107 protein-coding genes, 1 tRNA gene, 1 pseudogene and 1 riboswitch (2 of these 110 cut by a window edge) are annotated in these 113,855 nt (G+C 74.0%); of the genes and pseudogenes, 49 read left to right on the plus strand and 60 right to left on the minus strand.

Annotation, left to right across the window (positions count from 1 at the left end; translation table 11 throughout):
• Both WIS52_RS16665 and WIS52_RS16670 read left to right on the plus strand, forming a co-directional pair.
• Positions 1-10: the final stretch of a hypothetical protein gene (locus WIS52_RS16665; protein ID WP_349299175.1), read on the plus strand. Its footprint begins 368 nt before the window's first position; the window shows 10 of its 378 coding nt (coding positions 369-378); its start codon lies off the left edge, out of view; the stop codon is at positions 8-10.
• Between the two features lie 136 nt (positions 11-146).
• A complete protein-coding gene (locus WIS52_RS16670) occupies positions 147-857 on the plus strand; it encodes a GAF and ANTAR domain-containing protein (RefSeq protein WP_349299176.1) in 711 nt (236 codons plus the stop codon).
• 56 nt (positions 858-913) lie between these two features.
• Here WIS52_RS16670 and WIS52_RS16675 read toward each other — a convergent pair whose 3' ends face one another.
• Together WIS52_RS16675 and WIS52_RS16680 are read right to left on the minus strand one after the other, a co-directional pair.
• Entirely contained in the window at positions 914-1,858 is a 945-nt protein-coding gene (locus tag WIS52_RS16675; RefSeq protein ID WP_349299177.1) for a ferritin-like domain-containing protein, read from the minus strand.
• A 156-nt stretch (positions 1,859-2,014) separates the two neighbouring features.
• On the minus strand, positions 2,015-2,674 hold the full coding sequence (locus WIS52_RS16680; RefSeq protein ID WP_349299178.1) for a DsbA family protein: 660 nt from the start codon (positions 2,672-2,674) through the stop codon (positions 2,015-2,017).
• Positions 2,675-2,749: 75 nt separating this feature from the next.
• On the opposite strand from WIS52_RS16680, the gene WIS52_RS16685 reads away from it, so the two are divergent.
• From WIS52_RS16685 to WIS52_RS16695, 3 genes are all read left to right on the plus strand, one after another.
• Entirely contained in the window at positions 2,750-3,208 is a 459-nt protein-coding gene (locus tag WIS52_RS16685) for an ArsR/SmtB family transcription factor (RefSeq protein ID WP_349299179.1), read from the plus strand.
• Positions 3,201-5,261: a heavy metal translocating P-type ATPase gene (locus WIS52_RS16690; RefSeq protein WP_349299180.1), complete on the plus strand. Its 2,061-nt coding sequence runs from the start codon at positions 3,201-3,203 to the stop codon at positions 5,259-5,261. Before WIS52_RS16685 ends, WIS52_RS16690 begins: the two co-directional genes overlap by 8 nt.
• A 294-nt stretch (positions 5,262-5,555) precedes the next feature.
• Positions 5,556-6,311: a hypothetical protein gene (locus WIS52_RS16695; RefSeq protein WP_349299181.1), complete on the plus strand. Its 756-nt coding sequence runs from the start codon at positions 5,556-5,558 to the stop codon at positions 6,309-6,311.
• Positions 6,312-6,329: 18 nt separating this feature from the next.
• Here WIS52_RS16695 and WIS52_RS16700 read toward each other — a convergent pair whose 3' ends face one another.
• The 4 genes from WIS52_RS16700 to WIS52_RS16715 all read right to left on the minus strand — a co-directional run bounded on the left by WIS52_RS16700 (position 6,330) and on the right by WIS52_RS16715 (position 10,928).
• Positions 6,330-7,331 (minus strand): LacI family DNA-binding transcriptional regulator, encoded by a 1,002-nt coding sequence (locus WIS52_RS16700; protein ID WP_349299182.1) that lies wholly within the window; start codon positions 7,329-7,331, stop codon positions 6,330-6,332.
• 38 nt (positions 7,332-7,369) lie between these two features.
• Positions 7,370-8,923: an SLC13 family permease gene (locus tag WIS52_RS16705; RefSeq protein WP_349299183.1), complete on the minus strand. Its 1,554-nt coding sequence runs from the start codon at positions 8,921-8,923 to the stop codon at positions 7,370-7,372.
• Entirely contained in the window at positions 8,920-10,320 is a 1,401-nt protein-coding gene (locus WIS52_RS16710) for a lyase family protein (protein ID WP_349299184.1), read from the minus strand. The genes WIS52_RS16705 and WIS52_RS16710 overlap by 4 nt, the downstream gene beginning before the upstream one ends.
• A gap of 119 nt (positions 10,321-10,439) precedes the next feature.
• The gene (locus tag WIS52_RS16715; protein WP_349299185.1) at positions 10,440-10,928 is read right to left on the minus strand and encodes a MarR family winged helix-turn-helix transcriptional regulator; all 489 of its coding nucleotides are present in this window, start codon (positions 10,926-10,928) and stop codon (positions 10,440-10,442) included.
• A 107-nt stretch (positions 10,929-11,035) separates the two neighbouring features.
• On the opposite strand from WIS52_RS16715, the gene WIS52_RS16720 reads away from it, so the two are divergent.
• Positions 11,036-11,923 (plus strand): dioxygenase family protein, encoded by an 888-nt coding sequence (locus tag WIS52_RS16720; RefSeq protein ID WP_349299186.1) that lies wholly within the window; start codon positions 11,036-11,038, stop codon positions 11,921-11,923.
• 18 nt (positions 11,924-11,941) lie between these two features.
• Here WIS52_RS16720 and WIS52_RS16725 read toward each other — a convergent pair whose 3' ends face one another.
• From WIS52_RS16725 to WIS52_RS16735, 3 genes are read right to left on the minus strand one after another with little or no spacing between them, the layout of a single operon-like run.
• The gene (locus tag WIS52_RS16725; RefSeq protein WP_349299187.1) at positions 11,942-12,790 is read right to left on the minus strand and encodes a dioxygenase family protein; all 849 of its coding nucleotides are present in this window, start codon (positions 12,788-12,790) and stop codon (positions 11,942-11,944) included.
• 34 nt (positions 12,791-12,824) lie between these two features.
• Positions 12,825-14,405, minus strand: coding sequence for a 4-hydroxyphenylacetate 3-hydroxylase family protein (locus tag WIS52_RS16730; protein ID WP_349299188.1), 1,581 nt, complete (start codon positions 14,403-14,405; stop codon positions 12,825-12,827).
• A 27-nt stretch (positions 14,406-14,432) separates the two neighbouring features.
• Positions 14,433-14,984 carry a flavin reductase family protein gene (locus WIS52_RS16735; protein ID WP_349299189.1) on the minus strand — a complete coding sequence of 184 codons (552 nt, stop codon included), beginning with the start codon at positions 14,982-14,984 and terminating at the stop codon, positions 14,433-14,435.
• Positions 14,985-15,119: 135 nt separating this feature from the next.
• Here WIS52_RS16735 and WIS52_RS16740 point away from each other — a divergent pair, with 135 nt between their 5' ends.
• Entirely contained in the window at positions 15,120-15,938 is an 819-nt protein-coding gene (locus WIS52_RS16740; protein WP_349299190.1) for an IclR family transcriptional regulator domain-containing protein, read from the plus strand.
• Positions 15,939-16,029: 91 nt separating this feature from the next.
• On the opposite strand, the gene WIS52_RS16745 is transcribed toward WIS52_RS16740, so the two are convergent.
• Together WIS52_RS16745 and WIS52_RS16750 are read right to left on the minus strand one after the other, a co-directional pair.
• Complete coding sequence (locus WIS52_RS16745; protein ID WP_349299191.1) at positions 16,030-17,145, minus strand: mandelate racemase/muconate lactonizing enzyme family protein; 1,116 nt, start codon at positions 17,143-17,145, stop codon at positions 16,030-16,032.
• On the minus strand, positions 17,142-18,056 hold the full coding sequence (locus tag WIS52_RS16750) for a LysR substrate-binding domain-containing protein (RefSeq protein WP_349299289.1): 915 nt from the start codon (positions 18,054-18,056) through the stop codon (positions 17,142-17,144). The genes WIS52_RS16745 and WIS52_RS16750 overlap by 4 nt, the downstream gene beginning before the upstream one ends.
• 127 nt (positions 18,057-18,183) lie before the next feature.
• Between WIS52_RS16750 and WIS52_RS16755 the strand changes: the two genes are divergently transcribed.
• Positions 18,184-18,381, plus strand: coding sequence for a helix-hairpin-helix domain-containing protein (locus tag WIS52_RS16755; protein WP_349299192.1), 198 nt, complete (start codon positions 18,184-18,186; stop codon positions 18,379-18,381).
• Between the two features lie 77 nt (positions 18,382-18,458).
• Here the strand turns inward: WIS52_RS16755 and WIS52_RS16760 are convergent, their stop codons facing one another.
• Positions 18,459-19,199: a helix-turn-helix domain-containing protein gene (locus WIS52_RS16760; RefSeq protein WP_349299193.1), complete on the minus strand. Its 741-nt coding sequence runs from the start codon at positions 19,197-19,199 to the stop codon at positions 18,459-18,461.
• Between the two features lie 197 nt (positions 19,200-19,396).
• Here WIS52_RS16760 and WIS52_RS16765 point away from each other — a divergent pair, with 197 nt between their 5' ends.
• From WIS52_RS16765 to WIS52_RS16780, 4 genes are all read left to right on the plus strand, one after another.
• Entirely contained in the window at positions 19,397-20,941 is a 1,545-nt protein-coding gene (locus WIS52_RS16765) for an alpha/beta hydrolase (protein ID WP_349299194.1), read from the plus strand.
• Positions 20,922-21,683 (plus strand): DUF1345 domain-containing protein, encoded by a 762-nt coding sequence (locus tag WIS52_RS16770; protein ID WP_349299195.1) that lies wholly within the window; start codon positions 20,922-20,924, stop codon positions 21,681-21,683. Before WIS52_RS16765 ends, WIS52_RS16770 begins: the two co-directional genes overlap by 20 nt.
• A gap of 127 nt (positions 21,684-21,810) precedes the next feature.
• Positions 21,811-23,103, plus strand: a complete 1,293-nt coding sequence (locus tag WIS52_RS16775) for a cytochrome P450 (RefSeq protein ID WP_349299196.1) — start codon at positions 21,811-21,813, stop codon at positions 23,101-23,103.
• Positions 23,104-23,121: 18 nt separating this feature from the next.
• A complete protein-coding gene (locus WIS52_RS16780) occupies positions 23,122-23,769 on the plus strand; it encodes a TetR/AcrR family transcriptional regulator (protein WP_349299197.1) in 648 nt (215 codons plus the stop codon).
• A gap of 45 nt (positions 23,770-23,814) precedes the next feature.
• Here the strand turns inward: WIS52_RS16780 and WIS52_RS16785 are convergent, their stop codons facing one another.
• Entirely contained in the window at positions 23,815-25,362 is a 1,548-nt protein-coding gene (locus WIS52_RS16785) for a helix-turn-helix transcriptional regulator (RefSeq protein WP_349299198.1), read from the minus strand.
• A 151-nt stretch (positions 25,363-25,513) separates the two neighbouring features.
• Between WIS52_RS16785 and WIS52_RS16790 the strand changes: the two genes are divergently transcribed.
• The 7 genes from WIS52_RS16790 (at position 25,514) to WIS52_RS16820 (ending at position 35,054) form a co-directional block, all read left to right on the plus strand.
• Positions 25,514-27,394 carry a siderophore-interacting protein gene (locus tag WIS52_RS16790; RefSeq protein WP_349299199.1) on the plus strand — a complete coding sequence of 627 codons (1,881 nt, stop codon included), beginning with the start codon at positions 25,514-25,516 and terminating at the stop codon, positions 27,392-27,394.
• Between the two features lie 150 nt (positions 27,395-27,544).
• A complete protein-coding gene (locus tag WIS52_RS16795; RefSeq protein ID WP_349299200.1) occupies positions 27,545-28,522 on the plus strand; it encodes a FecCD family ABC transporter permease in 978 nt (325 codons plus the stop codon).
• A complete protein-coding gene (locus WIS52_RS16800) occupies positions 28,519-29,610 on the plus strand; it encodes a FecCD family ABC transporter permease (protein WP_349299201.1) in 1,092 nt (363 codons plus the stop codon). The genes WIS52_RS16795 and WIS52_RS16800 overlap by 4 nt, the downstream gene beginning before the upstream one ends.
• A gap of 77 nt (positions 29,611-29,687) precedes the next feature.
• Complete coding sequence (locus WIS52_RS16805) at positions 29,688-30,482, plus strand: ABC transporter ATP-binding protein (protein WP_432422474.1); 795 nt, start codon at positions 29,688-29,690, stop codon at positions 30,480-30,482.
• Positions 30,479-31,471: an ABC transporter substrate-binding protein gene (locus tag WIS52_RS16810; RefSeq protein ID WP_349299203.1), complete on the plus strand. Its 993-nt coding sequence runs from the start codon at positions 30,479-30,481 to the stop codon at positions 31,469-31,471. The genes WIS52_RS16805 and WIS52_RS16810 overlap by 4 nt, the downstream gene beginning before the upstream one ends.
• 2 nt (positions 31,472-31,473) lie before the next feature.
• Positions 31,474-33,294, plus strand: coding sequence for an ABC transporter ATP-binding protein (locus WIS52_RS16815; RefSeq protein WP_349299204.1), 1,821 nt, complete (start codon positions 31,474-31,476; stop codon positions 33,292-33,294).
• Positions 33,291-35,054, plus strand: coding sequence for an ABC transporter ATP-binding protein (locus WIS52_RS16820; RefSeq protein WP_349299205.1), 1,764 nt, complete (start codon positions 33,291-33,293; stop codon positions 35,052-35,054). The genes WIS52_RS16815 and WIS52_RS16820 overlap by 4 nt, the downstream gene beginning before the upstream one ends.
• A gap of 75 nt (positions 35,055-35,129) precedes the next feature.
• On the opposite strand, the gene WIS52_RS16825 is transcribed toward WIS52_RS16820, so the two are convergent.
• A complete protein-coding gene (locus WIS52_RS16825) occupies positions 35,130-37,016 on the minus strand; it encodes an ABC transporter ATP-binding protein (protein WP_349299206.1) in 1,887 nt (628 codons plus the stop codon).
• 202 nt (positions 37,017-37,218) lie between these two features.
• Between WIS52_RS16825 and WIS52_RS16830 the strand changes: the two genes are divergently transcribed.
• On the plus strand, positions 37,219-37,470 hold the full coding sequence (locus tag WIS52_RS16830) for a hypothetical protein (protein ID WP_349299207.1): 252 nt from the start codon (positions 37,219-37,221) through the stop codon (positions 37,468-37,470).
• Between the two features lie 112 nt (positions 37,471-37,582).
• Positions 37,583-37,678, plus strand: a pseudogene (locus WIS52_RS16835) (LuxR C-terminal-related transcriptional regulator); the annotation flags it as partial.
• A 56-nt stretch (positions 37,679-37,734) separates the two neighbouring features.
• Here WIS52_RS16835 and WIS52_RS16840 read toward each other — a convergent pair.
• Positions 37,735-38,547, minus strand: a complete 813-nt coding sequence (locus WIS52_RS16840) for a 3-oxoacyl-ACP reductase (RefSeq protein ID WP_349299208.1) — start codon at positions 38,545-38,547, stop codon at positions 37,735-37,737.
• Positions 38,548-38,609: 62 nt separating this feature from the next.
• Positions 38,610-38,710: riboswitch (TPP riboswitch) on the minus strand.
• 190 nt (positions 38,711-38,900) lie between these two features.
• Positions 38,901-38,977 (minus strand) — tRNA-Thr (locus tag WIS52_RS16845).
• 245 nt (positions 38,978-39,222) lie between these two features.
• On the opposite strand from WIS52_RS16845, the gene WIS52_RS16850 reads away from it, so the two are divergent.
• Both WIS52_RS16850 and WIS52_RS16855 read left to right on the plus strand, forming a co-directional pair.
• Positions 39,223-39,726, plus strand: coding sequence for a hypothetical protein (locus WIS52_RS16850; protein ID WP_349299209.1), 504 nt, complete (start codon positions 39,223-39,225; stop codon positions 39,724-39,726).
• Between the two features lie 124 nt (positions 39,727-39,850).
• Complete coding sequence (locus tag WIS52_RS16855) at positions 39,851-40,426, plus strand: hypothetical protein (protein ID WP_349299210.1); 576 nt, start codon at positions 39,851-39,853, stop codon at positions 40,424-40,426.
• Between the two features lie 9 nt (positions 40,427-40,435).
• Here WIS52_RS16855 and WIS52_RS16860 read toward each other — a convergent pair whose 3' ends face one another.
• The 5 genes from WIS52_RS16860 to WIS52_RS16880 all read right to left on the minus strand — a co-directional run bounded on the left by WIS52_RS16860 (position 40,436) and on the right by WIS52_RS16880 (position 46,792).
• Complete coding sequence (locus WIS52_RS16860; protein WP_349299211.1) at positions 40,436-40,945, minus strand: 2'-5' RNA ligase family protein; 510 nt, start codon at positions 40,943-40,945, stop codon at positions 40,436-40,438.
• Complete coding sequence (locus WIS52_RS16865; RefSeq protein ID WP_349299212.1) at positions 40,938-42,089, minus strand: DNA polymerase III subunit delta'; 1,152 nt, start codon at positions 42,087-42,089, stop codon at positions 40,938-40,940. Before WIS52_RS16865 ends, WIS52_RS16860 begins: the two co-directional genes overlap by 8 nt.
• Positions 42,086-43,399 (minus strand): MFS transporter, encoded by a 1,314-nt coding sequence (locus WIS52_RS16870; protein WP_349299213.1) that lies wholly within the window; start codon positions 43,397-43,399, stop codon positions 42,086-42,088. Before WIS52_RS16870 ends, WIS52_RS16865 begins: the two co-directional genes overlap by 4 nt.
• A 185-nt stretch (positions 43,400-43,584) precedes the next feature.
• Complete coding sequence (locus WIS52_RS16875) at positions 43,585-44,253, minus strand: hypothetical protein (protein WP_349299214.1); 669 nt, start codon at positions 44,251-44,253, stop codon at positions 43,585-43,587.
• 118 nt (positions 44,254-44,371) lie between these two features.
• Complete coding sequence (locus tag WIS52_RS16880; RefSeq protein ID WP_349299215.1) at positions 44,372-46,792, minus strand: penicillin-binding protein; 2,421 nt, start codon at positions 46,790-46,792, stop codon at positions 44,372-44,374.
• A gap of 138 nt (positions 46,793-46,930) precedes the next feature.
• On the opposite strand from WIS52_RS16880, the gene WIS52_RS16885 reads away from it, so the two are divergent.
• Complete coding sequence (locus WIS52_RS16885) at positions 46,931-47,311, plus strand: WhiB family transcriptional regulator (RefSeq protein WP_349299216.1); 381 nt, start codon at positions 46,931-46,933, stop codon at positions 47,309-47,311.
• A 93-nt stretch (positions 47,312-47,404) separates the two neighbouring features.
• Positions 47,405-48,112 (plus strand): class I SAM-dependent methyltransferase, encoded by a 708-nt coding sequence (locus tag WIS52_RS16890; RefSeq protein ID WP_349299217.1) that lies wholly within the window; start codon positions 47,405-47,407, stop codon positions 48,110-48,112.
• 4 nt (positions 48,113-48,116) lie between these two features.
• Here the strand turns inward: WIS52_RS16890 and WIS52_RS16895 are convergent, their stop codons facing one another.
• Both WIS52_RS16895 and WIS52_RS16900 read right to left on the minus strand, forming a co-directional pair.
• Complete coding sequence (locus WIS52_RS16895; RefSeq protein WP_349299218.1) at positions 48,117-49,265, minus strand: ArsA family ATPase; 1,149 nt, start codon at positions 49,263-49,265, stop codon at positions 48,117-48,119.
• Positions 49,262-50,326, minus strand: a complete 1,065-nt coding sequence (locus WIS52_RS16900; RefSeq protein ID WP_379611266.1) for an ArsA-related P-loop ATPase — start codon at positions 50,324-50,326, stop codon at positions 49,262-49,264. The genes WIS52_RS16895 and WIS52_RS16900 overlap by 4 nt, the downstream gene beginning before the upstream one ends.
• Positions 50,327-50,487: 161 nt before the next feature.
• Between WIS52_RS16900 and WIS52_RS16905 the strand changes: the two genes are divergently transcribed.
• Genes WIS52_RS16905 through WIS52_RS16920 form a run of 4 tightly spaced genes read left to right on the plus strand, consistent with a single transcriptional unit; the run spans position 50,488 to position 54,026 of the window.
• The gene (locus tag WIS52_RS16905; RefSeq protein ID WP_349299219.1) at positions 50,488-50,658 is read left to right on the plus strand and encodes a DUF4177 domain-containing protein; all 171 of its coding nucleotides are present in this window, start codon (positions 50,488-50,490) and stop codon (positions 50,656-50,658) included.
• Complete coding sequence (locus WIS52_RS16910) at positions 50,655-51,110, plus strand: RidA family protein (RefSeq protein WP_349299220.1); 456 nt, start codon at positions 50,655-50,657, stop codon at positions 51,108-51,110. Before WIS52_RS16905 ends, WIS52_RS16910 begins: the two co-directional genes overlap by 4 nt.
• Before the next feature lie 18 nt (positions 51,111-51,128).
• Positions 51,129-51,698 (plus strand): hypothetical protein, encoded by a 570-nt coding sequence (locus tag WIS52_RS16915; RefSeq protein WP_349299221.1) that lies wholly within the window; start codon positions 51,129-51,131, stop codon positions 51,696-51,698.
• Between the two features lie 51 nt (positions 51,699-51,749).
• Entirely contained in the window at positions 51,750-54,026 is a 2,277-nt protein-coding gene (locus tag WIS52_RS16920) for a hypothetical protein (RefSeq protein ID WP_349299222.1), read from the plus strand.
• A 111-nt stretch (positions 54,027-54,137) separates the two neighbouring features.
• Here WIS52_RS16920 and WIS52_RS16925 read toward each other — a convergent pair whose 3' ends face one another.
• Positions 54,138-55,022, minus strand: coding sequence for a Gfo/Idh/MocA family protein (locus tag WIS52_RS16925; RefSeq protein ID WP_349299223.1), 885 nt, complete (start codon positions 55,020-55,022; stop codon positions 54,138-54,140).
• 53 nt (positions 55,023-55,075) lie between these two features.
• Between WIS52_RS16925 and WIS52_RS16930 the strand changes: the two genes are divergently transcribed.
• Together WIS52_RS16930 and WIS52_RS16935 are read left to right on the plus strand one after the other, a co-directional pair.
• Positions 55,076-55,876, plus strand: coding sequence for an NUDIX hydrolase (locus tag WIS52_RS16930; RefSeq protein ID WP_349299224.1), 801 nt, complete (start codon positions 55,076-55,078; stop codon positions 55,874-55,876).
• Positions 55,873-56,664: an MBL fold metallo-hydrolase gene (locus tag WIS52_RS16935; protein ID WP_349299225.1), complete on the plus strand. Its 792-nt coding sequence runs from the start codon at positions 55,873-55,875 to the stop codon at positions 56,662-56,664. The genes WIS52_RS16930 and WIS52_RS16935 overlap by 4 nt, the downstream gene beginning before the upstream one ends.
• 37 nt (positions 56,665-56,701) lie before the next feature.
• Here WIS52_RS16935 and WIS52_RS16940 read toward each other — a convergent pair whose 3' ends face one another.
• The 4 genes from WIS52_RS16940 to WIS52_RS16955 form a co-directional block, all read right to left on the minus strand.
• Positions 56,702-57,421: an HD domain-containing protein gene (locus WIS52_RS16940; RefSeq protein ID WP_349299226.1), complete on the minus strand. Its 720-nt coding sequence runs from the start codon at positions 57,419-57,421 to the stop codon at positions 56,702-56,704.
• Complete coding sequence (locus WIS52_RS16945) at positions 57,418-58,680, minus strand: MFS transporter (RefSeq protein ID WP_349299227.1); 1,263 nt, start codon at positions 58,678-58,680, stop codon at positions 57,418-57,420. Before WIS52_RS16945 ends, WIS52_RS16940 begins: the two co-directional genes overlap by 4 nt.
• A 66-nt stretch (positions 58,681-58,746) precedes the next feature.
• Positions 58,747-59,421: a Crp/Fnr family transcriptional regulator gene (locus WIS52_RS16950; protein ID WP_349299228.1), complete on the minus strand. Its 675-nt coding sequence runs from the start codon at positions 59,419-59,421 to the stop codon at positions 58,747-58,749.
• 164 nt (positions 59,422-59,585) lie between these two features.
• Positions 59,586-59,834: a hypothetical protein gene (locus tag WIS52_RS16955; protein ID WP_344021712.1), complete on the minus strand. Its 249-nt coding sequence runs from the start codon at positions 59,832-59,834 to the stop codon at positions 59,586-59,588.
• Positions 59,835-60,071: 237 nt separating this feature from the next.
• Here WIS52_RS16955 and nth point away from each other — a divergent pair, with 237 nt between their 5' ends.
• The 5 genes from nth to WIS52_RS16980 all read left to right on the plus strand — a co-directional run bounded on the left by nth (position 60,072) and on the right by WIS52_RS16980 (position 64,819).
• Complete coding sequence (nth, locus tag WIS52_RS16960) at positions 60,072-60,884, plus strand: endonuclease III (protein WP_379611260.1); 813 nt, start codon at positions 60,072-60,074, stop codon at positions 60,882-60,884.
• Positions 60,881-61,540, plus strand: coding sequence for a TlpA family protein disulfide reductase (locus WIS52_RS16965; RefSeq protein WP_349299229.1), 660 nt, complete (start codon positions 60,881-60,883; stop codon positions 61,538-61,540). The genes nth and WIS52_RS16965 overlap by 4 nt, the downstream gene beginning before the upstream one ends.
• Positions 61,537-62,328: an NUDIX hydrolase gene (locus WIS52_RS16970; RefSeq protein ID WP_349299230.1), complete on the plus strand. Its 792-nt coding sequence runs from the start codon at positions 61,537-61,539 to the stop codon at positions 62,326-62,328. Before WIS52_RS16965 ends, WIS52_RS16970 begins: the two co-directional genes overlap by 4 nt.
• A gap of 2 nt (positions 62,329-62,330) precedes the next feature.
• Positions 62,331-63,530 (plus strand): MarP family serine protease, encoded by a 1,200-nt coding sequence (locus tag WIS52_RS16975; RefSeq protein WP_379611311.1) that lies wholly within the window; start codon positions 62,331-62,333, stop codon positions 63,528-63,530.
• Positions 63,531-63,604: 74 nt separating this feature from the next.
• Positions 63,605-64,819, plus strand: coding sequence for an MFS transporter (locus WIS52_RS16980; protein WP_349299232.1), 1,215 nt, complete (start codon positions 63,605-63,607; stop codon positions 64,817-64,819).
• A gap of 108 nt (positions 64,820-64,927) precedes the next feature.
• On the opposite strand, the gene WIS52_RS16985 is transcribed toward WIS52_RS16980, so the two are convergent.
• Positions 64,928-66,202: an adenylosuccinate synthase gene (locus WIS52_RS16985; protein ID WP_349299233.1), complete on the minus strand. Its 1,275-nt coding sequence runs from the start codon at positions 66,200-66,202 to the stop codon at positions 64,928-64,930.
• An 86-nt stretch (positions 66,203-66,288) separates the two neighbouring features.
• Between WIS52_RS16985 and WIS52_RS16990 the strand changes: the two genes are divergently transcribed.
• Both WIS52_RS16990 and WIS52_RS16995 read left to right on the plus strand, forming a co-directional pair.
• Entirely contained in the window at positions 66,289-67,008 is a 720-nt protein-coding gene (locus WIS52_RS16990) for a hypothetical protein (RefSeq protein ID WP_349299234.1), read from the plus strand.
• Positions 67,009-67,059: 51 nt separating this feature from the next.
• Positions 67,060-67,875 (plus strand): MerR family transcriptional regulator, encoded by an 816-nt coding sequence (locus WIS52_RS16995; protein WP_349299292.1) that lies wholly within the window; start codon positions 67,060-67,062, stop codon positions 67,873-67,875.
• A 15-nt stretch (positions 67,876-67,890) separates the two neighbouring features.
• Here the strand turns inward: WIS52_RS16995 and WIS52_RS17000 are convergent, their stop codons facing one another.
• From WIS52_RS17000 to fbaA, 4 genes are all read right to left on the minus strand, one after another.
• On the minus strand, positions 67,891-68,571 hold the full coding sequence (locus WIS52_RS17000) for a lysophospholipid acyltransferase family protein (RefSeq protein WP_349299235.1): 681 nt from the start codon (positions 68,569-68,571) through the stop codon (positions 67,891-67,893).
• 178 nt (positions 68,572-68,749) lie between these two features.
• Complete coding sequence (locus WIS52_RS17005) at positions 68,750-70,060, minus strand: FUSC family protein (protein ID WP_349299236.1); 1,311 nt, start codon at positions 70,058-70,060, stop codon at positions 68,750-68,752.
• Between the two features lie 7 nt (positions 70,061-70,067).
• The gene (locus tag WIS52_RS17010; RefSeq protein ID WP_349299237.1) at positions 70,068-70,481 is read right to left on the minus strand and encodes a DUF3151 domain-containing protein; all 414 of its coding nucleotides are present in this window, start codon (positions 70,479-70,481) and stop codon (positions 70,068-70,070) included.
• 60 nt (positions 70,482-70,541) lie between these two features.
• Positions 70,542-71,579, minus strand: coding sequence for a class II fructose-bisphosphate aldolase (gene fbaA, locus WIS52_RS17015; RefSeq protein ID WP_349299238.1), 1,038 nt, complete (start codon positions 71,577-71,579; stop codon positions 70,542-70,544).
• Positions 71,580-71,672: 93 nt separating this feature from the next.
• Here fbaA and WIS52_RS17020 point away from each other — a divergent pair, with 93 nt between their 5' ends.
• From WIS52_RS17020 to WIS52_RS17030, 3 genes are all read left to right on the plus strand, one after another.
• Positions 71,673-72,428, plus strand: a complete 756-nt coding sequence (locus WIS52_RS17020) for an RNA polymerase sigma factor (protein WP_379611255.1) — start codon at positions 71,673-71,675, stop codon at positions 72,426-72,428.
• Positions 72,425-72,778, plus strand: a complete 354-nt coding sequence (locus tag WIS52_RS17025; protein WP_349299240.1) for a hypothetical protein — start codon at positions 72,425-72,427, stop codon at positions 72,776-72,778. Before WIS52_RS17020 ends, WIS52_RS17025 begins: the two co-directional genes overlap by 4 nt.
• A gap of 106 nt (positions 72,779-72,884) precedes the next feature.
• Positions 72,885-73,616, plus strand: a complete 732-nt coding sequence (locus WIS52_RS17030) for a DedA family protein (RefSeq protein WP_349299241.1) — start codon at positions 72,885-72,887, stop codon at positions 73,614-73,616.
• 280 nt (positions 73,617-73,896) lie between these two features.
• Here WIS52_RS17030 and WIS52_RS17035 read toward each other — a convergent pair whose 3' ends face one another.
• Genes WIS52_RS17035 through WIS52_RS17045 form a run of 3 tightly spaced genes read right to left on the minus strand, consistent with a single transcriptional unit; the run spans position 73,897 to position 75,898 of the window.
• On the minus strand, positions 73,897-74,574 hold the full coding sequence (locus WIS52_RS17035) for a TrmH family RNA methyltransferase (protein ID WP_349299242.1): 678 nt from the start codon (positions 74,572-74,574) through the stop codon (positions 73,897-73,899).
• Entirely contained in the window at positions 74,571-75,128 is a 558-nt protein-coding gene (pyrE, locus tag WIS52_RS17040; protein ID WP_349299243.1) for an orotate phosphoribosyltransferase, read from the minus strand. Before pyrE ends, WIS52_RS17035 begins: the two co-directional genes overlap by 4 nt.
• On the minus strand, positions 75,125-75,898 hold the full coding sequence (locus WIS52_RS17045) for an SDR family NAD(P)-dependent oxidoreductase (protein WP_349299244.1): 774 nt from the start codon (positions 75,896-75,898) through the stop codon (positions 75,125-75,127). Before WIS52_RS17045 ends, pyrE begins: the two co-directional genes overlap by 4 nt.
• A 152-nt stretch (positions 75,899-76,050) precedes the next feature.
• Between WIS52_RS17045 and WIS52_RS17050 the strand changes: the two genes are divergently transcribed.
• Positions 76,051-77,649, plus strand: coding sequence for a flavin-containing monooxygenase (locus tag WIS52_RS17050; RefSeq protein ID WP_349299245.1), 1,599 nt, complete (start codon positions 76,051-76,053; stop codon positions 77,647-77,649).
• Positions 77,650-77,692: 43 nt separating this feature from the next.
• On the opposite strand, the gene WIS52_RS17055 is transcribed toward WIS52_RS17050, so the two are convergent.
• The 9 genes from WIS52_RS17055 to WIS52_RS17095 all read right to left on the minus strand — a co-directional run bounded on the left by WIS52_RS17055 (position 77,693) and on the right by WIS52_RS17095 (position 86,595).
• Entirely contained in the window at positions 77,693-78,688 is a 996-nt protein-coding gene (locus WIS52_RS17055) for an adenosine deaminase (RefSeq protein ID WP_349299246.1), read from the minus strand.
• Between the two features lie 43 nt (positions 78,689-78,731).
• Positions 78,732-79,952 carry an SDR family NAD(P)-dependent oxidoreductase gene (locus tag WIS52_RS17060; protein ID WP_349299247.1) on the minus strand — a complete coding sequence of 407 codons (1,221 nt, stop codon included), beginning with the start codon at positions 79,950-79,952 and terminating at the stop codon, positions 78,732-78,734.
• Between the two features lie 90 nt (positions 79,953-80,042).
• Complete coding sequence (locus WIS52_RS17065) at positions 80,043-80,690, minus strand: type III secretion system chaperone family protein (RefSeq protein WP_349299248.1); 648 nt, start codon at positions 80,688-80,690, stop codon at positions 80,043-80,045.
• Between the two features lie 82 nt (positions 80,691-80,772).
• Positions 80,773-81,642: a WXG100 family type VII secretion target gene (locus WIS52_RS17070; RefSeq protein WP_349299249.1), complete on the minus strand. Its 870-nt coding sequence runs from the start codon at positions 81,640-81,642 to the stop codon at positions 80,773-80,775.
• Positions 81,639-81,992, minus strand: a complete 354-nt coding sequence (locus tag WIS52_RS17075) for a hypothetical protein (RefSeq protein WP_349299250.1) — start codon at positions 81,990-81,992, stop codon at positions 81,639-81,641. Before WIS52_RS17075 ends, WIS52_RS17070 begins: the two co-directional genes overlap by 4 nt.
• Positions 81,986-82,321, minus strand: coding sequence for a YbaB/EbfC family nucleoid-associated protein (locus WIS52_RS17080; RefSeq protein ID WP_349299251.1), 336 nt, complete (start codon positions 82,319-82,321; stop codon positions 81,986-81,988). Before WIS52_RS17080 ends, WIS52_RS17075 begins: the two co-directional genes overlap by 7 nt.
• Positions 82,322-82,371: 50 nt before the next feature.
• Positions 82,372-85,002 carry an ATP-dependent chaperone ClpB gene (gene clpB, locus WIS52_RS17085; RefSeq protein WP_349299252.1) on the minus strand — a complete coding sequence of 877 codons (2,631 nt, stop codon included), beginning with the start codon at positions 85,000-85,002 and terminating at the stop codon, positions 82,372-82,374.
• 227 nt (positions 85,003-85,229) lie between these two features.
• Positions 85,230-85,547, minus strand: coding sequence for a hypothetical protein (locus WIS52_RS17090; RefSeq protein ID WP_349299253.1), 318 nt, complete (start codon positions 85,545-85,547; stop codon positions 85,230-85,232).
• A 268-nt stretch (positions 85,548-85,815) separates the two neighbouring features.
• Positions 85,816-86,595, minus strand: coding sequence for a pyridoxamine 5'-phosphate oxidase family protein (locus WIS52_RS17095; protein WP_349299254.1), 780 nt, complete (start codon positions 86,593-86,595; stop codon positions 85,816-85,818).
• A gap of 315 nt (positions 86,596-86,910) precedes the next feature.
• On the opposite strand from WIS52_RS17095, the gene WIS52_RS17100 reads away from it, so the two are divergent.
• Complete coding sequence (locus WIS52_RS17100) at positions 86,911-88,083, plus strand: globin domain-containing protein (protein WP_349299255.1); 1,173 nt, start codon at positions 86,911-86,913, stop codon at positions 88,081-88,083.
• 52 nt (positions 88,084-88,135) lie between these two features.
• Here the strand turns inward: WIS52_RS17100 and WIS52_RS17105 are convergent, their stop codons facing one another.
• From WIS52_RS17105 to WIS52_RS17120, 4 genes are read right to left on the minus strand one after another with little or no spacing between them, the layout of a single operon-like run.
• Positions 88,136-88,951 (minus strand): TauD/TfdA family dioxygenase, encoded by an 816-nt coding sequence (locus WIS52_RS17105; RefSeq protein WP_349299256.1) that lies wholly within the window; start codon positions 88,949-88,951, stop codon positions 88,136-88,138.
• 52 nt (positions 88,952-89,003) lie between these two features.
• A complete protein-coding gene (locus WIS52_RS17110; RefSeq protein WP_349299257.1) occupies positions 89,004-89,858 on the minus strand; it encodes an ABC transporter permease in 855 nt (284 codons plus the stop codon).
• Complete coding sequence (locus tag WIS52_RS17115; protein WP_349299258.1) at positions 89,855-90,796, minus strand: ABC transporter permease; 942 nt, start codon at positions 90,794-90,796, stop codon at positions 89,855-89,857. The genes WIS52_RS17110 and WIS52_RS17115 overlap by 4 nt, the downstream gene beginning before the upstream one ends.
• Positions 90,793-92,331, minus strand: coding sequence for an ABC transporter substrate-binding protein (locus WIS52_RS17120; protein ID WP_349299259.1), 1,539 nt, complete (start codon positions 92,329-92,331; stop codon positions 90,793-90,795). Before WIS52_RS17120 ends, WIS52_RS17115 begins: the two co-directional genes overlap by 4 nt.
• A gap of 253 nt (positions 92,332-92,584) precedes the next feature.
• Here WIS52_RS17120 and WIS52_RS17125 point away from each other — a divergent pair, with 253 nt between their 5' ends.
• The gene (locus WIS52_RS17125) at positions 92,585-93,781 is read left to right on the plus strand and encodes an MDR family MFS transporter (RefSeq protein ID WP_349299260.1); all 1,197 of its coding nucleotides are present in this window, start codon (positions 92,585-92,587) and stop codon (positions 93,779-93,781) included.
• Between the two features lie 142 nt (positions 93,782-93,923).
• On the opposite strand, the gene WIS52_RS17130 is transcribed toward WIS52_RS17125, so the two are convergent.
• From WIS52_RS17130 to dnaK, 4 genes are all read right to left on the minus strand, one after another.
• On the minus strand, positions 93,924-94,352 hold the full coding sequence (locus tag WIS52_RS17130) for a heat shock protein transcriptional repressor HspR (protein WP_349299293.1): 429 nt from the start codon (positions 94,350-94,352) through the stop codon (positions 93,924-93,926).
• A 98-nt stretch (positions 94,353-94,450) separates the two neighbouring features.
• Entirely contained in the window at positions 94,451-95,695 is a 1,245-nt protein-coding gene (gene dnaJ / locus WIS52_RS17135) for a molecular chaperone DnaJ (protein WP_349299261.1), read from the minus strand.
• Between the two features lie 97 nt (positions 95,696-95,792).
• Positions 95,793-96,473: a nucleotide exchange factor GrpE gene (grpE, locus tag WIS52_RS17140; protein ID WP_349299262.1), complete on the minus strand. Its 681-nt coding sequence runs from the start codon at positions 96,471-96,473 to the stop codon at positions 95,793-95,795.
• Positions 96,474-96,508: 35 nt separating this feature from the next.
• A complete protein-coding gene (gene dnaK / locus WIS52_RS17145; RefSeq protein WP_349299263.1) occupies positions 96,509-98,380 on the minus strand; it encodes a molecular chaperone DnaK in 1,872 nt (623 codons plus the stop codon).
• Positions 98,381-98,678: 298 nt separating this feature from the next.
• Here dnaK and WIS52_RS17150 point away from each other — a divergent pair, with 298 nt between their 5' ends.
• The 4 genes from WIS52_RS17150 to WIS52_RS17165 all read left to right on the plus strand — a co-directional run bounded on the left by WIS52_RS17150 (position 98,679) and on the right by WIS52_RS17165 (position 102,126).
• Positions 98,679-99,221 (plus strand): DUF3558 family protein, encoded by a 543-nt coding sequence (locus WIS52_RS17150; protein WP_349299264.1) that lies wholly within the window; start codon positions 98,679-98,681, stop codon positions 99,219-99,221.
• Between the two features lie 248 nt (positions 99,222-99,469).
• On the plus strand, positions 99,470-99,679 hold the full coding sequence (locus WIS52_RS17155; protein ID WP_349299265.1) for a hypothetical protein: 210 nt from the start codon (positions 99,470-99,472) through the stop codon (positions 99,677-99,679).
• A 9-nt stretch (positions 99,680-99,688) separates the two neighbouring features.
• Positions 99,689-101,302: a hypothetical protein gene (locus WIS52_RS17160; protein WP_349299266.1), complete on the plus strand. Its 1,614-nt coding sequence runs from the start codon at positions 99,689-99,691 to the stop codon at positions 101,300-101,302.
• Positions 101,299-102,126, plus strand: a complete 828-nt coding sequence (locus WIS52_RS17165; protein ID WP_349299267.1) for an ESX secretion-associated protein EspG — start codon at positions 101,299-101,301, stop codon at positions 102,124-102,126. Before WIS52_RS17160 ends, WIS52_RS17165 begins: the two co-directional genes overlap by 4 nt.
• A 159-nt stretch (positions 102,127-102,285) precedes the next feature.
• On the opposite strand, the gene WIS52_RS17170 is transcribed toward WIS52_RS17165, so the two are convergent.
• Genes WIS52_RS17170 through WIS52_RS17195 form a run of 6 tightly spaced genes read right to left on the minus strand, consistent with a single transcriptional unit; the run spans position 102,286 to position 110,075 of the window.
• Positions 102,286-103,308: a C40 family peptidase gene (locus WIS52_RS17170; RefSeq protein WP_349299268.1), complete on the minus strand. Its 1,023-nt coding sequence runs from the start codon at positions 103,306-103,308 to the stop codon at positions 102,286-102,288.
• A 7-nt stretch (positions 103,309-103,315) separates the two neighbouring features.
• Complete coding sequence (locus WIS52_RS17175; protein WP_349299269.1) at positions 103,316-103,921, minus strand: hypothetical protein; 606 nt, start codon at positions 103,919-103,921, stop codon at positions 103,316-103,318.
• A 1-nt stretch (position 103,922) separates the two neighbouring features.
• Positions 103,923-105,821, minus strand: coding sequence for a hypothetical protein (locus WIS52_RS17180; protein ID WP_349299270.1), 1,899 nt, complete (start codon positions 105,819-105,821; stop codon positions 103,923-103,925).
• A complete protein-coding gene (locus tag WIS52_RS17185) occupies positions 105,818-109,003 on the minus strand; it encodes an ATP-binding protein (RefSeq protein WP_459077135.1) in 3,186 nt (1,061 codons plus the stop codon). The genes WIS52_RS17180 and WIS52_RS17185 overlap by 4 nt, the downstream gene beginning before the upstream one ends.
• Positions 108,990-109,799 (minus strand): hypothetical protein, encoded by an 810-nt coding sequence (locus WIS52_RS31710; RefSeq protein ID WP_379611244.1) that lies wholly within the window; start codon positions 109,797-109,799, stop codon positions 108,990-108,992. Before WIS52_RS31710 ends, WIS52_RS17185 begins: the two co-directional genes overlap by 14 nt.
• A gap of 3 nt (positions 109,800-109,802) precedes the next feature.
• Positions 109,803-110,075 carry a hypothetical protein gene (locus WIS52_RS17195; protein WP_349299271.1) on the minus strand — a complete coding sequence of 91 codons (273 nt, stop codon included), beginning with the start codon at positions 110,073-110,075 and terminating at the stop codon, positions 109,803-109,805.
• A gap of 511 nt (positions 110,076-110,586) precedes the next feature.
• Between WIS52_RS17195 and WIS52_RS17200 the strand changes: the two genes are divergently transcribed.
• Entirely contained in the window at positions 110,587-113,094 is a 2,508-nt protein-coding gene (locus WIS52_RS17200; protein WP_349299272.1) for a (Fe-S)-binding protein, read from the plus strand.
• Between the two features lie 187 nt (positions 113,095-113,281).
• On the opposite strand, the gene WIS52_RS17205 is transcribed toward WIS52_RS17200, so the two are convergent.
• Positions 113,282-113,855, minus strand: partial view of a hypothetical protein gene (locus tag WIS52_RS17205; RefSeq protein ID WP_349299273.1) — the end only. 704 nt of this gene lie beyond the right edge of the window; the window shows 574 of its 1,278 coding nt (coding positions 705-1,278); its start codon lies beyond the right edge, outside the window; the stop codon is at positions 113,282-113,284.

A 113,855-nucleotide genomic window follows, 5' to 3' on the forward strand; every position in this document is an offset into this window, starting at 1 on the left:
CGAGGGCTGATCAGGACCCATCGGGTCCAGCGGGCCGGTCCGCCATCACGGCGGACCGGCCCGCTTTCTCGTTCCCGCCCCGGCACAGGGCGGTCGAACGAGGTCCGGACAGAACCGGACACCCCCTCGTGATCGAACACTTCTCCGTGGACGAACCGAGCCGCCTGGACCTCGCCGCGGCGACGCTCGCCCTGGCCACGACCGGTGCCCGGGATCCGTCCCGCGTGCTCGGCGGCCTGGTCGACTCCCTGCACCGGCTGTTCGGCGTCGCCGCCGGTGCCGCGCTGATCTCCGGCGGCACCGTCCACAGTGTCTCCTCCGCCGGCCCCGATGGCCCGCGAGCCGCGGTCTCGGTCGGCTTCGGCCAGGGGCCGGGCGGGGACTGCGCGCGGAGCGGGCGCCGGGTCGTCTGCGAGGACCTCACACGCGAACGGACCCGGTGGCTGGCCTTCGCGGCGAAGGCCGCCGCGGCCGGCATCACGCACGCCTGGGCACTGCCGATCCACGGCACGGCCGACGTCACGCTCGGGGCCCTGCTGCTGCTCGGGAACCACGACGATCCACCGGACCTGCGAGCCGCCGGCCTCCTGGCCGCGGCCACCGCATCCGCGATGGACCGCGCGGCCGAGTGGGAGAGCGTCGACCAGGAGCGCCGGCAGCTCCACACGGCGCTGCAGAGCAGGATCCCGATCGAGCAGGCCAAGGGCGCCCTCGCGGACCGGGCCGGGATCGACGTCGACGCCGCGTTCGGGCTGCTCCGCGGTCACGCCCGCCGGCACGGGCTCTCCCTGACCGAGGTGGCGCTGGCCGTGGTCGGCGGGGAGATCGACCCGGCCGCACTCGTCGCCGGACGGTGACGTGCCGCCGTCCCGGGTCCGGGGCGGCGGCACGTGTGGTGCGCGAGGTGCGGCGGTCAGCCGTTCGCGTCGCTGGTGTTCACCGGGCCGTTGACACCGGCCGGGAAGAACCCGCCCTCGGTCACCGAGTCCGGGTTGAGGTAGGCGATGTTGAGCACCTGGCCGGGGGTACGCGAGAAGGCGATCGAGTTCTCGTCGGCCGGCACGATGTTCGCGTCGCCGTTGCGGTCGAGGACGCCCTGGTCCAGATCGGACGGTCCGTCCAGCGAGTCCCGGGCGTCGGAGATCTGGCCGACCGCGTCGGCGGCGCCGCCCTGCAGCAGCAGGGTGCGGACCAGACCCGCGTGGTACGCCTCGACGGCCAGGATGCCGGCCGCCGCCTCGAGGAACGTCTTGTTCGACACCAGCGGCGACGCGCCCTTGTAGGCGGTGACCCCGACGTCCTCGAAGATGAAGGCGCCGAGCAGGAAGCTCGTCTCGTCCGCGAACGGGTCGAAGGTCTGCCCCGGCCCGATCAGCCCGGCCGCCATGGCGGCGGCGGTGAAGGCGTCCTGCAGGTCGATCGCGGGGCGGGCCACCTTCGCGTCACCGAGCGCGGAACGCAGGAAGTCGACGTGCGCCCGCTCGTCCTGGGCGATCTCCGCGGCGTACTGGCGGCCGAGCTTGGTCTCGAACTTCACCTTGTAGCCGCCGGTGACCGGGCCGAGCTCGCCCTTGCCGTCGATCTGCGAGTCCGCCAGGCCCTTGCCGGTGACCGCGCGCAGGTAGAACTCCGCCTCGAGGTACTCGAGGTTGAGCGCGAAGTTGAGCACCGCGGCGTCCGAGATGTCGTCCTCGGTGCCGGTGGTCGCGGACGCCACACCGGCGCCGAGCACGCCCAGGCCGGCCACACCGGCGCCGGTCAGACCGGCCGCGCGGAGGAACCGCCGGCGGTCCAGGCCGTTCTCGGCGCTCCGGTCGATCGAGTCGTGCAGGAACTTCTTGCTGAAACCGTGGAACACGAGGTCTCCTCGTGTCGGCCCGTCGGTGACGACCGGGGTCCGGGGTCGTCCAGGGGAGCGGGCGGGGCGGGACGCCGAAGCGGCGCCCTCACCCGGGACAACGACCCACCCCCGTACGGGTTACGCCCGACCGGGTGGCTCCGTAGCCGGACGTGTTCAGCCGCCCGCGGCGAGTGCCTCGTCGAGCGCGCCAGTCAGGTCGTCGTATGTCCGGGGCTCGAGGCGCTCACCGTTCACGAAGAACGTCGGCGTGCCCTGGACACCGAGCGCGATCCCGTCGGCCTGCTCGGCGCGGACCCGATCGGCGACGGCCGGGTCGGCGTAGTCGGCGTCGTAGCGGGCCATGTCCAGGCCGAGCTGCTCGGCGTAGCCGCGGAAACGGTCGTCCATCGGCACCTGCTGTTCGCCCCACTGCGCCTGGGTCTCGAACATCAGCGCGTACATCGGCTCCAGCCGGTCCTGGCGGGCCGCGGCCTCGACCGCGCGGGCGGAGCGCTCCGCGTTGAAGTGGCCGGGGCCGGGGAAGTAGCGGATCACGAAGGTGACCCGGTCGCCGTACTCGGCGCGGAGCTCCTCGATGGCGGGGTACACCGCACCGCACGCCTCGCACTCGAAGTCGAGGAACTCCACGAAGGTGACGGTCGCACCGGCGGGATCCGACAGCCGGTGGCTCTCCGGCCGGGCGGCGAGCGCGGCGGCGGCCTCGGTGCCGTCCGGCGCGGCGGGGGCGGTCAGCCGGGTCACGCCGAACAGGGCACCCACGACGAGGACGAACACGGCGACGACGACGAGGGACAGGCGGGCGTTGCGGGTCATGGGACGTGCGCTCCGGGGCAGGGGATCGGCGGCAACCTCTGGCGAAGTCATTCAAACATAGCTTAGTTTGTTGGAATGACCGCCGAGGTGCCCGGTACCTGCGACCTGCTCTGCCTGGATCTGCCCGAGGCCGAGCGGATCCGCGCCGCGCTGCCGCCACCCGAGCACGTCGATCAGGCGTCCGACGTCGCCCGCGGGCTCGGCGACCCGACCCGGCTGCAGGTCGCCGCCGCGTTGCTGGCCGGGGACGAGCTGTGCGTCTGCGACCTGGCCTGGGTGGTCGGGGCGTCCCAGGCGCTGGTCTCCCACCATGCCCGCCGGCTGCGGACGGCCGGGGTCGTGACCTCCCGCCGGGACGGTCGGATGGTGATGTACCGGCTCACCGAACGCGGTCGTGGCGTGTTGTCGGTGCTGCTCGGCGCCGGGGACGGGGCCGGCGCGGGCTGGGACGGCGCCCCGGGTGACGGCCGTGCCGCCGACCGTGCGAGCGGCTCCACCACGACCCGCGAGCAGCAGGCGGCCGGCCGTGTCTGACGTCTGCTGCGGCCCCGATCCGGACCGCACCGGCGGCGGCACGGCCGAGCAGCCCGACGACGGACCGGACCGGCTGTGGCGGGTCCGCGAGCTGCAGGTCGCCGCGGTCGCGGCCGTCCTCCTGGCCGGCGCCCTGATCGGCGGCCTCGCCGGGGCCCAGGAGCGGGTGGTGGACGGGACCCAGCTCGTCGCGGCGGTCGTCGCCGCGTCCTGCTTCGTCCCCGGTGCGCTGCGCGGCCTGCGGCACGGACGGGTCGGCGTCGGCCTGCTGATGACGATCGCGGCGGTCGGTGCGGTCGCCCTCGGCCAGTTCGCCGAGGCCGCACTGCTCGGTGTCCTGTTCTCGATCGCCGAGGGGCTGGAGCGCTACACGGTCGGCCGGACCCGGCGCGGGCTGCGCGCCCTGCTGGGGCTGGTGCCACCGACCGCGTCGGTGCTGCGCGACGGCCGTGAGGTCACCGTGTCCCCGGACGACCTGGGGGTCGGTGACGCACTCGTCCTCCGGCCCGGGGAGCGGGCCGCCACCGACGGCCGGATCCGCACCGGCCGCACCAGCCTCGACCTCGCGGCGATCACCGGGGAGTCCGTGCCGGTCGAGGCCGGCCCCGGCGACGACGTGTTCGCCGGCGCGATCAACGGCGGCTCGGCGATCGAGGTCGAGGTGACCGCTCCGGCCGCGGACAGCTCGCTGGCCCGCATCGTGCACGTCGTCGAGCAGGCCCGGGAACGCAAGGGCGCCGGTCAGCGGCTCGCCGACCGGATCGCCCGGCCCCTCGTCCCGGCGATCATGGTGCTCGCCGCGCTGGTCGCCGGCCTGGGCACGCTGTTCGGCGACGACCCGATGGCGTGGGTGGAGCGCGCCCTGGTCGTGCTCGTCGCCGCGTCCCCGTGCGCCCTGGCGATCTCGGTCCCGCTGACCGTGGTCGCCGCGGTCGGTGCGGCCTCCCGGCAGGGCGCGCTGGTCAAGGGCGGGGCCGCGCTCGAGGAGCTCGGCCGGGTGCGGGCGGTCGCGCTGGACAAGACCGGGACGCTGACCCGGAACCGGCCCGAGGTCGTCGGCGTGCTGACCACCGGAGCCGCGGATCGACGCGAGGTCGTCGCCCTCGCGGCCGCGCTGGAGGCCCGCAGCGAGCACCCGCTGGCCCGCGCGGTGCTCGCCGAGACCGACTCCCCGACCGGCGTCGGACCGGACGACGGGCCCGGCTTCCGGCCTGCCGACGACGTCACCGCCGTCCCCGGGAACGGTGTCACCGGAACGTCCGACGGCGCCGCGCTGCGGCTCGGCCGGCCCGGCTGGATCGACCCCGGCCCTCTGGCCGACGAGGTCGCGCAGCTGCAGGTCGCCGGGGCCACCGTCGTCCTGCTGGAACGCGACGGCACCCTGCTCGGTGCGATCGCCGTCCGCGACGAGCTGCGCCCGGAGGCCGCCGAGGCCGTCGCACGGATCCGCGACCTCGGGATCGACGTCGCGATGCTCACCGGCGACAACCCCCGCACCGCCGCCACCCTCGCCGGACAGGCCGGCATCGGCACCGTGCACGCCGGGCTGCGCCCCACGGACAAGGCCGGCCTGCTCGCCCCGATCGCCCGTGGCCGGCCGATCGCCATGGTCGGCGACGGTGTCAACGACGCGCCCGCCCTCGCCACCGCCGACGTCGGCATCGCGATGGGCGCCATGGGCACCGACGTCGCCATCGAGACCGCGGACGTCGCGCTGATGGGCGAGGACCTGCGCCACCTGCCCCGCACCCTGGACCACGCCCGGCGCTCGCGCCGGATCATGCTGCAGAACGTCGGGGGATCCCTGGCGATCATCGGGGTGCTGGTCCCGCTCGCCACGGTCGGCGTGCTCGGGCTGGCGACCGTCGTCGTGATCCACGAGGCCGCCGAGGTGCTGGTGATCCTCAACGCGCTGCGGGCGGCCCGGACCCGGCCCGACCCCGGTCTCGGGACCGCGGTCGCCGCCCCGGCCGGCGACCGCCAGGTGTCCGTCGGCGACGGTCCGTGCTGCGCGCCGGCGCCCCGGCGCGCGTCGCACCGCGCCCGTACATGAGGGGCCGGACCGGGTCGACGTCCTCGTCGTCGGCGCCGGGCAGGCGGGTCTCGCGACCTCCTGGGCGGGGTCGGCCGGGATGCCGCCGCCCTGGTCCGGGCCATCGCCGCGGGATCCGCCCACAGCGCGACGCGCACCGGTCAGCGCCCGTCGCGCCCGGTGGGGCAGGAGCGGTCCAATACAGACGTACCGTGACCCGTGTCGGAACCGGACGGTTCGCCTCCCCACGGACCACCGCGCCCCCGCTCCCCGCTACGGGTGCCACCGGCTCCGACCGACGGAAGGCGACCCACGGTGCCGAGGCGACACCCCGGCGGCGCGGCACGGATCCGGCAGTCCCCCAGCCGGCCCGACGTGCACCGCCCGCACGCGACCCCGGACGTCCCCGCGCGCCCGCGTCGCGGCGCCGGCGTCGTGGGGATCCTCAGTTCCGCGCTCGCCGGGAGCGCCCTGGTGGCCGGGCACCTGGAACTCGGGGACCGCACGGTCCACCTCGAGGACCTCGCACTGCAGGCGTTCACCGGCCCGGTCGACGACGTGGCGCGCGCACCCGGGCCGGAGCCGGCGGTCACCCCGTCCTTCCCGGACGGAGCGGTCCGCGCACTCGCCGAGCCGCCCCCGCCCGTCGACGTCGACGCCATCACCGGTGGCGCGCTGACCGCCGTCGACGACGCGGTGCGGGCCGCCGACGAGGGACGGACCGGGTCCTCGAGCTGCACCGCGGGCACCGACGGGTTCGGCGGCGTCACCGCCGCCACCGCAGCGGCCGGCGAGACGCTGCGCTGCATGTTCGGCGTGGACACGGTGTTCGGTGTCGCCGGCCGCGCCAACGCCTCCGACCACCCGCGGGGCAAGGCACTCGACTTCATGGTCGACGAGACGACCGGCGAGGATCTCGCCGAGTACGCCCGCGAGAACAGCGACGAGCTCGGCATCAGCTACATCATCTACCGCCAGCGCATCGACACCGGCGACGGCTGGGAGATGCAGGAGGACCGGGGCGGCGCGACCGCGAACCACATGGACCACGTGCACGTCTCCTTCCGCTGAACCCGGCCGGCCGCTCGTTCACCCCGCGGCTGCACGCACCGAGCCGCGCACCAGCACGCGCCCGGGTAGTCGTACGACCCCGCTCGACGCGGACGCCGGATCGGTCATCGCCGCGATCAGTTCCTGGGCCGCCCGGTGGCCCATCCCGGCCAGCGCGGGCGCGAAGCTGGTGATCGGCGGCTGCCACACCGCGAACCACTCCGGGTCACCGAGCCCGGCCAGCGACAGGTCGTCCGGGATCGCGATCCCCCGCTCGCCGGCCCAGCGCAGGGCGCCCATCACGAGCCGGGCGCTCAGCGCGACGACGGCGCCGGGCAGGTCGTCGGCGATCCGTTCCATCGCGGCCGCGCCCCCGTCGGCGCTGAACTCGGTGACGAGCACGCGGTACCGGGGTCCGGCGGCGGCGTCCTCCACCAGCCCGGCCGCCGTGGCGGCGCGACGGAAGCCGGTCAGACGCTCGGCGCTCGTGGACAGCTCGGGGGCGCCGACCAGGGCGACCAGATCACGGTGACCGGCGTCGATCACGGTCCGGGTGAGCTCGGCGACCCCCGCGATGTCGTCGCTGACGACGGCCGGCGTCGTCGCGGTCCGCGTGTGCCGGTTGAGCTGGACGACCGGCAGCCCGGGAGGTGGGGTCCCGTCCGGGTCGACCGGGACGTGCACGACGCCGTCGACCTGGCGGTCGAGCATCGTCTCCCAGGCCGCCTTCTCGGCGTCGGCGTCGTTGCCGGTGGCCAGGACCAGCAACTGGTAGCCGGCCGCGTGGAGGTCGGCCTGCAGCACGGCCGCGCTGGCCGTGTAGAACTCGTTGTGGATGTCGGGCAGCATCAGCCCGACGACACGGCTGCGCCGTTCGCGCAGCGCGCGGGCCGCGGCGTTCCGGCGGTAGCCGAGCTCGGCGGCGGCGTCGAGGACGCGTCGCTTCGTGTCCGGGTCGACGTACCCCTTCCCGCTGATCGCACGGGAGGCCGTACCGGTGCCGACCCCGGCCAGCCGGGCGACGTCCGCGAGGGTGGTCACGGGGTCGAACCTACTGGCCGGGGCCGGCACTCACGGCGTCACGGGAGGGCGAGACCGATCATCGAGCCGATGCCGACCGTGGCCAGCAGGATCAGCGGGACGGTGGCCAGGTCCGCGACGATCCCGGTGCGGATCATGCGGATCATCGGGACGTAGCCCGAGCCGTAGACGATCGCGTTCGGCGGCGTCGACACCGGCAGCATCGCGCCGGCGTTCCCGCCGAAGATCGCGGCCATCGCCGGGATCAGCGGGTCCACCCCGATCGCGACGGCGATCGGGATCACGATCGGCACGATGATGCCGACCGAGGCCGTGTTGCTCGTCGTCTCCGAGATCGCCATACCGAGCACGACCGCGACCAGGCACAGCAGCACTGTGGACTGCACCCCGGTCAGGTCCGCGACGGCCGCGCCGAAGCTGTCGGCCAGCCCGGTCTCGCTCATCATCCGGCCGATGGTGAGGCCCACCCCGACCAGGACGACCGTCCCCCAGTCGATCTTCGCGGCGTCCGGCCAGCTCAGCGTCCGCTCCCCGCTGCCGGCGGGCAGGAAGAACAGCAGCCCGGCCGCCGCGACGACGACCGCGCCCTCGTTCAGCCGGTCCAGCACCGCCGCCAGGACGGTGTCCGGCGCGACGACGCCGAGGGTCTCCAGCAACGACGGCACCACCCACAGCGTCACCGTCCCGGCGAAGATCCACAGGACGTTGCGCTCGCCCCGGCTCATGCCGCCCAGCTCGCGGTGCGCGGCCCGGAAGTGCTCCTGGCCACCGGGGATGTGCCGGGTCTCGGGCCGGTTGAGCAGCACCAGCGCGGTGAACATCACGACGCCGAGGGCCAGCACGTACGGCCCGGACATCGCGAGCCAGTCGAACAGCGGGATCTGGTAGCCGGTCATCTCCTCGACCGCGCCGCGGCCGATCACGTTCGCGATGCCGGTGATCGGCGTGAGCACCGACCCGACGCCGGCGCCGTAGGCGATCGCCAGCATGAGCATGCAGGAGAACCGGGTCCGGTGACCCGACACCTCGGGATTGCGCTCCTGGATCAGGTCGCCGACGGTCCGGACGACCCCGACCCCGATCGGCAGCAGCATCGCGGCGGTCGCCGAGGCCGAGACCAGCGTGGCGAGCAGCATCGCGACGACACCGAAGGCCAGCGCGGTGCGGTAGGTGCTGTTCCCGACGCCCGGCAGCGACAGCACCCGCAGCGCGAACCGGCGGTCCAGCCCGTGCACGGTCATCGCGCGGGCCAGCAGGAAGGCCCCGATCACCAGGAACACCGTCGGCGAGCCGAACCCGCCGAAGACCTCGGACGGGCTGCCCACCCCCAGCAGCACCAGCAGCGCGATCCCGATCAGCGCGGTCGCCGCGATCGGGATCGTCTCGCAGATCCACAAGAGGATCACGAACGCCAGCACCGCGAGCATCCCGCGCTGGGCCAGCGTCAGGTCGCCCGGCCAGAACAACGCCAGCGCCATCAGCGGGAGGACGGCGTAGGCGCCGACCCGCGACCGGATCCGGTCGAAGCGGTTCTCGGGCCCCTCGAAGTCCCCCTCGGTCGAGGTGGGCTTCGACCCGGCGGGGGCGCTCATGACGCGAGCTCCGCGATCGGTCCGGCGGGCACCGCCAGCGCCGGGACGTCCGCCCACTCGCCGCGGGCGGTACCGGCGATGCGGGCCGCCTCGCCGACGTAGTCGTCGGCGGTGACCAGCGGGTCGGGCAGCAGGTCGCGCCTCCCCTTCTCCTCGGCGACCTCGGGGAGCACGTCGGCCAGCGTGCGGCCGTCGCGGCGCGCGCGGGCGGCGGCCTCGTAGACGAGGTCGTGCGCGTGCTCGCGGCCCATCGTGGCGGCGAGCGAGATCATCTGGGCCTCGGCCATGACCAGGCCGCCGTCCTGCTCCAGGTTGGCGCGCATCCGCTCGGCGTCGACCCGCATGCCCTCGACGACGACCAGCGTCTCGGCCAGCGCGGTGCCGGCCAGCACCGCCAGCTGCGGGATCACCTGCCACTCGATCTGCCACTCCCCGGCGGCCCGCTCGTGACCGGCCTCCTGGATGCGGGGCAGCGAGGACGCGAGCGCGCCGGCGGTGCCGGTGAGCCCGATGACGATCTCCGACGAGATCGGGTTGACCTTCTGCGGCATCGTCGACGACGCACCGCGGTGGCTCTCGAAGGGCTCGAAGACCTCGCCGATCTCGGTCCGGGACAGGTCGACGACGTTGCGGGCGAGCTTCGCGCAGGACGCGACGATCGTCGAGCACAGCCAGCCGAACTCGGCGACCCCGTCGCGGTCGACGTGCCAGGGGACGTCGGTGTGCTGCAGGCCGAGGAGCCCGGCCGCGGTCGCCCGGACCTCGGCCGAGCACGGTCCGAGTGCGGCGGCCGTGCCGCCGGCGCCGAACAGCGAGATCATGCCGATCCGGGGGGCCGCCTCCGCGAGGCGGCGGCGCTGACGGGTCAGCTGGGCGAGCAGGGTGGCCAGCGTCGCGCCGAACGTCGTCGGGACGGCCTGCTGGGCGTGCGTCCGTGCGGCCATGACCGTTCCGGCGTGCTCGTCGACCCGCTCGGCGAGTGCGTCGCCGAGCCGGCCGAGCCCGCGGTCCAGCGCGGCCAGCGAGCGGACCATCTGCAGTGCGAGCCCGCTGTCCATGATGTCCTGCGTGGTCGCGCCGTAGTGGACGCGCCCGTCGGGCCCGGGCGGGAGCGCACCGCTGATCCCGCGGACCAGCCCGAGGATCGGGTAGCCGACGTTGCGCGCGGACTTCCACAGCGCCTCGCCGTCGATGGTGCGCAGCCGCGCGGCGCCGACGATCGCGTCGGCGTCCTCCCGACCGATCACACCGTGCCGGGCCTGGGCCCGGGCCAGTGCCCGTTCGACGGCGAGCCAGCTCTCGATCGTGCTGTTCTCGGCGAAGATCTGCAGTTGCTCCTCGTCACCCGCGAGGTGGGTGAGCAGGGAGAACGGGGACCGACCGACGGTCGGGGTCATCGTCGAACCTCCATGGCGCGTCGTTGCACCACTCCGCGGACCGCGCGGTGTGGAATGCATTCCACTATGGGATCGATTCCACATGGAGTCAAGAGGCTCGCCGGACGCCGGTCCGGGGTCTAGGACGACGCGGGGTCGTCGTAGCGGGTGTAGGTACCCGCCATCGCCCCGTCCGGGTCCAGCCGGCCCAGCAGGGCGCCGGCGATGGCGGCCAGCTGGTCGACCTGCTCGTCGGACAGCGGGTCGACGACGTGCTGCCGCACCGCGGCCACGTGCCCCGGCGCCGCGGAGCGCAGCTGTTCCCACCCGTCCCCGGTCAGCCGGGCGTCGGTGGCCCGCGACCGCTCCGTCGACGGGACGCGCTCGACGAGGCCGCGGCGCTCCAGCCGGGAGACGACGTGCGAGAGCCGGGGCGGGGTCGCGATGGCTTGCCGGGCCAGCTCGCTCATCCGGAGCGCGCCTCCCGGGGCCTCCGACAGCATCGCCAGCACCAGGTACTCGAACTCCGTGATGCCGGAGTCGCGCCGCAGCTGGCCGTCGAGCGCGTCGGGCAGCAGCTCCAGGACCGCGCGCAGCCGGATCCAGGCCCGTAGCTGCCTGCGTGTCATGGCGGGAGTGTCCACCGTCACCTCCTCGGGCGGAATGGTTGTCGCGACAAGTCGCTTGGACCCATCATCAGTTGTCGCAACAACCTACCGCTCGACAGGAGCGCTCCATGACGCCCGCATCCACCACCGCCGCAGCGGACGCGCGGATCCCCGGCACCCACCCGTTCGCCGCGCACCTGCGCCGAGCCGCCGCGCAGCCGCACCGCCCCTGGACGCCGGAGGACGGCGCGCTGCCCAGCCTGTACGTCTCGCACGGCGGGGGGCCGATGCCGCTCGCCGACCCCGGCTGGCTCGACCCCCTGCTCCGGTGGGCCCGGTCGCTGCCCCGGCCGCGGGCGATCCTGATCGTGTCCGCGCACTGGGAGTCCGCGCCGCTGTCGCTGTCCGCCGCCCGTCCCGACGAGCTGGTCTACGACTTCGGCGGGTTCGACCCGATCTACCACACGTTCCGCTACGACACCCCGGACGCGACCGCACTGATCCGGGAGGTGACCGCGCTCCTGCCGGACGGCGAGCGGGCACACCAGCACGCCCGCCGCGGCCTCGACCACGGCGCCTGGGTCCCGATGAAGATCATGTACCCGGAGGCCGACGTACCGGTGCTGCAGCTGAGCCTGCCCACCGACCGCCCGGCCGAGCTGCTCGCGATCGGCGAGCGGCTGCGGCCGCTGCGGGAGTCCGGGGTGCTCGTCGTCGGCTCCGGGCACATGACCCACGGGCTGCCGTTCCTGAGCCGGGAGAACTTCGTGGACAACGCGGTGCCGGGGTGGTCCGCCGACTTCGACGCCTGGGCCGCGGACGCGCTGGCCCGCGGCGACGTCGACGAGCTCGCCCGGTTCCGGGACGCCCCGGGCATGCCCTACGCGCACCCGACGGTCGAGCACTACACCCCGCTGTTCGTGACGCTCGGCGCGGCCACGGAGCCGACCGCGCCGGTCGTCACGCTCGACGGCTACGGGTTCGGCCTGTCCCGGCGGTCGTTCCAGGTCGCCTGACCGCCGGGCTGCCCGGGGCTACCCGGTCTCGAGCACGAAGTCGTAGTCCGAGCGGATCTCCGCCCCGTTCCCGGTCGGCCGCGGGTCCAGGATCAGCTCCGGCTTGGTGGCCGAGGCGACGTCGGAGTCCAGGTACTCGTCCCCGGTGAAGAACAGCTGCGTGGTGACCGTGCGGCGCCCGGGCGCGGACACCAGCAGGTGCAGGTGCGCCGGACGCCACGGGCTCCACCCCGCCGTCTCGGTCAGCTTCCCGGTGGGTCCGTCGAGCGGGATGGTGTACGGCGCGGGCTTGCGGGTGTGGATCTCGAACCGGCCGTCGTCGTCGCAGGTCACGACGCCGCGCAGGTTGCCCGCCGGGGGCTTCTCCGCGAAGCCGGAGTACCAGCCCTCGTCGTCGGTGTGCCAGATGTCGACCGTCGCCCCGGCCAGCGGCTCGCCGTCGGTGGACCGCACCTGGCCGGCCAGGACGAAGGGCGTGCCCGGCTCGTCGTCGCGCATCGGGAGGGTGGCCGGGGACTGCAGCCGCACCTGGTCGTCGAGCCAGAACGGGCCGAGGATCGTGCCGGTGGACCCGGCCTGGTCCTCGGCCGCGACCCGCTCGACCTCGTACTCCAGGTAGACGTCGAGGAACAGCGGCCACTCCCCGGTGTCGGAGACGTCGATGAGCCAGCGCTTGAAGGCGTCGAACTCGGAGTAGGTCACCCGGTGCTCGCGGATCGCGGAGCGGATGCCCTCCAGCGCCGCGCCGACGACCGCGGAGACGCGCTCCGGGTCGGCGGCGGCACCGGAGGCGCGCTGGTTGGACGAGCCCTGCCGGGCGGACTCGGTGGCGTGCGAGCCGGCCAGACCGGCGTCGGTGGTGGTCATGTTCGGGCCCTTCGGTCTCGGTGTCGGGTCTCGCTCAGCTGCCGTTCCTGCCGAACAGCCGGACGTCGTCGTTGCCGGCCAGGTCGGGGACGGTCCAGCCGTTCAGGTCGTACTCGTCGAGGCACTGCTCGGCGAAGCCCTTCATCTGCGTGGCGGCGCCGGAGGCCTCGGCGGCGAACAGCAGCTCGGCGCGGACGCCCTCGTGGTTGCCGGAGTAGTTGCGCTCGTAGAGCTCGTGCCGGCCACCGAACTCGGTGCCGATGGAGTCCCAGATCAGCTTCATGAGCTTGACCCGGTCGACGGCCTCGTACCCGTCCGAGCCGCGCACGTACTTGTCCAGGTAGGGCCGCACCTCGGGCGACAGGAAGTCGGCCGAGTGGCTCGGCAGGTAGATCAGCGACGCGCCGAGGTCCTGCATGATGATCTCCCGGACCCGCGGGTAACCGAGCGTCATGAACCAGCGGTAGGCCAGGCCGTAGTCGAGATTGGGCAGCACGGCACCGTTGACCCACTCGTCGGGGTTCGCGCACATCGCGTCCGACAGTCCCCAGAACATGTTGCGCCAGGCGATGACCTCGCCGACCCGGGTCTGCACCCCGCGGAAGTCCTTGGTGCCGGTGACCTCCAGGCCCTTCATCAGCAGGCCGGCGAGGAAGTCGAGCTTGACGGCGAGCCGGGTGACGCCGTGGAAGGTGAAGCGGTGCAGGAACCCCGAACCGGGGAAGAACGTCGACGCCTTCTCCGGGTCGCCGTAGATGAAGACGTTCTCCCAGGGGATCAGCACCTTGTCGAGGACGAAGATCGTGTCGTTCTCGTCCAGACGCGACGACAGCGGGTAGTCGAACGGGCTGCCGGTCATCGCGGCCTGCTGCGCGTACGACGGCCGGCAGATCAGCTTCATCCCCGGCGCGCCCATCGGCACCGTGCAGACCAGCGAGTACTCCCGCTTCTTGATCGGCAGGCCGTAATGGGCGAGGAAGTTGAAGTGGGTGATCGCCGAACCGGTCGCGACGACCTTCGCGCCGGAGACGACGACGCCGTTGTCGTTCTCCTCCTCGACGTGCATGAACACGTCGGAGACCTCGTCCGGCGGGCGATGCCGGTCGACCGGCGGGTTGATGATCGCGTGGTTCCAGTAGAGGACCTTCTCCTGGGACTCGGCGTACCAGCGGCGCGCGTTGGCCGCGTAGGGGTCGTAGAACTCGGAGTTGGCGCCGAGGGTGCCGAGGAACGCAGCCTTGTAGTCGGGGCTGCGGCCCATGAAGCCGTAGGTCATCCGCGCCCACTCGGCGATGGCCTCCCGATCCTTCTTCAGGTCCTCGACCGACCGCGGGGTGCGGAAGAACGCGTGGGTGTCGCCGCTGCTGCCGGTGTCGGTGGGGACGACGAGCTTGTCGCGCCGGGCCGGGTCGTGCAGGGCGTCGTAGAGGCGTGCGGTCATCCGGACGGCGTTGCGGAACGCCGGGTGGGTGGTGACGTCGCCGACCTTGTCGCCGTAGAGGTAGACCTCGCGGTCGTCGCGCAGGCTCTCGATGTACTCGTCGCCGGTCATCGGCCGGGTGGCGCGGCCGTCGTCCCCGACGGGGGTGGTCACGGAATCCTGCTGCAGCGTCATCGTCGACTCCTTCGGTGATGGATCGGCTCAGCGATCGGCGGGGTGCGGGATCCAGGCCTGGCCCGCGGGTCCGTCGGCGGAGTCGCCCCAGAGGACGGGCTCGTGGTCGTCGCCGAGGTGGTGGAACCGTCCGGTGTGGAACAGCAGGGGGCGGCCGTCGTGGATCAGGAACTCCTGGACCTCGCCCAGGTAGAGGAGGTGGTCGCCGCCGTCGTAGGACTGCCACGGCGTGCACGAGACGTGCGCCAGCACACCGGCCAGCCGCGGTGCGCCGCAACCGCTGTCGGGCAGCCACCCGACCTGCTCGGTCGGCCGGCCCGCGAAGTGCAGCGCGAGGTCCTTCTGCCCGCTCTCCAGGACGTTGACCGTGAACGGCCGGTGCTCGCGCTCGACCAGGCCGCACAGCCGCGAGCGCCGGTCGAGCGAGACCAGGACCAGCGGCGGGTCCAGCGACACGGCGGTGAAGGCGTTGACCGTCGCGCCGTGCCGGGCACCTGCGGTGTCGTAGCAGCTGACGACGGTCACCCCGGTCGTGAAGTGGCCGAGACAGCGACGCAACTCCCGTGGGTCGATCGCCATCGATCGACTCCCTTCTGTACGCTGTGCGTACATAGCGTCCGCTCTGCGTTCACATCTCACTGTGTCGGGGCCGACCACGCAGGTCAACGGCCCCGCAGGACGGATTCGCGCTCGACTGAGAGGGACACCGTCACGATGACCGGGACCGTCGACCTCGGTGGCGACCGAGACCGGATCCAGAGCCTGGAGCGGGGCTTCGCGGTACTGCTCGCGTTCGACGCCGAGCGTCCCCGACCCACGAGCTCGGACCTGGCCGTCGCGACCGGGCTGTCCCGGCCCGCGGTCCGCCGGATCCTGCTGACGCTGCAGCACCTCGGCTACGTCGAGCCCGTCGACGGCCGGTGGCGCCTCACCCCGCGGGTGCTGTCCATCGGGCAGCGGTTCACCGCCACCCACTCCCTCGCCGAGGACGCCCGGCCCTACCTGAGCGGGCTGGCCGACCGCACCGGCGAGTCGGCCTCGCTGGCCGTGCTGGACGGCACGGACGCGGTGTACGTCGCCCGGATCCCGGTCCGCCGGATCATGCAGATGGACATCTCACCCGGCACCCGGGTCCCCGCGACCGCGACCGCGATGGGGCGGGTGCTGCTGGCCTGGGCCGACGAGGCCGTGATCAGGCGGGTGCTGGACGCCGGCCCGCCCGCCTGCACGCCGCGCACGGTGACCGACCCCGCGGCGTTGCGGCGGACGCTGCGGGAGGTCCGCGCCCAGGGCTGGGCGCTGTCCGCGGGGGAGCTCGACCCGGACCTGATCGCGCTGGCGGCGCCGGTGCGGGACCACTCAGGTGAGGTCGTGGCGGCGCTGGCGTCGGCGACGAGTGCGGGGCGGTCGTCGCCGGAGCGCCTCGTGGAGACCGTGCTGCCGCACGTGCTCGCCGCGGCGGAGCGGCTGAGCCGGGCGCTGGGGAGGCCGGCGGGGGCGCGGTTCGGGGCCGACCGGGACGGGTTCTACTGATCGCTCGTGGGATCGGTGCTCGTGGCGGTGGGACGGTCTCGGGCCGTCGTGAAGACCGCGGAGCCGCCCTTCTGATCCGAACCTGAGCGGATCACCGCCTTCCGACTCGGTCGGTACGGTAGCGCTGGAGCTTGTCCGGGTCGATCTCGACACCGATCCCCGGACCGGACGGCACGCGCAGCTCGCCATCGACGATGCGCAGCGGTTCGGTGAGCAGGTCGTCGGCCATGTCCAGGTAGTTCGACAGCTCGCCGGCGCGGGCGCTCGTGCTCCGGTGCGCGGCACCGAAGACGACCGTGCACGCGGTGCCGAGCTGGCCGTCGATCTGGTTGCCCATCACGACCTCGGCGCCGAGGCCCTCGCACAGGTGCAGGACCCGCTGGGAACCGGTGAACCCGGTCCGCGCGGTCTTGATGCTGATCATGGTGGCGGCGCCGTCGAGCAACTCGCGGGTCACCTCGCCCGGCCGGGTCGCGGACTCGTCGGCCACCGTCGGGAACGGGGTCCGGGCGGTCAGCCAGCGCCGGCCGAGCACCTGGTCGGCGGGCACGAGCTCCTCGGACAGCGTCAGCCCGAGGTCGGCCATCTCGTCGAGCGCCCGTGCCGCCTCCGACGGGGTCCAGCCGCGGTTGCCGTCGACGTAGAGCTCGACGTCCGGGCCGAGGGCCTCGCGCAACGCGCGGCACGCCCCGGTGTCCAGCGACACCGGCCGCCGTCCCACCTTGACCTTGAACGTGGTGACGCCGTGCTCGTCGCGCATCCGCCGGGCCTCGGCCACCATGACGTCGTCGGGGGCGAAGCCGACCATGTGCGAGACCCGCATCCGGTCGGTCCACCCGCCGAGCAGATCGGTGACCGACACGCCCAGCCGCCGGCCCAGCACGTCCCAGACGGCCATGTCGATCGCCGCCTTCGCCGCCGGATTGCCGACCGTCCGGTCCAGCACGGCGTGGATCCGTTCCCGGTCGAACACGCTCAGCCCGACCAGGTCCGGGGCGAAGACGGTGTCGACGACCGCGCGGATCGACGTCTGCGTCTCGCCGTAGGTGTAGGGCCGCGGCGGGGCCTCGGCGACACCGACGACGCCGTCCTCGGCCCGGACCCGCACGAGCACGTGGTCGGCGGTGTGCACCTCGCCGGAGGCGAAGCGCAGCGGTTTGCGGTACGGCACGGCGAACGGGATCGCCTCGACGGCGAGGATCTTCACGCGGTTCCTCCAACGACGGGAGCGCCCCGGGTCTCGAGCTCGTGGGCGTGCTCGGCGAGCACACGGAGCAGCCGGACGAGCGCGGTCGAGTCGTCGCCGGTGCGCCACGCCAGGGCGAGGTCGACCCGGAGCTGCTCCACCAGGTCGACGACGGCCACGCCCTCGGAACCCAGCACCCGCACGGCGTCCGGCAGCAGCGCCACTCCCGCTCCGGCGGCGATGTGGGTCAACACGATCGGGGTCTCCCGGGCCTCTACCCGACGACGGGGCAGGAAGCCGGCCTCCAGGCAGGCCCGGGTGGCGACCGAGTCGACGACCGAGCCCGGCGCGCCGTAGGCGACGAAGTCCTCGGATCGGAGCTCGGCCACCGACACGCTCGGCCGCCCGGCCAGGGGATGCTCCGCCGGGAGCACCGCGACCAGCCGTTCCCCGGCGACCGTCCGGACCGAGAGGTCGGTCCGCAGCACCGGCGGGCGGAGCACGGCCAGGTCGATCCGGCGCTCGTCGAGGGCGTCCTCCTGGGCCGGGGTGAGCAGACCGGGAAGAAAGCGCAACGTCAGCCCGGGCAGTTCCCGGGCCGCGACCCGCACCAGCCGTGGCAACAGCCGGTACGCGGCGAGGTCGGTGGCCCCGAGCGTCAGGACGCCGTCCGAACCCGACGCCACCTGCTCGACCCGCCGTCGCGCGTCCTCGACACCGGCGAGGATCCGGTAGGCGTCGGCCAGCAGGGACGCGCCCGCGGGGGTCAGGTCGACCCGGCGGGTGGTGCGCGCGAACAGCGTCGCCCCGACCTCGGACTCCAGCTGCCGGATGGCCTGGGACAGCGGGGACTGCGCCATGTGCAGGCGGTCCGCGGCGCGGCCGAAGTGCCGGGTCTCGGCCACCGCGACGAAGTAGCGCAGCAGGCGCATGTCCACGCCGCACACGTTAGGCGCCCGGACCTTGTGGGGACAAAGACCAGAACCCGGTTGATCGAGAGGCTCAGCATCTCAGTCGCCGCGCGGTACCGTCGCCGCAGTCGACGTGCGAGGGGAGACCGTGTCCGAGACCGAGTTCCCCCGCACGCTCGGAAAGGTCGCTCCCCGCGAGCTGGCGGCCCACGGCGTCACGACCTACGCGCAGCTGGCCGAGCACACCGAGCGGGAGCTGCTCGCGATCCACGGGGTGGGGCCGAAGGCGATCCGCATTCTCCGCGAGGAGCTGACGGTACGAGGACTGCGCTTCCGCGACGAGTGATGCCCGGCGACCGTCGAACGGCCCGGTGACCGGAGAACCCACGTCCCGGCGTCGGGACACCGGATCCGGACACCCGGTCACGCGCGAGAAAGGCCGGACGCGTGCGCCCGTCGGAGCCGGAGTGCTCTCGTCAGGACATCGAGCTGCGCGGGGTTGTACAGGTCGGCGACTGCCTCCTGGACGTCCCGCCGTCCCGGTCCGGCCCCCCACAGACCCGCGTCGACCAGCTGGAACTGGGAGAGGCGTTCCGCCGCGAGGTGTCGCAGATGCTCCGCGATGCCGGTGGCGACGACCTCGCGGCTCGATCCGTCGGCGTCGCCGGGGAGGTTGTCGAAGGCGACGACGGCGGCGTGCGACCGGTACGGCGGCAGCAGGTCCAGGTAGGCCTCGAGCGGCCGCGGGCCGAGCAGCCGGCTGAGGACGACGACGAGGGCCCGCTCGACCGTCGGTAGCCCCTCGACCCGGCCGGCGATCCGGACGGGCACGTCGAGCGGGGTCTCCTGCTCGAGCATCGTCACGAGCTCCGCGCGGGTCCGCTGCAGACGTTCGATGTCGCGGGCGATCTCGGCCTCGACGTCGCGCAGCACCCCGGTGGGCAGCCGATCGGCGTCCCCGACCGCGGCGACCTGCGACAACGACAGACCGAGCTCGGTGAGCCGCCGGATCCGGATCAGCCGGACGAGGTGCTCCACCCCGTACTGCTGGTACCCGTTCGACCGCCGCTGCGGCTCGGGGAGCAGGCCGATCTCGTGGTAGTGCCGCACCGCGCGACGACTCGTCCCGGCGAGCTCGGCCAGCCGGCGGGGGCTCCACACCACGGCACCGTCCTTCCCGGATCCAGCGTGCGCGGACGACCGGCCCGGACGTGGTCGCACCTCGCGGCGCCCCCGCCGGACCGGAACGAACCGACCATAACCGGTGACCGGTGCCACACCGTTGCATCTTGAGGTGGCCGTGACGGCCAGGTGTGCGCTGCCCCTGCCCCGTCACCTGCTCATCTGGAGTAGTCCTCGCCGTGTTCCGTCACCCACGTCTCCGCCTACTGATCACCTCCACGGTCCTGCTCGGTCTCGCCGCCGGGTGCGCCACCGCGCCGGCCACCGCCGGCGGGGCGGACTCGGCGCCGCTCGACGCCTTCCACGCCCAGGAGCTCGCCTTCGGTCCGTGCGGCGGCTACGCCACCACCGAGGGCGACGCCGCCGTCCTCGGCGGGGACGGCCTCGAGTGCGCCCGGCTGACCGTCCCGCTGGACCACGACGACCCCGACGGGAGGACGGCCGAGCTCGGGATCCTGCGCGTCCCGGCGACCGGGGACCGGATCGGCTCCCTGGTCGTCAACCCCGGCGGCCCGGCGAAGCCGGGGATGTCCTACGCCGCCCAGCTGGCGGCCCTCCCGGGCTCCGACCGGATCACCGAGCGGTTCGACCTGGTCGGCTTCGACATGCGCGGCACCGGGGCGTCCACCCCGGTCGTCGACTGCTTCACCGATGCCGAGCGCCAGGACGACCTGCTCATGGCCACCTTCCTGTTCGGCGGCGAGACCTGGAGCGAGGACGACACCCGGAAGGCCGCACGGGGCTGCGCCGAGGGCTCCGGCGGAGTGGACGTCATCAGCCACCTCGGCAGCCGCGACACGGTCCGGGACATGGACGTCCTGCGCGCCGTCCTCGGCGACGACCAGCTGAACTTCCTGGGCGCCAGCTACGGCACCCGGCTGGGCGCGGTCTACGCCGAGATGTTCCCGCAGAACGTCCGGAGCATGGTCCTCGACGGCGGGATGGACCCGAACCTGGGCATCCGGGACCGGATGGTCCAGCAGTACGCCGGCTTCCAGCGCTCCTTCGACGCCATGGCGACCGCCTGCGCCGCGGCCGGGGACTGTCCGCTCGGCGACGACCCGCAGCAGGCCACCGCGCGATTCCACGAGCTCGTCCGGCCGCTCGCCGAGGACCCCGTCCCCGCCGGCCCGGACCGCGAGCTGACCTACCGGGGCGCGGTCGAGGGCGTGCTGTTCGCCCTCTACCAGCAGGACTACTGGCCGGTGATCGTCCAGGGCCTGACCGAGCTCACGGCGGACCGGGGGGACACGCTGCTCGCCATCCGCGACGGGGCCCACGAACGGCAGAGCGACGGCAGCTATCCCACCTTCATCGAAGGCGCCTTCGCGATCCACTGCAACGACCGCGAGCGGCTGACCCCGGACCAGGAGACGGCGATGCGGCAGCAGATGCTGCAGGCCGCACCGTTCCTCGACGACGGTCGCGGGACCGCGGCCCGCGACGGCTGCGAGCACTGGCCCGCCGAGCCGACCCTGGGGTCGCCCTACGCGACCGACGTCGACGGCCTGCCGCAGACCCTCGTCGTCTCCGTCACCGGCGACCCCGCGTCGCCGCACGAGGGCGGTGTCGCCCTCGCCGACACCCTCGGATCCGGCCTGCTCACCGTCGAGGGCGAGCAGCACGGTGCGGTGCTCGTGGCCGGGAACAGCTGCGTCGACGACATCGTCGCCGACTACCTCATCGACCTGACGGTGCCCGACGATGCCCGCTGCACCCTCTGACCGGCCGGCCCCGGCACCGGACCGGGGCCGCCCGCCGGGGTCCCGTCGGCCGTTCCTGGCGTCCGACGGGCCCCGGTACCTCGTCACGACCGCGGCCACCGTGGTCCTCGCCGCCGCCTACGGCGCGATCGTCCAGACCGTGTCGCCGGCCGCCATCGGGTCGCTGGGCTTCGTCGTCACCGTCTACTTCGGAGCGTGGAGTGTCTGGGCCGCGCTCTACGCCGGGCTCACCGTCACCGTGCTCCGCCGGGCCGGCGGGATCGCCCTGGTCGACTGGCTGACCGAGGACCGGTCGGGACGCCGCCGCCGTCGGCGCACCGAGCTGCTGACGGGCAGCGGCGGCCCGCTCGGCGCGCTCTCGTTCTGCGCGGTCGCGATCGGAGCCGTGGTCGGCGCGATGGTGGTGCGGGAGCTGCGGGAGGACCCCGTCGTCGTCGGGCTGGCGGTACCGGTGGTGCTCACCTCGTGGGTGCTCATCGTGACGGTCTACGCCGTGCACTACGCCCGGGAGAACGCCCGCGCCGGCGGGCTGGACTTCGCGGGGTGCGACGACGGGCCACCCGGGTTCGCCGACCACCTGTACCTCGCGGTCCAGATCAGTACCGCCTACACCAGCGCGGACGTCGCGGTGACGGGGCAGGGCATGCGGCACACGGCGGCACTGCACGCCGTGGTCGCCTTCGTCTTCAACACCGTGCTGATCGCGCTGCTGGTGTCGCTGCTCGTCACCGTCACCACGTAGGGCGGCGGGCGGGGCCCGGCGACCGGCGGGGCCCGCACACTTCGCTGCACGTCAGGCAACGATGCACGACGTGCAGCGAATATGTACGGTCGATCGGGAACTCGACGTCCCACCCGAGGAGCCCGCCGTGAACGAGACGGCCCCCGCCCCGACCGACTCCCCGACCGCCCTGCGCAGCCTGGTGCCCGAGGACCTGCTGCAGCGGGAACCGGCCTGCCCGTTCGATCCCGCGCCGGGTCTCGCGGCACGTCGTGGCGGCGGCGCCGTGCAGCCCGTCGACCTGCGCAACGGTGCGCGGGCCTTCCTCGTGACAGGCTTCGACGAGGCGCGCGCGGTGCTCGCCGATGCCCGCTTCAGTGCCGACCGGGTCCGCTACAAGGACGCGACGAAGCTCTCCACCGAGGAGGTCGCGCAGCTCGAGGCCGCGGCCGGTCGCGGTGAGCCGGTCCGCCCGGCCGACGTGGAACGCCACGACGCCATGTTCATCTTCATGGACCCGCCCGAGCACACCCGCATCCGTCGGCTCCTGCAGGGCCAGTTCACCGTCCGTCGCATGCGTGCGCTCGAGGAGCGCATGACCGAGATCGCTACGGAACACCTCGACGCGATGCTCGCCCGTGGACCGGGCGCGGACCTGGTGCCCTCGTACGCCCTGCCGCTGCCGTCGCAGATGATCTGCGAGCTGCTCGGCGTCGACTACGCCGACCGGCAGACGTTCCAGGACAACACCTCGGTGGGCCTGAACGCCAACTCCTCCGAGGCGGAACGCGGCCGGGCCCTCGGCGAGTTGTACTCGTTCCTCTCGGGACTCGTCGCGCACAAGAAGGCCCGTCCCGGCGACGACCTCCTGTCGGGCCTGATCCACGAGTCCGACCCGCCGCTGCCGGACAACCAGCTGATCGACATCTCGCTCGTGCTGCTCGGCGCCGGGCACGAGACCACGGCCAACATGCTCGCTCTCGGAGCGTTCGCCCTGCTCCGGAACCCCGACCAGCTCGCGGCGATGACCACCGGGCCGGACACGATCGACACCGCCGTCGAGGAGCTCCTGCGTTACCTGAGCATCATCCAGCTCGGCGTCACACGGGTGGCGACCGAGACCGTCGACGTCGGCGGGACCGAGATCCCCGCGGGTGCCACCGTGATCATCGCCGTCCCCGAGGCGAACCGTGACCAACGGACCGTCGACGACGGTGACACCCTCGACGTACGTCGCGAACGGGTGCCGCACCTGGCCTTCGGCCACGGCGTTCACCAGTGCATCGGCTCCCAGCTGGCGCGCGTCGAGATGACGGTCGGCTTCCGCGAGCTGTTCCGCCGGATCCCCGATCTGCGGCTGGCCGTCCCGCCGGAACAGGTCCCGCTGCGGAACGACATGTTGATCTTCGGGGTGCACTCGCTGCCCGTCACGTGGGGCTGACGTGACACCGTTCCGGTCGTGAACGCTACCGACGACCCGGCGACGGCCGCTCCCGGGCTGCGCGAGCGCAAGAAGCTCGCCACCCGGGAGGCGGTCCGCGCCGCCACGGTCCGTCTCACCGAGCAGCACGGGATCGGCGACGTGACCGTCGAGATGATCGCGCGCGCGGCCGACGTGTCGGTACGGACCTTCTTCAACCACTTCCCGAGCAAGGAGGAGGCCGTTCTCGACGTGGTCCGCACCCGGGCCGCGGTACTGATCGAGGAGTTCCGGCGCCGGCCACCGGAGGAGCCGCTGCTCGACGCCGTCCGGGAGGCGGCCCTGACCGTGATCGACCGCGACGACGCCCTGGGGCGGGTCCACCTCGTCGCCCTGCGGCTCGTGCGCGACACCCCGACCCTGCGGGCCCACGAGATGGCGGTGCTCGCCGAGCAGGAGGCCGCACTCGCGGGCGCGATCACGGTCCGCCTGGGCGTCGATCCGGCGTCGGACACCCGGTCCGTCGTGGCCGCCGCCGCGGCACTGTCCACGCTCCGGATCGCGCTCGACCGGTGGCTGGCCCGCCCGGACGGGGATCTGCGGGGCACGGGGGCCGTGCGCTCCGGGCTCGCCGCGGAGATCGACGACGCCTTCGCCGCACTGGTGCACATGGTCGAGCGGCCCTAGTGTCCGCCGACGGCCGTACGGGCGGAGGCGAACGGCCGCCCGGGATCACCGGTTGCGATGTGAGTAGTCCCGGGCCGACTCCCCGTGGAACCGGCTGAAGGCGCGGCTGAAGTTCGACACCTGCGTGTAGCCGACCTGACGGGCCACACTGGACGGCGTCGTCCCCGCCGTCAGCAGCTCCCGGGCCGTCCGCATCCGCGCGGCGTGCCGCCAGCGCGCGAACGTCATCCCGGTCTCCCGGCCGAACGCCTCGTGAACCGACCGGTCCACGGCGCCGCCCGGGGGCTCCCGCATCCGGCGCAGGAACGCGTCGGCCGCGGCGCGGGCCCGGGGGTCGGCGGGCATCGGCACGCTGCGGGCCCGGTCGGCGGCGAGCTGCCGGTGGAACATCTCGAGGATCGCGCGGCGGTCGTGGCCGTCCGGCCGGAGCGGGGTCCGCGCGCTCACCGAGCAGTGCAGCAGGTAGTCGTCCCAGCTGGGCGGGAACCGCGCGCGCAGCGGCCCGGTGAGGTCGATGTCGGCGTCGTCGGGGTCGAGATGGCCGAGCGGCAGGGCGATCGAGTCGGCGTGCGTCCCGAACTGGTGGTCGCGACCGGCCGGGATCCAGGTCGCGTCGCCTCTGCCGAGGTGATGGGTCTCGCCGTCGATCCGCAGGTAGCCGGACCCCCGGTACATCCAGGTGAGCACGTGCACGCCGTTGGCGTGCGGCGGTGTCTGGGTGGCCGGCAGCGGCCGGGCCCCGGCCGTCCCGCCGAGGACCTGCGCCAGGACCCCGGACCGGGGCACCGGCGACGGGTGCTGGGCCGGGCGCCGTGACGGGTCGGCCCCGCGCCGGCGCAGGCGTACCGAGTACTCGCGGGGCGTGATGCCGTGGCTCTGCCGGAACGCGCGGGCGAAACCGTTCCGCCCGGCGAACCCGGTGCGCACCGCGACCCGGCCGACCTCCTCGCCCGCGGCGAGGAGGTCACAGGCCACGGCCAGCCGGCACGCGGTGCGCCACTGCGCGAACGTCAGCCCGGTGCCGCGCACGAACTCCCGGTGCAGGGTGCGGCTGCTGCACGCGACCAGACCGGCCCACCGCTCGGCCGTGTGGTCGAGGGCGGGATCCCGCACCAGCGCCTCGGCCACCGCCCGCGCGGCGTCGCCGGTCGGCCACGGCGGACCGCCGTCCGGTCCGGCCGCCGGGAGCGCCTGCCCGGCGGCGGGATCGACGACCTCGAGCAGCGACGCCCGGCTGTAGCCGAAGCTGGTCACCGGCGCGACGAAGTGCACGTAGTGCTGGATCAGCCGGTCGTGCCACTCCGGGCGCACCTCGAACCGGACCGGATCCGCGGGGGCCGTCGCGACGGCACCCGGGGGCACGGCGTAGGGGAAGGCCACGGTGCCCGGGCAGGTCCGGATCCGCCGGCCCCGGTCGGCGGGGACCCAGAGTCCCTCGCCCGCCTCCAGCCGGTGCGTGTCCCCGTGGTCGAGCGCGACGTGCACGCGTCCGGTGCGCGCCCACACCAGCAGGCAGGTTCCCCGTGACCAGTCGGTCCCGGTGTGTGACAACGGGATCGGCGGCGGAAGCGGCGCGGCGGTGCTCCCCGTCATGCTCCCTCCCCATGGGTGCGACCGGTGATAACGGGCTGGCAGTCCGCGCACCGTCGGGTTAGCCAGGGATGCCTAAGTTACCGGTCGGCGGTCGACTCCCCGGCCGCTGTGACGCCGCAGCCGCGCGCACCCGAGCAGACCGAGGAGAACCGTGCCCAAGACCTCGCGCCCCGTGACGGTGCACCCGATCACCGTGCGGGAGGTCCAGGTGATCCGGACCCTCGACGTCACGCCGGGGATGCGCCGGGTCACCCTCGGCGGCCCGCAGCTGCGCGCCTTCACCTCGGCGAACGGGTTCGAGCGACCCGCGTTCGACTCGCCGGGGTTCGACGATTCGATCCGGCTGATCTTCCCGTATCCGGGCGAGGCGGAGCCGGTGCTCCCGATCCAGGGTGCGGGTGGCGTCACCTTCGCCCCGGGCCGACGCCCGCTGAGCAAGGCCTACTCGGTGCGCCGGTGGGACCCGCACACCGGTGAGCTGGACGTCGACGTCGTCCGGCACGGCGTCGGCGTCGCCACCACCTGGGCGTACCGGGCGGTTCCGGGAGACCGGATCCACCTGGGTGGACCCAGCTCGTCGAAGGCCGTGCCGGTCGGCGCGGACCGGCTGCTGGTGGCCGGCGACGAGACCGCGCTGCCGGCGATCGCGCGGCTGCTCGACGAGCTGCCCGCGACGGCGCAGGCGCAGGTGTTCGTGGAGGTCGCCGAGCGGTCGCACGTCCAGCAGCTCCGCGAGCTCCCGGGTGTCACGGTCCGCTGGCTCGTGCGCGACGGCGCCGAGGCGGGCACGGCGGGGCTGCTGCTCGACGCGATCCGCGGAGCCGGGTGGGCGCCGGGACGGTCGTTCGCGTGGGTGGCCGGCGAGCAGGCCGAGGCCCGCGACATCCGCCGCCACCTCGTCGAGGAACGCGGGATCCCGAAGGCCGACGTCGAGTTCACCGGCTACTGGCGGCGGACCGGGGCCGTCGCCCGCGACGACGACGCCGCCGTGCCGGACGTCGAGGCGACGACCGGTGCGTTCGACCGGTTCCACGAGCTCACCGAGCTGGTGCCGCCGATCGCGCTGCGGGTCGCCGCCGGCCTCGGTGTCGGGGACCTGATCTCGCGCGGTGTCACGGACGTGGCCGGTCTCGCCGCGCGGACCGGCAGCGACGCACGGGCGCTGGGCAAGCTGCTGCGTTACCTGCGCACCGTCGAGGTCCTGCGCGAGACCTCTCCCGGTCACTACGGGCTGACCGAGCTCGGGGAGTTCCTGACCGCCGAGATCTGGATCGACGCGCTGGACCCGGCGGGCGCCGTCGGCCGGCAGTGGCTGGGCCTGCTCGGCCTGGAGGAGTCCGTGCGCACGGGCGGCGCGAGCTATGCGACGGTCACCGGCCGCGACTTCGCGGCGCTGCGCCGCGAACAGTCCTACGAGGACGCGTTCCTGGAGTCGGTGGCGCGCTCGGCCACGTGGCTCGCCGAGCCGCTGGCCAAGGCGCCCGCGCTGGCCGGGGTCGGCCACCTGGTGATCCACTCCGCCGGTGCGGGGGTCCAGGCCCGTGAGATCGCGACCGCGGACCCGGGGATGCGGATCACGCTCTGCGCCCTGCCCGCGCAGGCCGACTGGCTGCGCCGCGACCTGGCCGAGTCGATCCCGGACGACGGCACCCGTGCCCGCGTCACCGTGGTCGAGCAGTCGCTGTTCGAGCCGTCCCCGGCCGCCGACGCCGTCCTGCTCGTGGAGGTGCTCGGACCGCTGCCCGACGCGGACGCCGCGCACGCACTGCGCCGCGCGTCGGCCGGCCTCGGGCCGGGAGGCCGGGTCCTGCTGGTCGACGACACCACCGACCCCGGGGCGTGGGACGAGCACGACGCCGAGGCGGACCTGCTGGCCCTGACCCGGGACGGGACCGGCCTGCGGACCCCCGCCGAGCTGCTCTCGGTGATCGAGCTCGCCGGCCTGCGCGTCGAGACGACCGACGTGCTCGGCTGGCGCAGCACGCTGTACCGGCTGGTCCCGGCCGTCGCCGGCGCGGAGAGCCCCCGATGAGGGTCGGCGCCGCGGCCCGGACACCGGCCGTCGCACCGGCACCCGTCACCCGCGGTGGCTGAGCGGAACGGGCTCTCCCCGGCGACGCCGGCGCCGGTGGGACGGACCGCACGACCACGGACCGGGCGGCGCAGTCCGGTCGGGCGGGCCGTGGCCGTGCTGTCGGTCGTGCTGGGGCTGGCGGTGCTGGCCAGCCTCACGATCGGCGCCGAGACGCCCTCCCCACTGCGGGTCCTGACCGCGGCCGTGACGGGGTGGGACACCGACCCCGAGGCGTGGACGCTGGTCGTGCACTACCGCATCCCCCGAACCCTGGTGGCGATCGCGGTCGGGGCCGCGCTCGGCATCGCCGGGGCGATGATCCAGGCCTACACCCGCAACCCGCTGGCCGACCCCGGCATCCTCGGGGTCAACGCCGGAGCGGCACTGGCGGTGATCGTGGCGATCGGGTTCGGCCTGGCCCCCGGCACCGCCTACCTGGTGTGGCCCGCGCTGCTCGGCGCCCTGCTCGCGACGTTCGCCGTGCTGCTGCTGTCCGCCACCGGCCGGGGACCCATCACGCCGGTACGCATGACGCTGGCCGGGGTCGCGCTCGCCGCGGTCCTGGGCGGGATCACCACCACGATCCGGCTGAGCGATCCGGTCACCTTCGAACGGTTCCGGTCGTGGGCGGTGGGGTCGGTGGCCGGACGGGACGTCTCCGACCTGGCGGCGGTTCTCCCGTTCGTCGTGGCCGGGGTCCTGGTGGCGGTGAGCCTGGCCCGGCCGCTGAACGCGGTGGCGATGGGTGAGGACGTCGCCCGCTCGCTCGGGGTCGGGGTCCTGCGCGCCCGGCTCGGCACGGTGGGATCGGTCGCGTTGCTGGTGGGGGCGGCCACCGCGGTCGCCGGGCCGATCGGGTTCGTGGGGCTGATGGTCCCGCACGCGGTACGCCTGCTGGTCGGCAACGAACAGACCCGGGTCGTCCCGCTGTCCGTGCTCGCCGCGCCGTGCCTGCTGGTGCTCACCGACACCGTCTCCCGGGTGCTGGTGCCCGGCCGGGAGATCCCGGTCGGTGTGGTGACCGCCTTCGTCGGCGGCCCGGTGCTGCTGTGGCTGATCCGGAGCAGGCAGGTGAACACCCAGTGAGCGGGGCTCCGGTGGACGTACCCGCCGCGGCGGCGCGGCGACGGACCCTGGCGCCACGGGTGCCGGTGCCGGGCGGCCGGGTGCTGTCGGGACGGGTGGCGGTCCGTTCGGCACTCGTGTGTGCCGTGCTACTGCTGCTCACCACGGCGGTGACCGGGGTGGCCCTGGGCCTGGGCGAGATCGTGTACTCCCCCGCCGAGGTGCTGGCCGCCCTCGCCGGACGGGCCTCGGGAGCGGCGGAGCTGTTCGTCGTCGGCTGGCGGCTGCCCCGGGCCGTCGCCGCGGTCGTGTTCGGCGCGATGCTCGGGGTCTCCGGCGCGCTGTTCCAGACCGTCACCCGCAACCCGCTGGGCAGCCCGGACATCATCGGGTTCACCGCCGGGTCGTCGCTGGCGGGCACCGCGGCCATCCTGCTGGTCGGGTCGGGCTTCGCCGTGGTGGCCGGCGGAGCCCTGGCCGGCGGGCTCGCGGTGGCGGTCGTGATGGTGCTGCTGTCCCGCGGCGGCGGCGTGGCCGGGTTCCGGCTGGTGATCGCCGGCATCGCCCTGAACGCGATGCTGCTCAGCACCGAGAGCTGGCTGGTGCTGATCGCCGACCTCGACGCGGCGCGGGCGGCGGCCCTGTGGGGAGCCGGGACGCTCAACGGTGCCGACTTCGGCTACGTCGGCTGGGCGATGGCGCTGGGCGGGGCCGCCATCGTGCTCACCGTGCTGCTGCTGGGGCAGCGGCTGGACCTGCTCGACATGGGCGAGGACACGAGCTCCGCGCTCGGCGGCCGCCCGGCACGCACCCGGTTGTACGCGGTGGGCGCCGGCGTGCTGCTGGTCGCCCTGGTCACCGCCGCCGCCGGCCCCATCGCCTTCGTGGCCCTGGCCGCCCCGCACATCGGACGGCGGCTCACCGCCGGCACCGGCAACGCGCTGATCCCGGCGGCGTGTTCCGGCGCGTTCCTGCTCGCCGCGGCGGACCTGGCCGCGCAGCACCTGGTGCCGGGGCGGACGTACCCGGTCGGCGTGGTGACGGTGGTGGGGGGCGGTCTGTACCTGATGACGCTGATCGTCCGCGAGAACAGGAGGGCGACGCTGTGAGCACCGAGCGCGACACCGGGCGGGGGACCGAGCACGACACCGGGGACGGCGCCGTGCTGCGGGCCGTCGGCCTCACGATGGCCTACGAGCAGCGGGTCGTCGGCCGGGACCTCTCGGTCGACGTCCCGAGCGGGGAGTTCACGGCCGTCATCGGACCGAACGCCTGCGGCAAGTCGACGTTGCTGCGCATGCTGTCCCGGCTGTCGAGACCGGCGGCGGGCACGGTGTACCTCGACGGCCGCGACATCCACCGGATGCGGGCCAGGGACCTGGCGAGACGGCTCGGGCTGCTCCCCCAGTCGGCGATCACCCCGCCCGGGATCTCGGTGTTCGACCTGGTCCGGCGCGGCCGCTACCCGCACCAGTCGGTCCTCTCCCGCTGGAGCGCCGAGGACGAGCGGAGCGTGGACCGCGCTCTGGCCGCGACCGGGATGACCGAGCTCGCCGACCGGGACGTCGACGAGCTCTCCGGCGGCCAGCGCCAGCGGGCGTGGGTGGCGATGGCCCTGGCCCAGGAGAGCCCGGTGCTGCTGCTCGACGAACCGACCACCTTCCTCGACGTCTCCCACCAGCTCGCGCTGATGGAGCTGTTCGCCGAGCTGCACCGCAGCGGCGGGCGGACCGTCGTCGCGGTGCTGCACGACATCAACCACGCGGCCCGCTACGCCGGGCACCTGGTGGTCATGTCCGCGGGCCGGGTCGTGGCCGAGGGCCCGCCGGCACAGGTCCTGACCGCACCGCTGCTCAGCGAGGTGTTCGGCGTCGACGCGGTGATCATCGAGGACCCGCTGCACGGCGGCCCGCTGGTGGTCACCGCCTACCGCGGTCGCGACTCCGCGACCGCATCCCCCGAGAGAACGGCGACAGCATGAGAGACCCGAGAGCCCGGTTCCGGTTCCTGGTGGCGGCACTGGCCGCGGTGGGGATGCTCCTCACCGCGTGCGGAGGCGGCGGGACCGCGGACGACGCGGCGGAGGAGTCCGGTGAGACCCGGGTGGTCACCGACGACTTCGGGACGCAGGTCACCGTCCCCGTGGCGCCGGAGCGGGTCGTGACCACGCACTTCCTGCTGACGATGGGCGCACTCGACCTGGGCCTGACCCCCGCCGGGACGGCCGTGTGGACCCCGGACAACGTGCCCACCGACTACGCGCAGTCGCTGGCCGACGTCCCGGTGGTCACCTCGCAGACCGCCGAGCCCGATCTGGAACAGATCGCGGCCCGGGAACCGGACCTGATCCTGGCGACCTCCTTCAACGACGAGCAGGTGCTGAGCCGGTTCCGGGAGATCGCGCCCACGTACGTGATCGAGGTGTCGCCGGGCGGGGCGAACGCGACGACCTGGTACGACCGGACCGCGGCCATCGCCGACGTGCTCGGCCGGACCCCGGAGAACGACCGGCTCGCCGCCGACTTCGCCGCACGCACCCAGGAGCTCGAGCAGAGCTACGCCGAGCAGGTCGCGGGCCGGACCGTCGCGGTCGTCTCCGGCTTCGAGGACAACAACGCCTCGGTGTTCTCCGCGACGTCCGGGGCGGGCCGGATCCTGACCGACCTCGGGTTCACCTACTCACCGCAGGCCGAAGCGGTGGCCGGCGCCGAACAGAGCGGGATCGCCTCGATCTCGTTCGAGCGGATCGGCTCGGCGGTCGGCGACGCCGACGTGCTGTTCCTGGGGTCGGACCTGCAGGGCCGGCTGAGCCCGTTCGTGACGGCGCTGCAGCAGACCCGGCTCTACCAGGACCTGCCCGCGGTGCAGGCCGACCGGGTCGGCGCGTTCAAGCCGCAGGTCACCGGCTACACCGACGCGAACTTCCTGCTGGACCAGGTCGAGCAGACGCTGCAGAACGCGCAGGGCTGAGCGTGCGGGCCACCGATCCCGCGGGGCTCGGGCGCGGCCGGCTGACCCGTCGTCTGCCGGTGTTCTGGCAGGCCGCGCCCGACACCCCGTCCGCGCGGCCCTACCGGGTCACCCCGGACACGACGGCGCGGCGGTTCTTCCTGCGGGTGATCTTCTCGGTGCCCCGGCTGACCGTCCCCGCCGCGGTGTGCGCGACGCTGCTGATGGTGGGGCAGTCGCTGGTCCCGGTGATCGTGGGCGTCGCGATCGACCGGGCGCTCGCGACCGGGGACCCGTCCCAGCTGCTGTTCTGGCTGGCCGTGCTGGCGGCGAACTTCCTGGTCGCCACGACGTGCTCCCGGTTCGGGCAGCAGCTGATGGTGCACGCCGCGCAGCTCGCGCAGCTGCGGCTGCGCGAGACGCTGTCCCGGGCCGTGCTGCACACCACCCGTCCGTCGCGGCGGCGGGTCGACGGCAGCGTGGTCTCGCTCTTGACGAACGACGTGGCGCGGACCGCGGCGGTCGGGCTCGGGGTGTTCGCCCTGGCCGAGGTGCTGGCGATCGTCTTCATCGCGGGCGCGCTGGTGTTCGTGCACCCGCCGCTCGGGGCGGCGGCGCTGGTGGGTGCGGCGGTGACGCTGTGGCTGACGAGCAGGCTCAGCGGGCGCTTCACCCGGGACAGCCGCGTGTACCAGGGGTTGCTGGCCCGGACGGTCGGACGGGCCACCGACCTGGTGCACGGCTACCGGGTGATCAAGGGGGTGCGCGGGGAGGCCGAGGCCACCCGCCGCTACCGCGAGGCCAGCGGCGAGACCCTGCACGGTGCGCACCGCAACCAGGGCCTGCTCGGTCGCTTCGTCGGCGGCAGCGGGGCGGTGAGCGGGGTCTACGTCGCGGGCGTCGCCGCGCTGGCCGGCCTGTTCGCGGTGCAGGGGGCGATCTCGGTCGGCGGGCTGATCGCCGCGGTGGGGCTCGCCCAGGCCCTGCTCCCGCAGCTGTTCTTCCTCTCCCGCAACGCCGTCCCCGGCTGGGTGGCCGGGCTCGCCGCCGGCGGCCGGGTGCTCGACGTGCTGAAGGCCGCGGACGAGGTCGGCGCCCGTCAGGAGCGGGCGACCGAGCCGCTGCCGGCGCCGGCACCGGCGGTCGAGGTGACGGTGCCCGGGGCCGGCGCGCTGCGGGTCGGACCCGGGGAGCTGGTCGGGGTGCTCGCCGACGACCGCACCGCGGCCGCGATCACCGAGACCCTGCTGAACCCGCACGGCGCCGGCGACGACGGCGGGGACGGTGCGGGCGACGGCAGCGGGGTCGGCGCCGGTGGCGACGCGGGCATCGCGGTCACGATCGGCGGCGTACCGGCGGAGCTGATCGACCACGCGGCGTACCGGGAGCACGTGCTGGTCGCCCCGCACCGGGCGACGCTGTTCAGCGGCACGATCACCGACAACCTGGACGTCACCGGCGCGTCCGCCGCGGTCCGCGCCGCGGCACTGCGGGCGGCGGCCTGCGACGACTTCGCGGGCGGCCCGGACGGTGCGGGCGAGGTCGACGTCGGCGAGCTGGGCAACCGGCTGTCCGGGGGGCAGGCGCAGCGGGTCGCGCTGGCCCGTGCGCTGGCCCGGGACGCACCGGTGCTCCTGCTGCACGATCCGACGACCGCGGTGGACCCGGTGACCGAGCTCCGCATCGCCGCCGGACTGCGTGCGCTGCGCCGGGACCGCTCCACGATCGCCCTCGTGTCCTCGCCGGCCCTGCTCGGGGTCTGTGACCGCGTCGTCGACCTGCGGGCCGGGGCCGGCGCGCGTGGGGCCGAACCCGTCGCCGTGCCCGGAGGGAGTGCCCGATGAACCAGGACGACGGGATGCCGGCGGGGTCCGCGGCCGGCCCGGGGTTCCCGGTCGCCGACGCCGCCACGATCCGGCGTGAGGTCGGCCGGCTCGCCCGGCCCCACCTCCCGACGCTGCTCACGGTGCTGGTGCTCGGGGTGCTGAGCACCGCGACCACGCTGGTGACCCCCGTGGTGATCGGCGCCCTGGTCGACGCGGTCCGGACCGGGACCGCGACGCCGGCCGGCGTGGCCTGGACCGCCGCGGCGATGATCGTGTCCACCGCGGCCGGGTCTGCCGGGATCGGGGCGACGATCATGCTGGCGGGCCGCTGCTACCACGCGGTGCTCGCGGGGCTGCGCGAGCAGCTCGTCGGACGCGGGATCTCGCTGCCCCAGTCGGTGACCGAACGCGCCGGCACCGGGGACCTGGTGTCCCGTTCGAGCGACGACGTCGGCGAGATCGTCGACGCCGCACCGCAGATCGTCCCCGCGGTGACCACGGCGGCGTTCACCATCGTCGTCACCGTCGCCGGGCTGTCCGTCCTGGACTGGCGCTACGGCGTCGCGCTGCTGGTCACGCTCCCGGTCTACGTGTGGACGATGCGGTGGTACCTGCGTACCGCCCCGGCCGTCTACCGGGCCGAGCGGGCCGCGATGAGCGGCCGCGCCCAGCAGATCGTGGAGTCCCAGCGCGGGTTCGCGACGGTGCTCGGGTTCGGCCTGGCCGAGACGCGGCACCGGCGCATGCAGGACGCCTCCTGGACGGTGTCCGGACACACCCTGCGCACGCGCACCGTGCAGAACATGTTCGGCTCCCGCCTGACAGGCGCGGAGTTCCTGGGGCTGGCCGCGATCCTGCTGGTCGGCTTCCACCTGATCGGCGCCGGGCTGTCCACCGTCGGCGCGGCCACGACCGCGATGCTGATGTTCCTGCGCCTGTTCGGGCCGGTGTACGGCTTCCTGCTCGCCCTCGACCAGATGCAGTCGGTGTTCGCCTCGCTGGGACGCATGATCGGGGTCAGCACGGTGCCGGACCCGCCCCCGGCTCCGGCCGGCCGTGCCGGGCCCGGCACGGCGGTCCGGGTCGAGCGCGTCGGCTTCCGCTACGGCCCGGACGGCCCGCCGGTGCTCGACGGCGTCGACCTCACCGTGGCCACCGGGGAACGGGTCGCCGTGGTGGGGCCCTCCGGTGCGGGCAAGACGACCCTGGCCGGTCTCGTCGCCGGCATCCACGACCCCGGCTCCGGGACCGTCGCCCGCCCCGCACGCACCGTGCTCATCACCCAGGAGACGCACGTCTTCGCCGGGTCCCTGCGCGAGAACCTCACCCTCGCTGCCGCGGACGCCACCGACGACGAGGTCGTCGCGGCACTCGGGACCATCGGGGCCACCGGGCTCGTCGGGCAGCTGCCCGAGGGCCTCGACACCGAGGTGGGCGCGCGCGGGACGGCGCTGACCCCGGCCCAGGCCCAGCAGGTCGCGCTGGCCCGGGTGGTGCTGGCCGACCCCGACCTCGCGATCCTCGACGAGGCCACCGCCGAGGCCGGGTCCACCCACTCCGAGCAGCTCGACCGCGCCGCCGACGCCGCGCTGCGCGGCCGGACCGGGCTGGTCGTCGCCCATCGGTTGTCGCAGGCGCGGGCGTGCGACCGGATCGTCGTCATGGACCGGGGCCGCGTCGCCGAGATCGGGACGCACGACGAGCTCGTGGCCGCCGGCGGCCGCTACGCACGGCTGTGGGAGTCCTGGAGCGCGGGACGGCCGGCCCCGGCCCGGTAGGCGGTGCCGGCTCACCGACCGCGCCGACGCGGGGCCCGGGGACTCCGCCGCGGCTCCGCGGCGATCCCGGGCGGGTCACGCCGCGTCCGGGCCGCGCGCCTCCCGCTGGGCGAGCACCTTCCCGTCGGCGAACCGGACGCCGTCGGCGCACCGGGCCTCGACCGCGCCGCCGCCGAACTGCTCCGCGTAGAGCTGGGCGTAGAGGCCGTCGCGGGCCAGCAGCTCGTCGTGCGTGCCGTGTTCGACGACCCGGCCGCGGTCCATCGCGAAGATGACGTCGGCGGAGAGGATCGTGGACAGCCGGTGCGCGATGGCGATCGTGGTCCGGCCCGCCATGACCGACTCCAGCGCCTGCTGGACGAGGCGTTCACTCGTCGTGTCCAGGGCGGACGTGGCCTCGTCGAGCACCAGCACCTTCGGGTCGGAGAGGATGACCCGGGCGATCGCCACCCGCTGCTTCTCCCCGCCGGACAGGCGGTAGCCGCGCTCGCCGACCATCGTGTCGTAGCCGTCGGGCAGGGACTCGATGTGCTCGGCGATGTTGGCCGCGCGGGCCGCGGCACGCAGCCGGGCGTCGGTGGCGTCCGGTGCGGCGTAGCGCAGGTTCTCGGCGATCGAGGCGTGGAACAGGTAGCTCTCCTGGGTCACCATCCCGACCAGGTCGGGCAGCGAGGCCAGGGTCAGCTCCCGCACGTCGACGCCGTCGAGCAGCACCGCGCCGGCGTCGGTGTCGTAGAGCCGCGGGACCAACGACGACAAGGTCGTCTTGCCGGCGCCACTGGGTCCGACGATCGCGGCGAGCCTGCCGGGCGCGATCCGCAGCGACAGGTCCTCCAGCGCCCAGGGCGCCGCGTCCGTCCGGTCACCCTCCTCGCCCGGGTAGCGGAACCAGACGTCGCGGAACTCGACCTCGCCGCGTGCCTGGGCCGTGGTCAGCGGCCGGGCGGTGGGTGACTCCCGCAGCTGGGGGACGAGGTCGAGGTACTCGAAGATGCGCCGGAACAGCGCGAGCGACGTCTGCACGTCCAGCGAGACCCGCAGCAGGTTGACGATCGGGAACAGCAGCCGGGTCTGCAGCGTGGTGAACGCGACCAGGGTGCCCGCCGACAGCCCCGCATCCCCGTTCGCGGCCAGCAACCCGGCGACCAGGTAGACGACGGCGGGGATGAGCGCGAAGAAGCCGGTCACCACCGCGAAGAACGACTGCCCGCTCATCGTCTGCCGCACCTGCAGGGTGGTCTGGCGCTCGTTCTCGTCGCGGTAGCGGGCGATCTCGTGCTCCTGGCGGCCGAACACCTTGGCCAGCAGCACCCCGGACACCGACAGCGTCTCCTGGGTGATCGCGCTCATGTCCGACAGCGACGACTGGGTGCTCGCCGCGATCCGCCGTCGCACCCGCCCCACCCGGACCTGCAGGACCACGAACACCGGCAGCAGCACGAACGCCACGAGCGAGAGCTCCCAGGACAGCGCCAGCATCGCGATCACCGACGCCACCACGGTCACGACGTTGCCCAGGATCGACGACGCGGTGTCCGTGACGACGGACTGGACGCCGCCGACGTCGTTGTCCAGCCGGGACTGGATCGACCCGGTGCGGGTGGAGGTGAAGAACCCGAGGTGCATGCGTTGCAGGTGGGCGAACAGTCGGTCCCGCAGCGACCGCATGACCTCGTTGCCGAGCACCGTCGTCAGGTAGGTCTGCCCGATCCCGATCGCCGCGGACACGACCGCGATGCCGATCATGGCGCCGACCAGGGTGGTGAGCAGCCCGAGCCGCGGGCCGCCGGCAACGAACAGGGCGTCGTCGAACACGCGCTGAGTGAGGAACGGGGTGATGACCCCGAGCGCGGACGTGGTCAGGATGGCCAGCGCGATCAGGACGAGCCGTCCCCGGTAGGGCGCGAACAACGCCATCGCCCGACGCCCGGTGGTGTCCCGTTCCGTCGCTGCCTCCGCCATGTCGCACCCCCTGATGCGGGGCCAGTCTGCCGCCTCCACCCGTCCCGGGCACCCGGATCGAATGCGTCGTCCCGCTGATCCGGACGGAGGCTCTTACCGCCAGCGAACGGCGTCACTCGGCACGTCGCCTTGGCACCGGCCCGGGGCGGACGCTCTGCTGTGGCGGGGTGCTCGAACCGGGGCCCCGGGACGAGGGGGATCCATGGCTGAGAACGCGAAGACGACGAGGGCGGCGAAGAAGGCGGCGAAGATGAAGGACCGGGCGAAGAAGACCGCGGTGAAGGCGTTGCCCGACCAGGTCAAGGCGAAGGGCGCCGTCGCGGCGGGCAAGTCCGAGAAGGCGGCCGGCACGGCGACCGGGGACAAGAAGCTCCAGGCCAAGGGGCAGGCCCACGAGACGGGCGGCAAGGGCTACGGCAAGGTCGCGAAGGCCCGCAGGAAGCTGAAGAAGTAGCCACGTCGACGGGTGCTCCACGACTCCGGGAACGCCACCCGGTCGTCGCACGGATCGGTGGACCGGCTGGACATCGCACGACCGAAGTCGGAGAGGGACGGGCCGCGCGGAGGACGAGCTCGCCGAGCGGCAGCACCTGAGCGCGGCCACGGTGAAGACGCACGTCTCGGCGATCCTCACCGAGCTCGACCTCACCCACCGCGTCCAGGTGGCGCTGCTCGTGCACGACGTGGGCTCGACGACTCCTCCGGCTGAGCCGACCGGTCAGCCCTTGACCAGGCCGCCGTCGACGATCAGGTTCTGGCCGGTGATCGCGCGCGCCCACGGCGAGGCGAAGAAGAGCACCGCGTCGGCGAGCTCGGCGGGCGTGGTGACCCGGCCGAGTGGGGTGGAGGCCGCGATCGAGTCGAACACCGCCTCGGGAGTGGCCGCGCTCGCGTCGGTGGTGCGCAGCAGTCCACCGGAGACCATGTTGACGGTGATGCCGTCCGGACCGAGGTCGTGCGCGAGGGTGCGGGTCAGGGCGAGCAACGCGGCCTTCGCAGCCGTGTAGTCGTGGTACGGGACCACGGGGTTCTGCACCAGGTTCGTGCCGATGTTGATCACCCGGCCGAAGCCGCGCCCGGCCATCCCCGGGCTCGCCGCACGGATCAGCGCCAACGGACCGTGCACCGAGCCGGTGAGCTGGGCGTCGAGCCGGGCCCTGGTGAGCTCGTGGGCCTTCGGGCGGGCGTCGCCGTCGAAGACGAAGTCCACCAGCGCGTTGTTGACCACGGTGCTGACCGGCTCGCCGAACTGCTCGGCGGTGGCCTCCACCCCGGCCCCGACCCGGTCGGCGTCGGTGACGTCGAGGGGCACCGCGAACCCGCGGCCGGGGTACTCCGCGGCGAGCGCCTCGGCGGCGTCCCGGCTGCGGTGGTACCCGATCGCGACCCGCGCGCCGTGGTCGAGGAAGGCCCGGCTGACGGCGGCCCCGAGGCCCCGGGCGCCGCCGCTGACCACGACGACCTGTTCGGCGAGCGGGATCGGGCCGGCGCCCGGCTCGCTGCTAGTGGACTGCGGTGCGGTGTCGGTCATGTGTGCTGCCTCCCGTGCGAGGCGAGAGGGCGGTCGCACGGTGCGCGTGGGAACCGTCCCGACGTGACGCCGCGTGACATCCCTTCGCCAGTACAAACTGGATCAGGTTCGACGGGTCTCGTCTCAGCCACCGGTCGTATCGGCGGCACCCCGTGTCACTGCAGCCACCGTAACCCGCGCCCCCGGGTCCCGGCGCCGCGGCTGACGCGCACCCCGCTGCCGGCCCGTAGCGAGCCGGGCAATTCCGGAGCCCGCCTGGCTCCTGCTCGATGCGGAGCCGCCGCACGGTCTCCCGATCGTCCCCGGCCCACCATGACCGAGAGCCCCCGGTAGCGTCGCTACCAGGGGCTTCGTGGAGCCGCCTTGGGGAGTCGAACCCCAGACCTACGCATTACGAGTGCGTCGCTCTAACCGACTGAGCTAAGGCGGCGTGGTGCGTGCTCAGTGTAGCGATGCCCCGCGGTGCCGCCGACGACCCCCACCCCGCCGCCACTCGGCGTGTGGATCTCGGCCGATCCGCCGGTCACTGCCCCTGTACTCGGCCCAGGATCGATCACACCGGACCGACGGCTCGCGTGCCCGGGCGATCCGGACGACCCACTCGGCATGACGCCGCACCGAGTGTCACGATCCCGGAGGGAACAGACACGCCACGCGAGCCGCAGGGGGTCACCGATGACCGTCGTGATCCAGCAGCTCATGCGGCGGGTCGGCGAGCTCTACGACTCCTTCCACCGGGCGGTCCACGAGGCGCACGACGCGGACGCCGCGTTGGCGCTGGTGACCGACGACTGCGTGGTCGAGCACCTGCCCGTCGGCACGGGCGCGGGACGGCCGGAGCTGCGCCGGTTCCTCGGCGACGACCTGATCGGACACCTGCCCGCGGACCTCGCGTTCCGGCGGACGTCCCGGGTGCTGGACCAGCGACGGCTGGTCGAGGAGACCGTGGTGTCGTTCGTCCACGACCGCCCGCTGCCGTGGCTGCTGCCCGGTGTGGAGCCGACAGGACGGTCGGCCGAGGTGCACGCGATCACGGTCGCGTCGTTCGCGCACGCGTCACGCCTGGGGGAGACGACGACCCTGATCAGCGGACTGCGGACGCACTGGGACCTGTTCACGCTGCTCGTGCAGCTCGGTATCGCCGTCGACGACGTCCGCCCGGTCGGGACCACCTCATGACGGGCATCGCACCTCCTCATCACTTCCGATGAACGGCCACTCGGTCTTGCAACCGTTGCTCCACACGCCGCGATGAACCCGGCGAACGGGTCGCATCGGCCGGCCCGGTGAGGAGGACGCCGCGATGCCCACGCACCGCCGACGCCACCGCGGCGTCGTCCGCACCGCCCTCGGGGCCGTCGTGGCACTGACCTTCGTCGCGGGACTCGTCACGGCCGGCGCCCAGACGTTCGCCCTGGCCTCCGCCGTGCTGCCTCCGGGGCCTGTCGCGGCCGCGGCGCCGGCGGCGGCCGGGCCCACCGTCGCCGAGCTGATTCCCGCGCCTCCGCTACCGGCACGCGTCATCCCCGAGCTGCCGCTCCCGGTTCCGGAGCCGGAACCCCAGGTCACCACCGTCGATCGGTGCTCCGACCGCAGCTGGTGGGACAGCCGGCAGGCCGGGGATCCGGGTGACTACGTGGCGATGTGCGGGACGTGGCCGTCCTGGGTCGACAGGGGTGAGACCCCCTGCCTTCCGGGTGAGTCGGGTTGCACGCCGGCCGAGCCGCAGGACACCGGCGCTCCGCCCTACCTCGGGCCGACCGAGGGACGGGCGTGGAGCCCGGAGTACGGCTACTTCGAGGGGCGCGACGACGGGCCGAAGAACTCCTTCGGCGAGCCGTGCATGCAGGGCCGGGACAACAACGACCCGAACTGCTGACGGCGGGCCTCAGCCGCTGAACGGCGCGACCGGGCCCGGATCCCACGGGCCGCCGGCGTAGCGCCAGAGGGCCAGGCCGGTGACGGTGGTCCCGCTCGGCTCGAAGCCCGCCGCCAGGTCGTCGTGCAGCGCCCTGGCGGCATCCGGGGAGACCTTGTTCTGGACGGTGACGTGCAGATCCGACTTGCCCGCGTCCTGCCGGGTGAGCCGCGCCGACCAGCGCGCGGCCAGCTCGCGACGCAACTCCAGCAGTTCCGGGCAGTCGACGACGAACGCGACGCCGCGCCCGAGCAGCCGTGGGCCGGTCACCGTGGCGGACATCGGCGCGCGGTCGACGGCGGCCCGCACGTCCCCGGTGACGGCGTCGGCGTCGGCCCCCGGCAGGGCGTGGAACAGCGTCAGGTGCGCGGAAAGGTAGTTGCGCTCGGCGGGGAAGTGCCGCGCGCGCAGACCGTCCAACCAGGACTGCGTCGGCTCGTCCAGGGTGCCGGTGAGGATCAGCGGCCGGGGATCAGCCACGGTGCAGGGCGGTCATCATCGCCTCGACCGCGATCCGCGGCTTGACGTTCTGCTCCAGGGCGTCCCGGCAGGCCAGCACCGCCTCCAGCCGGCGCAGCGACGACTCCGGGCCCCACTCGGCGGCGGCGACCCGGATCTCCCGCTCCCGGTCGGGATTGGTCAGCGTGACCTGCGCGCCGGTCGCGGCGACGATCGTGTCCCGGTAGTACCCGGCCAGGTCGACCAGGGCGCGGTCGAGCGCGTCGCGCTGGGTGCGGGTGGCCCGGCTCTTCTGCCGCTTCTCCAGGTCACGCTCGGCGGCCTTCGCCGACCGGGCGGCCGAGGACGCGCCCTTCCCGGTGCCGCCGGCGCCCATCGCGACGGCCAGCTCCTCGCGCTCGGCCTCGTCCCGGGACGACCGGAGCTCGTCGGCCTCACCCTCGGCGGCGCGGATCAGCAGGTCGGCGTGGAAGAACGCGTCGCCGAGCCGGCGCAGCTTGCCCGGCACGGCGAGGATCTCCTCGCGCCGCGCCCGGGCCTGCGGGTCGCGCGCGAGCCGGCGGGCCCGCCCGACGTGCCCGCCGCACACCGAGGCCGCCCACTGCGCCTGCTCGGGGTCGACGCCGTCACGCTCGCGCAGCACCCCGGCCACCGCCTCCGCCGACGGGCTGCGCAGGTGCACGGCGCGGCAGCGGGAGCGGATCGTGACCGGCACGTCGTCGGGGTGGTCGGACGGGGCACACAGCAGAAACACCGTCTCCGGCGCGGGCTCCTCGACCGCCTTGAGCAGCGCGTTCGACGCCCCCTCGGTGAGCCGGTCGGCGTCGGCGATGATCACGACCTGCCATTTCCCGGTGGCCGGGCGCCGGGCGGCCAGCTGGACCAGCGAGCGCATCTCGGCGACCGAGATCGACAGTCCTTCGGGGACGATCTCGCGGACGTCGGCGTGCGTGCCGGCGAGCACCGTCCGGCACGCCGCGCACTCGCCGCAGCCCTGGTAGGGGCACTGCAGCGCCGCCGCGAACGCCCGCGCCGCGTTCGACCGCCCGGAACCGGGCGGGCCGGTGAACAGCCAGGCGTGGGTCATCGCCGAGTCCTGCGAGGCGGCCGCCCCCAGCTCGGCGACGGCGGCGGGCTGGCCCACCACGTCGGCCCAGACGCTCACGGCGCCCCCTCCCGGTCCCGGACCAGCGGTTCGGACCCGCGGTCGCCCATCTGCCGGTAGGCGAGGGCACCGACCACCGCGGCGACGATCCCGCCGCCGGCCAGCACGAACCGGGTGCCGTCGACGAGGAACTCCGAGCCGCCGAGGGTGATCGTGCGGGTCGCGACGAGGCCGACCACGACCGGGACCAGCGACATCGATCCGAGCAGCACCAGCCGCACCAGCGACTGGACGAACGCGTTGATCCGGCCGCGGACCTCGTCGGCGACCTGGGTACCGATGATCGTCAGGCCGGTCAGGAACGCGATCCCGGCGAAGCCGCCGACGAACATGACCGCGGCGATCGCCATGAACAGGTGCACCGCGACGGCCACGACCACCAGTGACAGGCCCGCCGCGACGATCGCGGTGCCGAACAGCCGGTTGTGCGGCAGTCGCTGCGCCAGCCGCGGCCCGATGCCCATCCCGATCGCGAGCCCGACGAACACGGAGACGAACAGCACCGAGTAGGCCGCGTCGCCACCGCCGAGGCCGGCCGCGTAGAGCTTCGCCGTGGCGATCACCGCGCCGCCCGCGGTGAAGGCGCCGACGATGCCGATGACCAGCCCGCGCACCACCGGGGTGTCGACGACGAACCGGAACCCGTCGCGCAGCAGGAACGCGACCGACGGGGCGGCCGCACGGCGCTCGGCGGCGGTGGTCCGGCCGGAGATCTCCGGGATCCGGAACCACACCGTCAGGGCGGCGAACAGGAAGACGAACGAGTTGACGAACAGGGCCGCGTACACCGCCGTCGCCGGGTCGGCCCCGACCAGCGGGGCGACCTTGCTGACCAGGGCGAACAGCCCGGCACCGGCGACCACGGCGACGCCGTAGGTGACCACCAGGCCCAGCTGCGCGGCGGCCTCCATCTGGTCCGGGCGGCGCAGCAGGTTCGGTACCGCCGCGTCCTTCGCCGGGATCCAGAACATCGTGCACAGCTCGATCAGCAGGGTGACCACGAGCAGCCACCACAGCGAGCCGACGAACGGGATCGAGACCAGCAGCCCGAACTTGCACAGGTCGCAGGTGACCATCACCTTGCGCCGGTCGAACCGGTCGGCGAGCACCCCGGCCAGCGGGCCGAACAGCAGCGACGGGATCAGCTTGGTGGCGACGACGCCGCCGAGCGCGAAGCTCTGCGCCGTGTAGCCGGCGCTCGCGGTGAGGTGGGTGGCCAGCGAGGTGAGCGCCAGCAGCGACATCCACTCGCCGGTGGAGGTGAGCGCGGTGACCGACCAGAGGCGGCGGAACGCCGGGATCGCCAGCACCGAGGAGATCCGGTGGGCGGTGGCGGACGGCTGCGCGGCGGGAGCTGTGATCGCGGGTCACCTCCTCGCTCCGAAACCTGCGCCGCCGCGCGGGCGGGTCCGGACGGCGGCCGGCGGGCCGGGTCCGCCGGTGATCGCCAGGGTAGTCGCGGGCACCGACAACGGGTCGGGCGGTCGCCCGCGGCTCAGAGGATCGTGGACAGCGTGTGGATGAGGATCAGCAGGTAGACCGCGAGGAAGAAGTACCGGAAGGCGCGGGCGCCGTTGCGTCCGCGGGTGATCCGGGAGAAGCCGACCAGGCCGGGTTCCAGGGTGACCGGGGGGCGGGCCGACACCGCGGGCGGCCGGTAGACCTCGCCGTCGCCGGTGCGCCGGGGGGCCGGGGGGCCGGTCGGTCTCGATGGCTCCGGCCGTGGCACGGACGGGGCGCGGCGGGGGGACGGTGGGCCGGGCACGCGCTCCGGCGAGGTGTGCCGGGGCCGGCGCGGGGCGGGGACGTAGCCGTCCGGACCGGCTTCGGCTTCGGCTTCGGCTTCGGCTTCGGCTTCGGCTTCGGCTTCGGCTTCGGCTTCGGCTTCGGCTTCGGCTTCGGCGAGCGACTCATGACCCGGCTCCGCGGCCGGGTCGGGATCGCGGGCGGTCGACCGCTCCGCGGGGGTCGGGGCGATCCGGTCCGGGGACTCGTCGCCCCCCGCCGGCACCCCGGAGGTCCCGGCATCGCGCACCACACCGCGCTCGGCGACGCGGTCGGCGAGACGCTCGGCGGCCGCCCGCTCCGCGACGAGCCGGGCCACCCCCCACCGCCCGTCGTCGGCGGCAGGCGGGGTGCGCCTGGTCCTCCACCGCACGGCCATCCGGGCATGCTAGGACGGGAACCGCCCCGACGCCGCGCTCCACGGCGACACGCCGACGTCGCGCCCCTCGGACGGGTGACCGGCGCCGACCGGCGCCACCGGGTGGCGTCGCGGGGGATCAGCCGTCGTCGGGCGGTGGGCCGCCGCCGTTCGGATCGCCACCGCCGTCCGGTCCGCCGTCACCGTCGCCGCCGTCCGGCGGTGGACCGCCGTCCCCGGCCTCGGCGGCCCCCGGTGGCGGCGGCGGGGCGGGCACGCTGCCGCTGCTGACCTGCAGCGTCACCTGTTCCCCGGGCAGCGCCGCACCGCGCGGCTCCTGCCCGACGACGGTGCCCTCCGGCGCGGTGTTGTCGACCGTGCGCGTCGTGATCTGCCAGCCGGCGCCCTCCAGCTCGCCGCGGGCCGCGGAGAGCCCACGGCCGACGACGTCCGGGATCCGGGACTCCGCGCCACCCTCGAGGTAGCGCGGGTCGGTCGGCGGCAGCGGCGTCACCGGCGTGCCGTCGAGCAGCGGCTTGACCGCGCCGTACCAGGTCCGGGCCGGGGTCTTACCGCCGAAGATGTTGCCGTTGGCGCAGGCGAACGGGCCGTTGCCGCCGTCGCACAGCGGTCGTGGCCGGTTGGAGTTGTCGAAGGTGATGACCGCGCCGGACATCTCCGGGACCGCGCCCACGAAGGCCGCGGACTTGTTCTGCTGGGTGGTCCCCGTCTTGCCCGCCATCGGACGATCCCAGCCGGCCGCCTGCGCCGCGGCGGCGGACGTGCCGGAGATGTCGTCCTGGGCCATCCCGTGGACCAGGGTGTTCGCCAGGCCCGGCTCGACGGCCTGCTGGCAGGACTCCTCGGTGATCGGGACGTCCTCGCCGTTCGCGTCGGTGATCGACTCGATCGGGCTCGGCGGGCACCACATGCCCTCGGAGAACAGGGTGGCGCCCACGTTCGCGAGCTCCAGCACGCTGGTCGGCGTCACGCCCAGGGTGAACGACGCCAGCCGCTGTTCCTTGATCACTTCGGCGATCGAGCGGTCGGTGCGGGTACCGGTCCCGGGGTCGACGAACGGCGTCGTCGCCAGCGACCTCATCCCCAGCCGGACCGACATGTCGACGACGTCCGGGACGCCGGTGAACTCCAGCATCTTGATGAAGGCGGTGTTCGGCGACTGGGCGAGCGCGTCGGTCAGGCTCATCCGCCCCGGCAGGCCGTCGCTGGCGTTGGCCACCGGGATCGGCCGGCCGCCGCCGTCGACGTAGATCGGTGAGGCGTACCCGGACGGCGGGACCTGCATCGAGTAGTTGATGCCGAGCCCCTTCTCCAGGGCGGTGGCCGCGGTGAAGATCTTGTACGTCGACCCCGCGCCCAGGTTCACCGGCTGGTAGGGCAGGCCGTAGCTGGTCTCCTCGGCGTCGGCGTTCAGCCCGAAGGTCCGGCTGGAGCCCATCGCCAGTACCCGGTGCTTCTCCTTGCCGGGCTGGATCAGCGACATGACGTTCGCGACGCTCGGGGTGTCCGGTGCGACCTGGTCGTCGAGGGAGCGCTTGACCTCCTCCATCGCGCGGCGGTCCAGTGTGGTCCGGATCGTGTAGCCGCCGCGGTTGATCTGCTCCTCGGAGAAGCCCGCCTCGGTCAGGTACTGGACGACGTACTTGCAGAAGAAGCCGGTGTCGCCGGCGCCGATGCAGCCGTTCGGCACCCGGACCAGCGGGTCCGCGATCCCCAGCGGCGAGTCGGTGGCCTCCCGGGCCTGCGCCTCGTCGATCATGCCCTGGTCCCGCATGACGTCGATGACGACGTTGCGCCGCTCGGTCGCGGTCTCCGGGTTCTGCACCGGGTCGAACTGCGTGGTCGAACGGACCATGCCGGCCAGCATTGCCGCCTGCGGGACGGTCAGCTTGTCCGGCGTGGTGTTGAAGTAGGTCCGGGCACCGGCGGCGACGCCGTACGACCCGTTGCCCAGGAAGACGATGTTGAGGTAGCGGTTGAGGATCTCGTCCTTGGACAGCTGGCGCTCCAGCTGCAGCGCGACCCGCGCCTCCTTCAGCTTCCGCGCCGGGGTCTGCTCGGTGGCCTTCAGCCGCTCGGCCTCGGTCTGGGCGTCGACGTAGAGCATGTAGTTCTTGACGTACTGCTGGGTGATCGTCGACGCGCCCTGGACGACGTCACCGGACGCCGAGTTCGCGACGACCGCGCGCAGCGTCCCCTGCCAGTCGACGCCGCCGTGCTCGTAGAACCGGCGGTCCTCGATCGCCAGCATCGCCGCCTTCATCGCGGGCGAGATCTGGTCGCTGGTGACCTCGGTGCGGTTCTGGTCGAACAGGTAGGCGATCGGCCGGCCGTCGGAGTCGGTGAGCGTGGTCGTCAGCGGGGCCCGGTTGTTCACCAGGTCCACCGAGCTGGAGGTGACGCTGTCACCGGCCTCGTTGGACAGCACGCCGAGGCCGCCGGCCACCGGGAACGCCATCCCGGCGGTGACCACGCCGAGCAGGACGCACAGGCCCACGAGCACGCCGAGCGGGCGGAGCAGCCGCCGGGGGAACCTCACGATGAAACAGAGTACGGGCGAGGAGGTCGGGAAGTCGTGAGGCCGGTGTCCCCGGGTTGCGTAGTTTTGCGCGCTGACCCCACCCCGATCGTGTTCGCAGAATCGTCTCCATCGCCACGCGCACCAGGAGGCAGCCAGATGTCCGAATCCGCGAGCACCGTCACCTCGATCGAGGGCCGCCGCACCGGCCGCCCGCGGCTGCGGGCCGCGGGGAACCGGCCGTCCGGTCCGGTGTGGAACTGGCGGGTCGCGGCCCGCTGCCGGACGCAGAACGCCGAAGACCTGTTCGTGACAGGCGCCCGGCAGCGGGAGGCCCGCGACTTCTGCTTCTCCTGCCCGGTCCGCACCGAGTGCCTCGCGCACGCCCTCGACCAGGAGATCGAGTTCGGGGTCTGGGGCGGGCTGACCGAGCGCGAGCGCCGCGCCCTGCTGCGCCGGCGGCCGGACGTCGCCGACTGGGCCGGGCTGCTCGGCCGTGCCCGTACCGACCACTACGCCGGGGGCTCCCGGGGCGCGTGACGCGGCACAGGAGATCCTTGTCCGTGGAACCGGGGCGACAGTGGACCGACGCCCGGGCTCCGAGGAGACGGATCACGGCCGCCGGAGGAGCGCGTGCACACGACAGAACGGCTCGAGTTCCTCGCCGGTCTCTACCGGGCCCACGCCGGCGACCTCGCCTCCGTGATCGCCCGGCAGCGGGAGTTCCTCGCGACCGGGCCGGCGGTCGTCCCGCAGCTGGACGACGTCGAGGCCGAGCTCACCTACCTGCTGCTGCGCCACCACCGGCCGTCGCACGTGGTGGAGATCGGCACGCACTCGGGCTGGTCCACCACCTGGATCCTGTCCGCGCTGCGGGACAACGCCGGAGCGGGACACGAGGGCCACCTGCACTCGTTCGACCTCGTCGACCACGTGCTGCGCACCGTGCCGGAGACGCTGTCGGCGGGCCGGTGGACGTTCCACCGGGGAGACCTGCGGGACACCGTCGGGAAGGTCCCGCCGGACACCGGCTACCTGTTCGTCGACGCCGACCACGGCCGCCGGTTCGCCCGGTGGTACCTGGACACCCTGTTCCCGCGGATCGAGGCAGGCACCCCGACGAGCGTGCACGACGTGTTCCACCTGCCCCGGGCCCGGCCCTTCACCGAGGGGTCCGAGGTGCTGCGATGGCTGCGCGACCGCGACGCCCCGTGGTTCACCGCCGCACGGGCGGGCGCCCGGGAGAACCTCGCCGCGATCGACGCCGTGCGGGCCGAGCTCGGGATCGTCGGGGCCCGGGGTACCACCCGGAACCCGATGATCTTCTTCGAGATGCCCTGAGGGGTCAGCCGCCGGCCGAGGCCCCGGTCACCGGCACGTCCTCCCCGAGCAGCGCACCGACCTTTCGCAGCCCGTCGAGGTCCGCGATGTCCCCCGCCAGCGCCGGCACCCGCACCACCGGCACCCCGGGGTGCGCCGCCGAGAACCGGGTGAGCAGGTGTTCCTCGCGCTCGTGGGACTCGACGCGGTCGGCGTGCAGCCGCAGCACCGCCGCGGCGATCTGCGAGCCGGGCCCGCCGACCTGCTCGGCGGCCGCACGGGCCCGCGCCGCCGACACCGGCGCCAGGACCGGGTGGGTCCGGTTGAGCACCAGCCCGGCCAGCGGCATGCCCTCCGACGAGAGCCGGTCGGTGAAGTAGGCGGCCTCGCGCAGCGCGTCCGGCTCCGGCGCGGCGACGACGACGAACGCCGTCCCCGGCGAGCGCAGCAGCGCGTAGGTCTTCTCGGCCCGTTCCGCGAACCCGCCGAACAGCGTGTCGAAGGCCTGCACGAACGCCGACGCGTCCTGCAGCATCTGCCCGCCGATGATCGAGCCGACGGCCTTGGCGAACAGCCCGAACCCGGCCTCGACGATCCGGCGCAGCCCCCGCCCGCCGGCCCGCGCGGGCGAGGTGAGCAGCTTGATCATCCGGCCGTCGAGGAACCGGGACATCCGCTGCGGGGCGTCCAGGAAGTCCAGTGCCGAGCGCGACGGCGGCGTGTCGACGACGACCAGGTCCCAGGTCCCGGCCGCGACGAGCTGGCCGAGCTTCTCCATCGCCATGTACTCCTGCGTTCCGGAGAACGACGTGGAGATCGTCTGGTAGAAGGGGTTCTCGATGATCTTCTGCGCCTTCTCCGGCGGTGCGTGGCCGTGCACCATCTCGTCGAAGGTGCGGCGCATGTCCAGCATCATCGCGGCCAGCTCACCGCGGGCGGCGGTGACCGGGGCCGGGTCGTTGGAGAGCTCGTCGACACCGAGCGCCTGGGCGAGCCGGCGCGCCGGGTCGATCGTCAGCACCACGACCTGACGCCCGCGCTCGGCGGCGCGCAGCGCCAGCGCCGCGGACGTGGTCGTCTTCCCGACCCCGCCGGAGCCGCAGCAGACGATCACCCGGGTGTCCGGGTCGTCGACCAGGGTGTCGACGTCGAGGGCGGGTGCGGTGCGGCTCACCGGCGGGCCTCGCAGCGCACGCCCTGGGCGGTCATCGACTCGGCCAGCTCGTAGAGCGAGCCCAGATCCACACCGCCGAGCAGGGCCGGCAGCGTCAACCGGGACGGCGGCGGGTCCGGCTCGGTGTCCAGCCTGCGCAGCGCGGCCGTCTCCCCCGCGACGGCCACGGCGTGCTCGACCGTCTCGGCGACCAGCCCGTCGATCTCGGCCGGGGCCAGCTCGATCCCGGCGCTCTGCAGGCCGTTGCGGATCCGGCCGGCGTCCACCCGTCCCCCGGCCGCCGCGGTGAGCGAGCGGTCCGGCAGCCACTGCTCGCGCATCCGGTTCACCACCACGGCACCGAGCCGGATGCCGGCCGCCTCCAGCTCGGCGGCGGCGTCGGTGGTCTCGGTGACGGGCAGGTCGGCGAGCAGGGTGACCAGGTGCACCGCGGTCAGCGGGGAGTGGATCAGCTGGGTGACGCCCTCGGCCTGCCCGTGGATCGGCCCCACCTTCGCCAGGTCGGCCATCGCCTTCGTGACGTCGAGGAAGGTGACCAGCCGGCCGGTGGGCGGTGCGTCCAGGACGACGGCGTCGTAGGCGGGCCTGCCGTCCCGCTCGGTGCGGGTGACGCACTCCTTGGCCTTGCCGGTCAGCAGCACGTCGCGCAGACCGGGCGCCAGCGTGGTCGCGAACTCGATCGCGCCCATCCGGCGCAGCGTCCGGCCGGCGACGCCGAGCCGGTAGAACATCTCGAAGTACTCCAGCAGCGCGGCCTCGGTGTCGACGGCCAGCGCGCGGACCTCGCCGCCGCCGGACGCCACCGCGATCCGGCGCTCCTCGTAGGGCAGCGGCGCGGTGTCGAAGACCTGGGCGATGCCCTGCCGTCCCTCGACCTCGACCAGCAGCACCCGCTGCCCGCCGGAGGCGAGCGCCAGGGCCAGCGCCGCGGCCACCGTCGTCTTCCCGGTGCCGCCCTTGCCGGACACCACGTGCAGCCGCGCGCGGGCCAGCTCGTCGGGCCAGGGCGCGGGGCGCTGTGTGCCGGGTTCCCCGGGGGCGGGGTGGACGGTCGTCGTCACGCAACCAGCGTACGGAGCGGCCCCGGCCACGGCCCGCGGACGAGGTACGGCACACAACGAGTGGATCTCGGTACGGACGTCCGTCGCAGGGGAGTGCCCGCCCGTCGTGCGCCGACGGCGTGACCCGGCCGGGTGTCGGGGGGCCGGGTTAGAGTCCGGCCATGAGCTCCCCGGTCGTGAAGTGGGAATACCTGACCGCACCACTGCTGATCCACAACACCAAGGCGATCCTGGACAACTTCGGGCAGGACGGCTGGGAACTGGTCACCGTCACCGCCGGCGCCAACCCCGAGCAGCTGGTCGCCTTCTTCAAGCGGCCGGTGCAGCAGTGAGCGCGCTCGCCCGCCTGAAGGAGCTGGGTCTGGCGCTGCCCCCGGTCGCGACACCCGCCGGGGCCTACATCCCGGCCCGCCGCACCGGGAACCTGGTGTACACCGCCGGGCAGGTCCCGTTCGTGGACGGCACGCCCGCGGCGACCGGCAAGGTCGGCGCCGAGGTCACCGCCGAGCAGGGCTACGACCTGGCGAGGATCTGCACGATGAACGCGCTCGCCGCCGTCGACGGGCTGGTGGGGCTGGACAACGTCACCGGCGTGATCAAGGTCGTCGGGTTCGTGGCCTCCGACCCGTCCTTCACCGGCCAGCCGGGCGTGATCAACGGGGCGTCCGACCTGCTCGGCGAGGTCTTCGGCGAGGCCGGCGCACACGCCCGCTCCGCCGTGGGCGTGGCCGTGCTGCCGCTGGACGTGCCGGTCGAGGTCGAGCTGATCGTCGAGGTCGGCTGAGGGACGGGCGGGACCACCGTGGGTACAGAGTCCGGGCACGAGCTGCTCCTGCGGCTCGCCGGGCGGTGCCCGGACGAGCTGCTCTGGCGGCTGCGTGACTGGCTGGCCGCCGGATCCACGGAGGCGCTCGCCGCCGTCCTCCCGCGCACCCTGCTGCGCCACCGGATCGGGCTGACCGGCGAGGAGCGCGCGCTGCTCGGCGAGGTCGTCGGGCCGGACTCGCCGTCCCGGCGGCTGGTGGACGCGGTCCTGCCCGGATCGCCGGGGCCCGCGCCGGAGTTCACCGCCGCCGAGCCCGACCTGGCCGCGTGGGCGGCGTCCTCGGTGGTCGCCGGCACCGCGGAGGCACGGGAGCTGCTCGTCGCGACCCGCTCCGACGGTGCCCGTGTCCTGCTGGTCCGCGGACCCGACCGCACCGCGGAGCTCGTCTCGCTGACCGCCACCCTGCAGCGCCTGCTGCGGGTGCACGGCGAGCACGTCCCCCGGGTGGAGGTCTGGGCGGCCGCCGGCACCCCGGGCCCCTACCAGGAGGCGGCGCGCACCGCCGCCACGCCGTTGTGGAGCCGGTCGCCGGTGCCCACCGGCTGACGCCCGCGGGTCGCGCCCCGCGACCACGGCCCGCCCGCGAAGGAGGCCCCCATGTCCGACCCCACGTTCCGGCTGCTGCTCCAGCTCGCCGGCCGGGTGGACGACGACCTGCTCGCCACCGGGCGGGAGCTCGTCGCCGTCGGGGAGGAGGGGCACGCCCTGGAACTGCTGGTGGCCGAGCTGGTCGCGTCCCGGACCCCGCTGCCCGGGGTCGTCCGCGGCGCGCTCGTCGCCGAGGCGGCGGCCCGGCGGGTCCAACCCGACGCCGACGGATGCCTCCCCCGTGCCGACGACGGCGTCGCCGACCACGGTTCACTCGACCGCAGCGCGCCCGACGGCGGACCGCACCGGTTCACCGCGCGCGGACCGGCCGGCCGGGACGCCGCGATCGCCGACGCACTCGCCGACGTCCCGGCACCGCACGGCTGGTCGCTGGCCTGGCGGCGGACCCCGGCCGGGTCCGCGCCCGGGCCGCTGCCGCACCCGGTGCTGCTGTCCCGGGCCGCGGACGGGGACTCCGCGGAGATCCTGACCTACCGGGCGCAGGCGGCGCTGGGCCGCGCCGGGATCGCGGCGTCGGTCGAGGTGGCGGGCAGTGGAGATCCCGAACCGGGGTACCACCGGGATGCCCGGGACGTGGCGGAGCCGCTGCCGGATCCCGCCGGGCGGGGCTCGGTGGCGGGGGAACCGCAGGCGCAGCCGGACGGGGCGGTGCCCGTCGCGGGCGCGCGGGCCGGCTCCGACGGTGCCGGGCCGGCGCTCCCGCGGGCAGCGGGCCGGGACCTCCGCGGCGCCGGGAAGACGCAGGACACGCGGAGCGGGGTGGACGCCGGGCCCTCCGCGCACGTCGTGAACGCCGGGGACGCCGCCGGGCACCCCACCCCGGTCGGAGACCCCGAGGACGCCGTCGAGGCCGAGAACAGCCGGGACGGCAGGCCTGCCGCGGATGCTGCGAGCACCGAGGACACCGGGACCGCGACCGCGACCGCGACCGCGGGCACCGTCTCCACGACCGAGCGCACCGCCTCCGCGACCGAGGGCTCGGCGGCCGAGGGCACCGCCTCCGCGGCGGACCCGATCGGTGAGGACGACCGATCAGTCAGGACCCTGTCGCCGGACACCGCTCACCTGGTGAGCGGTGTCGGGCCCTGGCCTGCCACGGCTCCCGCCGAGCAGGACGCCGCGATCACCGAACACGGCCCGGTCCGCTCCGGGCAGGAGCCCGAGCCCGGTGGCCCCGAGCCGGACCCGTCGCACCTGGAACCGGCGGCTGCTGGCGGCGAGCGAGCCGGGCCGGAACCGGGAAGCCCCCATCCGGTCCCGGAGCACCCGGCGCCCCCGGAGCACGAGACCACCGGCCGGGAGCGCACCGGACAGGGTTCGCCGGACACGGACACCGATCAGGCCCCGGCGCCTCCCGGCGTCTCGCTCCCGACCGCGCCCACGATGCGGATCGCACCGGTGACCGCCGCGTCACCGGCGCGGCACGCGCAGGACGGCAGCCCACCCGCCCCGCCGTCGGCCGTCGCCGGGGCGGCGCCCGCGGATCCGCCGCACGATCCACTGCACCCGGCACCCCGGCCGTCGCCGCCGATCCGGGCGCTTCGCGAGGCCACGGCCGGTGCCTGGTTCGTGCCGCCGTCCGCACCCGACGGCGAGATCCGCGACGATCCGCCCGGGGAGCCGGTGGACCCCGTTGCCGGCGCCGCGCCGGCACCCGACGGAGCCGAGTCCGTCACCGGCGCGTTCGCCGCGGCGCCGGCCGCCGAGCGGAACGGCCGCCCGGCCGGGCCGGGGGACGAGGAGCAGTGGTTGCGGCACTGGGCGTCCGGGGCCTGGACCGGTCTCGGGCCCGACGACCTCGCCCCGGCGGATCACCGGCCGGACGCCGTCCCCGACCACGGCGTCCCGTCGGCGACCGGCGCCGAGATCGAGGCGCCGACGCCACCGCCCGGGATACCGATCGTGCAGGCGCCCGCGCCTCCGCCGGACACCCGTCGCGGCGGTCGCCGGGCCGGGCGCCGTCCCCGCCACCTGCTGCTCGCCGACACCGCCGACCGTTCCGGTCCGGACGGCACCGACCGGACCGACGGGCCCGACGGCACGGGCGACTCCACCGGCGGGACCGGCACCGCCGACACGGCCGGCACCGCGGGCCCGGCGGCCGTGCGGCCCTCGCCGCAGCCGCGGCCGTCCGGGGCGCTCGCCGAGCGGCTGTCCTCGACCGAGCAGGACCTGTTGCAGCGGCTGCACGAGGAGCTCGCGGCGCGGGAGAACGGGGGCGAGCCGACGCCGCACCACGGGACCGCCCGCACCGACCCGGCCTGAGGCCCACCCCAGGGCCGGGGCGACAGGGCCGAGAGCCGCGGCGGCAGCACTCAGGGCCGGGACGGTGGCGCTGAGGGCCGGGACGGCGGCACCGGGGGCCGGGGCCGGGGCTCAGCCGCCGGCTGCCACCCGTACCCGGTCGACGACCCGCTGCAGGTGCAGCGCGCGCCCCGCGTCGACCGGCGACCGGGGGTCACCGGAGTCGACCGCCGTGGCGAGCTCGTCGAGCAGCCGTGCGTAGCACGCGACGGCGTCGGCGGGCCGGGTCGTGAGGCGATGGCGTCCGGCGCGGCCCACCACGGCGACCTCGAACTCGGTGGGGTCGATCGGGATCCGCAGCGACAGGGTGACCGTGCTGCGCGCCCCGCCGGCGTGCGCGAGGCCGACCCGCCACAGGTCCGGGGCGTCCCGGCGGGCATGGTCGACGTCGACGATCGGCCCCAGCACGGCGTCCAGCAGGTCGAGCACGTGTGGGCCGATGTCCAGCAGCGCGCCGTGCTCGGCCCGCCACGCCGACGTCGCGAACGGTCCGCCCAGCAGTGCCCCGGACAGCCAGCGCGCCGTGGCGACCGTGTCCGGGCCGTGCGGGCCGGCCGGGATCCCGGCCAGCCAGTCCCGGATCGCCGGGTCGAACCGCAGCGTCAGCACCGTCGCCGAGCACACTCCGGCGTCGGCGACGGCCGACGCGGCCCTCTCCGCCGCGTCGAGATCGGCGGCCAGCGGCTTCTCCAGGACGACGTGCCGGCCGGCCGCGGCCACCCGGGGCACCAGCTCGCCCTGCACCGCGGGCGGGACGGCGAACGCGACGGCGTCGCAGGCGTCGACCAGGTCGTCCAGCCGGGCGAAGGCCCGCCCGCCGGTGATCCCCGCGACCTCCGCGGCGGCGTCGGGCCGGCGGACCCACACCCCGGCCGCGGTCCAGCGCGGGTGCCCGGCGATCGCCGGGGCGTGCACGCTCCGGGCCCACGGCCCGGCGCCGACGAGTCCGATCCGCATGCGGTCATTCTCACCACCGGGGATCCCGCCCCGATGACCTAGGGTCGGACGGCATGAGCTCACCGTCGGCGCCGCCGGTCGTGCCCAGGCCGGCCGCGACCGTCGTGCTGCTGCGTGACGACCCGGCCGGCGGCGGCACCCAGGTGTTCCTGCAGCGGCGGGTTCGCGGAATGGCCTTCGCCGGCGGCATGACGGTGTTCCCCGGCGGCGGCGTGTCCGCCGGCGACGTCGGAGACCCGGCCTGCTGGTGCGGCCCGGGCCCGGAACGCTTCGGCGACCGGCTGGGGCTGCCCCCCGACGCCGCCGCGTCCCTGGTGACGGCCGCGGTGCGGGAGACGTTCGAGGAGTGCGGCGTACTGCTGGCGTCCCGTCCGGGCGCCGCTCCGGACCCGGCCGCGGACGCGGGTCCCTGGCGGGACGAGCTCGTCGGGCGACGGACCACGCTGCCCGCGCTGCTCGCCGCACACGATCTCGAGCTCCGTGCCGACCTGCTCCTGCCGTGGGCGCGGTGGATCACCCCGCCGGACAACCCGCGCCGCTACGACACGGCGTTCCTGGTCGCGCGGGTGCCCGAGGGCCAGGTCGCCGACGACGCCACCACCGAGGCCGTCGAGGCCCGCTGGTGGTCCCCGGCCGAGGCGCTCGCCGGCCGCGAGGCCGGCGAGCTGTCGCTGATGGCGCCGACCCTGCACACCCTGCAGGAGCTCACCCGGTACCCGTCCCCCGCCGCGGTACTGGCGGCCGCCGCGACCCGGGCCATCACCCCGATCACCCCGCACATGCGCCGGGAGGGCCGGGTCGCGACGATCACCCTGCCCGGTGACCCCGACTGGCGCATCGAGGAGACGACGTGAGCCATCCGCTCTACGGCAGCCCGCGCGCGGTGCACCCGCTGGCGTCGGTGCTGCTGCAGCACAATCCCGGTCCGATGACCCTGGACGGCACCAACACCTGGGTGGTCTCGGTGCCGGACTCGGGCGAGCGGATCGTCGTCGACCCCGGGGAGGACGACGGCACCCACCTGGAGAACCTCGCCGACGGGCCACCGGTCGTCGCGGTCGTGCTGACCCACCGGCACCACGACCACGCCGGTGGGATCGACCGGTTCGCCGAGCTGGCCGGGGCGCCACCGGTGTACGCGGCCGACCCGACCCTGACGCGCGGCACCGACCGGCTCGCCGACGGCGACGTGCTGGCCGCCGCGGGGGTCGAGCTGGAGGTCCTCGCGACGCCGGGGCACACGTCGGACTCGGTGTCGCTGCTGCTCACCGGGCCCGGCGCGGACGGCGCGGCGCTGCTGGCCGGTGACACGATCCTCGGCCGCGGGACCACCGTGATCGCGCACCCGGACGGCGCGCTGGGGCCCTATCTGGAGTCACTGCGCCGGATCGCCGCGCTGCCCGCCGGGACGCCGGTGCTGCCCGGGCACGGGCCGGAGCTGCCGGACGCCGCGGAGACCGCGCGCGCCTATCTCGCCCACCGCGAGCAGCGCCTGGACCAGGTCCGCGCCGCACTGACCGAGCTCGGGCCGGACGCGAGCCCGCGGCAGGTCGTCGAGGTCGTCTACTCCGACGTCGACCGGGTCCTGTGGGACGCCGCCGAGCTCTCCGTGCGCGCCCAGTTGGACCACCTGCGCGGCTGACTCACGGCGGCGACGGCCCTCACAACGCCGGCGGCTCTCACGGCGCCGGCGGCGCCGTGGCCGGGTCGTCGTGCGTCTCCAGCCACTCGTCGCGGAAGCGGCGCAGGAACTCCTCCAGCGCCGCGTGCCGTCGCTCGCCCAGCTCGCGGCCGGCGGCGGTCGCCAGCTCGCCGCGCAGCCGCAGCAGCTTCTCGTGGAAGTGCGCGACGACCGACCCGGTCGGCCCGGAGCGGTAGCCCTCGACCGGCGGGGCGGCCGGGTCCCAGAGCGGCTCGCCGATCGCGCCGCCGTAGGCGAACGCGCGGGCGATCCCGGTGGCGCCCATGGCGTCGAGCATGTCGGCGTCGTGCAGGCAGGCGGCGATCAGCGCGGCCCGGCCGGTCGCGCCCCCGCCCGGACCGGATCCGGGATCGGCGGCGAACGAGTAGCGCCCGGTCGCCTCGACGGCGTCGAGCACCGGGTCCCACAGCGCGGGCTCGATCCCGGCGCGGCGCAGGGCGTCGCGCGCGGTGTCCCGGCACTCGGCGGGCGCGACGACGCGGCCGAGGCGGGCCTCCGCGGCCCGGTGGTGGTCGTGCACGTAGGCGGCGACGGCGGCGACGAACCCGTCCGCGCCCTCCCGTACCGCCAGCCTCCCGGCCAGCCCGGCGACCCGGTCGAGGTGGCCGAGGTCGTGCGCGACGTCCGCACCCGCGATGTCGGCGGCGACCACGTCGCGCAGCCGCCGCAGCGCGCCGGCGGACCCGCTCCCGGTCACGGGGCGGCGCCGACCGGGACGCGGGCGGGGTCGGTCGCCGCGATCGTCCCGCGGCGCAGCCAGAGCAGGCCCGCGACGACGATCCCGAGCGCGCCGCCCAGCGCGTATCCCCCGGGGCCGAGCAGGTCGATCATCGTGCCGGACAGCGCCTGGCCGGCCGACACCCCGAGCACGGCCGCCATCACCATCCAGTTGAACGCCTCGGTGGCCGAGTCCGCGGGCGCGGTCTGCTCCACCCCCAGCGAGTGCGCCGTCACCTGCGGGGTGATCAGGGCTCCGGCCGCCATCATCACGACGGTCAGCAGCGCCAGCGACCCGATCGGCGAGACCAGCCCCATCGCCGTCACCAGCACGCCGAATCCGGCCAGCAGCACCGGCATCCGCAGGTGCAGCGGCCGGGGCCACGGCCGCAGCCCGTACAGCACCCCGGTGAGCACCGACACCAGCGACCACAGCGAGAGCAGGACGCCGCCGGCGGCGGGGGACCCGGCGAACGCGGTCGCCGCCATCACCCCGACCTCGGCGGTCCCGGCGACCAGGCCGAACCCCAGCGACGCCAGCGCCACCGTCCGCAGCCCCGGGCGCCGGAACACCCCGAGCAGCCCGCCCTCCACCGGCAGGCTCCCGGCCCGGCGCGAGTCCCGGATCCGGGCCGACCGGCGGCGCACCGCCGCGGTCAGCGCGAACCACGTCGTCCCGACGATCTCGGCGGACGCGGCGACGACGACGGCGGTGCCCGGCCACGGCGTCGCGAGCACCAGCACCGCGGCCAGCGCGGGCCCGAGGATGAAGAACGTCTCGAGGCTGATCGCCTCGTAGGTGTACGCCGCCTCGCGGCGCGGCCCGGGCGGCACCAGGTCCGACCACAGCGCCCGGGACGAGCCCTCGAACGCGGGCGTCGCGAGACCGGTGAGCACCGCGACGGCGAGGGTCAGCGGCAGCGCGGTGCGGGCCTCGATGCAGGCGATCAGCCCGGCGACGGCGACCAGGTAGACCCCGACGAGCAGCAGCATCGGGCGGGTCGGGCCCAGCCGGTCGAGCACCCGGCCCTGCACGACGGTGCCCACCGCCGTCCCGACCAGCAGCGACGCCGACACCGCTCCGGCGACCGCGTAGGACCCCTCGACCTCGCGGACGTAGAGCAGCGTCGCGAGGCTGTGCATCGCGATCGGGAAGCGCCCGATCACCGATGCGCAGACCGGCGCGGCCGCACCCGGCGTGGTCAGGGCAGCGCGGTAGTCGGAGAGCGAGGCGGCCACACCGCCAGCATCACACGTTCTGGTACGGACGTACCAGCCCGATTCTCGTCTTCCGGGACGTGCCGGTCAGCGGGCCCGGCGGGCCAGGCGCTCCGGCTCCAGGATCAGCACGCTCTTGCCCTCGAGCCGCAGCCAGCCACGGTGCGCGAAGTCGGCGAGCGCCTTGTTCACGGTCTCCCGGGAGGCACCGACCAGCTGGGCGATCTCCTCCTGGGTGAGGTCGTGGGTCACGCGCAGCAGGCCGGACTCCTGGGAACCGAACTGGCGGGCGAGCTGCAGCAGCGACTTCGCCACCCGGCCCGGCACGTCGGTGAAGATCAGGTCCGCGAGCATGTTGTTCGTCCGGCGCAGCCTGCGCGCCAGCACCCGCAACAGCTGCTCGGCGATCTCCGGGCGCTTGCCGATCCACTCCCGCAGCGCGCTGCGGTCCATGGTGTAGGCGCGCACCTCGGTGACCGCGGTCGCCGACGACGTCCGCGGACCCGGGTCGAAGATCGACAACTCACCGAACATGTCCGACGGGCCGGCCACCATCAGCAGGTTCTCCCGGCCGTCCGGGGACTTGCGGCCGAGCTTCACCTTCCCGCCGGCCACGATGTAGAGGCGGTCACCGGGCTCACCCTCGGAGAAGATGACCTGGCCACGGGAGAACTCGGCGCTCTCCAGCGCCTCGGCCAGGGCCTCGGCGGCCTGCGGCTCCACGCCCTGGAAGATCCCGGCACGGATCAGAACCTCGTCCACTGCACTGCTCCTCGTTCACCGGCCGTTTCGTCACGGCGGGTCGTCGGCGCGTCAGTGTAGAGGCCTTCGCCACACACGTGCGCACCAGTGACCCGATCGGATCTCTCCGACCGGGTCGTCTCGCTGTCACGGTCCGCCACGATCGCCGTGGTGGACCGCGCCCGTCAGGCAGACGGGACCTGGCTGCGCCGGGTACCCCGGCGCCGGCGGTTGCGCAGCCGGAACAGTTCCAGGGCCCGGCTGGTACCGGACCGGAACAGGGCACGCACCTCGTCCGGACGGGGCTGCTCGAGCATCTCGTCCAGCTCGTCCTGCCGCACGGTGGACTCCCGAAGTCGGGACTCGACGCGCTCCATCCCGAGCGCGAAGAACATCACCAGCAGCGGGACGAGGACGCTCAACCAGGCAGTCATGGCACCTCCGATCCTCCCGTACTGGATCGGCAGCCGACGCGCCGGGGGTAGCGGTTCGCCCGGGTTCGTGACGTGTTCGTGACCTCACGTGGGCGATCATCGTGCGTTCGGGCGTCCGGATCGGGCGTTCGGCGTCGTCTGCACGGTCCGCGGAGTGCCCCTTCCGCACGCGCCGGCCCGCCCGGGTCCGTGCGACACCCGGCATCGTTGTCGGTGCCCACCCGTACGCTCGGTGAGGTGAGCATCTCGGCCCGACGGATCACCCGGCCCACCCGGCGTGCCGCGGCCGGACTCGCCGCGCGGGTCGCGGCCGGGGAGAACCCGATCGGGCGAGCGCGACGGGTGAACCGGATCCTGCGCGCGCTGGCCGAGGCCTACCCGCACGCCCACTGCGAGCTCGACTTCACCACCCCGATCGACCTCGCGGTCGCCACGATCCTCTCCGCACAGTGCACCGACGAGCGGGTCAACCAGGTCACCCCGGCCCTGTTCGCCCGCTACCCGACGGCGGCGGACTACGCGGGCGCGGACCGGACCGAGCTCGAGACCCTGATCCGGCCCACCGGCTTCTACCGGAACAAGGCGACGTCGCTGATCGGCCTGGGCGCCGCGGTCGTCGAGCGGCACGGCGGTGAGCTGCCCGCCACCCTGGCCGACCTGGTGAAGCTCCCCGGGATCGGCCGCAAGACCGCCAACGTCATCCTCGGCAACGCCTTCGACGTCCCGGGGATCACGGTCGACACGCACTTCGGGCGGCTGGTCCGCCGCTGGGGCTGGACGGCCGAGGAGGACCCGGTCAAGGTCGAGCACGCGGTCGGCGAGCTCGTCCCGAAGCGGGACTGGACGATCGTCTCGCACCACGTGATCTTCCACGGCCGCCGCGTCTGCCACTCCCGCAAGCCGGCCTGCGGTGCCTGCACCCTGGCGTCCGACTGCCCGGCGTTCGGTCTCGGCCCCACCGACCCGGCCGAGGCCGCGGCGCTGGTCAAGGGGCCCGAGCGGGACCACCTGCTGGCGCTCGCGGGCATCACCGGCGGGGACGGACGGTGAGACGGGCCGCCGCGTCCCGCTCCGAGGTCGTCTCGACGGTCGTCGTCGCCGTGCTCGTGGCCCTGGCGGTGTGGGCGCTCTGGCCGTCCGCACCCGCGCCGGCCCCCGGAGGGGCGGGCGTCACCGCCACCGCCGACGGGCCGGACGGGGACCCGGCGGCCGCCGACCCGGCCGCGCTGGCCGCCGCCCGCGACGCGGCCGCTCTGGAGCCCTGCCCCGCGCCGACCGGCCGGCCGGCGGCCGGTCCGCTCGCCGGGATCACGGTGCCCTGCCTGGGCGCGGAGGGGACGACCGATCTGGGTGCGGCGCTCGCCGACCGCCCGACGGTGGTGAACTTCTGGGCGTCCTGGTGCGTGCCGTGCCGTGAGGAGCTGCCCGCGCTGGCCGGGTACGCGCAGCGGCCGGACGCGCTGCCGGTGCTCACCGTCGACGTCCAGGACGACCCGGTGGCCGCGCTGCGGCTGGCCGCCGACCTCGGGGTGCGGCTCCCGGCCGTCACCGATCCGGACGGCACGCTGCGCGCCGCCCTGGACACGCCACCGCTGCTACCCGTCACCTATGTGACCCGGGCCGACGGCGCGGCGGCGATGGTGGACCCGCCGATCCCGTTCCGCACCGCCGACGACGTGGCGGCCGCGGTGGAACGGCTGTCGTGACCGCTCCCCTCGATCCCCGGCCGGACCCGGACGCGGCCCCGGAACCGCTGCGGTCGCTGGTCCGCGGGGCGCGCGGCCTGGACCGCTCCTGGTTCCCGCTGCGCCGCACACCCACCGGCGACGACCGGGAGGCGCGCCGGGCCGCCGTCCTGATGCTGTTCTGCGACGACGAGGGCGACGGTGGCGGTTCCGGTGACGGGGTCGACGTGCTGCTCACCGAACGGGCGGCCACCCTGCGCTCGCACGCCGGGCAGGTCAGCTTCCCCGGCGGGCGGCTCGATCCGGGCGACACCGGTCCGGTGCACGCCGCCCTGCGGGAGGCGGAGGAGGAGACCGGGCTGGACCCGGCCGGCGTCGTCCCGCTCGTCGTGCTGCCGGAGCTGTTCATCCCGCCGACCGGCTACCTGGTGACGCCGGTGCTCGCGCACTGGGCGCGCCCGGTCCCGGTCCGGGTGGTCGACCCGGCCGAGACCGCGCGGGTGCTGCGGGTGCCGCTGCGGGTGCTCACCGACCCGGCGAACCGGTTCACCGTGCGCGGCCCGTCCGGGCACACCGGACCCGCGTTCCGCTGCGCGGGCCTGGTGATCTGGGGATTCACCGGGGGCTTATTGTCCGCATTGCTGAACCGGTCCGGGTGGGAGCGTCCGTGGGACGCCGACCGGGTCGTCGACCTCGACACCGCCGTGGCAGGAGCCCGCGCGGAGCAGCACGACCTGCGAGGAGCGCGCGTGACCGACCCCGTGGACCCGGTCGAGGGCGCCACCGGCGCCGACGAGGTGAGCCGGTGAGCATCAGCTGGGTCGACGTCGTGGTCGTCATCCTGGCGCTGCTGGCGATGGCGTCGGGATGGCGGCACGGGGTCGCGGTCGCGCTGCTGTCGTTCCTCGGCGTGCTGACCGGGGCGGTGCTGGGCCTGCGGCTCGCGCCGCTGGTGGCCGCCCAGGTCGAGTCCCAGGGCGCGAAGGTGCTGCTGGGCATCGGCGCGGTCGTGCTGCTCGTGGCGCTCGGCGAGGCGACCGGTGTCTACCTCGGACGGTTCATCCGGGACCGGATCCACCGCGAGCGGGTCCTGAAGGTCGACTCCACGCTCGGCGCGGGGGTCCAGGCGGTCGCCGTGGTGATCGCCGCGTGGCTCATCGCGCTCCCGCTCGCGTCGACGAACATCCCCACGCTCACCAGCGGCCTGCGTGACTCCCGGGTACTGGCCGGCGTCGACGAGGTGATGCCGAACGCGGCCCGCGCGCTGCCGGCCGAGCTGCGCCAGATCCTCGACGACTCCGGGTTCCCGGACGTCGTCAGCCCGTTCACCCGCACCCCGGTGGCCGTGGTCGACGCGCCGAACCCCGAGCTCGCCCAGGACCCGGTGGTGAACGAGGTCCGGGACCGGGTGCTCAAGGTCCGCGGCCGGGCACCGTCCTGCCGGCGGGCCCTCGAGGGCACCGCCTTCGTCGTCGCCCCGCAGCGGGTGATGACGAACGCGCACGTCGTCGCCGGGACCTCGAGCACCACCGTCGAGGTGACGACGGCGGCCGGGCGCAGCCGTCAGCTGGACGCCACAGTGATCTACTACGACGCCGAGGTCGACGTCGCGGTGCTCGACGTGCCTGCGCTGGAGGAGGAACCGCTGCGGTTCAGCCCGGACCCGGCGCGCGTCGGCGACGACGTGATCATCCTCGGCTACCCGCTGGACGGGCCCTACACCGTCACCCCCGGCAAGGTCCGGGAGCGGATCCGGCTGCGCGGCCCGGACATCTACGACCAGGGCAGCGTGCTGCGCGACGTCTACACCGTGCGGGCCGTGGTCCGCTCCGGGAACTCCGGCGGCCCGATGATCACTCCGGACGGCCGGGTCGTCGGTGTGGTGTTCGGCGCCGCACTGGACGACGCCGAGACCGGGTTCGTGCTGACCGCGGAGCAGGTCTCGGCGGCGCTGAACGTGGCCGCCGCCGGCGGGGCGGCGCCGGTCGACACCGGGAGCTGCGCCTCCTGACCCTCCCCACCTCTCGCATCTCGCGATATGGGAGCGGTTGGCCGGATCGTGGGACGCGGTCGTAGCGTGAGGTCGTGCCCGCCCCGACCGACGTGACCCGGAGCCGGCGTCGCTGGGTGGTCCTCGGCGCCGGGGTGCTCGCCCAGACGGCGGCCTGCTCGTTCGTCTACGGGGTGCCGTTCCTGGTGCCGCTGCTGCGCGACCAGGACGGCTTCTCGCTCGCCCGGGTCGGCGTGTACGTGGGCGCGCCCACCGCGGGACTGCTGCTGACGCTGATCGCCTGGGGCGCCGCCGCGGACCGCACCGGGGAACGACGGGTGATCGCCGCGGGGCTCGTGGTCTGCGCGACGGCCGTGGCGGGCGCGGCCCTGCTGCCCGACCCGGGCGGCGCGGCCACGATCGCGCTGTTGCTGCTCGGGGGTGCCGGCGCGGCCTCGGTGTTCGCGGCCAGCGGCCGGATGGTGATGGGCTGGTTCGCCGTCCGTGAGCGCGGGACGGCCATGGGGATCCGGCAGACCGCGCAGCCGCTCGGTGTGGCGCTGGCCGGGCTCACGCTGCCCTCGCTCGGCGTGGCCGTCGGGTCCTGGACGGCGCTGCTGCTGCCCGCGGTGCTGTGCCTGATCAGCGCCGTGGTCGTGCTGGCCTTCGCACCGGACCCGCCACGTCCGGTCCGGCCCGAGGGGGCCCCGCCGGAGGGCTCGCCGTACCGCACGCCGCTGCTGTGGCGGGTGCACGGTGCGTCGGCGCTGCTGGTCGTGCCGCAGTTCGCGGTGGCCGCCTTCGGGACCGAGTACCTGGTGCGCGAGCAGGGCTGGGGCGTCGCGGCCGCGGGCGCGTTCGTCGCCGCCGGCCAGGTCGCCGGGGCGCTGGGCCGGATCGCGTCCGGCTGGTGGTCGGACCGGGTGGGCTCCCGGCTGCGGCCGATGCGCCAGGTCGCGGCGGCGGCGGTCGTCGTCCTGCTGCTGTTCGCCCTCGGTGACGCGGTCGCCGGCTGGCTGGCCGTCGCGATGCTCGCGATCGGGGCGGTCGTCACGGTCGCCGACAACGGCCTGGCCTTCACCAGCATCGCCGAGCTCGCCGGGCGGAGCTGGTCCGGCCGCGCGCTGGGCGTGCAGAACACCGGGCAGAACGCCGTCGCCTCGGCGGTGCCGGTGGCCCTCGGCGCGCTGGTCGGGGCCGCCGGCTACGGCATCGGCTTCGCCGTCGCCGCGCTGGCGCCGCTCGTCGCGGTCGCCGTGACCCCGGTGCGGCACGAGCACGCCGCCCGCGAGGCCCGCGCCACCCACTGACCGGCCGGCGAACGCGCCCTCCGGGCCCACACTCATGACGCTGTGGTTCGGCGATACCGAACCACAGCGTCAGGAGTCAGGGGTGGGTGGAGGAACGGAGGACACCGATCAGCGGGTGATGGTCTGTTCGCGGCCGGGGCCTACTCCGATCGCGGAGACCGGGGCACCGGTCAGCTCCTCGATCCGCTGCACGTAGGCCTGCGCCGTGGCGGGCAGGTCGTCCCAGGTCCGGGCGCCGGAGAGGTCCTCGAACCAGCCCGGCATCTCCTCGTAGACCGGGACGGCGTGGTGGAAGCCGGTCTGGGTCATCGGCATCTCGTCGACCCGGTGGCCGTCGACCTCGTAGCCGACGCAGATCGGCACCGACTCGAGCCCCGACAGCACGTCGAGCTTGGTCAGGAACACGTCGGTGATCCCGTTGACCCGCACGGCGTACCGGCCGATCACCGCGTCGAACCAGCCGCAGCGCCGGGCCCGGCCGGTGTTCACCCCGACCTCACCGCCGGTCTTCCGCAGCCATTCGCCCATCTCGTCCAGGAGCTCGGTCGGGAAGGGGCCCGAGCCCACGCGGGTGGTGTAGGCCTTCAGGATCCCGATCACCCGGGTGATCTTGTTCGGCCCGATGCCGGAGCCGACCGAGGCACCGCCGGCGGTCGGGTTCGACGAGGTCACGAACGGGTAGGTGCCGTGGTCGACGTCGAGCAGGGTGCCCTGCGACCCCTCCAGCAGCAGCGTCTCGCCGCGCTCGAGCGCCTCGTTCAGCATCAGCCGGGTGTCGACGATCTTCTCGGCGAACTCCTTCGACTGCTCCAGGACCGTGTCGACGACCTCGTGGAAGTCCAGCGCCCGCCGGTTGTAGACCTTGACCAGGATCTGGTTCTTCAGCTCGAGGGCCGCCTCCACCTTCTGGTGCAGGATCTTCTCGTCGAGCAGGTCCGCCGCGCGTACGCCGACGCGGGCGACCTTGTCCTGGTAGGCCGGGCCGATCCCGCGCCCGGTGGTGCCGATCTTGGCCTTGCCCAGGTAGCGCTCGGTCACCCGGTCGATCGCCACGTGGTACGGCATGATCAGGTGCGAGTCCGCCGAGATCAGCAGGCCGGAGGTGTCGACGCCGCGGCGCTCGAGCCCGGCCTTCTCCTCGATCAGCGCCTCGGGGTTCACGACGACGCCGTTCCCGATGACGTTCTTCACGCCCGGCGAGAGGATCCCCGACGGGATCAGCTTCAGCGCGAAGTCGCGGCCGTCGGGCGTGACGACGGTGTGCCCGGCGTTGTTCCCGCCCTGGTAGCGGACGACCCAGCCGAACTCGCCACCGAGCAGGTCGGTCGCCTTGCCCTTGCCCTCGTCGCCCCACTGGGCTCCGATCAACACGATTGCGGGCATGTAAGAGACTCCAGTCGCACACACGTCGGCACGGCCGCGGATCCGGCGTGCGTCCCGGTTTCCGCGGCGGGGAGGGTACTCGATCAGTGGTTCCGACCGGCCCCGAAGCGGTGCTGCTCGCCTGCGCGCCCGAGAGCGAGCAGCGGCGACACCGTCTTCTGTTCCACGGTATCCGGCGCGGCGCGCGGCGTGAACGCCCACCGTCGTCGCTGGCCGCCGATCCCGCGGTGCGCTCGGTCACCGTCGGCCCGCGGCCCGGCAAGGACGCGGTCGACCCGCTGCTCGCCGAGCATCCCGGTGTCCGGCTGATCGTGCACGGCGACGACGCCGACCTGGCCGCCGTGCTCGTGCGGCTGCTGCGCCGAGAGGCGCTGACGACCGAGGTCGGCTACCTCCCGACGTCCCGGCGGTCGGCGGCCGCCGCGGCCTGGGGGCTGCCCCGGTCGTTCGCCGACGCCGCGGCGCTCGCCCGCGGCGGGACCGCCCGGCCGATGCCACTGGTGCGCGACGACAACGGTGGCGTGCTCGTCGGCCGGGGTGTGCTGCCCGACCTGCACGGCGAGGCCTACTGCGACTCGACCCGGGTGTTCGCCGGGCGGATCCCGCGGCTGGTCGTCGAGGCCGGGCCGGACGGCGTCGTCGTCCGGGGCGGGAAGGGTGTGCGCGCGACCACCGGTCGGGCGATCCAGATCGGCACCACCGGCGCCACCCCGGTCCGCGACGGCGTGCGCTACCCGCGGGAGATCAAACGCTGGGCCTGGTACCGGCACACCGAGCCCTGGTACCCGGTGCTCCCGAGGAGTTGACTCGTCCCTCGGGGGAGACTCGACGCTCTCGTAGGAGCCGAGGGGGTGACGATGGACGAGTTGATGCCGATCGGCCGGTTCTCCCGGCTGTGCTGGCTCAGCATCAAGGCGCTGCGCGTGTACGACGAGGCGGGCCTGCTGACGCCGGCGCACGTCGACCCGTACTCCGGGTACCGTTACTACCTCCCCCGACAGGCCGGCACCGCCCGCGCCATCGCCACCCTGCGCTCGCTCGACATGCCGCTGGCGGAGATCCGCGCGGTCGTGACCGAGTCCGATCAGGACCGTGTGCGCGACCTGCTGGACCACCACCGGACGGTGCTCGAGCAGCGCCTGGACCGTCATCGACACATGCTCGGCCGTGTCGAGACCTTCATCCGGAAGGGAATCGTCATGACCTACGAGATCAGCACCCGGGACATCCCCGCCACCGACGTCGTCGGGACCGAGTTCCACTCCTCGCCGGAGTACATCGGGGAGGGTTGCAGCCGGGCCTACCCGGTGCTCTTCGGCGCGCTCGCCGCGGCCGGTGCCACGCCCGCGGGGCCGCCGCACCTGCTCTACCACTCCGTCGACGACGACGGGTGGCGCCTGGAGGCGGCCGTCCCGGTCACCGGGACCGGCGGTCTCGGCGCGCTCCCGGAGGGCCTGACCGTGCACCGGGTCGGCGGCGGCCGGGCCGCGGTCACCCGGCACGTCGGCCCGTACGACGAGCTGGGCATCGCCTACCGCGAGGTCGAGGCGTGGATCGAGGCGCAGGGGCTCGCGTCCGCCGGGACCTGCTACGACGTCTACCTCAACGACCCGGCCGAGGTGGCTCCGGACAAGCTGGAGACCGAGATCGTCTGGCCGGTCCTCCCGGCCTGACCCGTTCCGCGTGTCTCAGGCCGCGGCGCGCAGACCCTCGTCCGGGCGGCGGTGGTAGGAGTCCACATAGGTCTGCCCGGACAGGTCGGCGATCGCGTCCATGATCTCGTCGGTGACCGCCCGCCGGATCGCCGGCGCGCCCTCCAGCCCCTCGTAACGGCTGAACTCCAGGGGCTCGCCGAACCGGATCTCGACCCGGGCCAGCCGGGGGAACCGGCGCCCGACCGGCTGCACGCGCTCGGTCCCGCGCAACCCCACCGGGACGACGACGGCTCCGGTCGACAACGCCAGGCTCGCCACCCCGGTGTGCCCGCGGTGCAGCATGCCGTCCAGCGAGCGGGTGCCCTCCGGGTAGATCCCGAACACGCCACCGCGGGACAGCACGGTGCGGCCCGCGTCGAGGGCGGCGAGTCCGGCGCGCACGTTGCCGCGGTCCACCGGGATGTAGCCGAGCGCGCGCAGGAAACCCGCGGCGAGCCTGCCGCGCAGGCCGCAGCCGGTGAAGTACTCGGCCTTGCCCAGGAACGCGACCGGGCGCGGGGCGACGAGCGGGATGAAGGCGGTGTCGACGGCGGCCCGGTGGTTCGCGGCGAGGATGACCGGGCCGGAGTGCGGGATGTGGTCGGCCCCGAGCACGCGCGGGCGCCACAGCACGCGTACCAGGGGGGCGAGGACGTACCGGATGAACAGCTGCACGCGCGGACCCCGATCACTTCGACGACGGCGGCGACCGCACCACGTCGTGCCAGGGGACTCCGAGGGTGTCCCGGCGCCGGACGAAGTGCCGATTCTGCTCCGCGCGGGCCCCGCGAGGAACCCCCGTGCCGCCGGATCCGCCCTAATAGCCGACTCCGTCGTCGCCGACCGCGGAGGTTCAGCTGCCGGAGTCCGGCGGCGGCAGCTGCTCGCGCAGGGCGCGCATCGCCTCGCCCCGCGTCATCCCGGTCGCCTGCAACAGGTCGACGGCGATCGAGCGGACCTGGGCCACGCACACCGGCACCGACACCGACGGCGCGGTGGGCACGGCGCCGGCCGGGTCCCCGCGGTCGTCGCCGGTGACGTCCGGGGTCTCGGCATCGGCGCCGTCGGTGGCGGTGGCGGTGGCGGTGGCAGTGGCATCGGAGTCGGTGGCGTCGGTGTCGGTGGCGTCGGCGTGGTCGGTGCCGTCCGGGCCGGGGGCGGACCGGTAGGCCTCCCCGGCGAGCACCGTCGCCCGGTGCACGGACTCGAGCAGCACCGGCCGGACGCGCTCGCGGTCACCGTCCTGACCGAGCTCGCGGATCAGGGCCCCGATCGGGATCACCAGGTCGGAGATCGCGTCGGCGAGCTGGGGCGGGAGCCGCTCGCCGTCCTCGATCGCGGTGAGCGCCCGCCGCGCCAGGACACGGGCGTTGCGGTGGGCGTAGTCGGCGCGCACGGACAGCTCGCGGTAGCGGAGCAGCATCCGGCGCCGGGGGCGGTGCATCGGCGAGACCGCGGCGACCTCGCCCGCGGAGCCGACGGCGGTGCGCAGCGCGTCGATCACCGGCTGGGTGTCCCGGGCCCGCCGCAGCGCCCGCGCCGCGAGCTCGGCGTCGGAGTCGCGCAGCGCGGTGGCCACCTCGGTGAGCACGGTGGCCAGGTCGTCGAGCACCCGGCGGGCCTCCCGGCGCACGATCCGGACCGGGTTGACCGGGAACGCGGCCGCGATGAGGATGCCGGCCCCGCCGCCGATCAGCGCGTCCACACAGCGGTCGATCCCACCCATGTCACTGGGCGGGAGCAGGGTCGCCACGAGCACGGCGGACGCGCCGGCCTGCGCGACGATCAGGTTGCCGCCGTCGAAGAAGGTGGCGAGCGCGATCGCGATCGCGACGACCAGGATCAGCTGCCAGACCCCGCTGCCGATCTCGGCGATCAGCAGGTCGCCGACGAGCACACCGAGGCTGACCCCGACCACCAGCTCGGCGGCCCGGCGCAGCCGCGAGTTCAGCGAGACCCCGAGGCTGATCACCGCGGCGATCGGGGCGAAGAACGGCCGCTCGTGCCCGACCAGATCGCCGGCGACCCAGAGCGCGAGACCGGCCGCGAACGCGCACTGCAGGATCGGCAGCCAGGACGCCCGCAGCCGGCGGACGCCGAGCCGGCCGCGGGTGCGGACCCGCCGGCCGGCCCCCTGCCACAGATCCGATGCGGACCTCGGCACCGTGGCCTCAGCCCAGGCCGAGCGCGCCGAGAGCCTCCGGATCGGAGTCGGAGATCAGCGTCCGCAGCCGCTCGACCTCGGGGGTCTCGCCGATGCCCTCGGCGGCCCGGAGCAGGGCACCGGTCGACCGGAGGAAGCCGCGGTTCGGCTCGTGCGCCCACGGCACCGGCCCGAAGCCCTTCCAGCCGTTGCGGCGCAGGGCGTCCAGGCTGCGGTGGTAGCCGGTGCGGGCGTAGGCGTAGGCGGCGACGGTGTCACCGGCGTCCAGTGCGCGCTCGGCCAGCGCGGCCCACGCGAACGACGACGACGGGTTCGCCGCGGCCACCGACGCCGGGTCGGCGCCCCCCGCCAGCTCGGCCGCCGCCGGGTCCACCGGCAGGCGCGTGGCATCGGGCTCGAGCAGGTTGCCGTGCAGACTCATGTGCCCATGGTGCGCTACGCGCTCGTGAGTGGTCATCGCGGTCCCGGCCGCGACAACCACTCACGAGCGCGACAGCGCCGTCCCGGCGGACTTGAGCGACTCGCAGGCCTCGATCACGCGCTCGCTCATCGCGACCTCGGCCTTCTTCAGGTACGACCGCGGGTCGTAGGCCTTCTTGTTGCCGACCTCGCCGTCGATCTTCAGGACGCCGTCGTAGTTGGAGAACATGTGCGCCGCGATCGGACGGGTGAAGGCGTACTGGGTGTCGGTGTCGACGTTCATCTTGATGACGCCGTAGCCCAGCGACTCGTGGATCTCCTCGAGCAGCGAGCCCGAGCCGCCGTGGAAGACCAGGTCGAACGGCTTCTCGCCGGCACCGGCACCGAGCTTCTCGCGAGCCACCTCCTGGCCCTGCTTCAGGATCTCCGGGCGGAGCTTGACGTTGCCCGGCTTGTAGACGCCGTGCACGTTGCCGAAGGTCGCGGCCAGCAGGTAGCGGCCCTTCTCGCCGGCGCCGAGCATCTCGACGGTGCGCTCGAAGTCGCCGGGCGCGGTGTAGAGCTTGTCGTTGATGTCGTGCGCGACACCGTCCTCCTCGCCGCCGACGACGCCGATCTCGACCTCGAGCACGATCTTCGCCTTGACCGCCTCGTCGAGCAGCTCGGCCGCGATCTTGAGGTTCTCCTCGAGCTCGACCGCGGAGCCGTCCCACATGTGCGACTGGAACAGCGGGTTCTGCCCCTTGTTCACGCGCTCCTGGCTGATCGCGATCAGCGGGCGGACGAAGCCGTCGAGCTTGTCCTTGGGGCAGTGGTCGGTGTGCAGCGCGATGTTCACCGGGTACTTGTCCGCAACGACGTGGGCGAACTCGGCCAGGCCGACCGAGCCGGTGACCATGTCCTTCACCCGGGTCCCGGACAGGAACTCGGCACCGCCGGTGGAGACCTGCACGATGCCGTCCGAGCCCGCCTCGGCGAACCCGCGCAGCGCGGCGTTCAGGGTCTCCGTGCTGGTCACGTTGATCGCCGGGTAGGCGAACTCGCCGCTCTTGGCGCGGTCCAGCATCTCGTTGTAGATCTCGGGCGTGGCGATCGGCACGGTCGGCCTCCTCGACGTTCGCGGTCGCTGCGGTCACAGCGCTTCGGCGGTCAGTATCACGCACTCACGGGGGTGTGCGACCGCTGTCGCCCGATGCCACTGATCACCCTTACGGACGGTGGATCGGACGAGCCGCGAAGATCGTCAGGGGTGGTCGCTAGGCTGGTCCCCGTGGAGGAGGAGCGGGCGGAGAACGCCGTCGACCGGACGCTCGGTCGGTTGCGCGCCATCGACACCCGTCCGGCGCCCGAGGGCACCGGGCCGTTCGCGACCCCGCTTCCCCCGGACGGGCCAGGCGGGTCGGGCGGCCATCCGGCCGAGCAGCCGCTGACGCTCGCCGATCTGTATCGCGACCACCGGCTGCGGCTGGTCCGCCTGGCAATGCTGCTCGTCGACATCCCGGCCACCGCCGAGGACGTCGTGCAGGAGGCCTTCACCGGGCTGCACCGGCACTGGACGGGCCTGCGGGACGAGACCGCCGCCGTCGCCTATCTGCGCGCGGCGGTGGTGAACGGCTCCCGCTCGGTGCTGCGCCGCCGTCGCACGGCCCGGGAGTACGTGCCGCCGCACGCGGCGAACGCCCGGTCGGCCGAATCGCTCGCCATGCTCTCGGCCGAGCACCAGTCGGTCGTCGACGCGCTCGGGTTGCTCCCGCCGCGGCAACGGGAGGTGCTCGTGCTGCGCTACTACGGCGGCCTGACCGAATCGGAGATCGCCGAGGCGGCCGGGATGAGCCGGGGCACGGTGAAATCGACCGCCAGCCGCGCGCTCGACGCGGTCCAGCGGATCATGGCCGACCAGCAGGCCGGCGCGGCCGGCCGGCGCGGCACGGCGGGAGACGTGCGATGACCGGACCGCAGGACCCGCACCGGGACGAGGCGGCCCGCCGGGTGGGCGAGGCGCTGCAGGCGCAGGCCCGCGGGCGCCCGATGCCGACGTCGCGGCAGGCGGCCCCGCCGCCGGGGCCACCGCGGGTCCCGGGCCGGGTCCCGCCGCCCGCGCCACGTCCGGCTCCGCCCCGGGACCGCCCCGCGCCGTCCCCGGCCGCCCGGTCCGGCGCCGGCGCGACGACCGCCGGGTCCGCGACCACCCAGATCGTATGGGCCGCGGTGATCGCGCTGCTGGTCGGCGCGCTGCTCGGTGGTGGCCTCGCACTGGTGTCGGTGCTCCTGCCGGGAGCACTGCCGCCGATCGGCTGATCCGGCGGGCGGTTCCCGACCCGGTGTCCGATTCGGAGTCCGGCGTCCCGGGTCCGGCGGCATCTGCCGGTCCGGGGGCGTCCGCGCCCCGGTACCGTTTCATCTCGTGACGGTTCTCGCCTCGTGGCTCGACCCGGCGGTCATCATCTCCTCGCTCGGCCCGTGGGCCCTGGTCGGAGTCGCCGCGATCGTCTTCGCCGAGTGCGGCCTGCTGCTCGGCTTCTTCCTGCCCGGGGACTCGCTGCTGTTCACCGCCGGGCTGTTCGTCGCCCAGGGCGCGATCGGCGTCCCGCTGTGGCTGGTGTGCGTGGTGCTGGTCGTGGCCGCCGTCGCCGGGAACGCGGTCGGGTACGGGATCGGCTACCGGGCCGGGCCCGCGGTGTTCGACAAGCCGAAGTCGCGGCTGTTCGACCCGAAGCACGTACAGCGGACACACGTGTTCTTCGAGCGCTACGGCACCCGGGCCGTCGTGCTCGGGCGGTTCGTGCCGATCGTGCGGACCTTCATCACGGTCAGCGCAGGTGTCGCGCGGATGGATCCGCGACGCTACCTGACCTACTCGCTGCTCGGTGGGATCGCCTGGGCCGCCGGGGTCACGGTGCTGGGGTATCTGCTGGGCGGGTTCGCGTTCGTCCGCGACCACATCGACCTGATCCTGGTCGCGGTCGTGCTGGTGTCGGTGCTGCCGATCGTCGTCGAGGTGATCCGGGCGCGGTCCATCGCGCGGCGCACCGCGCCCGCCGGGCCGGAGGTCGCGGACCCGACCGCCGCGACCCTGCGGATGCCGGTGGTCGACTCCCGGCGCCGCGACGACGATCCGCGCCGCCCCCGGCGCTGACCCTCGCCCGGCCCCGGCCCCCACCCCGTTCACCGTCCCGCGCACCGCGCCCCGCGGCTCCGCCGAGATACGTGTCAGCGGGCTCTGGAGATCGACAACTCCCTCTGAGGCGCATCTCGGCGGGGATTCGGGAGCGCCCGGCGGGAGCAGGCCTGCCGCCACCCACCGGCACGCGCCGCATCCTCCGCCGGCGTCCGGCCCCGTGCTCCGCCCGCTTCGCACCCGTCGCGGGGTCGTCGCTGGGGGGGCGAAGCTCGACGAACCGGTGTGCAGCGCTCCCTCACCAGGCGGTGGACGGGTCCGCGTGCTGCCGGATCCAGGTGTGCATCACGATTCCGGCGGCGACGCCGGCGTTGATCGACCGGGTCGAGCCGAACTGGGCGATCGACACCGCGAGGTCGGCGGCGTCCCGGATCTCCGCGGACAGGCCGGGTCCCTCCGAGCCGAACGCCAGTACGCAGTCGCGGGGCAGCTCGGTGCGCTCGAGCGGCACCGCGCCGGGCAGGTTGTCCACCGCCACCACGGCCAGGCCGAGCGCGCGGGCGGCGTCCACGAGGTCCGCCGCGGTCGCGTGGTGGTGCAGCGCCAGGTAGCGGTCGGTGACCATCGCGCCGCGCCGGTTCCACCGCCGTCGTCCCACGATGTGCACGCCGGCCGTGCCGAACGCGTTCGCCGTCCGGACCACGGTCCCGATGTTGTGGTCGTGCCCGGGGTTCTCGATCGCGACGTGGAACGGGTGCGCCCGGCGGGCCAGGTCCGCGGCGACCGCCTCCCGTCGCCAGTACCGGTAGCCGTCGACCACGTTGCGCCGGTCACCGTGCTCGAGCAGCTCGGGGTCCCAGTGCTCCCCGACGGGCCACGGCCCGTCCCACGGCCCGACACCGACCTGTCCCGGGACCGACCACTCGCTCGGCCCCGTGTCCCCGGCGGGATCCGGGTCGGGGGGTGGCGAGGTCATCCCAGCTGCAGGTCGGCCAGCCCCAGCAGCGCCCGGTAGGGCACGCCCTCGGCCTCGACGGCCTGCCGCGCACCGGTGTCCCGGTCGACCACGGTGCACACCCCGACGACGTCGCCGCCGGCCTGCAGCACCGACCGCACCGCGGTGAGGGCGGACCCGCCGGTGGTCGAGGTGTCCTCCACGACGAGCACCGGGCGACCGGCGACGTCCGGCCCCTCGATGAGCCGCTGCATGCCGTGCCGCTTGGTCTCCTTGCGGACCACGAAGGCGTCGACCGGGTCGGCGTCCGGATCCTGGGCGACGGCGTGCAGCACCGCGGTCGCGACCGGGTCCGCGCCGAGCGTGAGGCCACCGACGGCCCGGTAGCTCCAGTCCGCCGTCAGGTCCCGCAGCAGCCGCCCGATCAACGGGGACGCCTCGTGGTGCAGCGTGACGCGGCGCAGGTCGACGTAGTAGTCGGCCTCGGCACCCGAGGACAGCGTGACCTTCTCGTGCACGACGGCGAGGTCGCGCACCAGCGCGGCCAGCCGGGCCCGGTCGCCGTGCGCGCTCACGTGCGGTCCCTGTCGAGGCCCGCGAGGAGCCGGCGCAGCACCGGGCGGGGGAGCACCCCGGCCAGCCCGACGATCGCCTTGTACTGCCGTGACGGCACCGATACCACCCGTCCTCTGTCCAGATCGGTCAAGCCCTCGTCGACCACCCGCGAGGCCTCCAGCCACAGCGGGCCGCGGCGGGCGCCGGCGTCGATCCCGGCCCGCTCGTGGAACTCCGTACGCACGTATCCGGGGCACAGCGCCATCGCGCGGACCCCGGTGCCCTGCACCGCCCGCGCGATGCCCTCGGTGAACGCGACGACCCACGCCTTGTCCGCGGAGTAGGTCGACCCGCGACCGGACAGGAACGCCGCCACGCTCGCGACGTTCACCACCGCCCCGGCCCCGCGGTCGACCATGCCGGGCACCGCGGCCCGGGTCAGCTCCAGCACGCTCGCGACGTTGACCTGCAGCTGGCGGTTCAGGTCCGCCGGGTCGCACCGCAGGAACGCCGAGCCGAGCGCGAGCCCGGCGTTGTTGACCAGCAGGTCCACCGGCGCGACGTCGGGATCGGTCAGCCGCCGGGTCACGCGGGCCCGCTGCTCGGCGTCGGCCAGGTCCGCGGGCAGCACCTCGACGGCGACGCCGAGGTCGCGGTAGCGCGACGCGGCGGCCTGCAGGCGGTCCACGTCGCGGGCCACGAGCACGAGGTCGCGGCCGTCGGCGGCGAGCCGGTCGGCGAAGGCGGCCCCGATCCCCGACGACGCGCCCGTGATCATGACGGAGGGCACGCGGCGAGCGTAGTCCGTCGGTCCCGACCCCACGCGCGCGCGGCGGGACCGCGCTACACGGAGTGTGACTCTGCCGACACTGTTGCGTAGCGACCTCGTGAGACGGACCGCTCTCGCGTGCTCGGCCGTTATCGACCCTTTACCGTCGAGGCATGACGTCCGAGGCGCTGTCGATCCGGCGACCCGACGACCCGTCCCGGCCCGGGACCGGTGAGCTCCCCACCGGCCCCTCTCCCCGGCACTCCCGCGTCGCCGTCGTGGGTTCGGGCTTCACGGGTCTCGCGGTCGGGCTCGCGCTGCTGCGCCGGGGGGTCCACGACTTCGTGCTGCTGGAGCGCGCCGACGACGTCGGCGGCGTCTGGCGGGACAACACCTACCCGGGCGTCGGCGTCGACACCCCGTCGCCGCTCTACCAGCTGCGCGCCATGACGAACCCGGACTGGTCGGCGTTCTACGCCCCCGGCCACGAGGTGCAGGACTACGCCCGCCGGCTGGCGCGCTCGACCGGCCTGCTCTCCCACGTCCGGTTCGGTGCGGACGTGCTGTCCGCCCGGTGGGACGACGGCGAGACCTGCTGGCGGATCGACACGCCGCTCGGCGAGTTCACCGCGGACGTGCTCGTCAGCGCCGCGGGATTGGTCGCGGACCCGAAGCTGCCCGACGTGCCCGGACTGGCCGAGTTCGACGGCCCGGTGTTCCACTCGGCGCGCTGGGACCACGCGACCGAGCTCGCCGGGAAGCGCGTGGCGGTCGTCGGGACCGGGGCGACGGCCGTCCAGCTCGTCCCGGAGCTGCAGCCGGTGGTCTCCGAGCTGCACGTCCTGCAGCGGACCCCGGCCTGGATCATGCCGAAGCCGGAGCGCCCTGTCGGTGAGCGGACCCGCCGCGCGATCGCCGCCAGCCCGACGCTGTCGAAGGTGCAGTTCGACCTGATCTACGCCGGCGCCGAGGTGCTCGCCGCGACCCGCCGGTCGAAGTGGCTGCGCGACACGCTGACGAAGGTCGGACGCCGGCACCTGGCCGCCCAGGTCCCGGATCCGGAGCTGCGGGAGCGGCTCACCCCGGGCTTCGACTACGCCTGCAAGCGCCCGCTGGTCTCGAACACCTACCTGCCGGCGATGAACGCGCCGAACAGCATGCTGCACACCGGGGGGCTCGCCCGCGTCGCGGGGAACACCGTCGTCTCCGGCGACGGGACGTCCGCCGAGGTGGACGCGATCGTGCTCACCACCGGGTTCGAGGTCGGGGCGACCGCACCGATCGCGCACCGCATCCACGACGCCCGCGGCCGGTCGCTGCACGACCACTGGGGTGCCTACCCGCGCGCCTACCTGGGCATGAACTACCCGGGCTTCCCGAACCTGTTCCTCATGCAGGGCCCGAACGCCACCAGCGGCGCGAGCTCGACGCTGCTGTTCTCCGAGACGCAGGCCCGCTACGTCGCCGACGCGGTCTGCCGGATGGCCGACGAGGGCATCAGCGCGCTCGACGTGCGCCCCGAGATCGAGGCCCGCTGGACCGAGCGGATCCGGCGCCGCTCGTCCCGGACCGTGTACGAGACCGGTGGCTGCTCCAGCTACTACCAGAACGACGAGGGCTTCAACGTCGTCATGTGGCCGGCGAACACCCTCGAGTACCAGCTGCGCACCCGGCGGTTCCGGCTGGCGCCGTTCCGCGCCGTGCGCGGCCGGACCGGCGCCGGACGCCCGCTGGAGCCGCTGCGGCCGGTCCGCCTGGCCGCCACGGCCTGACGGCCCTGTGAGTACTTTTCGTGGTCCTGACCACGAAAAGTACTCACAGGTGCCAGCGGCGCGCTTGGTCGGCGAGGGCGGTGCGGGTGGGTTCGTCCAGGAAGGACGACTCGAAGGAGTTCACGGCCAGGGTGCGCAGCTCGTCGTCGCCGAACCCGAGCCCGTCGCGGACGGCGGCGTAGTTCTCGTCGACGTAGCCGCCGAAGTAGGCCGGGTCGTCGGAGTGCACCGAGACGTTGAGCCCGGCCGCGAGCATCTCCGGCAGCGGGTGCAGCCCGATCCCGGGCACGGCGCCGAGCCGGACGTTCGACAGCGGGCAGACGGTCAGCGGGGTGCGGTCCCGTGCCAGCCGGGCCACCAGCTCGTCGTCCTCGATCGCCCGGATGCCGTGGTCGACGCGGCGGACTCCGAGGTCGTCGAGGGCCTCCCGGACGTAGGACGGCGGCCCCTCCTCACCGGCGTGCGCGACCGGCTCGAGACCCAACGCCCGCGCCTTGCCGAAGACGGCCGCGAACCCCGACGGCGGGTGGCCGACCTCGGCGGAGTCGAGTCCCACGCCGACGATCCGGTCCAGGAACGGCTCGGCGGCACGCAGTGTCGCCTCGGCGTCGGCGGCCGGCTGGTCGCGCAGGAAGCAGAGGATCAGCCCGGCCGAGACGTCCCCGGCGTGCGCGTCGATCGCGTCGGTGAGCCCGCCGACGACGTCGCTCATCGGCACGCCGCGCGCGGTGTGCGCCTGCGGGTCGAAGAACATCTCGACGTGCCGCACGCCCTGGTCCGGGCAGCGCCGCAGGTAGGCCGACGCCAGCTCGGCGAAGTCCTCCCGGGTCCGCAGCACCGCCATGTTGGCGTAGTAGATGTCCAGGAAGGACTGCAGGTCGGTGAAGCTGTACCGGGCCCGCAGGTCGTCGACGTCGGCGTACGGGAGCTCGACGTCGTGCCGCCGGGCCAGCTCGAACACGGTCTCCGGTTCGAGCGTGCCCTCGATGTGCAGGTGGAGCTCGGCCTTGGGCAACGGCGGGGTCCCGGTCGTCGTCATCGAACGGATCATCCCCGCCCGGCCGTGAGGCCTGCCGCGCGGGTCACCGGCTCGCCGGGCCGGCGGCACCCGACCGGCTGCGCGCCTGGTCGCGGAGCGCCGCGGCGGCGCGGGCGCGCTGCTCGGGGGTGCGCGCGGCGCCGGGCAGGTAGTGCGCGGAGCGTGCGCAGGTGGTCGCGGCGTCGAGCGCGCGGCCCGGGGCCGGGCGGGCCGGCAGGTCCGGCAGCCGGGCGTGCGCACGCGTCGGGCGCGGGCCGGGCGCCGGGACGGAACCTCCGCCGAGCGCCGTCGCCGCGAGGTCGGTGTGCGCCGGATCGGTGGGCTCCGGGAGGGACGCGACGCCATCCGGAGCCGGGGCGACGGGCCCGCGGTCGCAGCCCGGAGCCGGGACCGGTCGACGCGGGTGGGCGGGCGCCCGCGACGGCAGGACCCCACTGCCGGCGGGCCGCGGCCCGGCAGTCGGCACCACCGACGGCGCCTCCGGGACCGGCGCGGCGGTCGGCGCCGGGACGGCCGGCGTCGCCCCAGCAGCCGGGGACGACGCGGTGGTCGGCAGCAGCGGCCCCCGGGTGGCGTCGGCGAGGAGCTCGGCGCCCCGGCGGGCGGCCCGTGCGCCGGTCCCGAGGACCCGGCGGGACAGCCCACGCAGACCGGGACGCCCGCTCGCGGCGGGACACTGCCCGGCGTCGAGCTCGGAGAGCAGCGTCTCGACCCTCTCGATCGTCCCCGGGTACCCGTCGCCGCTCCCGGCGGTGCGGGCCCGCACCCCGGTGCCGGCCAGGGTGGGCGCGAGCGCGGCGACGAAGGACTGCGCCCACTCGGCCGCCGGGCGGTCGGCCGGCGCCGGCGATCCCCCGGTGACGACGATCGCGCCCTCCCCGCGGGCGAGCATCCCGGGGAGCGCGGCGTGGGTGAGGCGCATCGTCGCCGTCACCCCGAGGTCGATGCGTGCCTGCTGCTCCTCGGCGTGCACCGAGGCGACGCCGGGGGCCTCGGCGACGGCGTCGTGCACCAGCACGTCGACCGCCGGGGCGGTGGCGCCGGAGAGCAGGGCCTCGACCCGGAGGAGCCCGTGCCGGGTCGCCAGGTCGGCCACCAGGACGTCGGTCCGGACGCCGTAGCGACCGGCGACCGTGCCGGCGGTCGCGTACGCCGCACCGGGGTCCCGGGTGACGAGGAGCAGGTCGTGTCCGCGGGAGGCGAGCCGGTCGGCGAGCACCGCGCCGATCCCCGTGCCGCCACCGGTGATGAGAGCCAGAGCCACCCGATCAGGCTATCCACACCCGGACGGGGTACCGCAATCGGGTGGTCACTTGAAGTGTCGGAAACAGAACTCAGAGTAGATGTTCGCTGGTCAGGACTCGATCGTGGGGCGCTTCGCGTAGAGCCCCTCTTCCAGCGCGGTCGCCACCTCGGCGAGGTCGGCCAGCAGGTCCTGCATCCGGTCGGCGGAGATGCCGACCGGCGCGGCGGCCAGCACCCAGGTGTCCTCGGCCCAGAGCAGCTCGACGTCCTCGCCGATCGCGTCGCTGGCGTCGGCCAGTCGCGGGGTCAGCAGCGGGCGGACCGCGTCGGCGTCGCTGACGAAGGCGTAGCGCTCGCCGACCGGCTCCAGCAGGTCGAGGCCGGCGTCGTCGGGCAGCGGCGCGGACGGCAGCCGGAGCTCGACGGCCGCCGGCAGCGACTCGGTGACCTGCACCGCGCACAGCACCGAGCTGATCCGCCCGGCCTGCTCGTGGTCGAAGGCGTGGGCCTTGCGCGGGCCGTCGGGGGTGGGCACGTCGCCGGAGACCAGGTTGCGGGCCACCCCGGGTCCGCCCTGGTGGATGGTCCCGTAGCGCCAGCGGCTGGGCAGCACGGGGTCGGAGTCGAGGTACTGCCACTCCCGCAGGGAGGCCCAGCGCCTGCGGTCGCGCGTCGCGCCCCCGCGGAACCGGTCGAAGACCAGCAGGCCCACGCCGACTCCGATCGCGACAACGGCGATGACGAACCAGACCGACATGCCGCGGAGCGTAGCCGTGATCCGGGCGGCAGGGCGGTTCCGCCACGGCCCGGACGTGCACCTTTCCGGGTACGCAGCCCGCTCAGCCGGCCGGCTCGTTCCACTCCGATGCGGTGGCGCGGCGGTCGGAGTCGTTCTTCGCGAACTCCAGGGCGGCGTCCCGGGCGCTGGTCCCGATCTTCTCGACGACCGCCGAGCCGCCCACCGGGGGACGCAGGCGCAGCGTCCGCTCCAGGTTCTCCGCCGCCGCGCTCGCCCGCCCCAGCAGGGACACGACGTCGTCGATCCGGCGCGCGATCCGCTGGGCGAGCAGTGCGGCATCGAGCAGGAGCGCCGAGAGCCCGGCCGGTACGGCGAGACCGGCGCTCACCGCGGCGGCGATGCCCCATGCGCAGAGCTTGATGATCAGCCAGCTGACGAAGTCGGCGATGAGGTCCCGGACGATCGCACGCTCGGTGCCGACCAGCGACGCCGACGACAGCACCAGGTCGGCCACCTCGGCGGCGGTTCCGGACAGCGTCCGGGTCCGGTCCAGCTCGCCCGTCGCGGCCCGCGCGAAGGCCGATCCCGCGTCGCCGGTCCATCCCGCGGAGGCGACCGCGATCGCACCCTCCAGGATGTCGGCCGCGGCACCGAGATCCCGGGACGTGCGCTGCCAGTCCCGCGCCCGCGCCAGGATCTGGTCGGGGTCGCCGCACAGCTGGTCGAGCGGCTCACGGAGGAATGCGAAGTGCTCGATCGCCCAGCCGACTCCCGCGCTGCTGAGCTCACGAACCGGATCCGCGACCAGGCCGAGGGTGTCGAGCCCGGCGACGGCCGTGGCGACCCCGACACCGACGGCGTCCTGCTCCCGGACCGCGGTGGAGACGTCGTCGATCGAGGAGAGGACGCCGGCGCCGGCGTAGGGATCCGGGGAACCGGCGGGCGAGGTCTCCACCGGCGGCGCCGTCATCGCGGGGCTGCCGGGTCCTCGACGAACGGGTCGCCCCGCGGGACGTCGATCGCGGTGAGCAGCTGCACGGTCGCGAGCTCGCCGCGGAGGTACTCGCCGGCCGCATCCTTGGCGTCCGAGGAGAGTTCCGCGAGCGACCGGGACAGCGCCCGGATGCCGTAGGCGCCCGACCGCATGGCCCGGGTGGCGCTCGACGCGAAGAGCCTTCCGGCCATGCCGTACGCCTCGGTGTCCAGGTCGGTGTGCGACGGCTCCAGCGCGGACACCGTCTCGGCGAGGTCGTCGAGCACGCCGCACTGGATCCCGACGACGTCGGGATCGACCCGGAACGCGCCGGCGCCGGTCACCATCCCGGCTCCGACATCAGCGGCGCCATGATCGCCTCGACCTGCTCGGCGGCGTCCGCTGCGGCCTCCCGGGACAGGCGCAGGACCGTCTCGGCCAGCCGGGCCCGTGGCATGTCCTCGGCACGGGCCCCGAGCGTCAGGGCCGCCAGCGCACCCGACGACCCGACGGTGACGCTGACGGCGCCGTCCCGGGTCGCGGCGGTCGCGGCGACGGCGGCGACCCGGGTCCCCGCCTCCTCCGCGCGCACCCGGATCCGCTCGACGCGCTCGCGGTACTCGGACAGCCAGGTGTCCACATCGGTGGTGGGGGCCGTGGTGGTGGGTCGCTCCATGCGCCGGGACGATGACGCCTGCCGCCCCGGCGCACGGCCGAGTCCACGGATCAGTTCGCGATCGCCACCGGATCCGCGCCCGACAACGCCCGGCCCACGACCAGCCCACCGGTCCCACCGGACGCCGACGGGTCCAGGTCGACCCGCACGGTGTCGCCCTCGCGCACCGCCCCGGAGAGCAGCTCGCGGGCGAGCTGGTCGCCGATCGAGGACTGCACCAGCCGGCGCAGCGGGCGGGCGCCGAAGACCGGGTCGAACCCGTTCATCGCCAGCCACTCGCGGGCGGCGTCGGAGACCTCGAGGGTCAGCCGCCGCTTCGCCAGCCGCCGACCGAGCACACCGACTCCGATGTCGACGATGTGGGTCAGCTCGTCGGTGGACAGCGCGTGGAAGACCACGATGTCGTCGAGCCGGTTGAGGAACTCCGGCTTGAAGTGCGTCCGGACGATCGCCATCACCGCGTCGCGGCGGCCGCGGTCGTCGAGCGAGGCGTCGGCGATGGCCTGGCTGCCCAGGTTGGACGTCAGCACCAGGATGGTGTTGCGGAAGTCCACCGTGCGGCCCTGGCCGTCGGTGAGCCGGCCGTCGTCGAGCACCTGCAGGAGCGTGTCGAAGACGTCCGGGTGGGCCTTCTCGACCTCGTCGAGCAGCACCACCGAGTACGGCCGCCGCCGGACGGCCTCGGTGAGCTGGCCGCCCTGGTCGTAGCCGACGTAACCGGGCGGGGCGCCGACCAGGCGGGCCACCGAGTGCTTCTCGGAGTACTCGCTCATGTCGATGCGGACCATCGCCCGCTCGTCGTCGAACAGGAACTCCGCCAGCGCCTTGGCCAGCTCGGTCTTGCCGACACCGGTCGGGCCGAGGAACAGGAACGAGCCGGTGGGCCGGTTCTCGTCGGCGACCCCGGCGCGGGCGCGGCGGACCGCGTCGGACACCACCCGGACGGCCTCGGCCTGGCCGACGACGCGCTGCGCCAGCTCGTCCTCCATGCGCAGCAGCTTGGCGGTCTCGCCCTCCAGCATCCGGCCGGCGGGGACGCCGGTCCAGGAGCTCACGACGTCGGCGACGTCGTCCGGGCCGACCTCCTCCTTGAGCATGACGTCGTCCTGCTTCTCCACGACGGCGGTCTTCTCGGCCAGTTCCTTCTCCAGCTGCGGGATGCGCCCGTAGCGCAGCTCGGAGGCCCGGCCCAGGTCGCCGTCGCGCTCGGCCCGCTCGGACTCGCCACGCAGCTGCTCGAGCTGCTCCTTGAGCTCGCGGGTCGCCTCGATCGCGCCCTTCTCGTTCTGCCAGCGCGCGGTCAGCGCGGAGAGCTCCTCGCGCTTCTCGGCCAGCTCCGCGCGCAGCGCGACGAGCCGGTCGGCCGACGCCGGGTCGCTCTCCTTCTCCAGCGCCATCTCCTCGATCTCCAGCCGGCGCACCGCACGCTCCACGGTGTCGATCTCCACCGGTCGTGAGTCGATCTCCATGCGGAGTCGGGAGGCGGCCTCGTCGACCAGGTCGATGGCCTTGTCCGGGAGGAACCGGGCGGTGATGTAGCGGTCGGAGAGGGACGCCGCGGCGACGAGTGCGGCGTCGGTGATCCGGACGCCGTGGTGCACCTCGTAGCGCTCCTTCAGCCCGCGCAGGATGCCGACGGTGTCCTCGACGCTCGGCTCGCCGACCAGCACCTGCTGAAATCGGCGCTCCAGGGCCGGGTCCTTCTCGATGTGCTGGCGGTACTCGTCGAGCGTGGTGGCGCCGACCATCCGCAGCTCACCGCGGGCGAGCATCGGCTTGATCATGTTGCCGGCGTCCATCGCACCCTCGCCGGACGCGCCCGCACCGACGATCGTGTGCAGCTCGTCGATGAAGGTGATGACCTGACCGGCCGAGTCGGTGATCTCGGCGAGCACGGCCTTGAGCCGCTCCTCGAACTCGCCGCGGTACTTCGCCCCGGCCACCATGGAGCCCAGGTCGAGCGCGACGACCCGCTTGTTGCGCAGCGACTCCGGCACGTCGCCGGCCACGATCCGCTGGGCCAGGCCCTCGACGATCGCGGTCTTGCCGACGCCCGGCTCGCCGATCAGCACCGGGTTGTTCTTGGTGCGCCGGGAGAGCACCTGCACGACGCGGCGGATCTCGGTGTCCCGTCCGATGACGGGGTCGAGCTCGCCGTCGCGGGCGCGCGCGGTCAGGTCCTGGCCGTACTTCTCCAGCGCCTGGTAGCTGCCCTCGGGATCCGGGCTGGTCACCCGGGCCGAGCCGCGGACCCTGCCGAACGCCTCGCGCAGCGCGTCCGGCGTGGCGCCGTGCCGCTGCAGGAGCTGGGCGACCGGCCCGCCGGCCTGCGCGAGCCCGACGAGCAGGTGCTCGGTGGAGACGTACTCGTCGCCCATCTCGGTGGCGAGCTGCTGGGCGGCGGTGATCGCGGCGAGCGCGTCGCGGGACAGCTGGGGCGCGCTCACCGAGGAACCCGAGGCCGACGGCAGCCGGTTCCCCAGCGCGGTCAGCTCCTTGCGGACGGCATCGGCGTCGGCGCCGACGGCGGCCAGCAGCGGCGCGGCGATGCCGTCGCCCTGGGCGAGCAGCGCACCGAGCAGGTGGGTCGGGCCCACGTCCGGGTTGCCGGCCAGCGTCGCGGCCTGGACGGCGGCGGAGACGGCCTGCTGGGTACGGGTGGTGGGGTTGAAGGAGTCCATGCTCCGCGTTCCTCCCGGTTCTTCGCTGTCGCGGTGGTCTGGAGAGCGCCCGGCCCGCGGGCACCAGTCTGCCCGGGCCGCGCTCCGTCGACACGTACTGCGGTCGACACCTTCAACGGCAGGAAAGTTGAGTCTGTTCCACTCAATCGCGGGAATCGTGCGGAGACGCCGACGGCCCGGACCCCGCGGGAGCAGCGGAATCCGGGCCGTCGGACCGAAGTGCTAGATCACTGCACGTCGCCCGAGCCGGGGGAGAGGATGCTGTTGCGGCTCAGGTTGTCGTTCAGGAAGTCGGAGCAGTTGCCGATGTTGCCGACGTTCCCGGTGATCGGGGCCTGGGCCAGGACGTTCGCCAGGGAGGCGCCGTTCTCGCCACTGGTGGCCTGGTCGCCGCTCACGAACGCGCAGGTGCGGGCGTCGACCTCGCCGCGGGGGCCGCGGTCACGGTCGTGCCCGTCGCCGGCCAGCGCCATCGGAGCCGCAGCGGCCAGCGCACCGGCAACCGCGAGCGAGACCAGACCGACCTTCTTCTTGTTCGACAGCATTGGATTTCCTCCTCGTAGATTCCTTGGGAGACGTTCCGGTTCACGAGGATCCGGGTCGTCCGATCGTCATGACCGAGCGTGCTCGTTCAGTGGCGATCTGTGGGGGTCAACGAGGGTGATCTTGGCAGGTCACGCGTTTTGCGTCACCTGATCAGGCTAGTCACTGACAGTGTCGAAAACGGCATCGTTTCACCGTGTTCAGCCGGTCCAGCGACCGTCGTCGAGCCGGCGACCGGCATGATCGACCCGCTCGGTGGGAATGATCTGTTCAGCGGTGTGTCGGACGGCGGCGCAACGACTTCGCCGAGCCCGTGCCGAGGTGCGTCGTGCTCGGAAATCGTCGCCTCGGCGGCCGCGGAACGCGTGCCGGCGTGCCCTTCGCGCCGAAGAAGTCGCCGCCCTTGCGCGCCGGATCGTCGGTGCCCCACGCCCGCCGCTGTGTCACCCGCTCCATCCGCGGGATGTGCTTGCGGCAGTGGATGTAGGCCTCCTCGACCGTGACCACCACCCAGCGCTCCGCGCGGCGACCGGCGAGTGAGTCCCGGCCGCGGTCGGGATAGGAGGCGTGGAAGGCGTCGTCGTCCATGACCCGGGCCCGGCCGTTGACGTGCAGGCCGATCAGCGAGTCGACGAAGTCCACCATCAACAGTCCGATGTGCGGGTTCTCGACGAGGTTGCCGAGGCTGGCGTAGACCCCGTTGCCGCGGTACTCGGGGTAGGCGAGCGTGAACTCGTCGAGCACCAGCAGGAAACCGGGCGGCCCCGCGCGCAGCGAGTTGTCGCACTCGCCGTGCGCGTCGGCGGTGGCGATGAAGGCCATCTCCATCCGCCCGATGAACTCGACCATCCGCGGCAGCAGCCGGTCACGCAGCTGGTCGTCGTAGAAACGGTCCGCGCGGGCCTTGCTGTCGAGCTCCGCCTGCAGGGCGTGCTCCCCTGTGGAGCCGGGCCGGTCCGCGCGAACGTCCGCACCGGGCGGGACGGTGTCGGGAAGGGTCGCGGCGTGGTCCCGAGCAGGGATCACCGGGGCGGGGGGTCGCTGCGGCACGTCCGTAACCGTGCCATCGGAGTCCGTTGAGGACCAAACGATCACCGGTCAGCGCGCCACCCGCCCGCCACGTCGGCATTCCCCGCCGCGGGCGCTATCCTGACCGCGGCGCTACCCACGCCAGGCCGAGTGACCACCGTCCCCGAACGGATGACCCGTGAACGCACCGATCGCCTCACCCGCACGGAGTGGGCTGATTGCGATGAGTCATTACGGCGAACGGAGTCGCTCAAGTACCCTAACCGGCGGGACGCGGGCGTCGGCGCCCGGCGTCACCGCGGCACGGAGCACGACCGAGGAGAGTGTCCGCCAGGCATGACTGCTGACCAGCTGATCGCCGGCGACGTCGCCCCGCCGCGGCGCCCCGCCACCGAGGCGGACCGGACAGTCGAGCTCATCCGGACCAGCTTCGCGCTGGTCGAGCCCATGGCCGAGGAGCTCGGTAAGCACTTCTACGCCACCTTGTTCAGCCGCGCGCCCGAGACGCGCGACCTGTTCCCGGTGAACATGGAGGTGCAGCGCAGCCGCCTGCTGCGCGCCCTGGTCCACGTCGTACAGATGGTCGACCAGCCCGACGATCTCGTGCCGTTCCTGCAGCAGCTCGGGCGTGACCACCGCAAGTTCGGGGTGCTGTCCCAGCACTACGACGCCGTCGGCGAGGCCCTGCTGTCCGCGATCTCGTCCTACGCCGGCAACGCCTGGACCCCCGAGATCGAGAAGGCCTGGACCGGCGCGTACGGCATCGTCGCGGACGCCATGCAGCAGGCCGCCGCCGCCGAGCGCGGCCCCGCGTCCTGGATGGGCCGGGTCGTCGACCACCGCCGGATCGGCTGGGACCTCGCCGTCGTGACGGTCGCGGCCAGCCAGCCCGTGCCCTACCAGGCGGGTCAGTACGTCTCGGTGGAGACGCCGCACCGTCCGCGGCTGTGGCGCTACCTCTCCCCGGCCAACGCCCCGCGCCGGGACGGCACCATCGAGTTCCACGTCCGCGCGGTGGACAACGGCTGGGTCAGCCGGGCCATCGTCGCGCACAGCCGGATCGGCGAGACCTGGCGGATCGGCCCGCCGATGGGCCGGATGGCCGTCCCGCAGCACAGCGAGCGCGAGCTGCTGATGGTGGCCGGTGGCACCGGCGTCGCCCCGATGAAGGCGCTGCTCGACGAGGTGAGCCGGCGGCCGCGCCCGCCGCGCACCCAGGTGTTCGTCGGCGGCCGCACGTGGGAGGACCTCTACGACTTCACGTCGCTGCGGAAGCTCTCCTACAACTTCCCGTGGCTCGACGTGATCCCGGTCGTCGAGTACGAGGACGACCCCTCCGGCGCCGAGACCGGCACCCTGGCCGACGTCGTGACCCGGTTCGGCGCGTGGAGCGACCACGACGTCCTGGTCTGCGGCTCGCCGGCCATGATCCGGTCCACCGTGTCCCGGATGCTGGTCGCCGGGACGCCGCTGGACCGGATCACCTACGACCCGTTCACGATGGACTGAGGCGGCTCCGCCGCCTGTGAGTACTTTTCGGGGCCCTGACCCCGAAAAGTACTCACAGGCCGAAGGCCTCGGTGGTGCGCACCGACAGCACGTGCAGCGCGCGCGAGCCGGTGAAGGCGTCCCGGCCGTGCAGGAACCGGTAGTTGTCGAGGATCAGCAGGTCCCCGGCGTCCAGCCGGAACCGCGGCGCCACCTCGAAGGCCGTCGCGAGCAGGTCGGCGTACTCCTCGATCCGTGCCAGGTGCTCGTCGAACTGCGGTTCGCGGGGGACGGGGAGCGCGTAGTCGCTGGCCCGCACCGCCCGGCGGCCACCGCGGGTGTGCTCGACCATCCGCCGTAGCAGCGGGGTCGCCGGCACCCCGCGGGGCAGGCTCGTGCGGCTGCCGAAGAAGTCGACGTCGCACCGGGTCAGGAACCCGTGCAGGTCGGGGTGGTCGGTGGCCAGCCGGTCGACGAGTGCGTAGCCGTCGACGAGCACCGAGTCCCCGCCGGAGGGCGCCGGCACCGAGCAGTGCATCAGCAGGTAGTCCTCGTCCGGGTCGCGCAGCCGCACGGTGCGGCCGTGCACGTCGGCCTCGAGGTACGCGCCGTCGTTGTGCAGGCCGAGCGCGGGCGAGTCGGTGCCGCCCTGCGGCCGGATGCCGAACAGCTCCCGCAGCCGGCCGCCGAGCGCCGTCGCCGCCGCGACGACCAGTGCCTCCGGATCGGTCCCGACCCCCGGCACCCGCACGACGCCGTCCTCGGCCAGCACCCCGCGGGCGTCGGCGAGCGACGCGCTGCGGGGCTCGACGCCGGTCCCGTCCACGAGGTCCTTCAGCTCGGGCCGGGACTCGCCCTGCCGCCGTCCGTCCACACCGGTCTTCGCCACGTACGCCTCCTTGCTCGTGCTTTCGCACAAGTGTGGCAGGAACTATCCGTTCTCAGAACTGCCCGGTCGGACCGGTCGCCCACCGCCGTTCGAGCGCGCGCCCGAGCAGCGTGACGAGCAGGGCGGTCCCGACCACGGCCAGGCCGGGGAGCAGCGCCAGCTGGGGCGCGACGAACAGGAACTGCCGGCTCTCGGCGAGCATGGCGCCCCACTCCGGGGTCGGCGGCTGCGGCCCGAGGCCGAGGAACGACAGCCCGGCCACGGTGAGCAGGGTGTTGGCGAACCGCAGGCACAGGTGCGACAGCAGCGGCCGGGTCAGGTTCGGCAGCACGTGCCGGGTCGCGATCCGCAGCGGACCCGCGCCGATCGCCGTCGCGCCCATGACGTAGTCCCGGGACCTCTCCCGGGCGACGAGCTGGTGGGTGAGCCGGGCGAACGGCGTCCACCCGACCGCGACGATCGCGATCAGCAGCGGTCCGGGCCCGGGTGCTCCGTCCTCGGACGCCGCGATCACGACCAGGCCGACGAGCACGGCGGGCACCGCCACCAGGACGTCGACCAGCCGTTGGATCGACTGGCCGAGTGCGCCGCCCACCCAGCCGCCGAGCGTCCCCAGCAGCGTGCCGATCGCGGCGCACAGCGCCAGCGCGACCAGGGTGAACCCGACCGAGATCCGGGCGGCGACGGCGAGCCGGGCGAGCATGTCGCGTCCGAGGTGGTCGGTACCCAGCGGGTGCTCGGCCGACGGCCCCGCGAACCGCTGTCCGAGGTCCGTCGTGGTCGGGTCCAGCGGCAGCAGCGCGACCACCACCAGGACGCCGACGAGCAGCACCGCGCCGGCCCGGGCCGGGCGCCGCAGACGGGACGCCCACCCTGCGGCCGGGATGGACGGTGTCGCGGCGGTCATCGGGCTCCGCTCCGGGCCACCGGGTCGAGGGCGAGCGCGACCAGTTCCGCGACGATGCCGGCCAGCGCCGCGACGACGACGATCGCGAGCAGTCCGGCCTGGACGACGGGCAGGTCCTGGCCGAGGACGGCGTCGTAGAGCAGCCGCCCCAGACCGGGGACGGCGAACAGCACCTCGACCACGACCGCGCCGCCGAGCAGGCCGCCCAGGAACAGCCCGGACAGCGACGTCACCGAGGTCAGGGCCAGCCGGCCACCGTGCCGCCACAGCACGACGGAGTCGGCCAGGCCCTTCGCCCGGGCGACCGCGACGTGCGGGCGCCCCAGCGCGTCGACGGTCTCGGCCCGGACGAGCTGCGCGGCCAGCGCGGCCGGGAACGCCGCCAGCGTCAGCACCGGCAGGACGGCCTGGGCGGGCGTGCCCCACCCGGTCGCGGGCAGCAGCGGCAGGTACACCGCGAACGTCAGCACCAGCACGGTGCCGAGCACGAACTCCGGCACCGCGACACCGAGCACCGACCCGGCGGTCAGGAACCGGTCCAGTCGTCCCCCCGGACGGCGGGCGGCCCGGACACCGAGCGGGATCCCGGCCAGCCCGGCCACCGCCAGCGCGGCGACGGCGAGCAGCAGCGAGGTGCCCAGCGCGGGCAGGAGCAGGCCGGTGACGGGGGTGCGACTGACGTAGGAGATCCCCAGGTCGCCGGTGAGTGCGTGCCCGGCCCACGCCACGAACTGCTCGACAGCCGTCCCGTCCAGCCCGAACTGCGTGCGGATCGCCGCGAGCACCTCGGGGTCCGGATCGGACTCGGCGGTCCGGCTGCGCAGCACGGCGAGCTCGGTGTCCCGGCCCGAGATGCGGGGCAGCGCGAAGACGAACACCGCGGCGAGCGCGATCACCAGGGGCAGCGCCAGCAGGCGCCGGACCAGGAGCGTCGTCACTCCGTCTTCGCCAGTTCCGGGGTCACCAGGGTCTTCGCCAGCGGGTCGACCGCGTAGCCGGTCACGTTCCGGCCCACGCCGCCGGCCTGGGTGTGCACCAGCGGGACGCCGACGGCGTCGGCGTTCAACCGCTCCGACGCCTGCCGGAAGACCTCCTGCCGGGCCTGCGGGTCGGCCTCGTCCGCCAGTGGTTCGAGCAGCGCGTCGAACTCGGGCGAGCAGTACCGGTTGATGTTGTACGAGCCGTCGCAGGTGTAGTCGCTGGTCAGGGTGGCGCCGGCGTCCGGGACGTCGAGAAGGTAGCTGCGGGAGAGCAGGTACATGTCGTAGTCGCCGTCGAGCAGGGCCGGCTCGCGCGCCTCGTAGTCGCCGACCTGCAGGGTCGCGGAGATCCCGGCCTCGCGCAGCATCTCCTGCACGGCGGTGGCCAGGGTCGGCAGCTCGGCGCGGGTGGCGTAGGTGCCGAGGGTGACGCGCAGCGGGTTGCCGGCGTCGAACCCGGCCTCGGCGAGGAGCTCACGGGCCCGGGCCGGGTCGGCCGGCGGCGCCGGGTCCTGCGATCCCCACGCCACCGCGGGGCCGAACAGCTCGGAGGCCGGCACCGCGGAACCGGCCAGTGCCTGCTCGCCCAGCGCGGTCCGGTCGATGGCGGTGGCGACGGCCTGCCGGACCCGGATGTCGTCGAACGGCGCGCGGGACTGGTTGAGCAGCAGCGACGCGGTGCGCGGTGCGGCGACGGTCTCGTTCGTGTACTCGCCACCGGTGAACTCCAGCGCCGCGGACTCGGGGAGCTCCTGGGCGATGTCGACGTCCCCGGCGCGCAGCGCGAGCGCGCGGGCGGCCGGATCGGGCACGAAGTTCGCGGTCAGCCCGGCGAGCTGCGGGCGTTCGCCCCAGTAGGTCTCGTTGCGGTCGACGGTGGCCGACTGGGTGCCGTTCACCTCGGTGATCGTCATCGGCCCGGTTCCGGTGCCCTGGACCGACGGCGGGGTGGCCTCGTACGCGGCGGGCGCCAGGATCGCGGTGTTCGCGCTGCTCAGCCGCAGCGGCAGGATCGGGTCCGGGCCGGTCGTCGTGACCCGGACGGCGGTCTCGCCGTCCGCGGTGGCCTCCAGCCCGATGCCCCGGACCGGGCGGGGTGGGGCCTCGACGCCGGCCAGCCAGTTCAGCGCGCCGGCGACGGCCTCGCCGGTGAGCGGCTCGCCGTTCTGGAACGTGACCCCCTCCCGCAGCTCGAACCGCCAGGTCCGCGGGTCGGTCTGCTCCCACGACGTGGCCAGCAGCGGACGCGCCTCGCCGTCCGGACCGGACGCGACCAGGGACTCGGTGACGCCGAGCTGGGAGACGGCGAACGCGTCGTCGGTGTCGATCGCGTAGCCGGCGTCCGGGCCGAACGCGACGGCGACCACCATGCGCGCGTCCGGGACGACCTCGCCCGTGCCGCCGCCCGCTCCGCCGCAGGCGGTCAGGACGACGGCGGTCAGCGCGAGCGCGGCGGTGCTGCGGAGCCGGGAACGGGCGGGTGCGGCGGGCATGCGTCGCGGTCCTCTCCGGCGCCCCGACCGGGTGTCGTCCGGCGCCCGGAAGATCCTCGGAAAGGATGAGCAGACGGTCAAGCTTGTGCGTGTTCACGCATATATGCCAATTGCCATCGATTGGCGGTTGAGCCGCGCCTGCTGGTAACACTGCACGGTGCTCCCCAGGCTCCGCCGACCGTCGGCCCCGGATCCGTGCCCCACCGGGGCCCCGACGACCCGGTGGTCGCGCTTCTCCGCGTTACCGCCGGTCATGAAGCTGCTGGTCTCGACCCAGCTCGCGTTCAACGTCGGCTTCTACATGGTGCTGCCGTACCTGGCGACGCACCTGGCCGAGGACCTCGGGCTGGCGGCCGCGGCGGTCGGGCTGGTGCTCGGCCTGCGCACGTTCAGCCAGCAGGGCCTGTTCGTGGTGGGGGGCGCCCTGACCGACCGGTTCGGGGCGAAGCCGGTCGTGCTCGCCGGCTGTGCCCTGCGGGTGGTCGGGTTCCTGCTGCTCGGCGCCGCTGGGACGCTGCCGGCGGTGATCGGGGGCGCGTTGCTGACCGGGTTCGCCGCGGCGCTGTTCTCGCCGGCGGTGGAGTCGTCGCTGGCCCGCGAGGCCGGGGCGCGCGAGCGCTCCGGGGAGGGGCCCGCGCGGACCGAGGTGTTCGGGATGTTCGCCGTAGCCGGCCAGGTCGGGACGGTCACCGGCCCGGTGATCGGCACGGCGCTGCTGCTGGTGGACTTCCAGCTGGCCTGCCTGGTCGCGGCGGCCGGGTTCGTGCTCGTCGGGCTCGCGCACTGGCGGTGGCTGCCCGCGCGGCCCGCGGAGCAGGCCGGGCATCCGATCCTGGCGGGCTGGGGCGAGGTGCTCGGCAACCGGCGGTTCATGATCTTCGCGGCCGGCTACTCGGGCTGGCTGCTCTCCTACAACCAGCTCTACCTGTCGCTGCCCGCGGAGCTCGAACGCGTGGACCGGACGGCGGCGCTCGGGTTCCTGTTCGTGCTGATGTCGGTCCTGGTGATCACGCTGCAGCTGCGGGTGACCGGCTGGTCGCGACGGATCGGGTCCGGACGGTCGCTGGTGCTCGGGTTCGGCCTGATGGCCGCGTCGTTCGCGGTGGTCGCGGCCGCCCGGTTGCTGCTGCCGGACCTGCCGGGGTGGTGGGCGCTGGCGCCCGCGGTGGCGATGGTGCTGCTGCTGACCTTCGGGGAGATGTTCGCGGTGCCGGTCGCGCAGGACCTGGTGCCGCGGCTGGCCGGGGAACGACGGCTGGGGGCGCACTTCGGCGTGCTCGCCTCGTTCGGCGGGCTGATGGTGCTGATCGGGTCGATCGGGGTGGGTGCGCTGCTCGACCCGGCCTTCCCTCCGGCGGTTCCGTTCCTGGTGCTCGCGGCGATCCCGCTCGTGGGCGCACTGGTGCTGGGCACCCTCGCCCGACGCGGCGTGCTGACGACGACCGCCTGACCGTCTGCCGCCGGTCCCGGCCGGTTGCCGCGACCCGTCGCCGGTCGGCGCGACCTCTGCGGAGGGTGCGGCAGCCGGTGACCGGTCGCGGCAGCGGTCGGCCGCAGGGATCGCTGCGGGGACGCCGTGGGGGTCGGGCCGCTCAGCGGGGGTCGGTGGGGCGCCAGCGGACGACGGCCTGGCGCCGGTCGACCGGAACCAGGTCGCGACGGTAGGAGCGGTGGACGGCCGCGGTCGCCTGGGCGGCGGCCGCCCGGACCGCGGCGAGCTCGGCGGCCGTCTCCTCGAGCTGGGCCCGCAGGTCGTCGACCAGCTGTTCCAGCTCGATGATCCGCTTCACCCCGGCGAGGTTGACCCCCTCGTCCTGGGAGAGTCGCTGGACCTCGCGCAGCAGCGCGATGTCCCGGGCCGAGTACCGGCGTCCACCGCCGGCCGCCCGGCCCGGGCTGACCAGCCCGAGCCGGTCGTAGCTGCGCAGGGTCTGCGCGTGCAGTCCGGACAGCTGCGCCGCGATGGAGATGACGAACACGGGCTGGTCCTGTGCGGTGCCGTCGGGCAGGCCGGGATCCATGTTCCCGACGTCGATCGGAGTGTCGGACGGCCGGGCACCCGCAGGCCCCTCGGGCCGCGGGCCGTTCCCGGTCGGTCGTCCGGATCCGGCCACCGCACTCACCTCCTGGCCCGACCCAGCAGGTCGGCCCGCGGATCGACGTCCTTGGTCGCCTCGGCGTAGGCCTGCAACGCCTCGCTGGCCGCGGTGTCCAGCTTCTGCGGCACGGCCAGCTCGACGGTGACGAGCAGATCGCCCTTCTTGCCGTTCTTCCGCTCGACCCCGCGCCCGCGCGCCCGCAGCGTCCGGCCGCTGGAACTCCCCGGGGGGAGCTTCAGCGAGACGGTGCCGTCCAACGTGGGCACGGTCAGCGTCGCACCCAGCGCGAGTTCGGGGAAGGTCACCGGGACCGTGACGGTCAGGTCGTCGCTGTTCTTCTTGGACCGCCCCAGCACCCGGTGCGGCGTGACGTGCACGGTGACGTAGAGATCACCGGCGGGTGCCCCGCCACGTCCGGGCTCGCCCTGGCCGGCGAGCCGGACCTTCTGGCCGTCGTCCACTCCGGCCGGCACCCGGACGGTCAGCGACCTGGTCCGGTCGGAGATGCCGTTGCCGCCGCACTCGGGGCACGGGTCGTCGATGATCCGGCCGGAACCGCGGCAGTCGCGGCACGGCTCGGAGAACGAGAACGCGCCCTGGCTGCGGTTGACGAGACCCTGCCCGGAGCAGGTGGGGCAGGTCCGGGGTGTGCTGCCCGGCCGGGACCCGGTGCCGCCGCAGCGTTCGCAGCGGCCCGGCGACGTCAGTGTGATCGGCATGGTGGCGCCGCGGACCGCGTCGTCGAAGGAGATGGTCAGGCTGCTCTCGACGTCGGCGCCCCGCTGGGCACCGGCCGTCCCGAAGCCGCCCGCGCCACCGGCGCCGCCGCGGTTGCGGGCCGTACGGCCGAAGATGTCGCCCAGGATGTCGCTGAAGTCGCCACCGCCCGCACCGCCGCCGCGTCCGGCCTGTCCGAACAGGTCGTTGATGTCGAAGCCGCCGGAGCCGCCCGCGGTGCCGCCGCCGGGGAACCCGCCGCCGCCCGGGAAGCCGCTACCGGTGCCGTAGCCACCGAAGCCGCCGCCACCGCTGAACATCGAGCGGGTGTCGTCGTACTCCTTGCGCTTGGCCTCGTCCCCGAGCACGCCGTAGGCCTCGGACACCGACTTGAAGCGGGCCTCCGCCTTCTCGTCACCCGGGTTGGCGTCGGGGTGCAGCTCGCGGGCGAGCTTGCGGTACGCCTTCTTGATCTCGTCCTGGGACGCCGTCGAGGAGACGCCCAGCTCGCGGTAGTAGTCCTTCTCGATCCAGTCGCGCTGGGTCACTCCGCCTCCTTCCCGTCGACGTGCGCGGTGCGGCGGGTGCGTTCCCGCGTCCCGCCGCACCGCACGTGCACGTCCCGTTGTTCCGTTCCGGTCCGGGTCAGGCCGGTCCGGCCTGCTCGCCGCCGTCCTGGGCCGCACGGTCCGCGGCCTCGGCCGGCACCTCGTCGGCCGGGCGGTCCTGCACCGTCACCATCGCCGGCCGGAGCACCCGGTCGGAGATGCGGTACCCGCGGCGCAGCACGGCGGACAGCACGGTCACCGTCGGGCCGGAGCCCTCGGCGGGCTCGTGCTGGACCGCCTCGTGCAGCTGCGGGTCGAACGGCTCGCCCTCGGCACCGAAGGCCTCGAGACCGAGCCTGGTGACGACACCGGTGACCTTGTCGGCCGCCGACTTGAACGCGCCCGTCAGGTCGCCGTGCTGCTCGGCCCGCTCGAAGTCGTCCAGCACCGTGAGCAGGTCACTGACGAACGAGACCTTCGCCGAGAGCTGAGTCTGCTCCCGGTCGCGGTCCGCCCGCCGCCGGTAGTTGGCGTACTCGGCACTGACCCGCTGCAGGTCCGCGGTCCGCTCGGCGATCTCGGCGGTCAGCTTCTCGACCTCCGGGTCGACGCCGTCCGCCGGGCCCGCGACCGGGTCGGCGGGACCGTCCGGGGCCGCCTCACCGGCGTCCCCGAACGTGATGGTCTCCTCGCCGGTCCGGACCTCACCGGTCTCCGGGTCCACCTTGCGGCGGTCCCGGAAGGTCACCGGCTCGTCCTGGGAGTTCTCGTCTGCCATGTCGACCGTCCCGTCTCCTGGATGGCCGTCGGCCGTCACTTGTCGTCCTTGTCCTTCTCGTCGTCCACGATCTCGGCGTCGACCACGTCGTCCTCGGCGGACTGCTGCTCACCGGCAGCGCCGGCCGCCCCGGCACCCGCCGCACCCGCGGCACCGTCGGCGCCCGGCTGGGAGTAGAGCGCGGAGCCCATCTTCTGGGACTCGGTCGCCAGCTTCTCCATCGAGGACTTGAGCGCCTCGTGGTCGGTGCCCTTGAGCGCCTCCTGGGTCTCACCCAGCGCGGCGTTCACGGAGTCCTTGACGTCGGACGGGAGCTTCTCGTCGTTCTCCTTGACGAACTTCTCCGTCTGGTAGACGAGCGTCTCCGCCTGGTTGCGGGTCTCGGCCTCCTCGCGGCGCTTCGCGTCCTCCTCGGCGTGAGCCTCGGCCTCCTGCACCATCCGGTCGATGTCGTCCTTGGACAGCGCCGAGCCGCCGGTGATCGTCATCTCCTGGCTCTTGCCGGTGCCCATGTCCTTGGCGGACACGTTGACGATGCCGTTGGCGTCGATGTCGAAGGACACCTCGATCTGCGGGACGCCGCGCGGGGCCGGCGCGATGCCGGTCAGCTCGAACATGCCGAGCTTCTTGTTGTAGGCGGCGATCTCGCGCTCACCCTGGAAGACCTGGATCTGCACCGACGGCTGGTTGTCGTCCGCGGTGGAGAAGATCTCCGAGCGCTTGGTCGGGATCGTGGTGTTCTTCTCGATCAGCTTGGTCATGACGCCGCCCTTGGTCTCGATACCGAGGGACAGCGGGGTGACGTCCAGCAGCAGGACGTCCTTGACCTCACCGCGCAGCACACCGGCCTGCAGGGCGGCGCCGGCGGCGACGACCTCGTCCGGGTTGACGCCCTTGTTCGGCTCCTTGCCGCCGGTCAACTCCTTGACGAGCTCGGTGACGGCGGGCATCCGGGTGGAGCCACCGACGAGCACGACGTGGTCGATCTGGTTCACCGAGATGCCGGCGTCCTTGATGACCTGGTTGAACGGGTTGCGGGTGCGGTCCAGGAGGTCCTGGGTGATCCGCTGGAACTCCGCGCGGGACAGCGTCTCGTCGAGGAACAGCGGGTTCTTGTCGCCGTCGACCGTGATGTAGGGCAGGTTGATGCTGGTCGAGGACGAGCTGGAGAGCTCGATCTTCGCCTTCTCCGCGGCCTCGCGGAGCCGCTGCATCGCCATCTTGTCCTTGGTCAGGTCGATGCCCTGCGAGCTCTTGAACTTGTCGACGAGCCAGGTCACGATCCGCTCGTCCCAGTCGTCGCCACCGAGGTGGTTGTCGCCGTTGGTCGCCTTGACCTCGACGACGCCCTCGGCGATCTCCAGCAGCGAGACGTCGAACGTGCCGCCACCCAGGTCGAAGACCAGGATGGTCTGCTCCTTCTCGCCCTTGTCGAGGCCGTAGGCCAGCGCGGCCGCGGTGGGCTCGTTGACGATGCGGAGCACGTTCAGGCCGGCGATCTGGCCGGCCTCCTTGGTCGCCTGGCGCTGCGCGTCCTCGAAGTACGCCGGGACGGTGATCACCGCGTCGGTGACCTCGTCGCCCAGGTAGGCCTCGGCGTCCCGCTTCAGCTTCTGCAGGACGCGGGCGCTGATCTCCTGCGCCGCGTAGGTCTTGCCGTCGATCTCCGGGGTCTTCCAGTCGGAGCCGATGTGGCGCTTCACCGAGCGGAAGGTGCGGTCGGAGTTCGTGACGGCCTGGTTCTTCGCGGACTGACCGGTGAGAACCTCGCCGTTGCGGGCGAACGCGACGACGGACGGAGTGGTGCGGGCACCCTCCGAGTTCGCAATGACCGTCGGCTCGCCACCCTCGAGGACGGCAACGACGGAGTTGGTGGTCCCGAGGTCGATACCGACCGTACGAGCCATGGTGACTGCCTCCGATTGATGTTCGTGTTGATGTTGAGTGCCTTCCGCTCAGGTTGTACCAGGCCGGGGAGCGACGTGCGCGCCCACCTTGAGCGGACCTTGCTCAACTTGCTCTGACCGTCCAACGGGCGGGCTTCGGAAGTTGTTCCCGGGTGGCTCAACTTTCTCGGAGGCCCTGGTCATGGAGCGGAACGACCACGGGGGACGACGGCGGCGGGCTAGCCTGTGGGCTCCGTCTCCCTGCGTCTCCGCCCCGGAGGATCACGTGGCTCGAACGGTTCGGCGTGGTGCGTCCGTCTTGCTTGAGATCGCTCTCGGTGTCTCGCTCGTCGCAGGCTGCGGAGCGGCCCCGGATGCCGAGGGGGCGAGTCCGTTCCCGCCGCGACCGGCAACGATCGACCTCCGGGGAGTCGACGTCTGCGAACTGGTCGACGATGAAGACCTCGTCGAACGCGATCTCGAGCCAGGCACCGCCACTGTCGCGGACGTCGGCGGAATTCCGTCGCCCACCTGCGCATGGATAGCGACCGACGGACGCGCCAGCTACAGCGTCCAAAATATCGGGCAGCCCGCGTCGATCGCTCTCGGCGGCCCCACGTCCGAAGTTGCGAGAGTTGCGGGATTCGGCGCGGTACTGGATGCACCGGAAGTGAACAACGGACCCGGCTTCCCCGCATTCTGCCAGGTCGCGGTCGACCTCAACGATGATCAGACGCTGCGGATCCAGGTAAGCAATGGCGACCCACGGACAGGCGGCGATCAGGCCGAGCTTGACCGAGTCTGCACGGAGGCAAGCACCTTCGCCGCCCTCATCGTCGACGGCCTGCCAGCCCAACGATAAGAATCTGTTCGCATTAGCTAACGACGTCCTGAATTTCAGTGTGCTTGGAGGACTGAGTCCCGAAGCTTCGCTATGTGACCTCACCAGCCCACCTGCCTCGCGGGTCCGCTTCGGACTCTCTCCTGACCCAGATCAACGCCGACAACGTTCTAGCAGTCAGAGCATCGCTTCTGCGGCATCAATCGCAGCTGCGAGACGCTCTCCTCGCAGCCGAGAGCCGAATAATCCTGGAACCACTCGGCGGAGACGTGATTTCGGACGACGCGACTCCGCTCTTCCAGACGAAGATCAACCAGATCACACAAGCGCACTGGGCGCATCACGAGGAACTGCTGGAAGCGACCGACCGCCTGCGGGAAGCGGCTCGCCACTACGGACTGATCGAGGACGAGGTAACCGATACGCTCCGCCACACCAACAGCGGCCCGATGTTTCGCGGCCATCTCGCCGAGGGCTGAGGACAAACCATGTTCGGGCTCCGCTGCCACAACTTCGAGGCTTACGACATCGCAACCAAGTTCGCCTGGGTGAAGGACCAACCCGGCATGACCGCCGTGACCCCGGTCGCCGACGGTCTGAACATCCTCACTACTTCCCTCGACAACGCCCGCACGACCACCGACTCCAGCATCACCCAGCTCGGCATCTCGTGGCATGGCCCGGCATCCGACGCAGCGAAGGAGTCGTTGGTCGACACCTCCGCAGGCGTCGCCGACACGGCGTCGGTCGCCCAGAACGGCGCTGCCCAGCTCCTCGATTACGGACGCTCGTTCGAGAAGATGCGCCAGCAGATCGGCTTCGACGATCCGGCCGATTACACCTGGTACCAGCGCTGGGGCGACAACATCAGCGAGGCGGCACACGCGTTGTTCGGCAACGGGGCCGACCACGTCACCATCGCCGAGCGGAACCAGGTCAACGACGAGATCGCCAACCGCGCCCTGCACCAACACTGGCTGGAGACCTCCGACGTCCACGAGCGATTCACCGACGCCGCAGCTGCTCCTCGTACCGGAGCGGTGACGACCCCGGGCTCCGGCGGCGACATCGGAGTCGGCGGGATCGCAGGAAGCGGGGTCGCGGGGAGCGGCGGCTCCGGTGGAACGGGTTGGACCCGTCCCGCACCGGACACGGTCGCGAGCGCCAACCTGCCCACACCGACGGGCGCCCCCGGCCCCGCATTTCCCGGACCGTACGCGGCCGGTCCGCCGGCTGTGGCCGATCTCGGGGGTCAGAGCGGCGTCGGAGCCACGGGAACGAGCCCACCGCACACCGACGTCAGGCCGGGAGGCGCCAGTTCGAATGCGTCCGTGGGACCGGGTGCTACGGGAGCACCGGGTGGCACCGGCGCACTCCCGGTACCTCCCGGTTCCGGGACCACTCCACTCTCCGGAAGGGGCCGTCCGTTCGGCAACGACGTCCTGCGTCCCGTCCAGGATCAGGTCAGACCGCAGGATCTCGGCCCACGCACCCCCTACCGGGGGCCCACCGTGACCGGGCCGGGCGGTGGCCCGGCGATCAGCGGTCCGGGCAGTACGGCAACGATCGGGTCCGACCGGACGATCCCGGGCGCGGGGTCCCACGGCGCCACCCGATTCCCGGATCCCGCCCGGGCCAGGGAAGAGCAAGCGCGCGGGTTCGCGGACCGCGCCCGCGAGCGGTCGCTCGTTCCACCGTCACCGGGCACGGCGTCCGGGGTCCGCGGTGGCGCCGGCGGACGTTGGCCCGGTCACCCCGTCGGGCTCGGGAGCGGGCCGGAGGTCGGCTCCGGCGCCGGGACGGCCGAGCACTATGCCGCGCGCGGTGGCGGCGCGGGAGGCTCCTGGGCCGGCGAGCCTCGCGCCCCGGGGACGCGCGGCGGAGTCGTCGAACCCACCACCGGTCGTATTGCCGAACCCGGCTCGGGACGCGGGGCCGCAGGCGGCCAGGGCGCCTACGGCCCGATGATGGGCGCCGGCGCCGCGGGCGCGAACAACTCCCAGGACCACCGCAACCGCTACATCATCGCCACCGACGAGGTGTTCGACGTCGAGATCACCGCAACCGACGCCGTCCTCACCCCCGAGGAGCCGAGCCGATGAGCGCGATCGCCTGGGAGCGGGCCACCGTCCTGTCCGCCGCCGAGTTCGACGTCGCCCGCGACCTGCTCGACCTCGGGCCGAACCCGGCCGTGCTCGAACTGCTGAGCCCGGGACCGACCGACGTCGAGCGGGCTCGCGTGGTCCGGGACGCCGTCGGGTCGATGGCCGCACGCGGCCTGGTGGCCGACGGCGTCTTCGAGCCCGCCCTGGTCGACGACCTCCGGACGGTGATCACGCCCGAGGAGGTCCAGGACCTGGTGGTCGCGCCGCCGTCGTGGCAGCGGGCGCTGGTCGGCCACCGTCGCGGACGGGCGGTGCTCGCCGCCCGGATCGACGACGAGGTCGCGCTCGTCCGCGTCGCCCCCGGGCAGGCGGCGGCCGCGCTCGTCGAGCTGCTCGGTGCCGTCGTCCCGGGGCCGGGTCGGGCGGTCCGGATCCCGGTCCGGGTGCCGGCGGAGGCGGTCGAGCGGGCTGCCGGTGACCCGGACCGGCTGGTCGCCGAACTGCAACGGCGCGGCGTCCCGAGGGCGGACGCCGAGCTGCTGCGACGGATGACCGTGGTCGAGGGGATGGCCCAGCTGGGTGCCGGCCGGAAGGCACCGGACCCGTGCCGCGCACCGGCCGTCGTGCTGGTCCATGCGACCGCGCAGGGCTGCTATCTCCAGCGCCGGCCCACCCCGGAGCGGATCGGGGGACCGTTGCCGGAGGACGCGATGCTCCTCGCGGGTCCGGCCGACGCCGCCACCCTGGCCGCGGAGCTGGACGCCCTGGCCGACGCCGTCCGGCACCGGCGTGCACCGGTGGACGCCCTGAGGACCTGGTAGATCGCGGGCTCGGTCCCGATCGGTGCCGACGATGGCACCGATCGGAACCCGTTCGATGATCACCAACCGGGTTCTGACCGGTGCCGCCGACGGCACCTACCGGAACCCAGACGATGATCACCGGGCCGCCGAGTCCCCCACAGCGGTCGACGGAGTCGCCTACGCGGGGTTCGGAGTCGTCCCCGGTCGCGTGGCGAGCGGGACCAGGTCCTCGAAGTCCCACGGGACGGGCTGGACCCGCACCGGGTGGTCCCGGTTGGGGGCCTCGACCATCATGTCGTCGCCGAGGTACATGGTGACGTGGTAGATCGTCGTCGGGTCCGAGGTGTCGCGGGCGTAGAACAGGAAGTCGCCGGGCTGCATGTCCCGGACCGGCAGGTGCCCGCCCGAGTTGTACTGGTCGCGCGAGACCCGGGGGATCGTCATCCCGGCGGCCTCGTAGGCGCGCATCAACAGGCCGGAGCAGTCGTAGGCGTCCGGGCCGGTGGCGCCCCAGACGTAGGGCTTGCCGACCTCGCCGAGCGCGAAGCCGATCGCGGCACCGGCCACGCCGGGCGGCAGCGCCCCGGTGGGGCCCGGCTCGCAGCCCGTCGGGTTCGCCACCTCGCCGAGGTCGGCGACGATGTCGGTGGCCAGCGGCTCCCACTTGGCGTAGGCGTCCGGGAAGGCGGAGCGCTGCACGATCTGCGCGGCGACCGTGACCGGCATGGCCTCCCAGCCCTGGACCTCCACCAGGTGCTCGTAGAAGATCCGGCTGCTGTAGGCCGGGTCGGTCACCTGCGCGGGCGAGCCCCAGCCCATCGACGGGCGCTGCTGGAACAGGCCCAGCGAGTCCCGGTCCCCGTAGTCGATGTTGCGGAGGGTGGACTCCTGCATCGCGGTGGCCAGCGCGACCACCCACGCCCGGGGCGGCAGCTCCATGTCCTTGGCGACCGAGATGATCGCCGCCGCGTTGGCGCGCTGCTCGTCCGAGAGCGTCTCGACGGTCGCACCCCCGCCCCCGCGGCCGACCGTGGCCGTCGAGATCCCGGGGTCGCACCACTGCGCCTGCCCGCGTCCGCCGACCTGCGGGCTGAACGCCAGGAACCCGACGGTCAGGAACAGGACCAGCGCCAGCGCGATGGCGACGAAGGGCAGCAGCAGCCGCAACGGACGCAGCAGCCGGGTGGCCGGAGTGCTCATGCCCGGCTCATGTCCGGTCGTAGCGGGACACGCGCCAGCCCGCGTCGGTCTCGACGACCAGGATCGACAGCTCCACCGCATCGGTCGGCACCGTCACCTCGACGCTCTTCGGCGCGACCCGGGTCGGGGTCGGCACGCCAGTGACCCGCGACGCCGGAACGGCCTGCGGGTCGACCCCCGCCAGCACGCCGAGGAACTCGTCGGTGGTCCAGGGCCGCAGCCCGGCCAGCCACTGCTGGGATGTCATGCCCTCGGTGTGGTTCACCCACGCCGACGTCCAGACCCGCGCGGCCTCCAGAGCCGGCGGCGGCGCCTGGTCGAGCGGGAGGTTCTCCGGGGTCAGCTCCGGCTGCGGGGGCAGCATCGTCGGCGTCGGCGTCGCCGACACCCCGGACCCGCCGGAGTCCCAGCGTTCCCCGTTCTGCTGCCCGCCCCCGGCGAGCAGCCCGCCGGACGACGCGCCGCCGCCGACGGAGCCGCCCACGTACACCAGGCCGAACACCAACCCACCCAGCACGACGACCGTCACGGCCAGCCGGGCCGGCGAGCGCAGCGGCCACTGCCAGATCGACCGGTAGGCGGCGGCCCGGCCGCGGGAGGACCTGATCGGCACGTCAGTTTCCCCCGGTCCGCCCGGCCCGCGGCCGGTAGATCTTGTAGACGGTCTCTCCGTCGACCACCTCGGGGCTCACCGCTACCGGGTCGCCGGGCCGGCGTGGACGGGCGTCCGGGCGCCGGTAGATCGACCGGTCGTCGACCTCGCCCGGATCGGTGCGGCCGGGGAACCCGGACCCGGTGTTCGGGCGTCCGGACGCGCCCACCGGGAGCTGCGCGCGCCGCGGCTCGGCGATCCGCGCGTTCCCGTCCGATCCCGGCGACAGCGGGGCGCGGCGGCGCCAGGTCCGCGCCCCGGGCCCGGCGACCGTCTCTGCCTCCGGGCGGGCCGCGTCACCGTCGCCGTCACCGGGTCCGCCGCCGCGCTGGGACCACCACCGGGTCTGCCGTTCCTCGCCCGGCACCGGGCCCCGCATCCGGTTCCACATCCGCGACATCGGCCCGTCGGCCACCCCCGGGACGACGCCGCCGAACTGCTCGCGGGTCAGCGACACCATCGACACCAGTCGCCGGAACGGCCGGGCCACCGCCCACAGCACCAGCGTGACGACGCCGGTCACCAGCAGCGCCAGCCACAGGTCGATCCCGGCGCCGGGGGAGAACAGCGAGACGACCAGCAGCGCGTGCAGCCCGGCGAGCGCACCGACCACCAGCGTGTTGACGACGGCGGCGCCCCCGATCCGCAGGATCGCGGGGATCACGTCCGGTTTGAGCAGGGCGACCACCGCGATCGCGGGCGCGCACACCACCATCAACCGGATGATCAGCATCGCGACCAGCACGAGCACCTTGGACAGCAGCTGGAACAACGCGATGCACGCGGCCTGGATCACCGCCAGGATCCCGGCACCGATCCGGCTGCCCGACTCGCCGGTGAAGTAGCTGTAGCGGTCACCCATCCGGTCGGCGATCGCGCCGTAGTCGGACTTCTTCGCCTCCGCCGTCTCGGTGGTGTCGAGGCCCTGGTCGATCTCGTCGATCGTGAACGCCTGCGCGCGCAGCAGATCCCGGCCCAGCTCCTGCGCCTGCGGGACGTCCGGCGCGCCGAACGTGCCGCGCAGCCAGTTCTGGTAAGCGACCTGGTCGACGAGCACCGTCGGCAGCGTGTCCCGGGTGCCCAGCCCGACCTGGCCGAGGAAGCCCTCCTGCATCTGGGTGACGCCGTCGAGCAGCAGGTCGTCGGCGGCCCGGGACCAGTCCACCGGGGCCAGGTAGGCCGCCGAGCCGATCATCAGCGCGAACACCGCGATGCCGGTGCGTTGCGCCTGCCGGGCCATGTCCCCGCTCATCGCCAGCAGCAGCACGATGATCGCGAACCCGAGCAGTCCCAGCCCCACCCAGGTGGTGAACACCGTCTCGTACATCGCGGCGGTCGCGGTGCTGATCACGGTGTCGAGCGGCTCGAAGAGCGCGCCGCCGTCGGCGATCAGGTAGTGCGCCCAGTTCACCCCGCCGACGGTCAGCTTGGCCAGGTTGAAGACCTGGTTGCCCAGCCAGGTGTCGGTGGTGACCGACGGGTTCAGCACCCCGGACGCGGCACAGCCCAGGTCGTAGTTGTGCCAGACCAGCCCGGCGTAGCCGACCTCCTCGTAGACCGAGCCGGCCTCGCCGTGCAGGGCGCTGGGGCGGTCCAGCGAGCCGACGAGCCCGGTGCCGGGACGGTCCGGCTCGGGCGGGTTCGTGCAGTCCAGCGGCTGCGCCATGGCGGGCGTGCCGAGCAGCAGGGTCCCGCCGAGCAGCGCCCCGGCCACCAGCAGCGCCCGGCGACGGGGGCGGGACGACGGGCGGGGGTCACGATCGCGGCGGGCGCGCCGGACGGCGACCAGCACCGCCGCCAGGACGATGCCGAGCACCACCCAGAGGCCGGCACCTCCGGACGGGTCCAGCTCCCCGGTCACCGCCCGTCCTCGCCGGTGCCGGTCGGGTGGTGCCCGTTGGACGACGGCGCAGCGGAGTCCGTTCCGGGGTGTCCCGCCTCCGCCGGGCCGTCGTGACCGGGGCGACGCCCATCAGGGAGCTGCTGCTCGCGGGGTTCGCGGTGGCCGTGGCCGCCCCCGACCGCGAGCCGGGCGGGCTGCGCCGGTCCGGCAACGGCGGCGCGCCCGTTCGCGCCGACCGGACCGCCGCCGTCGTCCGGCCAGTCCTCGTCCAGCTCGTCGAGCAGATCGAGGTGCTCGTCGTCGTGCAGGTCGGCGTCGTGCAGGTCGGCGTCGTGCAGGCCGGCGTCGCGGGCGTCGGCGGACACGACCTGCACCGCACCGGCACGGACCCCGCCGACGAGGACCGGGTCGGCGTCCCCGGGACCGATCCGGGTGTCGACGCCGACGTGGTCGAGCGGGCCGAGGTCGTCGCCGTCCAGATCCGGGACGCCGACCGGCAGCGCCTGGCGTCGCGCCGGCGGCAGCGGGGTGGGCTCGTCCGGCGCGGTGTACTCGGCGCCCGACGAGACCGCCGCCCGCGGCGCGACGCGGTGCGCGTCCGGGTTGGTGTCCAGCGCGTCGCGGATGTGCTCGAGGTGCGGTGCCTCCAGGTCGATCCGGATCTTCTCGACGCCGCCGTGCCCGTCGGCGAACACGAACTGGCGCGGGGTGTCATCGGGGCGGTCGTCGTGCCGTGGGCGCGGGGACAGCGTCCCGAGCATCTCCTCGTAGCCGACGTCGGTGGGCACCCGCAGCAGCCGCAGCGCCTCGGACTGGGCCTCCTCGTCGTCGGTCCGGCCGACGAACACCGCGTTGACCAGCGACGCGAACCCGGACACCCGCAGCAGGTCACCGGCCAGCTGGGAAGCGAACAGCGCCCGGACGTTGAACTTCCGGGAGTCGCGGGCCAGCCGGTCGATCAGCACCTTGCCGGTGGGGACCTGGGACAGGAAGTGCGTCTCGTCGAGCGCGACACCCTTGCGGGCGTTGCGGTCGGCGTCGTAGATGGTGCGCTGGGTCAGCCAGGACGCGAGGTTCAGCAGCTCGACGCCGAGCGACTCGTTGTCGGTCCACTCCTCGCGCGGGCTGCCCGGGCGCGGCAGCGACAGGCCCTGCATGGTCAGCACGGTGAGCCGGTAGTCGCGGTCGGCGTTCCACGGGTCCGAGCGGGACTCGTCCGGGAACAGCAACGCGGCCTGGGGCAGCTCGCGGCGCTCGTCGAGGAAGTCCGCGACGACGCCGGCGTGCGCCTCCCCGTCGGACGCGTGCCGGCGCAGCTCGTCGATCACCATGCCGGGGTGCCGGTCGGCGGCGCCGCCGACCTCGCGCACCGCGCGCAGCAGCACGATCCGGGTGTGCGGCTGGCGGGCGATCTCGTAGGGCAGCAGTCCGGACAGGACGTCGAGCACCAGCCGGCGACGGGTCGCGGCGGCCAGCGAGCGTTCCCGCCGCCAGGCCTTCTCCGGGTCCTCCTCGTCGGCGAAGTGGTCCGGGCGCGGCTCGGCGACGACCCGGTACGGGTTGAGGATGCCCGGGTCGGCGTGCAGCAGGTTGATGTGCCGGGAGAACGGCGCGAGCTCCGGTACCCGGGCGAGCTCGGCGAGCGGCCCGGACGGGTCGAGGACGGTCCAGCTCGCCCCGGCGCGCAGTGTCTTGTAGACGATCAGCCCGGTCAGGAACGACTTCCCGGACCCCAGCCCGCCGACGATCGCGGTCAGGCCGGACGCGCGTCGCACCTCCTGGGCCAGCCACGGGTCCCACGCCACCGGGCGGCGGGTCGCGGTGCACGTCTCGCCGAGCATGATCCCGCGCCGGTCGCCGACGCTGGCCGTCGCCGCGGGCACCCCGGCCGCGGCCCAGGTGACGCTGCCGCGGCGCCGGTAGGCCGTCGAGGCCAGCGGCTCGCCGGGGATGAACTCGCGGGCGTAGCGGTACTGGGCCTCGGGGTGTTCGATCTGCACCTTGGGCCGGTACAGGTCGACGACCTGCTGGGCGCGGGTGGTGGCCTCGGCCTCGTCCCGGCCGGACACCGCGATCCGCCACCAACCGTAGAGCCGGGTGTTGAGCTGGGTCAGCCCGGTGGTGACCTCGTCCTCGACCTCCAGCACCCGGTCGGCCTGGCGGGCCAGCGACATCGGCGGGTCGAGGTCGTGGTCGTGGGTGTAGTGCCGGATCTGGCTGCGCACCTTGCCCATCTGGCGCTGCAGCTCACCGGTGACGTCCTCGGGGCGGCGGATGTACATCCGCGCGGACCACTCGACCGGGAACGGCAGCCGGTCCGAGTGCTGCATCCACGGGTCGTCGATCTCCGGGATCCGCAGGCCCTCCATCAGCCCGACCGACAGCACGGCGACGTGCCGGGAGACGGCCTGCGACCGCATCCGGCCGACCACCCGGACGGTCGGGGCGTAGGGCTCCTGGTGCATGTCGACGCCCTCGGTGAAGGCGGCGAGGTCCTCCGGCTCCCAGCTGGTGACCCCGCGCGGGACCGAGGACAGCCCGCGCGGGGCGGGGAGCCCGAGCGCGACCGAGCGGTGCATCAGCCAGGCCATGTCCTCGGCGCCGGCCGGGACGGCGTCCAGCCCGGACCCGGCGACGAGGACGTCGAGGTGGTTGACCTCGGACTCCAGCGCGGCGAGCTCGGCCCGGACCGCCGACGGCGCGATCCGGTCCAGCACCGGTGCCGCCACCTCCACCCAGCGGTCGAGCATGCCCCGGCCGGAGACCTCGATGCCGAGGAAGACCTCCTTGTCGGCCATCGACAGGCCCATGAGGTGGCGCTGCTCGCCCTCCAGGAACCCGTCCCAGCCGAGCGCGCCGGGGACGTCGGGCATCCGGCCGAGCGCGTTCTGGTCGAAGGACTCGGCCCACATGTGCACCGGGTACGGCCGGGTGGTGACGCGCAGGTGCACCCACCGGCCCTGCAGCTCACCGAGCTGCGCGGCGATCTGGCGGATCAGCACCTCGCGCTGGTTGTCACTGCGGAAGCTCCAGGCCTGCGCGGCGAGCCGGTACCAGGCCATGACCTGGGTGCCGGTGCGCGTGAGGTGGCCGTCGATCGAGCGCAACGCGATCGACGGCGTGTAGCTCGACCCGCCCTCGCCGGCCCGGGCGCGCCCCCGCCGGCCCGCACGGCGGGGCGTCCGCTCAGGAGCGGCCACGGTGGCCGCTCCCGTGCCAGGGGTCCGGACGACGGGTGCGGGCCGGGTCGGTCACGCCCCGGCGGACGCGCCGGGCGCCGCCGCGGGCCCGCCGGAACCGGCTCCGCCTCGGCGCGCTGCCCGGCTCCGGGAGCGGCGGGACGACGCGCCGGGGCGCCTCCCGCGCCTCACCGTCACCCGGGGTGCCGTCGACGACCATCCCGCCGTTCCCCACGAACGGACCGTTCGTGGTGGCCGGATCCGGGGCCGGGGCCGTCGCGCCCCCGCGCGGCGTGCTCACGAACGGACCCTTCGTGGGAACCCGCTCCCCGAGCGGCCCGTTCGTGGCAGCGTCGACGGGCCCGGCGACCCGGGGTCCGGGTCGGACCGTCGGCGCGCCGCGGTCCGATCCCGACCAGGGACGGGAACGCTCGCCGCGCCCCGGCGCGCCGGGACGGTTGCGGGACGCCTGCACCCGGACGTGCCCGGCCCGCACCGAGCCGCGGGCGGGCTTCCGCCCGGGGCGCGGGCCGGTGACCTCGGCCCAGAACTGCCCGAGGACCTGCCCGAGCGGACGCTCGTAGTCGATCTTCTTGCCGAGCAGGCGGGTGAGCGCGACGGTGCCGACCAGCGCCCAGGCGACCGAGAAGAAGTCCAGCCCGATCCCGAGCCGCCGCTGCACCATCATGATCAGCATCATCACGAGGAGCCCGACGCCGTAGCTGACGTAGCGGGCCCGCCAGGGGAAGGTGGCGCGCGGCGGGCCGAGCCAGACCGCGTCGACGCGGTACACCTCGTCGTCGGTGCGAACGAGCACCGCTCAGCCCGTGGAGACGAGCAGGTTCGCCAGCGCCTGGCCGACGAGCGGACCGTTGCCGGTCACCGCGATACCCAGTGCGATCAGTCCCACCAGCAGCCCGATGCTGCGCCGGGCCACGCCGGCGTTGTCACCCCGGCCGCCGATCCAGAGCAGGATGACGGCGATCGCGAGCAGGATCAGCGGAACGATGTTGTTCGTGATCCAGGCCTGGAGGTTGACCGTCGTCAGCTCTTGGGCGAGCACCAGCTGGATCGCCTCGGACGAGGTCTTCACAGCTCCTCCTTGCGGACTCCGCGTCATCTCGGTCGCTCCCGCAGGCGAGTAGACCACGAGACGTGCGGGTGATAGTAGAGGTATGGCCCGTACGCCCGGTGTGAACGCCACGCCTTGCGTTCAGGTCGACACGGTCGGCCGAACGGGACTCCCCCTCACCCGGACGTGACACCCGCCTCACCCGGACCGGCACCGCTGCGCACGAGCGCGCGAGATGTCATGGTCAGCGGTGGCTACTGTTCGGTAACCATCGGTGACGCGACCCGGCCGGGAACCCCGCCGGGGGCGGTGGCGGATTACTGTTCGCCCGACCGCCGTCCGCGTCCCACCACAGCAGCGCGACGGCGACGTCGTCAGGAGGCACCGCGATGGAGAGGCCCGCCCCGTCCCGGGGACACGACGTGCCCTCGTCCGCAGCCCTCCCGGCCGGCCCCGACGCCTCCGCGCCCACCGGCGCCACGCGTCCCCGGCCGGCACCGCCTCGCACCGCACCACAGGAAGGCTCGTCCGCATGACCTGGGTCCAGTACCTGCTCGGCACCGTCACGGTGGTGTCGGCGATCGTGGCGGTGACGCTGGTCTGGCGCACCGTGGCCAGGATGGTGTCGATCATCCGGCTGGGCCAGCCCGACCCGACCCGCACCGGCCCGTTCGGGCCGCGGTTGGTGACCATGCTGAAAGAGACCCTGGGCCACACCAGGATGCTCAAGTGGACCAAGGTCGGGATCTTCCACTGGCTGGTCATGATCGGCTTCGGCGGGCTGTTCCTGGCCCTGGTCGAGGCCTTCGTGGAGGTCTGGAACCCGCGGTTCCACCTGCCGCTGATCGGCGAGTGGGGCGTCTACAGCCTGTTCGTCGAGATCCTGGGTGTCGGCACCGTCGTCGGCATCGGCGTGCTGATCGTGATCCGCCAGCTGAACAACCCGGCCCGTACCGGCCGCTCGTCGCGGTTCTACGGCTCGAACATGGGCCGGGCCTACTTCGTCGAGGCGATCGTGTTCCTCGAGGGGCTGGGCATCCTGGTCGTGCGCGGTGGCAAGTACGCGCTCGGCTCGTTCGACGTCCCGGCCTGGTCGGCGCCGGTGTCGATGGCGATCGGGTCGGTGCTGCCGGCCTCGGCGACGCTGGTGACGGTGTTCGCCGCGGTCAAGGTGCTGTCGGCGACGATCTGGCTGATCGTCATCGCGCTGACCCCGACGATGGGCGTGGCCTGGCACCGGTTCACCGCGTTCCCGAACATCTACTTCAAGCGCGACGACGACGGCCGCAAGGCACTCGGCGCGACCCGGCCGATGATGTCCGGCGGGAAGCCCCTCGATTTCGAGGAGGCCGACCCGGACACCGACGTCTTCGGCGCCGGCAAGGTCGAGGACTTCACCTGGAAGGGCCTGCTCGACTTCACCACCTGCACCGAGTGCGGGCGGTGCCAGTCGCAGTGCCCGGCGTGGAACACCGAGAAGCCGCTCTCGCCGAAGCTGCTGGTCACCGCGCTGCGCGACCACACCTACGCCAAGGCCCCCTACCTGCTGGCCGGCGGGTCGCGCGACATGGCCGGCGACGAGGTCGGCATCACCGGCGAGGGCGCCGAGGCCCGGCTCGCGACGATCCCGGTGGACGCACTCGCCGAGGCCGGCCGGCCGCTGATCGGCGGCGAGGACGTCCTGGGCGTCATCGACCCGGAGATCCTCTGGTCCTGCACCTCCTGCGGGGCGTGCGTGGAGCAGTGCCCGGTCGACATCGAGCACGTCGACCACATCATCGACATGCGCCGCCACCAGGTGCTGATCGAGTCTGAGTTCCCGACCGAGCTGAACTCGCTGTTCAAGAACCTGGAGAACAAGGGCAACCCCTGGGGCCAGAACGCCAAGGACCGTCTGGAGTGGACGAAGGGCCTGGACTTCGAGGTCCCGGTCTTCGACGGCGAGCTCTCCGCCGACACCGAGTACCTGTTCTGGGTCGGCTGCGCCGGGGCCTTCGACGACGGCCAGAAGAAGACCATCCGCGCCACCGCCGAGCTGCTGCACCGGGCCGGGGTCGGCTTCGTGGTGCTCGGCCCGGAGGAGACCTGCACCGGTGACCCGGCCCGCCGCGCGGGCAACGAGTTCGTGTTCCAGATGCTGGCCCAGCAGAACGTCGAGGTGCTCAACTCGGTGTTCGAGGGCCGCGAGCCGGGCACCCGCAAGATCGTCACGACCTGCCCGCACTGCCTCAACACCCTGGGCCGGGAGTACCCCCAGCTCGACGGGCACTACGAGGTCGTGCACCACACCCAGCTGCTGAACAAGCTGGTCCGGGAGAAGAAGCTCGTCCCGATCTCCGCACCGGCCGGCGAGGACGCCGGCCCGGTGACCTATCACGACCCCTGCTACCTCGGCCGGCACAACGAGGTCTACGAGGAGCCGCGCGCGCTGGTCGGCGCGGCCGGGGCGACGCTGTCGGAGATGCCCCGGCACGCCGACCGTTCCATGTGCTGCGGCGCCGGTGGCGCGCGCATGTGGATGGAGGAGCGGATCGGCACCCGGATCAACATCAACCGGGCCGAGGAGGCCGCGGAGACGCTGACCAAGGCCTCCGGGAACGGGACGGCGACCGGCACGCTGGCCGTCGGCTGCCCGTTCTGCCGGACGATGATGACCGACGGGGTGAACCAGGTCGTCGGCGAGAACGTGCAGGTCCAGGACGTCTCGCAGATGCTGCTGGCCGCGGTGCGCCGCGGTGACCCGGCACCGGAGCCGGCCCCGGCCGAGACGACCGCCGAGGCCGCGCCGACGACGGAGACCCCGGCCGTCGCGACGCCGGACGTCGAGGTCGCCGCGGAGCAGGCCGCCGAGAAGGCCGTGGAACAGGGCGTCGCCTCGTCGAACGGGGGCGCGGCGGAGGGTTCGGAGGGGACCTCGACCGACGGGACCGCGGAGCCGAACGGGGTGACCGGGTCGAACGCGGCCACCGGGTCCAACGGGGCCTCCGGGTCGCACGGCGCCGAGGCCGCCGAGGAGCAGGCGAAGCGCTCGGAGAACTGACTCCGGTTCCGACGGACGGCCGGGCTGCCTGCGGGTGGTCCGGCTGTTCGCGTTCCGGGGGGCGTGCGCTCCGACCACCGCCGCGCCCGGCCCTCGCCGCGTCGCTCAGCCCTGTCGCCGGCAGCCACCCCGCCGAATGGCACACGTGGTGTGCCGATGATCAGGGAACCTGCCCGGAGGATCGCCCTCAGCAGGGGGCGAAGGATCGCACCTGGAAGGTGGGGTTCGCGGCCTCGGTACGGGCCAGCACGATCCGGCCCAGCTCCGCACCGGCCGCAGCGCCCCAGGCGGTGCCGCAGCCGTCGACGGTGGTCGTCCCGCCGGGTGCGACGACCGGGTCGGGCTCACGGTCCGGGCTCGTCACCTCGGCACCGGCGGGCATCCGGGCGTGCAGGACGGCGACGGCGTCCTCGCAGGTCGCGGCGCCGGTGGCCGTCCGCAGCTGGTCGATCGCCCCGTCCTGGGCGAGCCGGCAGACCCGGGCCGGGTTCGGGCCGGCGACGCCCGTGTCGAGCGAGACCAGCGCGAGCTGGGGACGGTCGACGCCGAGTGCCGTCCGGAACTGTGCGCCGGCCTGGGCGTCCAGCTGGGCCTGCTGCTCGCGGATCTCGACCGACCGGAAGGTGTAGCCGGCCCCGGCGAGCACCAGCAGCGCCGTCCCGACGGCCAGCACCTTCCACCGCGGGAGCAGGAGCAGCCCGGCGACGACGACGCCCGCCGCCAGCGCCAGTCCCCACGCCCAGGGGTTGCGGGCCGTCCCG

This window comes from Pseudonocardia nematodicida, from assembly GCF_040105385.1.
GTDB classification, from domain to species: Bacteria; Actinomycetota; Actinomycetes; order Mycobacteriales; family Pseudonocardiaceae; genus Pseudonocardia; species Pseudonocardia nematodicida.

Bases quoted from the DNA above. Each gene is read 5' to 3' on its own strand.
- WIS52_RS16680 (WP_349299178.1), bottom strand. From the start codon at position 2,674: ATGACCCGCAACGCCCGCCTGTCCCTCGTCGTCGTCGCCGTGTTCGTC.
- WIS52_RS16685 (WP_349299179.1), top strand. From the start codon at position 2,750: ATGACCGCCGAGGTGCCCGGTACCTGCGACCTGCTCTGCCTGGATCTG.
- WIS52_RS16705 (WP_349299183.1), bottom strand. From the start codon at position 8,923: ATGAGCGCCCCCGCCGGGTCGAAGCCCACCTCGACCGAGGGGGACTTC.
- WIS52_RS16710 (WP_349299184.1), bottom strand. From the start codon at position 10,320: ATGACCCCGACCGTCGGTCGGTCCCCGTTCTCCCTGCTCACCCACCTC.
- WIS52_RS16715 (WP_349299185.1), bottom strand. From the start codon at position 10,928: ATGACACGCAGGCAGCTACGGGCCTGGATCCGGCTGCGCGCGGTCCTG.
- WIS52_RS16720 (WP_349299186.1), top strand. From the start codon at position 11,036: ATGACGCCCGCATCCACCACCGCCGCAGCGGACGCGCGGATCCCCGGC.
- WIS52_RS16725 (WP_349299187.1), bottom strand. From the start codon at position 12,790: ATGACCACCACCGACGCCGGTCTGGCCGGCTCGCACGCCACCGAGTCC.
- WIS52_RS16730 (WP_349299188.1), bottom strand. From the start codon at position 14,405: ATGACGCTGCAGCAGGATTCCGTGACCACCCCCGTCGGGGACGACGGC.
- WIS52_RS16735 (WP_349299189.1), bottom strand. From the start codon at position 14,984: ATGGCGATCGACCCACGGGAGTTGCGTCGCTGTCTCGGCCACTTCACG.
- WIS52_RS16740 (WP_349299190.1), top strand. From the start codon at position 15,120: ATGACCGGGACCGTCGACCTCGGTGGCGACCGAGACCGGATCCAGAGC.
- WIS52_RS16750 (WP_349299289.1), bottom strand. From the start codon at position 18,056: ATGCGCCTGCTGCGCTACTTCGTCGCGGTGGCCGAGACCCGGCACTTC.
- WIS52_RS16770 (WP_349299195.1), top strand. From the start codon at position 20,922: ATGCCCGCTGCACCCTCTGACCGGCCGGCCCCGGCACCGGACCGGGGC.
- WIS52_RS16785 (WP_349299198.1), bottom strand. From the start codon at position 25,362: ATGACGGGGAGCACCGCCGCGCCGCTTCCGCCGCCGATCCCGTTGTCA.
- WIS52_RS16805 (WP_432422474.1), top strand. From the start codon at position 29,688: ATGGCCTACGAGCAGCGGGTCGTCGGCCGGGACCTCTCGGTCGACGTC.
- WIS52_RS16810 (WP_349299203.1), top strand. From the start codon at position 30,479: ATGAGAGACCCGAGAGCCCGGTTCCGGTTCCTGGTGGCGGCACTGGCC.
- WIS52_RS16820 (WP_349299205.1), top strand. From the start codon at position 33,291: ATGAACCAGGACGACGGGATGCCGGCGGGGTCCGCGGCCGGCCCGGGG.
- WIS52_RS16825 (WP_349299206.1), bottom strand. From the start codon at position 37,016: ATGGCGGAGGCAGCGACGGAACGGGACACCACCGGGCGTCGGGCGATG.
- WIS52_RS16830 (WP_349299207.1), top strand. From the start codon at position 37,219: ATGGCTGAGAACGCGAAGACGACGAGGGCGGCGAAGAAGGCGGCGAAG.
- WIS52_RS16840 (WP_349299208.1), bottom strand. From the start codon at position 38,547: ATGACCGACACCGCACCGCAGTCCACTAGCAGCGAGCCGGGCGCCGGC.
- WIS52_RS16850 (WP_349299209.1), top strand. From the start codon at position 39,223: ATGACCGTCGTGATCCAGCAGCTCATGCGGCGGGTCGGCGAGCTCTAC.
- WIS52_RS16855 (WP_349299210.1), top strand. From the start codon at position 39,851: ATGCCCACGCACCGCCGACGCCACCGCGGCGTCGTCCGCACCGCCCTC.
- WIS52_RS16875 (WP_349299214.1), bottom strand. From the start codon at position 44,253: ATGGCCGTGCGGTGGAGGACCAGGCGCACCCCGCCTGCCGCCGACGAC.
- WIS52_RS16885 (WP_349299216.1), top strand. From the start codon at position 46,931: ATGTCCGAATCCGCGAGCACCGTCACCTCGATCGAGGGCCGCCGCACC.
- WIS52_RS16905 (WP_349299219.1), top strand. From the start codon at position 50,488: ATGAGCTCCCCGGTCGTGAAGTGGGAATACCTGACCGCACCACTGCTG.
- WIS52_RS16920 (WP_349299222.1), top strand. From the start codon at position 51,750: ATGTCCGACCCCACGTTCCGGCTGCTGCTCCAGCTCGCCGGCCGGGTG.
- WIS52_RS16925 (WP_349299223.1), bottom strand. From the start codon at position 55,022: ATGCGGATCGGACTCGTCGGCGCCGGGCCGTGGGCCCGGAGCGTGCAC.
- WIS52_RS16930 (WP_349299224.1), top strand. From the start codon at position 55,076: ATGAGCTCACCGTCGGCGCCGCCGGTCGTGCCCAGGCCGGCCGCGACC.
- WIS52_RS16955 (WP_344021712.1), bottom strand. From the start codon at position 59,834: ATGACTGCCTGGTTGAGCGTCCTCGTCCCGCTGCTGGTGATGTTCTTC.
- WIS52_RS16985 (WP_349299233.1), bottom strand. From the start codon at position 66,202: ATGCCCGCAATCGTGTTGATCGGAGCCCAGTGGGGCGACGAGGGCAAG.
- WIS52_RS16995 (WP_349299292.1), top strand. From the start codon at position 67,060: ATGGACGAGTTGATGCCGATCGGCCGGTTCTCCCGGCTGTGCTGGCTC.
- WIS52_RS17010 (WP_349299237.1), bottom strand. From the start codon at position 70,481: ATGAGTCTGCACGGCAACCTGCTCGAGCCCGATGCCACGCGCCTGCCG.
- WIS52_RS17020 (WP_379611255.1), top strand. From the start codon at position 71,673: ATGCCACTGATCACCCTTACGGACGGTGGATCGGACGAGCCGCGAAGA.
- WIS52_RS17025 (WP_349299240.1), top strand. From the start codon at position 72,425: ATGACCGGACCGCAGGACCCGCACCGGGACGAGGCGGCCCGCCGGGTG.
- WIS52_RS17035 (WP_349299242.1), bottom strand. From the start codon at position 74,574: ATGACCTCGCCACCCCCCGACCCGGATCCCGCCGGGGACACGGGGCCG.
- WIS52_RS17050 (WP_349299245.1), top strand. From the start codon at position 76,051: ATGACGTCCGAGGCGCTGTCGATCCGGCGACCCGACGACCCGTCCCGG.
- WIS52_RS17055 (WP_349299246.1), bottom strand. From the start codon at position 78,688: ATGACGACGACCGGGACCCCGCCGTTGCCCAAGGCCGAGCTCCACCTG.
- WIS52_RS17065 (WP_349299248.1), bottom strand. From the start codon at position 80,690: ATGTCGGTCTGGTTCGTCATCGCCGTTGTCGCGATCGGAGTCGGCGTG.
- WIS52_RS17070 (WP_349299249.1), bottom strand. From the start codon at position 81,642: ATGACGGCGCCGCCGGTGGAGACCTCGCCCGCCGGTTCCCCGGATCCC.
- WIS52_RS17075 (WP_349299250.1), bottom strand. From the start codon at position 81,992: ATGGTGACCGGCGCCGGCGCGTTCCGGGTCGATCCCGACGTCGTCGGG.
- WIS52_RS17080 (WP_349299251.1), bottom strand. From the start codon at position 82,321: ATGGAGCGACCCACCACCACGGCCCCCACCACCGATGTGGACACCTGG.
- clpB (WP_349299252.1), bottom strand. From the start codon at position 85,002: ATGGACTCCTTCAACCCCACCACCCGTACCCAGCAGGCCGTCTCCGCC.
- WIS52_RS17090 (WP_349299253.1), bottom strand. From the start codon at position 85,547: ATGCTGTCGAACAAGAAGAAGGTCGGTCTGGTCTCGCTCGCGGTTGCC.
- WIS52_RS17100 (WP_349299255.1), top strand. From the start codon at position 86,911: ATGACTGCTGACCAGCTGATCGCCGGCGACGTCGCCCCGCCGCGGCGC.
- WIS52_RS17110 (WP_349299257.1), bottom strand. From the start codon at position 89,858: ATGACCGCCGCGACACCGTCCATCCCGGCCGCAGGGTGGGCGTCCCGT.
- WIS52_RS17120 (WP_349299259.1), bottom strand. From the start codon at position 92,331: ATGCCCGCCGCACCCGCCCGTTCCCGGCTCCGCAGCACCGCCGCGCTC.
- WIS52_RS17125 (WP_349299260.1), top strand. From the start codon at position 92,585: ATGAAGCTGCTGGTCTCGACCCAGCTCGCGTTCAACGTCGGCTTCTAC.
- WIS52_RS17130 (WP_349299293.1), bottom strand. From the start codon at position 94,352: ATGGATCCCGGCCTGCCCGACGGCACCGCACAGGACCAGCCCGTGTTC.
- grpE (WP_349299262.1), bottom strand. From the start codon at position 96,473: ATGGCAGACGAGAACTCCCAGGACGAGCCGGTGACCTTCCGGGACCGC.
- dnaK (WP_349299263.1), bottom strand. From the start codon at position 98,380: ATGGCTCGTACGGTCGGTATCGACCTCGGGACCACCAACTCCGTCGTT.
- WIS52_RS17160 (WP_349299266.1), top strand. From the start codon at position 99,689: ATGTTCGGGCTCCGCTGCCACAACTTCGAGGCTTACGACATCGCAACC.
- WIS52_RS17165 (WP_349299267.1), top strand. From the start codon at position 101,299: ATGAGCGCGATCGCCTGGGAGCGGGCCACCGTCCTGTCCGCCGCCGAG.
- WIS52_RS17170 (WP_349299268.1), bottom strand. From the start codon at position 103,308: ATGAGCACTCCGGCCACCCGGCTGCTGCGTCCGTTGCGGCTGCTGCTG.
- WIS52_RS17200 (WP_349299272.1), top strand. From the start codon at position 110,587: ATGACCTGGGTCCAGTACCTGCTCGGCACCGTCACGGTGGTGTCGGCG.